This is a genomic window from Chitinimonas sp. JJ19 (assembly GCF_036961565.1).
In the GTDB taxonomy this organism is placed as follows: domain Bacteria; phylum Pseudomonadota; class Gammaproteobacteria; order Burkholderiales; family Chitinimonadaceae; genus Chitinimonas.
On record NZ_JBAMDD010000009.1, the window covers coordinates 1 to 115,343 of the forward strand.

Consider the following 115,343-nt stretch of genomic DNA (forward strand, 5'->3'; position numbering starts at 1 on the left):
ACAGCAGGACTGCGGGCGACCTATCCTGCTCAAGAGCCACCAACAAAACCCTTCTGGCATTGCTGTGCAAGCTTGCCGTACCCACGTACTTTGTGCACGCGCCCTAGCCAGAACCGTTACGCTGGGTTTTGTTAGCAGCGCCAAGCGTATGAGCGATACACCTCACAGACCCGACTTGAACATCTCCCTGATGTTCTTGATCTCCGCCTCTGAGGGCTCAATGCTGAAGCGGCCGGATTTAAGCCCGCTGGCCATCAAATACACCAATTGAGTGACAGTCACATTTCTTGATTCGGCCAATGGCTTCAGGTAGGCCAGTAGCCACTTATCGAAGTCGACCGACCGGGTGGCGGAATTCTGGCGTGATCGCCGCTTGCGCTCAGCCGCCGTCATGGCCTTGCTACCTATGGGCTTGCGGCCTACCTTTGCCTTGGCTTTGCCATCCAGCGGCAGCTCCATGGTCATCCTGTCTTCGGCTTGTTTGGCCATACGCACTCCATATGTGACTGTCACATTTTATAATAATTATGTGACAGTCACGAAAAATTTATTCAACCAGAACGCCTTGCCAACCGGGCAAGGCGGTTAAGATTCAGGGCGGAGTAGCTACCTCGCAGGCACGCCCTTGTTAAGCGGCAGTGCCGCATGGCAACTCTTGGTCAATACTGGTTGCTGCTTGCCTGGGTAGGCAGCGGCGCCGGAATGCCGGCTGGCAACACGCCCACCATAATCATCAGAGAGGAATATCCATGTTACGCCCCCTATTTGGCAGCCTGGCTGCCTGTGCCGTTGGCTTCAGCAGCCTGACCGCCTCTGCCGCGACGGATGTTGCCGCAAGCAAGCCGGACTGGAAGCCCAAGCGAGTGCTGATTGCGGTGTTCGATCAAATGAAGCCGGAATATGTTGATCAATTCGACATGGACAACCTAAGGCAGCTGCGCGATGGTGGGGTGCACTTTGCACAGGGCTACCTTGGTCACGCTGCCTCCGAGACGGTAGTCAGTCATAACGTGATGGTCAGCGGTCAGTTCCCCAAGAACATGGGCTGGGCTGATGAGGTATTCCGCGACAGTGAGAACCTGCTTGGCAAGGGCAAGAACGCCATGTGGACGACCGGCTCGTTTACCCGCGAGCAGTTCAATATTCTGGTGAAGCATGCCGGCTACCCCAAGCTGGCAGACTATCTACATGCAGCCCAGCCAGGCAGCAAGTTTGTGGTTGTCGGTGAGAAGGATTACGCGGTCGAAGCCATCGCTGCGCCCTCGGCTGACATTGCGGTGCGCTTTTCCGACCGCATGAAGGATCTCAGCAAGGAGACCGGCTGCGACAATCTTGGCGGGCAATGGCGCGGACCGGCTGGCGTCAATGTGCCGACCTACCTCAGCGAGCCTCGCTGTGGCCGCTTCTACGTGAACTCGGACAAGAATAACGATTACGGCACCAAGGCGGCCGCCCCCAGCTGGCTCTACCCGCTGGATGGCAATCGCTTCGTGCCCGGCAACGATCCCGCTCACTTGGGCGGCGACGCCTGGGTGGCCGATGTCGCCATCGCCATGGCCGAAAAAGAGAACTGGAGCGGCATGCTGGTGACTTTTGGCGGGATAGACAAATCCGGCCATATGTGGGGCCCGGGCAAGCCGGCCACCATTTTGGACGGCCCTGCCGCGCAGACTCAACTGCCTGTTGTCGCCAAGTTCGCCGATGAGCAGATGGGCCGGCTGCTGGATAAGCTCAAGGCGCTGGGGCAACTCGAAGAAACCTTGATCGTGGTGACTGCGGATCACGGCGCAGTGGCCGGCTGGGGTAACTTCCATGGCTCCAAGGCGGCGGGCGTGAGCGACAACAACTGGTACTTCGGCGACGTGGTCAACGGTAGCGGTTTCGACAAGCCGATTCCGGCCATCAAGCCGCTGGTCGATACCGGCAATGTGGCATTCAGCTATCAATCGACCACCGTCAACACCTGGCTGAAGGACACCAGCCCCGCCAAGAAGCGTGAGATGGCCAAGGTCATGCGCAGCTTGCCGGGCGTGGTAGCTACTTACTGGCGTGATGGTGGCCGCTACAAGCTGGATACCGCCACCAAAACAGCCAGCCGCATGACCAAGCGTGAGCATCAATGGTGGCAACGCCATGGTCAGGAGTTGATGGACACCATGGCGGCGGAAGGCAGTGCGGACGTGGTCGGCATACTCGGCGGCGGCACGACCTACTCGGTGAGCGGTGATCACGGCGGGATAGGCGAAGAAGAGCAGCGCATCCCCATGTTTGCCTGGTCTGCGCACATCAAGCGTGAAAAGCCGGTAACCGGCTTCCGTTCGGCAGACATCCTGCCGACAGTGCTGAAGGCCATGGGCATCAAGCAGACCCACAAGACGGATGGCAAGGCGTATACGCTGAAGTTCCAAGCCAAGTAAGGGGCGCTGCAGTGGTTGATTGGCACGCTGATCAACCGCTGCAGCTCAGGTGTGGGCCTACCTTGCAGGTGGCCCACCATACCCCGCTGCGTTGCGTGGCCCTTATTGCTCTTCTTTGATCTTGGCTTTGGCCATGCGCTTGGCCTCCTTGCGATCTATGCCTTGCATGATGAAGCCGGATTGCAGCTGCGTCTGCTGGGCGTACTCGGGCCGGTTGTGGTGCTGCTGTTGTTTGGCCAGCCCCAGTTCGGGGCCTTTCTTGCCTGTAGGCGCCTTGACCCCACGATTGGGGTTGGATATTTCCGGGAAACCGCCTTTTTTCCTATTCATACACCCGTTCCTCCTACATCGATCAATTAGCCCCGCCCCGCACGCCATTGCGATATAGGCGCCGCCTGATGGGGTTCTTTTGCCTTCGCTTGATGATCCATACCCAAGCAGAGATATCCTGGGGATGCCGCGACAGGGCGTGTTTACCTTAGTTGCCCGGCGCCACAAGGGCAAACGCATCAAGTCATCTGCTTGCTACGCAGCCAAGGTGTAAATTTGCAGCACCTTGAGGCGATGCCCGTGCGCGATTACCCGTATTTTTTCAAATCCGGTTTGACAGCACCGTTTATTTGTCCTTTAACGGTTGCAAAGTCCTACGCGCATGAGCCTGCCATCTGGTTTTGATGACCCTGCGCAAATCGACAAACCTGCAAGAGCGGGAACAGGGAATCAGGAGGAATGCGTGCAATCTTCGTCTAGGCTCAATCTGGTCGGCAGTTCGCCGGCTTTTCAGCATGCTCTAAAGACTATTCATCGCTTGGCACCCGTAGATGCGACAGTCCTGATAGGCGGCGAAAGCGGCACCGGCAAGGAATTGGCCGCCCGTGCGTTGCACTATCTGGGGCCTCGCAGCGACCAGCCCTTTATTCCGGTCAATTGCGGCGCACTTTCTGACACCTTGTTTGAAAGTGAGTTATTTGGCCATGAACGCGGCGCCTTTACCGACGCCAAGCAATCCAGCCAGGGCCTGGTAGGGGAAGCGGAAGGCGGTACGCTTTTTCTCGATGAGATTGACACCCTGACAGCAAAGGCGCAGGGCGCGCTGCTACGGTTCTTGCAGGATAAATCGTATCGGCGTGTTGGCGGCAAGGGTTACAGCCAAGCCAATGTCAGAGTGCTGGTGGCCAGCAATGCCGATCTGGACATACTGGTGCAGCAGCAGCGCTTTCGCCAGGATTTGCTGTACCGCCTGAACGTACTCTGCGTCACACTGCCGCCATTGCGTGAACGCCATGGCGACGCGCTGGAGCTGGCGAACACCTTCATCACCCGGCTCGGACATCAGTACCGCACCGCTGGGCGCACGCTACACCCTGAAGCCATTGCGTTTATTGAGCAATACAGTTGGCCTGGCAATGTGCGCGAACTGGAGAATGTCATACATCGCGAGTTTCTGATGAGTGATGGCGATGAGTTGCGCTGCGAAGAAACCCGCCAACGCCTGGCTATTGCAACGCGCGATGATGTCTGTGCCCGCAGCTTTAAAGATGCCAAGGCCCAAGCCATTGCCGAATTCGAGCGACGCTATGTGGCCGAGCTTTTGGCGCAGGCTGGCGGCAAGATTACGGATGCTGCCAAGCTGGCCGGCAAGGACAGAAGTGCCTTCGGCAAGCTGGTTAAAAAGTATACAATCGAGGCCGATTTTGGCGATTTTGCGCTGAACTGATACATGGTGTATCAGCCCTGGGTTAGCCTATGTCTTGGCGCCGGGGACAAACGTCATACGGTAGCCGGTTGGTACGCTCCACCGCGCCTAGAGCGGAACAATAGGAATGACCGATAACGAACGCATCGAGGCCATTGCGGCTTCGGTCATGCGCTACCTGGGCATACGGCCACAAAGCGCAGACACCCTGGAAGGCATACACCGCTGGTGGGTGGAGTGGGGTGATCAAGAGGCACCGCCCATGCTGACCGAAAAGGCATTGCGCATGCTTGAGGCATCGGGCCAGCTCGAAAGCATACAGATCGCCGGCCGCTTGGTCTGGCGCCTTGCGCGACGCACTTAGACGCCCTTCCCGCACTCCCCTGCATTGCGCCCTGGCAAGTCAAATATTGCCCAATGCTCAATCGATCATTCCGACGGCATAATTCGTTACGGCGGCCGCTTCTGCCTGGAAGTGGCTGAGTGCGCCCACCATGGACGTCCATGGCAAGCACGCAGCAGCGCGGTGCCGCCCATACCTATTATCTTGCTTGAGGAGCACCCTGTGTCATTATCCGAACGTCCCGCCAGTGGCGGACTTGCCCTTGGCGTCAGCATTGCCGTAGGCCTGGTTTTGTCAGCCGGCATATTGAGCTATGCGCTTGATCGCGTTGCTGGCGATAAGCAATCAATCACCGTCAAAGGGCTGGCTGAGAAAACCGTGCAGGCCGATCATGCCCGCTGGGCCGTGGTGGTGCGCGGCCAAGCGAGGACGCTGCCGGACGCTTTTGCTGACTTGCGCGCCAATCAGCCCAAGCTGCTGGCTTTTTTCAAGGAACAGGGCTTCAAGGACACGCAGCTGAGCAGTGGCCGGCAAACTTATCAAGTCGTCTACAAGCGCAATGAAAAAGAGCAGCAAACCGCCGAGGTGGAAGGCTATGTCACCGAGCAAACGGTGCTCTTGAGCAGCAACGACGTGAAGTCAGTAGAGAAGGCTGCTGGCCAGATTGTGATGCTGCAGGAAAGCGGCTTGCCGGTTTCGGTTAGCGACCCGGAGTTCCTGGTCAGCAAGCTGGAAGAAGTGAAGATGTCGCTGATTGCCAGCGCCACCCGCAACGCCCGCGACCGGGCCACCGAGTTTGCCAAGACGGGGGACGCGACAGTAGGCGCCATGAAATCTGCCACACAGGGCTCCTTTTACATTCTGCCTGCACAAGGTGGTGGCAGCGATGATGACTATGGCGGTGCTTACGACAAATCGACCATAGACAAGCTGGCGCGCGTGGTGGTGACCGTGCAATACGGCATCAAGCAATAGCCAGCAGCACCGCCATGCAAGGGCCGCCGCTACTGCCGGCCCTTGCCCCGCCTGTGTCGGCGGCTTCAGCTTCAGTGCCATCATTCACGCCAACCACGCTGGCGACTCCCCTCCTCCTTCTGTTACCACGCAGCCAGACTTTGACCACCGCAGGGTAGTTGCGCCCTGTTTCTTGTGCACGGGCTGATTTGATCCCATGGCGGGTCATATGCAACCCGCGCATCCAGGCCAAGCCCCGCCTGCATTTGCTGCCCCCAGCCCTTGGGTATCGCGGGTGGACTATTACCCGCGCTACGCGCAGCTTAAAAAAATACGCTTTTAAATCAAATAAATACAGGACCAGCGCTGCTGGCATGGGACTTGTATATAGAGGCCTCCCACAAGCGCAAAGGCTTGCCCTGGCGCTTACACGGCGAGGTTCGCACCCTTGGCTACATCAAGCGGACCGCGTTAGGTATTGGCGCAGCAACGATGGCATGGAACTGCCATCTGCCCCATGGCTGCTTGCGTCGGATCGGTTCGGATCTTCAGAAAGGGAGCAGACAAACCATGTTGGGAAGTGTTCAAGACAAACTATTGCGGGTCCGCCCGCCGCGGGTGCGCATCACATACGATGTAGAGACCGGTGGCGCCTTGGAGAAAAAGGAACTGCCGTTCATCGTTGGCATCCTGTCAGAGCTCAATGGCGACTTTCTTGCCGAGCCCTTACCCCCGCTCAAGGATCGCAAGCTCACAGAGATTGATCGCGATAATTTCAACAAGGTCATGGAGAGCATTGGCCCCAAGCTGGGCATAGGCAAGATACCTAATCTGCTGCCCGGCGCCCCTGCCGATGCCAAGCTGTCCGGCACCCTGTCTTTCAACAATATGGAAGACTTCACTCCGGTGAAGGTGATACACCAGGTTGATGACATGCGCACGCTGTATGAAGGGCGCGCCCGCATACGCTTCCTGCAGTCCAAAGCCGAGATCGCCGACAAGCTGGCACGTTATCTGGACCTGGTCGTTGCGGATAGCGACGACGGCAAAGCGGCCAGAACTGAGCTAGTTGGCCTGTTCAGTGCCACAGCCAAGCCGGCCGATTGGGCGAAAGTGACCCCGACAGGCAAGCTGGCGGAGCTGATCGGCCCTGGCGGCTTGGCGCTGGATGCGGATGCCACCGCAACCTTGCTGGAATTGATGGGCCAGTTTGCTGTCGATGTTGTGGCCAGGCTGGATACCTTGCTGGCAGATGCCACCGCCCGTGCCGAGAAAAAAGGCACTGCACCATTGACGGGCTCTGCCGCGCTGATTGATGACCGGGTGGCAGAAGTGGACCACGCATTGGGCCTGCAGCTCGATGCCATCATGCATGCCGAGAATTTCCAGCGCCTGGAAGCCACCTGGCGCGGCTTGTTCTATCTTGTGTCGCGCACAGAAACCGGCGCCATGCTCAAGCTGCGCGTGCTGAATGCGTCCAAGAAGGACCTGCTGGATGACCTGACCAAGGCCGTGGAGTTTGATCAGAGCGGCCTGTTCAAGAAAATCTATGAAGCCGAATACGGCACTTACGGTGGCGCGCCCTACAGCATGCTGGTGGGCGACTACGAGTTTGGTCGCCACCCCAATGATATGACCTTGCTGGCCAAGCTCGCCGAGGTCGCCGCTGCAGGCCACGCCCCCTTTATCGCAGCAGCCTACGCCAAGCTGTTCGATCTCGAAAGTTTCGAGAACCTGGCCAAGCCCCGCGATCTGCAAAAGATATTCGAAAGCGTCGAACTCATTAACTGGCGCGCATTCCGGCAAAGCGAAGACTCCCGCTATGTCACCCTGACACTGCCACGCGTGCTGATACGCCTGCCTTATGGGCCGGACACCCTACCCTGCGAAGGCGTCAACTATCAGGAAGACGTCAGCCGTGATCCCGCTGCAGCCGTCAAGATGCCCGATTCGGCCAAGTTCCTGTGGGGCAATCCGGCCTTTGTGCTGGCCGAGCGCATTACCAATGCCTTTGCCATCTATGGCTGGACAGCGGCAATACGCGGGGTGGAAGGCGGCGGCTTGGTTGAGGGCTTGCCGGTCTACACCTATTCCAGCGATGACGGCGACGTGGAGATGATCTGCCCGACCCAAGTGGCGATCACCGACCGGCGCGAGAAAGAACTGAACGACCTCGGCTTTATGGCGATATGCCATTGCAAGGGTTCTGCCAAGGCGGCGTTCTTTGGTGGTCAGTCCACCAATCAGCCCAAGCTCTATCTCTCGGACCTTGCCAATAGCAATGCGCAGATATCGGCCATGTTGCCATACATCCTGGCAGCCTCGCGCTTCGCTCATTACGTCAAGGTCATCATGCGGGAGAAGGTGGGCAGCTTCCTCACGCGGGGCAATGTCGAAGCCTTCCTCAATACCTGGGTCAGCCAGTACGTGTTGCTGGACGAAAGCGCCGCCCAGGCGGTCAAGGCTGCCTACCCGCTCAGTGCCGCCAAGATCAGCGTGACCGAGGTGCCAGGCTCGCCGGGCAGCTATCGCGCCACGCTCTTCCTGCGTCCGCACTTCCAGCTTGAGGAGTTGACCACCTCGATCCGCCTGGTGGCCGAGCTACCCGCCTAATCGCCCGAACGAATGCTGAAAGGAAAGCACGATGGATCTGATTCTCTTGCAACCGGGCGACAAGACGCTCTTCACCGCCGGTGACGGCGGGCTTAACAGTTGGGACAAGGGTGGCAGCCTGATCAATACCACTGACTGGGGGACGGGCGGTGACGCTACGGTACAAACCTTTGGCGGCACCCCCAATATCCCATTTGATGGTACGGCCTGTATCGAGTTGGTATCAGTACACCAGGGCATGAAGCAGCAGATGACGACGGACGTCTCCAACTCTGCACGTACCTCGGGCCGCCCCATCATCACCGAGTTCACCTGCGTCAAGTACGTCGACAAGCTGTCGGTCAAGTTCTTCGATCTCTGCCTGCGCGCCAAACCCCTGGGCGCAGGCAAGGATCAGCCGACGATGATCTACATCTGCCGTAACTCAGGCGACAAGACGGCCAACATACTGACCATGGCATTGCGTGACGCCATGATCAGCGAAATCCAGTTCCAGTCGAATCCGGATGACATGCCCACCGAGCAGTTCAAGCTCAACTTCACCGAAATACTGTGGAAATACACCGTCCAATTGGCCGACACCAAGACGGCCGGTGTGGTGCCCGCAGGGTGGAGTCTGGCGCGCAATCGCCCCATTGGCGAATTCACGCCGTAGGTACTGGGTGCGCGCCGTGCAGTTCCTCTTCGACAAACTGGTGGCTCGGCCCGACAGCTTGGCAGCTCATGGCGAAGAGGCGCTGCGCAAGGCCATTCTGTACCAGCTCGATTGGCTGGTGGGTTGCCGTGAATGGCTGGCGGAGCAGCAAGGGACGGGCTTGCTGGATATCAGCATGCCCGACCCGCTGTCCCTGCCTGCGGGTGGCCCCCTGATGCAGCACTACGCCGAACGTCTGCGCAAGTTGATAGAACTGCATGAACCCCGGCTGATTGGGGTGAAGGTAGAGCTGCTGCCCACCAAGCAAGCACGGCACCCGTTCCGTATCGGCGTAACCGCCATGCTGCGCGATCTGCCGGAGGGCCCCGAACTGCGGTTTGAACGCGATGGTGGTGGCTAGCCAAGCTGCCAGCGCCGGGGGGCAGCACTCCCCCTGCCGCCGGGATGACGTGATGGATCGCCTGCGCGAAACCGTGCCGGCAAGAACGACTGATTTCAACTCATAGTCTGGATGCGTGCCATGACACCTGCACTGATCTTGCCTGCCAATGCACAGCCGCTGACCCGGCCGAGCACGGGTTTGTGCGGACAAGGAGCGGCGTGATGGAACGCAACCTCAGCTTCCGCGACTACTTCGAGTCCGAATTGGGTCAGCTGCGCGAGCAGGCGGTGACCTTTGGCCAGGACTACCCGGCAACCGCGCAGGCCCTGGCCCTGGGCCAAGGCAGGTCGGGCGACCCGCATGTCGAATTGCTGATGCAGTCCTTCGCCTTCCTGGCCGGCCGGCTGCGCCACCAGCTGGATCGCGATGCCAGCCAGCTGCCCAATGCGCTGATGGCACAGCTCTACCCTCACCTGGAAGCGCCCATACCCAGCCTGCTGGTGGCCGAACTGACACCCAGGCCAGATGCCAACTATGCCCAGGCAGTGCGACTGGAGCGCGGCCGCGAGTTTCATGCGCTGGCGCGTGACGAGGCGGGACGCCATGTGCGCTGTCGCCTGAGCGCCTGTTTCGACATCCCCCTGGTGCCGCTTGAGATCGTCGAGGTCAGGCAGATATCCACCACGGCGTTCGACGGCCTCAGTAACGATCCTGCCGTGCATTCGGTCTTGAAACTGCGGTTGCGCGCAACAGGGCAGCATCCGCTGGCAGCCCTGGCGCTGTCGAAGTTGCGGTTCTATCTCGATATCGAAAACCCAGCCTGCTGGCGCCTGTATGAGCTGCTCAGCCTGCAGCTTGCCGGGATCGCCACCCTGGATGGCAGCCAGCAATTGCGCCGGCAGGGGGCTGACGCCCTGCGCTGGCTGGGCTTTGACGACAGCGAAGCCGCCGTGGCGACCGATATGGTTACGCACCCCGGCTACCGCCTGGTGCAGGAATACTTCGCCTTCCCCGAGAAATTCCTGTTCTTTGAACTGAGTGGACTGGACTTTGCCGGTGCCGGCCAGGAGGCGGAGCTGCTGTTGCTGCTCAAAAGCACAGTAGACAAGAGCCTGGACCCTGGCCCCCGCTCATTGCGCCTGAATTGCGCGCCGCTGGTCAATCTGTTCCCCCAGCGTATCGAGCCTTTGGCGCTGGACCACTCCCGCTATGAGTATCGACTCAGTGCCGACCTGGCTCAGCACCGCCACACCGAGATCTACCGCATCGAAACCCTGACAGCCATCAGGCCCGGCGAGCCGCCCAGGCCCTTGTCGCCCTACTTCGCCCTGGATGGCTTCGACCGGCTGGAGCAACAGGATTACTTCTACGTTACCCGCCGCGATGAAAGCACGGTTCGTAGCGTACCGGGCACCGAAACCTATGTGTCTTTTCTGGACATGAGCTTTGACCTGCAGCGTCCCAGTGACGAGACCATAGGTGGACGTGCGCTGTGCACCAATCGTCGGCTGGCCGAGCAACTCTGTGCCGGGGACAAGCTCACCCTGGAAGGATCGGGGCCGGTCAAGGCAGCCCAGGTGGCATCCAAGCCCACGCCGCATCAGTCACCGGTGCTGCTGGGCAAGCAGCCCTGGGCGCTGATCTCGCAACTGCTGCTCAACCACCTGCCGCTGACAGGCAATGCCCAGGGGCTGGGCGCACTCAAGAGCATGCTGCGGCTGCACCTGGGGCGAGCCACCCTGCTTGGTGCCAAGCAGATAGACAGCCTGAGCGGGCTGAGCACCGAGCCCATAGTCCGCGCCGTCAACCGGGGTGGTTATCGCCATATGGTCGAAGGCTTGCATATCACCATCAAGATAGACAGGCAGCGCTTCGAAGGCTGTAGCCCAGTGCTGTTTGCCGCCGTACTACGCCGCTTCTTCGCCCTGTTCGCCAGCGTCAATATGCTGACGGAGTTGAGCCTGGAAACCCATGACGTCAAAGGAAAGCTGAAAAAATGGCCACCCATGGCTGGCGAACAAGTCGTCCTCTGAGCGAGTCGGTACGCAGCGAGGCGAGTCGCTTCGACTTCTACCAACTGGTGCGGCTGCTACTTGCCGAGCGGGGCGCGCAACCCGAGCTGATGGATAGGCATCTGGCCTTCCAGGCCAATCTGGGCGCCGCGTTTCCGGGCCATGAGGTACGCCAGATCGACACCATGGCAGATGGCCGCACCTTGCTGCAGACGGGTAACTACGTCCTGGCGGGGTATGCCGGCCCCCTGCCGGAGCGGCTGGTGGAGCAGATGCTGGAACGCATCCGCAATGGCGATGAGATCATGGCTCGCTTTCTGGACCTGTTCAATCAGCGCATCAACAGCCTGCGCTACAGGCTGAAGGCCACCTATCGCATGGGGCTCAACCTGCAGGCACCGCAAGACACCCCGCACGCCCGCATGCTGGCCGCCATCATGGGCATGGCAGCGCCCGGCCTGGCTGAGCAGATGGTATTGCCCCAGCGGGCGTGGCTCAGCATGGCCGGCCTGCTGGCCGACCCGCGTCGCAGCACGCCGGTACTGACGCGGGTGCTGTCGCGCTATCTCGGCGCACCGGTTCATCTGATTCCCTTGCAAGGCGCCTGGCGAACCCGGCCGGAAGAAGACCAGACCCTGCTGGGTCGCCGCGCCTTTGCACTGGGGCAAACGACTCGCCTCGGTGATCGCGCCTGGCTGCCTGCGGCGCGGATTGCACTGGAGATTGGCCCCCTGCCCTATGCCGCAGCCTGCAAGCTACTGCCCAATGGCCGCGCCTGTCGCGGACTTGTCTATCAACGGGTAGAGGCGCCACGCCACGCCCTGCTGGTATCCCGGCGGCGTACCGGCCATGGTTATCGTCACCGCCAGTTGGCCGAGTTGATACGTTTTCTGCTGGCGCGTCGGCAGGATGCGCTGGTTTGCCTGCGCCTTGAGAGTACGCAGGCCGTACCTTCACGCCTCACCCGGCAAGCCTGGCAACCAGGCCCGACTGGCGAAGGCTATTGGGGCATGCGACTGGGGCAGACAGCTTGGCTGGCAGGTGGTGATCGAAGCCAGCACCAGGCACGCTGCCTGGTTCGTGCCTTTTCTGCTGCAGGAGGTGCCGCATGAATGCGCCAGAAGACCGCATCGGCATCACCGATGTAGGCAGTGTCGAGCACACAGCCCTGTACCTGCATTGCGCCATATTCCTGGATAGCCAGGACATCATCGGCGACGAGACATTCCGCCTGGTCAGCTTCACCGGGCAGGACCAGGTGTCCGAGCCCTTTGAATACCAGCTGGAATTGCGTGGCAATAGCGGCAAGCCAGGGCGCGAGCTGCGCTTTGACCAACTGATAGGCAAGGCGGTTACCTTCGGTGTCGGGCTGCCCATGCCCGAGCAGGTTGAAGATCCGACAGCCATCGAAGCCTCCAGCGAGCGTTTTGCCAAGGCGATAGCCGGGGGCTCAAGCGATGGGTTGGCCCTGTTCAACGGCATCGTAGCCGCCTTCGCCATGAGTGCGCCCGGCATATACCAACTGACCGTGCGCCCCGCCCTATGGCTGCTGACCCTGGCCAATCGCTACACCCTGTACCAGGACAGCAATATCAGCGATACCTTGCTGGCGGTACTGGGCTATCACCATATCGATGTCGATGTCAGCGCCGTCGGCGGCATTGCTCTGGCACGTACCCAGGACTGGCTGCAGGTAGGCGAGTCGGATTACGACTTCCTGCGCCGCCTCATGGGCAAGGCGCATCTCTACTTCTATTTCAAGCACACCGCACGCAGCCACACGCTGGTTCTGGCCAACCGACCGGAATACCCCGAGGCACTGCCTGGCCGCAAGCTGCGTTACACCTTTACCGATGATACCGAGGGTGGCCTGTCACAGTTTGATGTGATTGGCGACTACCGCTATCAGCAAAGTCTGCAGATCAGCGCTGTACATACTGTATTCACCCGTCAGGACGAGGCATGGCAGGTGGACGGCTGCGCCGGCATCTATGGCTTCAACGCCGCCAAGCCCGATGCGTCGGATGCCGGGCGGGTGTTCCGGCAGCACAAGATTTTCCAGTATGGCAGCAGCCGTTCTGCCGCAGAGCATTTTGCCAGCCTGACTGAACAGGCCAGCCGCAGCGGTGCCAGCCAGCTTAGCGGCCAAAGTTTTTGCCCGATGTTCCGGGCGGGCTTTCGCTTCACCATGACCGAAGACGTCATGGAAGGCTCACCCATGCCGGTACGACCCAGCCTGAATCTGCGCCAGTTCGTGCTGACCAAGGTGGAGCACGAGGCCAGCCTGGATGGCAGCTACAAGAATCGCTTCGAGGCCACCGAGGCCGAAGGCCTGGTATCGGCTTTCTCGCTGGCGGATACCCAGCAGGGCTCGGTGCTGGCCATCGTCGTCGGCCATGCCGAAAGCGTCACCCCACCTACGGACTGGCGCTTCCTCAAAAAAAGCGACTTCGATCCGGGTCGCAGCAGCTATAGCGACAAGGAATCGGAAGACCAGGCCGAACTGCAGGCGGTCGGTGCCTTTGTCTGCCTGGCCACGGACACGGCCGGCACCCGTCGCTGGGTCAAACTGGCCGCACATATGCAGACCGTGCCCGAGATAGGTGCGCAGGTCATAGTCGGACGCTCCAATGATGAATCCGAACTACCGGAACTGCAGCAGATCGTGTCGAGCTGTGGCAATACCACGGTGACGCCTTCCACCTGGATCGCCAGTACCAATGTGGGTAGCAGCTATGGCACACGCTACGGCGACGGCCAGAACATCAGCTTTGGCGCCAGCTCCACAGCAGACCTGAGCAAGGCAGTCGATGTGGTGACCAAGGCCTACGCCACCGGCAAGTTCCGCGAAACCAGCTATGGCCAGGGCGCCAACTATGGCTTGTCCACGGCAGAGTCGACCGCGCCGGATGCCACGCAAGACCTGGCGGCGACCTATGGCTCATATGGGCCGACCAGCGATCTGCTGAGGGTGGACGAGTCATTCGGCTCCAGCTTTGGGCGTAGCACCGGCAAGGTATCGTCCAATATCGTGGACTATGGCATCAGCTATAACCGTGCCCGCCATGACAAGACCGAGAGCTACACCACCGTAGACGATACGGCCTACACCGAAAACACACACAACGGCAATGTCACCAACAAGACCACCATCAATGCCACCAGCACATCCACCGAGACCATAGATATCCGCAGCAACAGCAGTGCCATCGGCATCAGCAACAGCAATGAGGCCGTAGGGATCAGCAATAGCAATAGCGTCACGGGGGCCAGCAACCAGAACACCTTGACCGGCGCCAGCCTGCAGATACACCTGACGGGTGCCAGCTCAAGCAATAGCGCTGTAGGCGCCAGCATGGAGCTGAATGCAACGGGCGCCAGCATGCGCGTCAACGTGACCGGAGTCGCCACCGAAGCCTCCAGCGTGGGCGCACGCAATGCCGTTGAAATGGTTGGCGAAAACGCCACGGTCAGGGTCAGTGGGCCTGGCATCTTGTTCCTATCCGAGATGCCGGTCATGAAATACGACATCAGCGGCATGGAAATCTCGCTGATCTCTGCCTTGAAGATGATTCTATGAAGACCATCAAGCCACTTAGCCTGGGTCTGCTCACCCGCCCCTGGCGGCAACAAGGTGTGCACCGGCTGGCCGTCGCCGCCTTGGGTTTCTTCCGGCTGGGTGAAGCAGCCCCTCGCTTTTTGCCCGAAGCCGAGCAATGGCCCTTGCTACTAAAGGCATTGCCGCCCGGGAAGCCCCTGGATGAAGTACATCCCAAGCCTCACGGTGAGTTGCTATTGGCAGGGAGCGCCTATGCACCTGCCGGTGAGCCCGTAAGCAGCTTGATAGCCAGCATGCGCCTGGGCGAGGTCGAGAAACTGTTGCGCGTCTGGGGTGACAGGCGCTGGTACTACGGGCCTTGGTACCGCATCAGCGAGCCACAACCCTTCACTTGCATGCCCTTGCTGGCAGAGAAGGCCTTTGGCGGCCCCAAGCATGTAGACAACCCTGTGGGTGCTGGCTATACCGGCAACCGCCTTGCAGGCTGGATAGGTACCAACGAAGGGCCTATGCCCAATATCGAGCTGGCGCAGGTGCCGGTGGATAGCCATGTGCGCAAAATAGTGCCCGCCTTGCTGGGCCCCTTGGAGCAAACCCTCCCTGCACGGGCGCAGTGGGTGGGTAGCTACGATGAGCAATGGCTGCTGGAAGATGCACCAGGCCTGGCCAGGGATATGGATGCCCGCTTCTTCCAGGTAGCGCCAACAGATCAATGGAACGACGGCCCGTGGCGCGGCGACGAGCACTACTGCCTGGACAATCTGCACCCGAGCCAGCCCAGGATAGAAGGCCAGCTGCCCGGTTTCGCCGCCCGCGCCTTTGTGCGGGAAAAAGCCAGTGGTGATATACGCGAAGTGGCCATGTCGCTCGATACCATCTGGCTGCTGCCAGAAGCCATGCTGGGCGTCTGTATCTACCACGGCAGTACGCCGGTAAGCGACCCTGATGGCTTGGATGTCGATGCCACCATGGTGGGGTATGAAGCGCTAGCAGCGTGCAAGGCCCACACCCATTACGCCGAAGTGATGCAATTGCGTAGCGATGAAGCCACCGCCGTATTGCATGCCATGAACGAAGCGCAGCTGGCCCCTGCCCTGCCGGCAGAAGTGCAGGCCGCGCGCGCGATCGCAGCCACCCAGCGGCAAGCCGAACGCCAGGAAAAACAGCAGGCTCGGCTGGATGCCCACATGGCAGATATCTGGCAGCAGATCGGCACCAAGCCACCGGCCGATTATGTACCGCCCAGGGTCGCGGCCTCACCCATGGATATTGACTATCCCTCGCTGCATGAAGGAGAAGTTGACCTTGGCGCCTGGTTGTCTGGTGTCACCGCGATGGCACAGCAAGCCCGGCAAGATGGCGAGGCCAAACTGGCTGAAGCAGCCGAAAAGGTTGCTGGAATGCCGCCCCGTCCACCGCAGGATGCAGCAGAAACGCGCGAGCGCCACTACCGCCGCGCAGCCCAGCCGGCCTGGGACTTGGTGGGCGGTGACGATGCCAACGTGGCACAGCTGGAACACGCCTTGCAACTGGCGGCCGAAGCGGGCAAACCGCTTTCCAGCGAAGAGCGCGCCAAACTGATTGCCGATCTGGGGCAGCTACCCGCCCTGCAGCGCCAGGCCAGACGCCTGCTGCCTGCACCGGCCGAACCACCGCTAGACGACGATTTGGCGCAATGGCTGGGTGAGCAGATACGGTTATGGCGCCAGGGCGGGGTTGCGCTGGCCGGCCGGGATTTGCGCGGGGCCAATCTGGCGGGGATGGATTTTCGTGGAGCAGACCTGCGCCAGGTGTGTTTCGAGTCCGCCAATCTGCGGGGCGCCAATCTGGCCCAGGCCGATCTGCGTGGCGCCAGCCTGGTTGGTAGCCATCTGGAGCAGGCCGACCTGAGTGGCGCCGTGCTGGACGAAGCCGGCATGGCGGCCTGCCATGCTGCAGGCGCCAACTTGGCGGGCGCCAGCCTGCGCAAGGTGCTGGCCCCCAAGGCAGATTTCCATGGTGCCGATTTCACGGGTGCGGTCCTGGAGGACGTGCAGCTGAACGAGGCCCTGCTGCAAGGCTGCAAGCTGACCAAGGCCGTGATTGCTCGTACCTTGCTGACGGATATACGTGCAGGTGGCAGCGACTGGCAAGGCGCTAGCTTGATGCAATGTCTGCTGCTCAAGGCAGATCTGCGTGAAACCGACTTCCGCGAAGCTCGCCTGGAAAAGACGGTGCTGCTCAACGCCAGGCTGGACGGCAGCGACTGGCGCAAGGCGGTGGTGTTGCGCTGCGCCGCCATGGGCGCCAGTGCCCGGGGTTTGCGTGGGGATGGCCTATACAGCAGTGGTAGCGGTTGGCGCGGTATCGACTGGCAGGATGCCAGTCTGCGCAAGGTGCGTCTGATCGATTGCGACCTGGCAGCAGGCAGCTTTCAGCGAGCCTGCCTGGTGGATAGCCTGCTGGCCCGTTGCCTGTTGCAGGATGCCGACCTTGCCGACTGCGAGCTGCGCGGAGCCAATCTGCTGCAGTCCATCTGCCGCAAGGCCAGCTTCAGGGGCGCCGACCTGCGCCGCGCCAGCCTGCGCCAGGCCACTCTGGACGATGCCGATTTCACCGATGCCCGTCTCGACAACGCGGATTTCGACCCAGCCAGTTGGCGGCGTGTGCAGCATAGGCTCAAGGCGACTGCTGCGCAGAGGGAGGCGGTATGAACCCTTTGCGCGATGTGATCGACCGGGCGTTACGGCTGGGCAGGCCGGTACAGGATGCCGCTGCGTCGCAATGGTCTGCCGCCGGCAGCCAGTTGGTCGAACTGACCTGGCACCGCTGCGGCTTGCCGGCAGCAGATCTGCGCGATGCCGACCTGACCAATAGCCGCTGGGTGCAATGTGATCTGCGCGGCGCCGATCTGCGCGGTGCGAGGCTCGATGGTGCCGCCTTTATTGATTGCCAGCTTGATCACACACAGTGGAGCGACACCAGCGCCAACAATACCGCCTGGGTGAAATGCACCTTGGCTGGCAGTGATTGGCGGGGCGCCCACCTGGAAGTCAGCAACTGGTTGCAATGCGGCCTGCAGCAGGCCTGTTTTGCGGCAGTGGCGCTAGAGCGTTGTGCATTTGCCGGCAGCGCCACCGCGCAACTGGATTTGACCGATGCACGCCTGCTGCAATGCGCGTTGACCGGCTTGAACCTGGCAGATGCCGTGCTGGATGGCTTACAGGCTGACACCGTGGCCTTTATCGGCAGCACCCTGTTGAACCAGAAGCTGGCGGGCTTGGCGTTGCCGCGCTGCAATTTTGATGGTGTGGATTTTGGCGGCGCCGATTTCAGCGGCACCGACCTGACCGCGACCAACTTCCACGGTAGCCGCCTCGATCAAGCCTGTTTCAAGCAGGCACAGGCCGGCCATGCACTCTTTCTCGAAGCACAGCTGAATGCTTGCCGGTTTACCGACAGCCAGCTTCAGTCGGCACTGTTTGTCCGCGCCGTACTAAATGGCTGCGACTTCAGCGGTGCTGCATTGGCGCAGTCGGTATGGGATCACGCACGCCTGACGGATTGCGACTTGCATGGCGTGCATTTCGACTACGGCCGGTTTGACCACGCCCGCTGCCGCCAAAGCAACTTCAGCCATTGCGGCTTTGACCGGGCCAGGTTGCACGGTGCGGTATTCGACGACTGCGATTTTACCGGCGCCCGCACTGCGCTGGCGTATCAGACCGACCAGGCATTGCTGGCGGCCGAACAACCTGTGTTGAGCCTGGAGTCAGCATGATGACGACAAAACGTCCCCTCCCCGAGCCTGTCATGCAGCAGCAGGTCAGCTACAGCGAAGCCGTGGTGGCATTATCGCTAGGTGGTGGCCGGCTTCTGCTGGATGACGGTTGCGCAGCCCGTACGGCGCTGTCCTGCCTGCTGGTGCCCCAGTCGGGAGACCGTGTGCTTTACCTGGCGGCGAGCGGGGGCGAGCGCTGGGTGCTGCACGTCTTGTCGCGGATGGATGCCAGCGAAGCCAGCATTGAGGTGGCGGGCATTCCGCGCCTGACCATCGCTTCGCCCGAACTGACCCTATGTGGCGAGCGGCGGCTGGCGTTGATCACGGCTGACGAGGCCGATCTGACCGCTGCGGGCCGGCTCACGCTATCAGCCCGCGACCTGACCTTCAACGTGCTGGGCAGTCTGCTGCAGTCGGCACGCCATGTGGTTGGGCGCTGCGAGACCTGGCTGATGACGGCAAGCGGCCTGGGCCGCTTGCACGCCAGGCAGACGCTGGTAACGGCGGACGAAGATATCCGTGCCGATGCCGAACGCATCAGCCTGGGCTAGGAGGCGCTGCATGTTTGCCAATACCAATCTGGGGGTGATGAATCTGGGTTTCCCCGATGTCTGCCTGACGCCACCGCTGGCGGTGCCCGTGCCTTATCCCAACATCACCTTCTCGGTGACGCATATTCCGTCGATCTTCAATTTCCTGATCGGTGGCGGCTTGGCCGAAAACCTGCTGACCCAGGGAACGGTGAGCCTAGGTGACTTTACCGGTGTCTTGCTGGGTGTGGCATCCGGCACCATGGCCGGGCCGGACCGTCCTGTGCTGGGTAGCTTCAAGGTCATGCATGGGCCGGTGTTCGCCACTCGGATGACCACACTCAATATCCAGAACAGCACCAACACCATCGGCGTGTCATTGACACCTGCACAGGTGCGCGTGCTCCTGCTGAGCTGATATCTGCCATGAATATGTCACCTTATTTCCCACGCAAACAGGCAAGCAGCTTATGGCCCCACTGCTTGCCCCTGATGGTAGCGCTGGTTCTGCAGGGCTGTGGTGCCATGAGCACCATGGCCGGTTGGGTAGGTTTGGGTGGGCCACCCAAGGCCGACCTCAGGGATTTACGCCTGGTGTCGGACATCGGTGCCAATCGCAACAGCGCGACCCGCGTGGATATCGTCCTGGTGTTCGAGCAATCAGCCATCGGTTCGCTGCCCAAGACGGCACCAGAGTGGTTTGCGCAGAAGCAGGCACTGCTCGATGGCATGCCTACGGCGCTGCAGGTCGTTGCGCTGGAGCTGCCACCAGCCCATGTGCTGGACCCCGTCCCCCTGCCTGACAGAACTGGCAAGGCATTGGCCGTCAGGGCTTATGCCGACATGCAGTCGTCCCATGGGCAGCATGTGCTGGACCTGACTTTTACCAAGGCTGCAGAGCTACGCCTGCGTGCCAATGATTACCGCTTCACCGTGCTTAACTAGGAAAGCGCCATGGATATCACCACTCTCATGCCCGAAGCAGTGCAATGGTCGGAAGGGATGCTGCTGTCGCCCCAGCATCTGCAGCAGAACGATATCTATTGGTCGCACCAGCTGCGCCACCTAGCCGGTTGCCTGCAGCCCTATTACTGGGGGCTGCTGGACTTGGCCTATGACGAAGCCGCGCTGGCCACCGGCAATCTCCGTATCACCCGCCTGCATGCCGTGATGCCCGATGGCGTGCCGGTGCAGTATCCAGGTCACCATACCGACGACTATGGCCAGCCACTGACGCTGGATCTGAAGACCATCGAGGGTTGGAGCGAAGGACCGCTCAGGGTCTTTGTCGGCATTCCCATACGGGCAGAGGGTGCAGCCAGTGTCACCAGCCGCATCCAGCGCTTCAATGCCGTACCGGGGCGCCTGGAGGTGGACGAGAACTCCGGTGAGGATCGTATGGAGGTAGGCCGCCTGCGGCCACGGTTGCAATTGCTGCCCGGTATACGCATACCTGCCAAGTATGAATCCTTCCCTCTGCTGGAGGTGGTGCGCGATGCAGTTGGCCACTTCCATGTCGGGCCTTACCACCCGCCCCTGCTGCGTTTCTGTGCCGCCACCTTCCTGGAGGAACGGCAGATAAGCCTGCGGCTGAATGCCTTGACAGAAACCATGCGCGGCAAGATTCGCGATCTGGTAGGTGGCCGTGAGGTGGCCGACAACGTGGGTAGGCTGGATCGGGATGGCCGGCAGCAGCTCTATGCCGCACGCCACCTGGCTTCCATGCTGCCTTTGTTGGAACTGAGGCTGCGCGCCGGCGTCAGCCACCCGCATGATATCTATATGTGCCTTGCCGCCATGGCGGGCCAGATTGCCGCGCTGGGTGCCAACCCTACGCCACCCGTGCTGGATGCCTACAGGCACGAGGATTTCCTGCCCGGCATGCTGACCTTGCTGAGCTATATCGAAACCCGCCTGGCGCTCTTGAACGCCCCGTTTGAGGCCATGCTATTCGAGCGCCTGTCGCCCACCAGCTTCATGCGACCGCTACCCGAGGAACTACGCCCGGATGCCCTGGTGATTGAGGTGCGCGGCAGCGACGGGGTGAGCCCGGCAAGCCTGCGGCAGTGGATGCAGCACGCCAGGGTGGCCAGCGATGACTTGATGCCTGTGCTGGAGCAACGCCGCCTGCCCGGCGCCAGCGTGCGGCAACTACCGGCCAATCAGTACAGTGGCCTGAACGTCTCGGACGGTGCGCTGCTGTTCGAGATCAGCAACAAGGCCATCGATGTGGGTGACAAGCTGGTGCCAGTAATACGCCAGGGCCGCCCCCTACTGGTGCAGGGGCCCATGGAAGGACAATCGCCACGCGAGATCGTGCTGCACCTGACCCGGTCCATGCAGCAGTCCAAGCCCCAGGCCGCCGTAGATAGCCATGAGGTGGCGCACGATGACTGATACCACATGGTCCGATGGCGCCCTACTGGCCCGGTTTACCGAGTTCTATGAAGATGTGGCCGTGATCAAGCAGGCCATCGCACATGGCAGGTTGCCGCTGCTGCTAGGTGGCGACCTGCCCGCCCATGCCAGCCCGGCAGACCTCGCCAGCATGGTCAGCGGCAGATTGTCGCAGCGCTTGCTGCAGCAAGGGCGGGAAATGGCGGTGTCGTCGCCAGAAGCCGAGTTGCGCGCCTATCGCATCGTCCAGTTCGTCATGGCGGGACTGGGTGACGAGGTGTTCATTCTGGAGGTGGACTGGCCCGGCAATACCCACTGGTTGTCCAACCTGATCGAATACGCCCTGTTCCGTCGCCAGCAAGCCGGCCGGACCTATTTCGAACTGCTGGGCAATCTGCTGCATACCCGTGGACGCGGCCGCCTCCAGCTGGAATTGGGCATCATCTTTCTGCTAACCCTGCAGTTGGGTTTCAAAGGGGAGTATAGGGGCCAGCACGGCCAGGCAGCCTTGGCCAGCTACCGCAGCAAGCTGCTGCGCTACATCGCTGATCGGCGCCCACTCGTCTCAGCCGACAAGCCGGTGTTCTCGCAAGCCTATTCGCACACGCTCATCGTCAAGGATGATCACCGGCTGGCCCCCATGAAGCCCTGGTATCGAGCCGGTGCCATTGCGCTGCTGATCTACCTGGTGGTCTCCACAGCCATCTGGCTGCAGACGCTCGTTCCCCTGACGGCCAAGCTCGATAGCTATATGGGCGGGGGCTAGCGTTATGGCAAAGAGCCTGAATCTGGGGTCTATTCCTTACCAGCCTCACGCGGAGACTTGGAGCCTGCCGGTTTTGCTGGGCCTTGGTTGCGGTGCCATCATCCTGGTGCTGCTGGTATGGCTGCTGCTGCGTAGTCGCCGCCCCGCCGTAGCCAAGCCCGCCGCTGCCGCGCCAGCTGCGGCAGCCAGTACCCCAGCCAAGCCAGCACCTGCTGCCAGCCTGTCTCCCCAGCACTGGGCAGATGTGATGCTGGGGGCGCTGCGCTATCTCAGTACCCGGCGGGAATGGCGCTACCGTAGCCCCTGGGTGCTACTGCTGGGCGAACAAGGTGCAGGCAAGTCCAGTCTGGTTGCATCTTTGCAGGATGGCCAGCGCGAGGCGGTTCTGTTGCGCGAACAGAAGCTGCCGGTGACCGATACCCAATGGCATTTCTGCAGCGGCGGCGCCGTAGTCGACCCCAACGGGTTGCTACCTGCGGCGGAGCCTGACAGCAGCGAAGGTAAACGCTGGCTCAAGGTGCTGGATGCCATCGATAGCCGCCGTCCGGAGCGCCCGGTTGACGGTGTTGTCCTCACCCTCTCGGCGGCCACCCTGTTGCGCGCCGACACGACAACCCTGCAGGATCTGGCTGAATCATGCTACCGGCAGCTCTGGCAGTTGCAGAAGCGATTTGAGTTCGTCTTGCCGGTGTATGTGGTGTTGACCCAGTGCGACGCCATTGCCGGCTATCGGGCATTCTGGTCGGCGCAACCCGTCGCAAGGCGCAAGGAGATATGGGGCTGGTCCAACCCCTCGCTGACCGACTACGAGGACATACCCGGGCTGCTGAAGCAGCTGTTTACCGAGCAGATCAATAACCTGCGGCAGGTGCAGATCGAAGCGGCCGCCGGGCGCGACCAGATTGCCGACGCAGACGACTTTTTCCTGTTTCCGCAGCGCTTCGGCAGGCTGTCCGTACCACTGGGCGCCTTACTGGAGACTGTGCTGAAACCCAGCACCTACCATGCCGGTTTTTACTTCCGTGGCGTTTACTTCAGCGGCAGCCTGGCAGCAGATGGCGCAACACCCAGTGGCGTCAACACCCAGATTGATTTCGTGGAGAACCTGTTTACGCAAAAGATACTGGCGGAATCCGGCCTGGCACGGCCTGTCAGGCAAAGTATCTGGTCGCGCAACAACCTGATACGTCGGGTCCAGTTTGGCGGGCTTGCCATTGTGTGCGGCCTGTTTGCCGCGCTAGCCTGGAGCAGTGTGCAACTGCGGCAGCAGACTACCAGCCTGGGCAACGCGTTTGACATGGTCCACACCGTCAGCGAGCAGAGCGTACGCAAGGGCCGCTGCCTTGGGCAGTCTGAAGTCTATGGCGTACTCAAGGCCGTGGGCAGCCTCAAGGCCGACCTCGGCTTTGCCGCTATTCCCGCCTCCTGGGTCGATACACGCATGGTGGACGATGCCAGCAAGTGGCTATCGCAGAAAGCCTTCCAAGATGTGGTGATGCCCAGTATTGCCTGCAAGCTGGAGCAACGGGCCCAGGATCTGACTGGGTTTCAGGGAAAGCGGCGGGTGGACAATCTGATCACCAGCAGCAGCGTTGCCGCAGCCAATGCCGATCTGGACGGCTATGTCGCCAGTGTGATTGAGCTGGAACGCAATCTGGATGCCTTCCGTGAGCTGGCTTTGCCTGGCGGCGATGAGGCCAAGCTGCGGCAGGTGCAGTTGTTTGAGCAACTGAGCCATTACGCCTATGGCACGCCGCCACCCATGCAACGCAACGGCCTCAACAGCCTGTATTACGATTCGCTTGCACGCTTGCACTACAAGACACCCTTGGCCCTGCCCAGCCAGATGAAAGAAGGCATTGCGCGCCAGATTGATCTGCAGTCCGACGGCTTGCGCAAGGAGCTGCTGGAGCGTATAGACCTGGGCGAGCGCCTGGTGCAGATGCTCGGCACCGACAACAACACCGCCGGCCAGGCTGCCGTGATGGAGCATCTGGTGGCCTTGCAGGACTGGCTGGGCTGGATGCGGTCGAACTGGCTGGGCAATCCACGCGGTGGCAACCCCTGCGTGAATACCGGCAATCGATTGGCCGAGCGCCTCCAGCCCCTGTACCAGCGCCACGGCTATCCCATGCACCTCGCGGATGCCGATGCCCACTTCAGCCCTACCCACTGCACCGAGCCTGCCCTGGCCAAGATGAAGGCCTTGACGTTGCCACCCTACGGTGCAGTGTTCGTGCCGGCTGGGGAGGACTACACGCTAAACCCGGCACTGGCGCCCGAATTAACCGGCTTTGTGGCTTTGCGCAAGCTTAGCTTCATGCCCCATGAAGGCCGCCAGAACCTGAGCTGCCAGTTTGCCCAGGCGGGCTGGCGCCAGGAGCAGCTGGGGCAGGCCGCCAACTACCTGCGCGAGTACCAGAGCTTCGCCACCGCACAAAGCGTCAACGAAGATGGCGACCGCCCCCTGTTTGATCGCCTGGCGCGGCGACAGCTGCAATTGGTGCTCAATGCCACGCTCAGCGATGCCCAGAAAAAGCCGTTGGACTGGCACGCAGCCGGCCAGGCAGACCAGGAATCACAGATGGCCAGCCAGAGTGCCAGTTTTGGCAAGCAGCTTGATGCCCTGAACAAGTTGCTCACCCAGTTGCAGCAGGTCAATGGTGCCGGCGGTGCCGAACCCTTCAGCCGCTGCCTGCGTGAATACGCTGGTGACATGCTGTTACGGGTGGATGCACTGGCCGAGAACAGCAAGCTCTACCAGCCTGAGTCCGCTGTCGGTGAAATGGCCGGAGGGACGCACCCTGTCTATCTGTTTGGCGATAGCGGCCAGGTCAAGGAATACCTGGTGCAGCAAAGGGAGCGCAGTGCCGTGCTGGCCGACTATGCGGCCCCCTTTGTCAGCCTGCTGGACCGTGGCGGCAGCCTGGGTACGGCCAATGGCGCCAGCCAGGGCTATTGGCGTAACACCATTACCGAGCTCAAGCGCTATCGGGATTTCAAGGAGCCCGGCAGCTCATTGGGCGCGCTGGAGACGCTGTTCAGCAAGACGTTGGCAACGCTGGACTATGAGACCTGTAGCACCAGCCTGGCGCAAGCCGGCAAGGCGGCAGAGGGGTACGATCTCTACAGCCAGCGCTACCGCATGCTCTCGGCCCAAAGCCTGTGGCGCTGCCAGGACAGACGCGAAGCCGATGCCTATATGCGCTACCGCAAGCTGGCCAATCGTTTCAATCGCGAGCTGATAGGCCGCTACCCCTTTGCCGACAGCGATGCCCGCGACGCGGACCTGAACACCGTCCGTGCGTTCTTCCGCGACTACGATGCGGAGCGTGATGGGCTGGACAAGGCCATTGCCGGCCTTAAGCACAGCCGCTGGAACGATATACGGCGCTTCCTGGATAGGCTGGATACCGTGGCTGACTTCCTGCGGCCTACACTGGGCACCACTGAAGGCAGCAAGCCGGTCAGGCTGGGTGTCGGTTTCCGCGCCCTGTCACGCCAGACCCTGGGGGCTGAGCAATTGATCAGTTGGCATCTGAGCACAGGCAGCGCCCTGGCCGAATACCCAGGGAGTACACGCGACCTGGATTGGCCGTTTGGCGAAGCCATCGTGCTGGACCTGAACTGGGCAAAGCAATCAGCTTGGCGGCCGGTGGTGGATACCACGCAATCCACCTTGAGGGTGGATGGCAGCGTGGCCAGCTTTGCTGCCGCTGGCAACTGGGGCTTGCTGCGCTTTATCGAGGCACATCAGCCGGTGGCTTTGCCCAGCACCGACCCACTGGACCCCAGCCGCTGGTTGCTGCAGTTCAATGTGCCCCTTGCCGATAGCGCCAATCCGGCTGCCCGTAGCCATGCTCGGGTGTTCCTGGCGCTGACGCTCAATAGTATCGACCCCAAGACCCAGGCCGCGCAGCCCTTGCTGCTGCCGCGCGACTGGCCACGGGCCGCCCCCTTCTACTGGTGACCCCTATGCGCCCCGAACTTACGCAGAAGGCCAAGCAGTTTTTCCAGGACAGGCTGGGCATACCCCTGGAAGAGCTGCTGCTACCCATCGAACCGGATAAACCTACCGGGAAATCGGTACGCGGCAATGGTGTCTACAGTGCCATCAAGGAGGCCCGCCGCGAAGATGACGCCAGTGTGCCGCTGGGCGCCTGGGCGTATGAGCTGAAGCAGGCAGACTGGGACAAGGTCAGTGATATCGCCGCCCATGCGCTGGTCAGCAAGACCAAGGATCTGCAACTGGCTGCCTGGCTGCTGGAAGCACAGATTGCCAAGGTAGGTTTTGAGGCCATACCAGCATGTGTCCTGCTGATGCAGTCACTATGCGAGCGCTATTGGGAGGCGCTGTACCCCCGCATAGACGAAGGTGACCAGGAGTATCGGGCCAATATCCTGCGCTGGGTCAATGAAAAGCTATTGCCCCAGATACGCCTGCTGCCTTTGACCAATGCCAACCGTAATGCCCGCGACTACGGCTGGGCGGACTTTGAACAGGCCAAGCGCAATGAGCAGCTGCGCGCCATGCATGGCCGTCATGGCCAGCAGGAGATCGAAGGCACGACCCTGCAGGAATTCCAATCGGCGCTGTCGGCAACCTCTACCGAGTCGCACACCGCCTGCTATCGCCTGCTGGCCGATTCGCTGGAGGCGCTGGAATCCTTTGCCGCCACACTGACCCAGCTTTGGGGCGAAGAGGCACCCAGCCTTAACGGCCTGGCCGGCCTGCTGGAGCAGATACAGGCCTTGATCGCCGGTGAACTCTACAAGCGGGGCGTGCGCCTTAGTGCGCCCCGTGGCAAGGAAGAAAAGCGGGAAGCCGTTGCCACAATCAGCCCGAGTGGTGGCGGCGGCAGTGACGGTGGCGGCGAGGACGATGGTGGTGAAGATGAGGGAGGCAATGGTGATGGCCCTATCCGCAGCCGTGCGGATGCCTATCACCGGCTGGCCGTGATTGCCGACTATCTGGCTGCACGCGAACCGCACAGCCCGGTGCCCTACCTGATACTGCGCGCTGTGGAATGGGGCAATATGAATACCGCTGAGCTCTACCACGAGGTATTCATGAAATTTGGCGGGCAATTGAATGTATTCGAGCTGCTAGGGCTAGACCCTGAGCAGAAGTAGGCGCTTGCTATGAGCGCAATCAGGGGGAGCCTACAGTTTCAGGCTACCCTGCTGCCTACACTGGCCATCATCACCCCGCAATGACTTGAGTCCACCGCAATGACTTGAGTCCATAGCAGGCGAACAGGACGAGCAAATGGACGCACATGCCAAGACCCGCCACCCGGCTTTCAAGCTCGCGCCTTGTGCAACCAAGTCCTACGGTGCTTCGCCCGTTGCCGCGCTGTGCCGTCAGGTGAAGTGGACCTCTGCAACCCTGGCGCCAACGGCGTTTCCCGAACTGATGGCCGCAGCCGGGTATCACCAAGCCGTGTTTGCCGCCATGCCCGATGACTTGCCACAGCGTATCCAGACTTGGCCGGAGGCGCTCTGGCTGGCATGGCGCCATGCCCTGCAGCAGTGCTGGCAGGCTGCCCAAGTGGCAGATGCCGATCTGGCAAGCAAGTTTGCCCATTTTGGCTGGGCGCTGGAGCTATGGGGGCTAGTGCGCGATGCGCAATATGTCCTGCGCGCGGCGAGCCGGGATCCTGCCGATTGCTGGCTGTGGCTGGCACGATGTGAAGCCGCCACCGGGCGGCTGCCGGAGGCCATGGCGTATGTGAGCCGGGTGCTAGCCAACGCCCCCTTGCATGCGGACGCTCGGCGCCTGCAGACCCGCATTGGCCCACGCCTGCGCCAGCAGCAGGCATTGGCCGCCCAGGTGCGCAGCGGCCCCATGCTGAGACTGGAGAGCCTGAATGAGGCGCACGCCGCAGCAATGGCCTGGCAGTACCGCGACCCGCATATCGCGCAAGCCACCGATCTGCCAGAGCTGGTGGATGAAGCGGCAGTGCATGCCTGGCTGATCGAGCAAACGGTGGAGGTGGGCCGGCACAATTACGCGGTCATGCATCTGCACTATGGCTTTATCGGGGTTGTCAGCTTGGCCGCAGTCGGGACGCAGGCTTTCATCCACTACTGGCTGGGCGTGGACTATCAAGGCCAGGGCCATGCCTTGCCCGCTACCACACTGCTTACCACTCAAGCCCGGGCCATGGGCATGCAAACCCTGTTTACCTCGGTACTTCCGAGTAACAAGCGCTCCGTGCGTGTGCTGAATAGGCTGGGCTTTGGTGCGCTAGCCGTGCCACCGCTACGCGATGCTGATGCGGCGTTGCAGTTCTCCTGCCTGCACCTGGATGGCGCAGCAGTAGAGCCCGATGCAGACCTGGCAGCCTTGATGACGCTATGCGCCCAACTGGATGCACCACTGCTGCTGGCAGAGTTGGCCGGCGCAAACCCGCCCCTGGCGCAAAGCGAGGCCACGACATGCTACTAGCTTGCGCCCCTGCCTGTCTTCTTGATCGGCGCCGCCGCCATCTGCCCACCGCGCCCTGGTGGCAAGCCACTATCGAGTGGACTGCGCTCGCTCCCCAGGTGCATGCGCGCCTTTACCCCTGGCATGGTCTCCAATCTACCTATGGGCTGCCCGGTAAAGCCGCCACGCAGGCTGGACTGGATGTCGGGATTCAGCTGGGAAGTCAGCGCAACCTGATGGCGGCGCGGCAGGGGAATATCCACCGTCGCTTGCATGGCACGCCGTGGCGAGGCCTGCGACATGCCCCATTGCTCCAGTATCCGCAGCCTTGGATTCATGTCCTGCGGGTAGGCTACGCCCAGTACGTCGCTCACGCGGCTACCGCTGTCAGACCGTATCAGGCTGACCATATGCCGGCGATGCCGCAAGCCGAGGTGAAATGGAAGAGACATGACCATGCTCCGTGATGCAACTGGGTGGGCTAAACACTAAGCAGTGAATAGGCTGCTGCAGCCAACAGGCCGTAGCAGGCAGTACATGCTGCGTATCACGTACCAGCATAGCAAACCACAGCCACAGGCACCGACATCCTTGATCGCCTGGCGCCGCCTGACGTCCGCCATTGAGCAATCGCTTTCAGCTTGCTGTCTGTATCGCCGTGATGGTGTAGCCGTCCTGCAGCTTTTCCACTTTAAAACGCACCTTATCGCCGGGCTTTACCTGGTCAAGAAAAGCGGCGTCCTTCACCCGGAACACCATGGTCATGGGTGGCATCTCCAGATTCTTGATTTCGCCATGCTTGATGGTGATCTTCTTCTGGTCGGCATCAATCTTCTTGATTTCGCCTTCGGTCAGCTGCTCATGATGGCCTGCATGTTCTGCGGCGGCAGGCGCCGGGGTCTCTGCGCTCGCGCTTAACGGGGCCGCCAGGGCAGCTGTCGCGACCAGGCACAGGTGGAGTGCTTGCTTAAACATAGGAGTTCCTTCCGAGGGTACAGGGGTTGCCAGAAGCTGGCGGCGATTGTGTCAGGGCTTGGCCGGCAAGACGGTGATACGCCCCACCATGCCAGCTTCAAAGTGGCCGGGGATCAGGCAGCCAAACATGAATTCGCCTGGCTTGTTGAACTCCCAGATGATTTCCTGTTGCTTGCTGGGCGGCACGTGCGCCATATAGGGCGAGTCATGCTCCATATTGGGGAACTTCTTCATGACTTCAGCGTGTTCCTTCAGCTTCTGCTCGGTACCCAGTACCAGCTCGTGCATGATCTTGCCCTTGTTGAGCAGCACGATACGCAGCGTCTCGCCTTGGCGCACCGTGATCTTGCTCTGGTTGTATCGCATGTTGTCGTGCATGCTGATATCGATGGTGCGGCTCACCTTTTTGGGGTCGCCCTGGCGGCCAAACGCCTCCTGGTCGGCCGAAATGCCGTGTTTATCGGCTTGCGCGGTGGCGGCTCCGCCATGTGCCCAGGATGGGCCGGCGGCGAGGAGCGAGGCCAGCGCCAAGGTAAGCAGGGGTAATGAGTTACGCATGTATCGTCCCTAGTGCGGTTGAATCAATGGCCGCTGTGGCCGTTGGGTTTGATCACCTGAAGTGTCTTGCTGTCGGCAGCGGGCGCCTTGGCGCGCGTGGGTTCAGCCAGCTCTCCTGTCCACTCGTAAGCCACCGAGCCGGCAGGATACTTGTAGGGGCCAGGGTCCTTGTAGTCGCCAGGCTTGATGTCGTCCCTGACCTTGAAAGTCGTAAACATGCCGCCCATCTCGATGGGGCCGAACTGGCCCATGCCAGTCATCATGGGCAGGGTGTTGTCGGGCAGCGCCATTTCCATTTCACCCATGTCCGCCATACCGCGCTCGCCCATGACCATATACTCAGGCACCAGCTTGTTGATCTTGTCGACCAGCCCGCGATGATCCACCCCTATCATGGTGGGTACGTCATGACCCATGGCATTCATGGTGTGGTGGGATTTATGGCAGTGGAACGCCCAATCGCCAGGCCGATTGGCCACGAACTCGATGGCACGCATCTGTCCTACCGCCACATCGGTGGTCACTTCCGGCCAGCGTGCAGATTTGGGTACCCAGCCGCCATCAGTGCAAGTCACCTCAAAGTCCACGCCATGCAGATGGATGGGGTGGTTGGTCATGGTCAGATTACCCACCCGGATGCGCACTCTGTCGTGGGTCCGTGCCACCAGTGAGTCGATGCCGGGGAAGGCGCGGCTGTTCCAGGTCCACAGATTGAAGTCAGTCATGGTATTGATCCTGGGCGTGTAGCTGCCAGGGTCTATATCGTAGGCATTCAGCAAGAACACAAAATCACGGTCTACCGCCATGAACTTGGGGTTACGTGGGTGGACAACCAGCGACCCCATCATGCCCATGGCCATCTGCGTCATTTCGTCCGCATGCGGGTGGTACATGAAGGTGCCCGACTTGATCATCTTGAACTCATATACAAAGGTCTTGCCAGGCTTGATCTGCGGTTGATTCAGCCCCCCCACACCATCCATGCCATTGGGCAGCAGAATGCCGTGCCAATGCACCGTGGTATGTTCAGGCAGGCGGTTGGTAACAAAAATCCGCACCTTGTCGCCCTCCACGCACTCTATGGTGGGCCCAGGGCTTTGGCCGTTGTAACCCCACAGATTGGCCTTCATGCCGGGGGCAATCTCCCGCACTACCGGTTCGGCCACCAGGTGAAACTCCTTCCAGCCGTCGCGCATGCGCCATGGCAGCGTCCAGCCGTTGAGTGTCACAACCGGGTTATAGGGCCGCCCGTTCGGTGGATGCAGCGGCGGCTGCATGACTGCACTGTCCTGGCTGGCTGCCTCTGGCAGGCTGGCTGCCCCCACGCGCGATACGGTGGCCGCTCCAACCAGACCTGCGGCGGCTTGTTGCAGAAACTGTCTGCGATTGCTCATCTGTGCTTCCTAAACTAGTGTCCACCACTGGCCGGCGGCATCCCTACCGGGCCTTCGGCTTGCTGCTGCGTTGGGCCGCCGGCGGTCGCCGCCAACTCCAGGTTGGCGTCAGCCTCCCAGAAGGCGCGCAATGCCTCCATATAGGCGTTCACGCTGCCAACCTGTTCGCGCGCGTCGGCCAGCAACTCGAATACACCTATCAGCATGCCGTTGTAGCGCAGCAGGTTTTCCTCGGAAATGGATTTACGCAACGGCACGATTTCATCGCGGTAGTGCTTGGCCAGGTCATAGGCACTGCGATAGCCCAGATAGCTGGTACGCAACTCCGATTCGGCGTTGATCCCAACTTCAGCTGCCCGGTTGAAGGCAATACGGTAGCTGGCCTCGGCCCGCGCCACCTTGGCGCCGCTCCAGTCGAACAGCGGCAGTTGCAGCTCCAGTTCGTACCCTCTGCTGCGATGCCCGTCATTGGTGCTGTTGCGCAAATAGGAGGTTTCCAGTGCATTGACGAAACCCGTGGATCGAGTCAACCCCAGTGCGCTCGCCAGTCCGCTGACTTCATGCTTGGCCATCTGGATGTCCAACCGGTGCTGCACAGCAGTCTGGGCAGCCGTATCGAATTCGCGCGGCTTGGCCGGCAGATCGGGCAGGCGCTCGGGCAAGGTCAGCCGCATGGCATCCTGACCTGCCAGGCCGGACAAGCGTACCAGTCGCTCCCTTGCCTCTATCGCCGCCTGTCTGGCACGGGCCAGTTGTGCGATGGTTTCTGCGTAATAGGCCTGCTCTCGGGCATAGGCCAGCTTGCTGAAATTGCCCACTGCGGCCATGCGCTTGGCCAGGGTGGCACTGGCCTCAGCGGCCTCGTTCACATCCGCCATATAGCGGGCCGATTGCTCTGCCGCCACGGCATTGACCCAGGCCTTGCGGGTATCCAGTGCGATACGGGTGATGTCGCCTGCCACACGCAGTTTTTCCTGCTCCACCTTGCGTGTCTCGATTGCCGTACGCCACGGAATGAACAACACCCCCAGGATATCGATGCGGAAGGCCCGTTCGTATTCAACCTCATCGCCGCTACGCAGCTTGCCGAAGCTGAGTGTGGGGTTCTCCAGGCGCGAAGCCTGCGCCAGCTCGGCTTGGGCCACGCCTATCTCGGCCAGCTTGGCCTGCACCGACCGGTTGTTGAGCATGGCCAGCCGCACCGCATCGTCGGCCCCCAAGGGCTTGGACAGCAATGCATCGACAGCCCTGGTCCGATCGCGTTCATCGGCTTCGCTCACCACCGGCTTCAGTGCGCCCGCGTGCCCCCCACCCACCCATTGCTTCACATCAGCAATGGCACCATCGGGCGAGACGGATGCGCAGCCTGCCAGCAACGCCACCATCACCGCGGCCAAGCCCTGCCGGGCTCGGGCATGCCGCGCCACACCAGCAAGCCTCATTGCTTGCCTCCTGCGTGCTGGTGCTCGGCCTTTGCGGATTCAGGCTGCTGCACATCGCTCATCTTCTTGCCGTGGTGCGCATGGTGATGCTTCATACCTGCCTGCTCTACCTGCGCCTTGGCATGCCCGGCATGCCCGCCCAGCGCGGCCATCTCCTTGTTGGCTGCCTGCCATTGCGGTCGTGGCAACTGGGCCTGCCAGGGGGCGTAGGCATCAAAGGCCGACTGATATACCGCCGCAGGCCCAGGCTCTGCCGCAGCGCTACCCAGGGCCGCCATGCCGACAAGTGCCAATAATCCAATATGCGACCGCATCTATACCTCCTGCTGAGTTGCCACTTACTTTAGGTGGCGCCGCTCGTCATCAAGCTGACATTCTGATTACAAATTTGTAATGTTCGACGCCGACAACCTCGCCCGCTTAGGATGTGAGCCTGGATGGAGGGCGCTATGCGTATTTTACTGGCTGAGGATGAGATACATGCTGGCGAATACCTGGTCAAAGGGCTAGGTGAGAATGGTCTGTTGGTGGATTGGGTCAGGAATGGGCTGGATGTCATCCACCAAACCGCCAGCATCGACTACGACCTGGTGATACTCGATGTTGGCCTGCCGGGGCTGGATGGCTGGGAGGTACTGCGGCGGCTACGCCCAGCGCAGACCATGCCGGTGCTGTTTCTGACAGCCCGAGATCGGGTGGAAGACCGGGTAAAGGGGCTGGAGCTCGGCGCAGACGACTACCTGATCAAGCCCTTCGCCTTCTCTGAGCTGCTGGCACGCGTGCATGTGCAGCTACGGCGAGGCAAGCAGCAGGAGCTGGAGGTGCTGTCCTTGGCCGATCTGGAAGTACACCTGTTGCGGCGGCGGGTGGAACGCAGCGGACAGCGCATAGACCTGACCGCCAAGGAGTATGCCCTGCTGCTGCTCTTTATGCGGCGCAAGGGCGAAGTGCTGTCACGCACCCTGATTGCCGAGCAGGTCTGGGACATGAACTTCGATAGCGACACCAATGTGGTCGAAGTCGCCATACGGCGGCTGCGGGCCAAGATAGATGAACCGTTCGATACGCCATTGCTGCATACCGTGCGGGGCTTTGGCTACGTCATGGAACAACGGCCATGATGGCCCTGCCAGGTCGAGCCAGCCTGGCCTTGCGGCTGGTAAGCCTGTTTTCGGCTGGTTCCGCCATCATCATGGCCCTGGTGGGCTACACCCTGTACCACGCCCTGGGTATGCAGCTGGATGAGCGCGATACCGCCGAGATCAATGGCAAGACCGAAGTCGTACAGCATCAGCTGGCTGCCATCCCCCGCGCTGATGCCCTGGCCGAGCATGTCGGCAAGCTGCGCGAAATTACTGTGGGGCACCCCCATCTCAGCATAGGGCTACGCTCGGGCTCTATCTGGCTACTGCCGCCGCAGCCCTTGGTGCGCCGGGCGATACAAGGTGCGGCACTCCCTCCTGAGGGGCGCATCGTCACCTTGGAAGAGAGCGGGACGCGCTGGTGGGTGCGGCGCATCACCCATCATTGGGCTACCCCCCAACCGGCCAGCCTTGACGCCTATGTGGCCGTCGAAGTGACCGAATCACAACGCATATTGCACTCGCACAGACTGGTGGCCTTGCTGGTCGTCGTACTCGGCACCCTTTTCAGCGGCCTGCTGGCCTATTTTGTGGCCCGCCGAGGTCTGGCGCCGCTACACCAGCTGGCAGCACAGGCCGAACTGCTTACGGCCGAACAACTGGGTGCGCCGTTGGATGTGGAGCGGGCACCGGGCGAGGTGCGTGGCGTAGTCGAAAGCCTGAACCGCATGTTGGCACGGCTGCATGAAAGCTTTCGCAGCCTGGAGCAGTTCTCCGCCGACATTGCCCACGAGCTGCGCACCCCGCTGAACAACCTGATGCTGCAGACCCAGGTCACCCTAAGCCGCCCACGCGACGCAGATAGCTACCACGAAGCGCTACTCTCCAATCTGGAAGAACTGGAACGGATGCAGCGCATGGTGCTGGACATGCTGTTTCTGGCACGCGCAGACCGCGGCATGCTGACCTTGCAGCGCCAGGCGTTGGATCTGCGTGCAGAGGCCGACAGCCTTGCCGAGTTTTTCGAGCTGGCCGCCTCCGAGCGCCACCAGACCATCACGGTAACGGGCGCGGCCACAGTGTGGGGCGACCGCCTGATGGTACGCCGGGCCCTGACCAATCTCCTGTCCAATGCGGTGCGCTACGCCCCGCTTGAGGCCGCCATCAGTATTACGCTGGAGGCCAGCGCCAGTGGGGCCAGCGTTACGGTGTCCAATCCCGGCCCGCCTATCCCCCCCAACGAACTGCAGCACCTGGTCACCCGCTTTGCCAGGGGCGATGATGCCCGCAGCCGCGACACTGACGGCGTGGGCCTGGGACTGGCTATCGTGGATTCCATCATCCGCCTGCACCAGGGCGAGATGACGATCAGCAGCGCATCAGGGCATATTGGGGTTTGCTTGCGTTTTCCCGCCTATGCCGCTTGACGCCGTCAGCAAGGCGGCGAGGCAGGTACGCTGCCAGCGAGCGATCCTTATATCCTGACTCTGGGGTGCATCTCCGTTGAGTACCAGACTCACTGCTGCAAAGGCTTGACCTGCACATTACCGCGCTCGGCGGCAGCCTTGGCCGCAGCTTCATCTGCAGCGGCTTTGGCGGCTGCCTCTTCGGCTGCCTTGTCCTTGCTGGCTGCCTCTACCGCCCAGCTACCAGCTTTCACCACGCCCTTGCCGGTCGCGATGGCTACGTCGGCTGTCACTTCCACCGCAGTAGCGGCGAGGCTCACTGCTGTGCCGGCCACGCTGATGACAGCGCAACCACCCAGGCTGCCTATGATGGCGAACAGCCCTATCCAACGTGCTAATTGCATACTTGCTTCCCGAGTTGCCTGCTTCAATCGATGCACAATACCACTTTGCCACAGTTGCGGTTGTCTTCCAGATAGCGGTGTGCCTGGGGGGCATCGGCCCAGGCGAAGGTCTGGTCCAGCGTTAGTTTGATCTCACCTGCTGCCAGTGCAGGTAGCACTGTGTCGCGCAGTGCAGCGGTCAGGCTGGCCTTTACTTGGGCCGGCTGCGGCCGCAGCGTAGAGCCGCGCACCGATAGCCGCTTCACCAACAGCCGGCCGATATCGAGTTGCGCCCCTGCGCCCCCCATCAAACCAATGACCACCAATCTGCCATCGGGTTTCAGGCTGGCCAGGTTGCCATCCAGATAGGCACCGCCTATGCAATCCAGTATCAGCTCCACACCACCCAGTGCTTTGACCTCGGCGGCAAAATCTGCTGTGCGGTAGTTGATGGCCAGGCGTGCGCCCAGGCTGCGGCAGTAGGCAGCTTTCGCCTCGCTACCCACCGTGGCGATGGCGCTGGCGCCCAGCAGCTTGGCCAGTTGTATGGCCGCCGCGCCCACGCCACTGGCGCCTGCATGCACCAGTATCGTTTCCCCGGCCCGCAGGCCGCCGAGCACCACAAGGTTGAGCCAGGCGGTCATCCAGGCTTCTGGCAGGCTGGCTGCAGCTTCGACGCTGAGCCAGTCAGACCGTAGCACGGCGCAGTCGGCAGCTAGCACGGTATATTGGGCATAGCCGCCGCCGGCCACCAGGCCGAACACCGCATCGCCCACGGCAAACCCAGTAACGCCCTCGCCCAGCGCAGCGACTTCGCCCGCCACCTCCAGGCCCAGTATGGGCGATGCACCTGGCGGGGCCGGGTAGCGCCCTTCTCGTTGCACGATATCGGCGCGGTTGACGCCGGCAGCCTGCACGCGCACCAGTAATTGCCCAGCAGCCGGTATCGGTGTGGTGGTAGTCCCCATACATAGCGTATCGGCGCCACCGGGCGCGGTTTGCAGTAGCGCACGCATGGTGGCTGGCGGTGGCATGCTCATGTCAGTGCCACACTCATGGCGGCGTCCTTTACCTTGCCGGCCTCATGCGGCAAGGACAGGTAGTCGGTAGATTGCATCTCGGTCAAGCGGCTGGCGGTGCGGAAGAACTCATGGGCAAAGCTGCCTTCGGTGTAGATAGCCTCGGCTTCGGTCTGGGCCGAGATGATCAACTTGACCCGGTAGTCGTAGAAAACATCGACCAGCCAGGTGAGCCGCCGTGCGGCCGATGCCTCCTTGGCGGTCAGCACTGGCACATCAGACAGGATGACGGTGTGGTACTGCCGTGCCAGCCATAGATAATCGGTTTGTGAGCGCGGGCCATCGCACAGTTCCTTGAAGCTGAACCACACCACCCCAGGTGCGTGGCGCAGGGCCGTCACCTTGCGCTCCTCTATCACCATCTCGCAGGGCAGGTCGGATGCCGTAGCCAGCTTGCTGAAGATGCTGGCCAGTTCCCTGTCGGTATCGGGCGTGATGGGGGTGAGATACGTGCGCGCCTGGGTCAGAGTGCGCATACGGTAGTCGTTGCCGCCATCGACATTGACGACCTCCACATGCTGCTTGAGCAAGGCGATGGTGGGCAGGAAGTTATGGCGCTGCAGACCATTGGGGTAGAGGTCATCCGGCGCATAGTTGCTGGTGGCCACCAGCACGGTGCCCAGGTCGAACAAGTGGGTGAACAAGCGGCCCAGTATCATGGCGTCAGCAATGTCCGAGACATGGAATTCGTCGAAGCACAGTACGCGTGTATGTCTGGCAATGTTGGCGGCCACGGTGGCCAGCGGGTCGGTTTCGTTCTTCAGCGCGCGCAGGCCATCGTGCACCTCTTGCATGAAGTGGTGGAAATGCAGCCTGCGCTTGCGCTTATAGGGCAGGCAGGCAAAGAAGCCATCCATGAGAAAGCTCTTGCCGCGTCCTACCCCGCCCCAGAAATACAAGCCCTTGGGCACATCGGGCGAGGGCAGCAGGCTGCGGCCGAACAGCCGGTCGCGCTTGCGCTTGAATTCCAGCAGGTCGTCGTACAGGCGCTGCAGGTGGCGTATGGCGTTTTCCTGCGATGCATCGCGCTGGAAACCTTCTTGCCCTGCGGCGGCCTCATACCACTGTAATGGTGGTGTGCCAGGCTGGATATGGGCGGTGAATACGTGTTGCGACATGGCGGACTTTGGTTGGCGCGATAAAACCGATTATAACTGTGACGCAAGCACGCACGCTCCCCGAAGCCTGGGTTCGTACGCGTGCAGGCAACCCTAGCAGGAAGTTCTTGGGCCTGCCATAACTGCTAGGGCGGCACACAATTCGCTTGAGCTGGCCGGCACGACTGGGAAAATGGGATATCGGGAGGTAGCTGCAAGACCTGACGTAACGACTCGTATATATTGGGGACTGGCCGCAGCCGGGTGGCAGCGATGCACACCCTCAAACCTAATAACGCGGCCATTCCAAGCACGCAAACTCAGGAGAAAGCCAACATGGCCAGAATCGCACTCGTCACCGGCGGCATGGGCGGTATCGGAACCGCCATCTGTCAGAAACTCGCCGACGCGGGGCACACCGTAGTCACCACCTACAGCCGGCCAGGCAAGGAAGTTCAATGGCTAGCCGACCAGAAGGAAAAGGGCTACACCTTCCACGCCTATCAATGTGATGTGGCCGACTATGAATCCTGCCAGGCACTTGCCGCCCGCATCAGCGCGGAAGTCGGCCCGGTTGATGTGCTGGTCAACAATGCCGGCATCACCAAGGACACCACCTTCCGCAAGATGAGCAAGGTGGACTGGGATGTGGTCATGCGTACCGACCTGGATTCCATCTTCAACGTCACCAAGCCCTTTATCGACGGCATGACCGACCGCAGCTTCGGCCGTGTCATCAATATCTCCAGCATCAATGGCCAAAAAGGCCAGTTCGGCCAGACCAACTACTCGGCAGCCAAGGCCGGCATGCATGGCTTTACCAAGGCCCTGGCACAGGAAGTCGCCAAGAAGGGCGTCACGGTCAACACCGTCAGCCCAGGCTATATCGCCACCGAGATGGTCATGGCAGTCAAGGAAGAAATCCGTCACGCCATCATTTCCGGCATCCCGGTCAACCGCCTGGGCCTGCCGGAAGAAGTCGCCGACCTGGTGGTTTATCTGGCTGGTGACAAATCCGGCTTCATCACCGGCTCCAATATCGCCATCAACGGCGGCCAGCATATGTACTAAGCGCCGCGCCAGCCGCGACAGGTACGCTGGCTCTGCCAGACCGTTTCAGTACCTGTCGTAAACGCTGAGGTAGCAAGGGGTGCATGGCACCCCTTTTCATTTACATGGCCGCAGATATACGCCGCAGCGCAGGGGTCTTGCAATGATTGTGCTTATAAATCAGTTACATAATTATTTCCAAATTGCCCACCCCCGCATCAGGCGGTATCCTTCCGCTTTGAACCGAACTTGAATGAACAGCGCCCTGCCATGACCATCGTCATCAAGACTCAGGAAGACATCGAGAAAATGCGTATTGCCGGCCGGCTGGCCAGCGAAGTGCTCGATTACATCACCCCCTTCGTCAAGCCGGGCGTAACGACGCTGGAATTGAACCGTCTGTGCCATGAATACATGGTCAATGTGCAAGGCACCATCCCGGCGCCACTCAACTATTGCCCACCGGGTTATACCCCCTACCCGGCCGCCATCTGCACCTCGGTCAACCAGGTGATCTGCCATGGCATACCCAACGACAAGCCGCTCAAGAACGGCGATGTGGTCAATCTGGATATCACCGTCATCAAGGATGGCTACCACGGCGACAACAGCCGCATGTATGAGGTTGGCACCGTTGCCTCCCATACCCGCCGCCTGAGCCAGGTAACCTATGAATGCATGTGGTTAGGCATAGAGCTGGTCAAGCCGGGCGCCCGCCTTGGCGATATCGGTGCCGCCATTCAGCGCCATGCCGAGAAGAACGGTTACTCGGTGGTGCGCGAATTCTGTGGTCACGGCATAGGCAAGAAGTTCCATGAGGAGCCACAGGTGCTGCACTACGGCAAGCCGGGCACTGGCGTGGAACTGAAGGCCGGCATGATCTTCACCATCGAGCCTATGATCAACGCTGGCAAGAAGGACATACGCTCCATGCCCGACGGTTGGACCATAGTCACCAAGGATCGCTCCATCTCTGCCCAGTGGGAACACACCATACTTGTGACCGAGACCGGCTATGAAGTGCTGACCCAGTCCGCTGGTTCACCAGCCAAGCCGGCCCTGCTCTCAGCGCCGGTCACCGCCTGACAGGCCAGGCATGCCACACAGAGACGCCGTTTAGCGGCGTCTTTTGCATTTGCGGCACATGCCAGCGCAAATACAGGGTAAACGGGCAGCGCCGGAATATAAAACCGGCCGCCGTCGGCACCGTCTATGCTGCTTTCAAAGCTAAAAAGACTGCCCTGGAGGATAAGCCATGCTGGTTCCCATCGACCTGGCGGATGCGTTGCTCGCCGCCGAGCTTTTGCAGCTGCAGCGCCTGGCCTACCGCCAGGAAGCCGAACTGATTGGCTACCCCGACCTGCCACCGCTCAAGGAAGGCCTGCCCGAGTTGATGGATAGTGGCGAAACCATGCTGGGTTGGCGTGTAGATGGCGAATTGCAGGGCGCCATTGGTTTTATCGAGGACGGTGATGGCATCCTGATCTGCCGCCTGGTGGTATCACCTGCTGTGCAGCGCCGAGGGGTAGCGGTGCAACTGGTCAATGCCGTGCTCGATTGGGTAGGGGCGCAGCCGCTGCGTGTCTCCACTGCGGCTGCCAATGCCCCTGCCCTGGCCTTGTACGCCAAGCTGGGCTTCAAGCCGGTGCGCACTTCTCAAACGCCTGATGGGCTGGCACTGGTCAGCCTCTTGCACACCGGCTGAGCGGCCCTGGCCTATAGCGCACCATCCAATAGGAAGCATGGCGAGGGTCTAGCTCAAGGGTGCGTTGTGCGAGTGAAGGCGAAGGGCTGGCACCCGGCTTGCCCGGGCGCCAGCGCCACACTTATCTGCGCTTTAACGCAGACAAGCTCATGACAAACCCCGAAATGGTTTCCTATCCGCACCAAAGCGGCGAAGATGGCAACAAGCTTCCCGATATCACCGCCATGAACGCTCCGCTCTCCATTCCTGACCTCAAACGCAAGCTGCACGGTGCCCGTACCGCCTTGTATGCCGACTACTGCGACCCAGAGCTGGCCGGTAGCCTGCTGGAAGCCGATGCGCGTTTGGTGGATCAGTTCCTGATCGAGCGCTGGCGCGAGCAGCAGATGGACCCGCAGGCCGCCCTGATTGCCGTGGGCGGCTACGGTCGTGGGCAACTGTTCCCCGGTTCGGATATCGACCTGCTGTTCCTGCTGCCGGAAGGTGCCAGCCAGCCTTTGCTGGACAAGGTGGAAAACCTGATCGGTCTGCTGTGGGATCTGGGCCTGGAGGTTGGCCACAGCGTGCGCACCCTCAGGGAATGCATGGAAGAGGCCGGGCGAGACATTACCGTGCAGACCACGCTGCTAGAGACCCGGCTGTTGTCGGGTTCCGGTGCGGCCTACAGCGAGCTGATGGAACAGGTGTTCAAGCGCCTCGACCCCAGAGCCTTCTTCGAAGCCAAGTTGCTGGAACAGCAGCAACGACATGAGCGCCACCAGGGCTCGGTCAACAAGCTGGAACCCAATGTCAAAGAGGCGCCAGGTGGCCTGCGCGATCTGCACCTGCTGCTGTGGCTTGCGCGCGCTTGCGGCATTGCCAGTGACTGGAGCGGCCTGCACAAGGCCGGCATGCTGACCGGGCAGGAAATGCGCAAGCTCAAGCGCGCCGAGAAGATGCTCTGGTCCTTCCGTATTGCCCTGCACCTGGCTGCAGGCCGGCGCGAAGACCGCATCCTGTTCGATTTCCAGAACGCTCTGGCCAAGCGCTTTGGCTATGCCGACACCAGCGCAGCCCGTGCCAGCGAGCAGCTGATGGCGGTCTATTATCTGTCTGCCCGTATTGTCGCCCAACTGCAGCCGTTGATCCTGCAGGCCCTGCGTCGCACACTCTATGGCCGCGCCCAGTTGGAGATACAGCCCATCAACGAGCGCTTCGTGGCTCGTGGCCACCTGCTGGAGATCGCCAATCCCGAGGTTTACGAGCAGACCCCATCGGCCATACTGGAAACCTTTCTGGTCCTGCAGCAGCACCCCGAGCTCACCGCCATCGGCGCCGATACCCTGCGTGCGCTATGGCACGCCCGCCCCCGTATCAACGCCACCTTCCGGCGTGACCCGGCCAACAAGGCGCTGTTCATGGAAATCATGCGCCAGCCTTGGGGCACCACCCGGGTCATGCGCCGCATGAACCAGTACGGCGTACTGGGCCGCTATATTCCGGCTTTCGGCAAGATAGTCGGCCGCATGCAACACGACCTGTTCCACGTCTATACCGTGGACGAGCATATCCTCATGGTGCTGCGCAATCTGCGCCGCTTTGCCACACCTGCCTTCAATCACGAATACCCCGCCTGCTCGCAGCTGATCGAAGCCTTCGAGCGCCCCGAAGTGCTCTATCTGGCGGCCTTGTTCCACGATATAGGCAAGGGACGCGGTGGCGATCATTCGCAGCTGGGCAAGGTCGATGCCCGTGAGTTCTGCGTCAGCCACGGCCAGAGCAAGGAAGACACTGATATGGTGGCCTGGCTGGTGGAACACCACCTGACCATGTCCAGCGTAGCGCAGAAGCAGGATGTGTATGACCCCGATACGGTAGCAGCCTTTGCCCAGATCGTCCGCGATGAGCGCCACCTCAATGCGCTTTACCTGCTGACCGTGGCTGATATCCGTGGCACCAGCCCCAAGGTGTGGAACGCCTGGAAAGCCAAGCTGCTGGAGGACCTGTTCCGTGCCACCCGCCGCTACCTGACCGGCGAAACACTCAACGCCAACGATGCCCTGTACGAGCGCCGCAACGAGGCCGAAAGCCTGATGCGCCGCCATGGCCTGCGCGATGATGCCCATTTGCCGTTCTGGAAAACACTGGACCCAGTCTACTTCCTGCGCCACGACGCCCCAGAGATCGCCTGGCATGGCCGGGTCTTGTGGGGTCGATTCGATAACGACGAGATCACCATACGGGCCCGCCCCGCCGAGGCCGATGGCGGCCTGCAGGTGCTGGTCTACTGCCCCGACCGGCCCGATCTGTTCGCCCGCATCTGTGCCTTCTTCGAGCGCGCCGGCTACAGCATCTTCGACGCCAAGATCTACACCACACTCAAGGGCTACGCACTCGACAGTTTCTATGTCCATGTCGCCGATGGCCGCGATATTGATTACCGCGACCTGGTAGGCTACATCGAGTATGAGCTGGCCCAGCTCATCATCCGCGATGACCCGCTGCCACCACCCCTAAGCGGCCGCGTCAGCCGCGTGCTCAAGCACTTCCCGCTGCCACCGCAAGTATTGATACGGCAGGACGACAAGCAGAAGCTGCACATCCTCTCGCTGATCGCCGGCGACCGCCCAGGCCTGCTCTCCCGCATCGCCCGGGTGCTCTCCAGGCACGCCATCGCCATCCACTCCGCCAAGATCATGACACTGGGCGAGCGCGCCGAGGATACCTTCACTATCTCGGGCAATGCCCTGGCCGATCCCAAGAGCCTGGTGAGGCTGGAGGCGGACTTGATGGAGACTTTACGGGTTTGAGTGCTCAGTGCTGCCGCTTGCCTGGGGGAATGGCAAGCGGTATGGGTGCCCTGCCTGCGTTCGTGCAGTTTCAGGCTGGAGTAATCAGGTTTTTGCCGGGTGGTTGCACATTCCGCTTGAAGCTCAATATTTGTCGTACTCAGCATCGATACGCCGGTTATAGCCATCCCGCGCCATCTCGTCATAGGCTATCTGCAAGCGGCTGATCAGCCCGTCCGGCACGGCTGGATTGCAGGCCAGATATAGCCCCAGGCTGTGGAAAGTGAATACCGGTTTGATCTCGGCCTCCAGGCCCTGGTTTTGCAACAATATGCGGCCCACGTCCGCATCATTGGCCCACAGGTCTATGCGTCCGGCCATCAGCTTGCGCGGGTTCATTTCGTCCTGCGGGGCGGTATCGACCCGAAAGCCGCGTTCCTTCAGCCAGGCATCGCGCACGTCGGCGTTATAGGTTCCCACCACATATCGGCGCACATCCGCCAGGCTCTTGATACCGTAATCCCGGCCTGACTGGCCAAACAGCACCCAGTCGCTCTTGGTGAGCGGGCCTACCCATTTGAACTGCCCTTCGCGCTGCACATTGCGGGTGGTGCTGAACACGCAGGCCTGCGCACCCTGCCGCAGGGCCAATTCGTAGGCCCTGGCCCACGGCAGCAGTTGCATATCGTACTGGGTGCCGGTACGCCGCATGATCTCGCGCACCTTGTCGACCGAGCGTCCGGCCAGAACCCCTTCACGCATCATCTGCGCGGGGGGTGAATCCTCGGTGGTCAGCAGCAGGCCGCTTGCCTGCGCATAGGCAGGCCAGAGGCAAAACAGTACAAGGTATCGAATGCCAGGCACGATGCGCTCCCATCGGACTACCAGTGTAGTCGGCCTAGGGTGAACGTAACAAAAAAACACCTGGGTGCATCACATGTACATTCAACGGCTTACCGGCGGAAACCCGCCGCCCAAAGGCCTTTAAGCGCCACGAAGAGCCTGTTCAAATTCTTTTCGCCGCGTCGTTCGCAACCTTGCCGGATGAAGGGCAAGGCGCAAGCCGCGCAGCGGTACGGGTTCCGGTACCGGTACCGTCAGCGGCTTGCAACGCCGCCCTTCGCCGGCAAGGCTGCGAACCCGTAGGGCTGAGCTGGAAAACGGCCATTCACTGCGTTGTGGCGCTTGGCAATAACTGGTTATTGCCTGCGCACCACGCCTTGTGCCTGGCCTTTTTCCAGATCAGCGACGCAGCGAAAAGACGTTGAACAGGCTCTAAGGCGTCGCCATCTCCAACGCCTGTTGGATATCCACCGCCACCACCCGGCTCACCCCCTGCTCCTGCATGGTGATGCCCACCAGTTGATCGGCCATTTCCATGGTGATCTTGTTATGGCTGATATAGAGGAACTGAGTTTTCTCGGCCATGCGCTTCACCATCTGGCAGAAACGGCCGGTGTTGGCATCGTCCAGTGGGGCATCCACCTCGTCCAGCAGGCAGAACGGCGCGGGATTGAGGCGGAACAGCGAAAATACCAACGAGAGGGCCGTCAGTGCTTTTTCGCCGCCCGATAGCAGGTGTATGGTGGCGTTCTTCTTGCCGGGCGGTTGCGCCATGATCTGGATGCCGGCATCCAGTATCTCGTCGCCCGTCAGTATCAGCTCGGCATGGCCGCCACCGAACAGCAGGGGAAATAGCTCCTGCAGATTGCTGTTCACCGTGTCGTAGGTGGTTTGCAGCATGGTCCGGGTTTCGCGGTCTATCTTGCGTATGGCCGATTCCAGCGTCTCCATGGCCTCTATCAGGTCGGCCGCCTGGCTATCCAGATAGGTCTTGCGCTCACGTGCGGCGTTCAGCTCGTCCAGTGCTGCCAGGTTGACATTGCCCAGGGCGCTGATGGCCTGCGTCAGCTTGCCGATTTCGCTGACCAGGGCATTGATCTTGAGCCCATCGCCAATCAGGGGTAGCAAGGCCGCCACATCCGCACCCGCCTCGTCCAGCTCCTGGGTAAAGCGCTCCAGCGCCAGCCGCGCCTCCTGCTCCTTCAGCCGCAGCTCGCCCACCTTGTCGCGCAGCGGGTCAAAGCCTTGCTCCACCTGGTGCTTTTCCAGCTCTTTCTCCTTGAGCGCATTGGTAGCAGCATTGGCGGCGTCGCGCAGGCCAGCCAGCGTCCGTTCCTTGTCGGCTCGCTGGTTGACAGCCTCCTGAAAGCCGATATCAAACTCGCCTTCGTCTATGCCTTCCAGATCAAAGCTGGCTTCCTCCAGCCTTAGCCTGGCTTCTTCCATCTGCTGCGCCAGGTCGCCATGGCGGCGCTCCAGCTCGCCCAGCCGGGCTTCTGACGATTGCCGGGCAAAGCCGGTTTCCTGTGCCTGGCGCTCGGCCTGGCGCAGTCGGCCGCGTTGTATATCCAGCGCGGTTTCGGATTCCACCCTGGCCAGCTTGCTGCGCTCCACAGACCGCTCATGCTCTGGCAACTCGCTGGCGGCTGTTTCTGCTTCCAGTTTGACTTCCTCGCGCTCCAACGCCAGTTCGGCCGCTTCTTCACCTATCTCGGCGATTTCGGCTTGCAGAGCGGCCCGGCGGCTCTGTGCCTGCTCTGCCGCCTGGCTAAGCCGTGCTACCTCGACCTGTCGTTCGCCCCGCTGCTGGCGTAGCGCGTCAAGCTTGGTCCGGGCGTGCTTGAGCTCGCCGTGTAGCTCGCCCAGCTTTTGCTCGGCGGCGTGCAAGGCCGTTGTCTCAGCCTCCAGTGCTGGGCCCGCCAGTGTCAGCTTGCCTGCCAGTTCGGCCAGCTCCCGCTCACGCTGCAGCATGCCAGCCAGGGCGTTGTCCGGGGCGTAGAAATGAATCGCATGGCGGCTGGCAGCATGGCCGGATGGCGCGATCAGCAGGCCACCTGGCGGCAGTTGCGCCTGCATTGTTGCCAGGTCGGCATCACTGGCCACGCACCATACCTGCGCCAGCCAGTCGGCCAGCGCAGGCTGCAGCCCCGCCAGATCGGTACTGACGTGATTCAGCAAGGGGTTGGCGCCAGTCAACGTGCCCGGCATGCTTGGCGTCGTACTGGCCGGCTCCACCCAGCTCAGCCGCGCCGGCGCCCGGTCCGCCATGCTGACACCCGCCTTGACCACCGCATTCATACGCTCGCGCAATGCAGCCTCTACTGCCAGCTCCCAGCCTGGGCTGATCTTGAGATGGCGGAACACCCTGGGCGCATCGGCCAGCCCCAGCTTTGCCAGCCAGCCATCCAGCGCCTTGTCCGCACCAGCCTGCGCTTGCAGCTTGGCCAGGGCATCATGGCGGGCACTCAGTTCCGCCCGCTCGGTGCGCAGGCGCTCCACTTCGCGGCGGTGACTGCCACGTGCCTCCTCGGCAGCGTGCAGGTTTGTATCCAGCTCAAACAGGCGGGCCTGTGCATCCTCCAGGCTCAGACCCAGCTCTTCCAGCACCATGCGTTTCTCGGCCAGCAGCTCGGTATCGGGTTCGGGCAGGTTGCGCAGCTCGCCTTCCTGCCTGTCTCGTCTTTGCTGCAATTGGGCCAGGCTACGGTCCAGGTGTTGTAGTTGCTGCTCAGCCAGCTGCTTGGTCTGGCGCGCATGTGAATAGGCGAGCTGCGCCTCGGCCAGTTCGGTTTCGTGGGTCTTGTAGGCTTCTTCCAGCCTGGGCAGTGCCTCTTGCTCGGCCAGCAGGTTGAGCTGCACGTCTTCCTGCGCCATGGCGGCTTCGTCGCGCTTGAACCGCCACTCCTCGCGCTCGGCCTCCAGCCCCTGCGCTTGCCGGCCCAATTCATCCAGCCGTTGTTTGGCTTGGTTCTGTTGCTGGGTCAGGCGCTGCCGGGTTTCACGCAGATGCAGCAGCTTTTGTTCCATTCGCGCCACCGTGGCACTGGCGTCTGCCAGTATGGTTTGCGCCTCGCTGACGCGGTCGTTGGCATCGTAGTGCGCCTCGCGCAGCAACTCGATCGCCGCTTCGGTATCGCGCAGCCTGCCGGTCTGCAATTCCAACGCCGTCTGCGCGGCCGCTATTTCACTGCGGCAACGTGCCTCGTCGCGCTCAGCATCGAGCTTACGCTGCAAGGCGAGCAGATTCTGCCGCTCGGTCAGCCGGTGACGATAATGGTTGTATTGGGCAGCGACGCCAGCCTGGGTTTCCAGTTTTTCCAGTTGTCCAGCCAGTTCCTGCCTTATGTCGTCCACCCGTGACAGGTTTTCGCGCGTATCGGCAATGCGGCTTTCCGTCTCCTTGCGCCGCTCCTTGTACTTGGAAACCCCGGCCGCTTCTTCCAGAAACGCACGCAGCTCCTCGGGCCTGGCTTCGATAATGCGCGAGATCATGCCCTGCTCGATCACCGCATAGCCGCGTGTCCCTACGCCCGTACCCAGGAACAGGTCGGCAATGTCCTTGCGCCGGCACTGGATATTGTTGATGTGGTAAGACGATTCGCCCTGCCGTGTCAGCACCCGTTTGATGCTGATCTCGGCGTACTGCGACCAGGCCCCCGCCGCCCTGCCCTCGGTGTTGTCGAACACCAGTTCGACCGAGGCACGGCTGACCGGCTTGCGGCTGGTCGAGCCATTGAAAATCACATCCTGCATGGACTCGCCGCGCAGTTGCTTGGCCGAGGACTCACCCAGCACCCAGCGCACGGCATCGATTACATTGGACTTGCCGCAGCCATTGGGGCCAACCACGGCTACGAGCTGGCCCGGCACCGGTATCGCGGTGGGGTCGACAAAGCTCTTGAAACCGGCAAGTTTGACGTGGGTAAGGCGCACAGGCAGTGGGCAAGTGATGGGGTCGGCGGATTGTAAACGATGCGCAGGCCTACCGAGCCTTCCATGCATGATTTCAGGGGTAGAGACAGCGCAGACAACAGGTTCTAACATGACGAGCAAGGAGCCCACCATGACCTTCATTACCCGCCTTGCCACCTTGCTGTTGCTCGCCCTGCTGATCAGTTGTGGCAGGCAAGCCGAACTTCCTCGCCTACCCAGCACCGCTACGGTACTGGCCTTCGGTGACAGCCTCACCTTTGGCACCGGCGCCACACCAGAAACCAGCTACCCTGCCGTCCTGGCTGGGCTGATAGGCCGCAAGGTGGAAAATGCCGGCATACCCGGCAACACCACGGCCGATGGCGTGGCCCGCTTTGCCACGGTGCTGGACGAAACCCAGCCAGGCCTGGTGATACTGTGCCTGGGCGGCAATGATTTCCTAAGGCGACTGGACGAAGCTGAGACGGTAGGTAACCTGCGCAAAATGCTGGATGAAGCCCGTAGCCGCAAACTGCCTGTGGTGCTGATCGCCACACCCAAGCCTGGTTTCGGGGTGGATGTGCCAGACTTTTATGCCGAGTTGGCCAAGGAGTACAGCGTGCCACTTGAAGCCGAGGCACTGGAAGCTATTCTGACCCAAGGTGCCCTCAAGAGTGACGCGATACACCCAAATGCCGAGGGCTATCAGCAGATGGCCGAGGCCGTGGCGGCCTTGTTGAAGGATGCAGGCGCCATCTGAGGCCCCCATCGCCTTACACGACTAACAGGCCGTTGAAAAACTATTTTTTTGACTGGAAGAATTGACTAAATGCGCCCCATCAGAGATCTGGCTTTCTCAAACCTTAGACAGACTCTGCTTGGTTTTTAGGCAACAAACATGATTCTGCGTATTTCTCTAAGCTTCGATCGGAGCCGAAATTGTTTTTCAACGGCTTATTAAACGGGCTGCGCAGTTTTTTGCGCAGCTCCGCTTGAATGCCAGGCTAGCGCACGGGCAAGACTAAATCCACTGATCGACCTGTGTGTGCAGAAAGAATGAAGCACAGCACTCAAATGTCTTCGCAGAACCTGGTCAGCATAGCAATGTTTACAGCGGCTTTTGAATGACAATCCACATATTATCGCTCGTCGGCAGGCGATCCGAAATGCTGAATTTCTCGACACGAAAACCGACTCCCACACACATTGCAGCCAAGTTCGCGGGAGTGAAATAATTGACATGGTCAGGCAATCGAAAACCGCACCACTTCTTGCCTCGTGCCACTCTATTCAACGAAGCGAAATTTGGAACCTTTATGATGCAATGACCACCTGCCTTGAGGCTGCGAAAGGCCTCAGACAACAGCCCCCTGGGTTCGCATTCATGTTCAAGAAATGCACTCATGACAATGCCGGTGAAGTTCATCTCCTGAAATTCTGCCAAGCCGGAAAGTGCGTTGTTATGCACTACATAACCGCCGCGAGATGCCGCCGCACTATTCGCTTGGGCGGCAAGCGCCTTTGAGATTTCGATGCCGTGAGGGATATAGATCGAATCTAGATTCTTTAAAATACCGCCTTCTGCGCAGCCAACATCCAACACTTTGCCTGCTTGAAAGTACCGGCGAATGAGGGTGCCGAGCTTGTCTCTTTTAAGCCATCTCCGGCGAATTGTTTTGAGCGCCTTGCTTACCGACTGCTTGATCGGTTCTTCGGAAACTCGTCGTTCGGTTTCGGCCACGGACGTCTTTTCCCAAGCAAACTCTTCACTCAGGCGCTCGTAAACAGGAACAGTTTCCAGATAGACGAAATGACATGCGCTGCACTGTTTGATTGGCCAGTCATTGCTCCCGAATTCAGAAGGGGCCAGCCGGGTGTTATCTTGTCCGCAGTCCGGACAAAATCGCACAGAAGTATTGTGCTGCGCTGTTTCCATGATGTGCCATTTCTGTTTTGTCAGGACAATTTCTGTCGTCCGCCAATGCCGTGGCGTAAATTGCATCTGCCGTATAGTAAGCGACAAACGCATAGCCATTATCACCGTTCACGCTACAACTGCCCAAGCCACAGGCGACCACCGACCACCGAACGAAAAGTACCACATTACTGAGAACCGCAAACGCCAAGAGTGGTCGCTTGTGGTACGGCACACAAAGCTTTAGAAGCAAAGATAGTGGCAGGCATCACAACTGAGAGCCTGGTGGCTAACGCGACGTTAACCGGCTCACCGGTTGCACGCTCTAACGAAGAGAAAGCAGCCGGACTTCGTGCTACCACCAATGGTGCTAAGTATCCTGACTCTGGACACCCTCAAGAGCGATGCGATACACCCGAACGCCGAGGGCGATCAGCAGATGACCGTAGCGGCCTTGCTGAAGAATGCAGGCGCCATCTGAGGCGCTGTTGCCGCCCAGTCGCCAATCGAGCCCTATCTCGCCAGTTGGACTAAAGTAAAGCGACAGACCGGCCAAGCCGGCAAACTCCAATGGGTGGACGCCATGATCAGGAACAAACTGGGCGGTGTTGCGGCCGCCATGATGCTTTGCCTTTGCGCGCCCGCCCTGGCGACGACACTCAAGCTGGGCTACTCCGATGTCGAGAACTTTCCTTATCAGATGGGTAACGGCGAGCGGCCGGCAGCACCCCCTGGTCTGGCGGTGGACCTGATCGACCTGGCAGCGCAGGACCTGGGCATCAAGGTCGAGTTCATCCGCATGCCGGCCCGTAGGCTGTTACAGGATATGGGTGCGGGACTCATCGACGGCGCCTTTATCTTCTCGTTCAAGGACGACAGGCTGGCCTTTGGTCATTACCCCATGCGTGGCGACAAGCCCGACGCCAGTCGTCGTATCACCACCATCAACTACGTGCTGTACCAGCGTGCGGATGCCAGGCTGGCATGGGATGGCAGCAAGCTGAGCGGCAACAGCATGCCTGTCGGCATCAACTACACCTTTTCAGTGGGTGACGATCTCAAGAAGCTCGGCATCGCCATTGATGACACTGCCAAATCCACCACCCAAAATATGACCAAGCTGCTGACTGGCCGGATTGATGCCTACGCCACCCTGGAAGACAGCGGTGACAGCTATCTGGCCCGCAGGCAGGAGACGCGAGTGGTCAAGATGAGCCCCCCCATCACCTCGCGTGACTACTACCTGATGTTTGGCAAAGCCTTCATGGCCAAACACCCGCAACTGGCTGAACAGCTGTGGCAGCGCGTGGGCCAGTTGCGGGACAAGCAGACACCGCTGTTGTTGAACAAGTATGTAGAACCGGGTGGTGCGCCCTGATTGCCGCTCAGTGCGCCAGGAATGCCACAACCTGATCGACCACGGCCTGATCACGCAGTATGCGCCTGTGTCCCAGCCCGTTGGTCAGCGTCAGGCGGGCGCCCGGCCAGGCTGATGCCAGCGCACTACCGGTACTACTGGGGACTTCCCTGTCGCCTTGGTCATGCACGACCAAGGCGGGTTGCACCAATGTGCTTGCCAGCGATACGGCGTTCAAGTCCTGCCAGCGCATGCCCAGGCGGGTTTCCATGCGATGCTGCAAGCCGGCCAATATGTCGTTATCCAGCTTGAGTAGCCGACCCACGTGGCGTGCGTAAGCGGCTACGTCGGCACTGGGCGATACCAGGGCCACACGTCCTACCGGCAGGTGCTGGCTGGACAAAGCGAATACCGATGCAGCACCACCCAGTGAGTGCGCAATCAAACCATCCACGCCCCCTTCATTGCGTACCAAGCGCTCCAGGGCATGGGCAAAATGCAGCACTGATGCCTGTTTGCCTGGGCTGGCGCCGTGGCCTGGTGCGTCAATGGCCACCACCTGATATCCAGCCGCCGTCAGTGGCGCAATAAAAGCATGCAGCTGAGTAGCCCGGCCACCCCAGCCATGCATCAGGGCAATCTTGCCCCTGCGTGCCTCACCCCATCGGTAGGTGCGCATGGGCTTGCCGTCCCACTCAGCCACCGGCAAACCCACCGTATGCAGCTCGCCTTGCTCTGCCAATGCCAGCCAGCCTTGTTCGGCTGCAGGCCAAGCATGGCGGGGTGGGCTCAGGAACAAGCGCTCGGCCCAGGCCATGGCTAGCCTGGGTGCCAGCCGCGATAGGGTATTCAGCCCGGTACGCAGCGACCCCAAGGCAATTAAGTTACGAACGTTCGTGCTATTAAAAGACAAGCTGGCAGTGTGCATGATGGGCTCCGTACTCAGGGTGGTGGTTCAGTCCTTGCGCAAGGGGGCGGCGTTGATCAGCCGCTCTAACCCAGCCTGGGCCAGCGCAAAGTAGCGTTCGTCCTGCAGCAACCGGACGTGATGGTGGGTAGAAAGAATCAGGCCAAACAACTCAAACGCAAATTGTTCGGTATCAGTGTTCTCAGGCAACTCGCCGGCCTCCACCGCAAAACCGACAGTGCGCGACAAACCAGCCAGCCAGCCTTCCTGTTGCCGGGCAAGGTAATCGCGGACAGGGCCAGGCCGGTCGTCGAACTCGCTGGCAGCCGCCAGCATCAGGCAACCGCCTGGCTGGCGGTTTGACGCCGCCCAGCCTAACCAGCGCTTGTACAGCTCGCGCAACCTGGCCAAGCCCCTTGGTGCCAGAAAAGCCTGGCGCGAGACATTCTCGTCAAAGCGTGCCTGGGCCGCACGCAGCACGGCCAATTGCAACTCCTCCTTGGCGCCAAAATGGGCAAACAGCCCACTCTTGGACATACCCACCCGCTCTGCCAGCTCGCCTATGGTCAAGGCACCCAGCCCCACCTCGCGCGCCAGCGCAATGCCGGTGTCGAGTATGGCTTCTCGGGTAGCGTGGCCCTTGTTGGCAGTGCGAGACATGGTGGTAAGTTGACTTCTCTGTAAGGTATGCTTCAATTTATAGCACGACCGTTCGTTTTATTGCAAGTGCTTGTTGCGAAGTGTGTATTTTCCCTGGTTTGTGCCGATATGCATGTCTAACCCCGAATATAAAGAGCTCCGCTATACACACATGGGGTTCGATAGCCTATACAGGAATGACAGGCTTGCTGGCGCCTAGCCACGGCCGCATAAACTGCTAGTTGCTCGGATTCAACGGGAGTATCTGCATGCAGGCATTGTTGCCCAAGCTTGTGCGAACCCGGCCTAACCGGCTGTGTCTGGCGCTGCTCTTGGCCTTGCCAGCGCAGGCAGCCAGTCTGGGTGAGTTGCAGCTCGGTTCGCAACTGGGGCAATTGCTTGATGCCCGTGTTCGAGTGCAGGCCCTGCCTGAAGAACATGTGGGCCTCGATTGCATCGATGCTGCCCTGCGTGAAGGGGGCGAAGCCGGGCCTGCGCACCGCACCCTGCTGGATTTTGTGCCCGATAGGCAAGGTGGTGGCTGGATAGTCATCACCAGCACAGGCGCACTCAATGAGCCACTGGTATGGCTGAGCCTGCGCTTGCGCTGCAGTACCGGCCCCCAGATAAAACGTGATTACACCTTGCTGCTGGACCCTCCCCCACGCGAGACCAGCACGCCCAGCCCCGCCCCATCCACACCGTCTTCCATCCAACCTACCTCGCCCCCCGCCATCCTGCCCTTGGCAGGCCAAGCCAGGTTTGCTGCGGCCACCGCAGCGGCGCCGGCCAACAGCCTCTACGGCATGGCGCGCCAGCGCTATCCCAGGCAGCCTGATGCCAGGCGCTACTTCATTGCCGCTGCCCGTGCGCTGAACCCCGATCTGCCGGCCAATGGTGAGGCCGCCCTCCCTCCGGATTTCGACTTCAAGCCACCACCGCCACTGCAAGCACAGGCGAACCCCTTGGCGGAAGCGCAAGGCGCCTGGACCGTGCAACCGGGAGAGTCCTTCTTCAATATCGTCCGGCGCCTATACCCCGACCAACCGGCCGAGAAGAAAGCCTTGGTCGCCGCCATGCGCAAGCTTAATCCCCAGCTACCACGCGACGGCGAAAAGCCCTTGCCGGCTGGGATGCAGCTCAAGCTGCCAGAAGCACTGTCCACCCTCGCGGTTACCGCCCAACAGGCCGTGCCTGCCCCATCAACAACGCCGGCGGCCACGGCCAGCTCCGTCAACAACGACCGATTCGTGATATCTGGCGCACCCGCCCGTCCTGTTCCTGGCCAAACTCCGGAACAAACCGCCATGCTGGCCCGTGAGAACGAGTTACTGGAGCAGTCTGCCGAGCAAGTAGCCCGGTTGCGCGAAGCCCAGGACCGCATAGACAAGCTCGATAAGCGGCTGGCCTGGCTGGTAGATGAACTGGATGAGCGTGACCGGGCCCATGCCGCCGCTTTGGCTGAGCAACGCAAGGGCGAGTGGCGTCAGTTGGCGGGTGCCGGTCTGCTGGGGGTGTCGCTATCGGGCCTGCTGGCCTTGGGCCTGATGTGGATGTCACGCCGCAAGCCCACCAGCAGCGGTGAAGCCGAACGATTGGCCGCTGCCATCAACGGTACCGAACCGCCCTCCCGTAGCGCTGGCAGGCAGATGCCTGCCAGTGATCGCAATCAGACCGCTGGCGAGCGCAACTTTGACTTTGGCGATGGCCTGGACGACGAAACGGCTCGCCCAGGCATGCAGACGGCCCGACGGGCCTCAGAGTACGAAAATTCACCAGGTGGTGGGGCTAGCCACGACATGGATGTCTTTGTCCTGAACAGCACCGCAAGCGAGGCGGCGGTTCTGGCAGCACATGGCCAGCTAGAGCAAGCAATCAGCTTGCTGGAAGAGGCCATTGCAGCCCATCCCACCAGCCTGGTGAACTGGATGCAATTGCTAGAAATACTGCATGGCCATAGGCTGGCCGACAAATTTGTGGTGCTTGCACGCCAGTTTCGCCAGCGCTTTGCCAGCGAAGCGCTGTGGAGCAAGGTGCGTATCATGGGTGCCGAACTGGTACCGGAAGAAGCCTTGTTCAGCGCCAACAGCGAAGCGGCTACCGACATGCTCAACCAGGTACTGGATGCCGATGCCCCACCCGGCACCGTACCTCAAGCCAAACCGGAACCCGCGCCTCAACCCTTGCCCGACTTGGTGTTCGAGCTGGGCCAAGCTGAAGCCGACACTCGCCCCCCCGAACCGCTCCACCTGATCAACGTCCCCTCACTGGACGGCAGCCCCGACCCCGACTCTCCGCTGGAGCAGGCGCGGCTGCTGATAGGCGCTGGCGAGCGCGAAGCCGGCGCCGCCTTGCTGGAACATGTGCTGACCCATGGCACGCAAGATGAAAAACTCGCCGCCGCCGAATTACTGGTCAAGCTGACATCACCGTCCTGAAGCCAGCGCCAGCGGTGTCGATTCATCTGCAGCCTGTTCCTGCTCGCGTTCTGATTCGCTCTGCTGCAAGGCCCACATGCGGGCATAGGCCCCGCTCTGGGCCAAGAGATCACGGTGGCTGCCACGCTCTATGATGCGGCCCTGCTCCATCACCAATATCTCGTTGGCATCCACCACCGTGGATAGCCGGTGGGCGATCACCAGCGTAGTGCGGTTTAGCGAGATGGCGGCAAGCTCAGCCTGTATCGCCCGCTCGGTACGGGAATCCAGCGCCGAGGTCGCCTCATCGAAGATCAGGATGGGCGGGTTCTTCAGCAGCGTGCGGGCGATGGCGACGCGTTGCTTCTCGCCGCCGGATAGCTTGAGCCCACGCTCACCGACGGTGGTTTCCCACCCCTCTGGCAATCGTTCAATGAACTCGAGAATATGGGCAGACCGTGCAGCCTCGACTATCTCCTCGTGGCTGGCGCCCGGTCGGCCATAGGCGATGTTGTAATAGATGGTGTCGTTGAACAGCACCGTATCCTGCGGCACGATGCCCACCATGGCGCGCAGGCTGGCCTGGGTTACGCCACGCAGGTCGTGCCCATTGATGCGTATGGCACCTTGGTTGACATCATAAAAACGGAACAACAGCCGCGATAGCGTACTCTTGCCCGCGCCTGAGCTACCCACCACGGCCACGGTATGGCCTGCTGGTATGGTGAAATCCACGTCATGCAGTATCTGCCGCTTGGCATCGTAGCCAAAATTCACTGCTTCAAAATGTACACTGGCTTCTCGCGTATCCAGCGCAATCGCATCGGGCGCATCACTTACTTCGGCGTTTTCATGCAGCAGGCTGAACATCTTCTCCATATCAGTCAGCGACTGCTTGATTTCGCGGTAGGCCATACCCAGGAAGTTGAGTGGGGCATACAGCTGTATCAGGAAGGCATTCACGGCAACCAGATCGCCCAAGGTCATGGTGCCACGCGCCACACCATCGGCAGCCAGCCAGACCAGGCCGGTCACGCCCACCGCGATAATGCCGCTTTGGCCGCTATTGAGTATGCCGATGGAGACCTCGTTGCGTATGGCCGCCTTTTCCCAGCGCTGCAGTGATTCATCGTAGCGGCCGGACTCGAACTTCTCGTTGCCGAAATACTTCACGGTCTCGTAGTTGAGCAGTGAATCCACCGCCTTGATATTGGCCTTGGAATCCAGCTCATTCATGGTACGCCGGGTCTTGGTGCGCCATTCAGTCACCCCAATGGTAAAGCCGGCATAGACCGCAATGGTCACCAGGGTCACCGCCGCAAAACGCCAATCGTACAAAGTGATCAGAATGACCGTGACCATGCCGATTTCCAGCAGCGTGGGCAGGATGTTGAACAGCATGAAGCTCAACAGCGAACCGATACCACGCGTGCCGCGCTCGATATCACGGGTGACCCCGCCGGTCTGACGATTCAGGTGAAAGCGCAGGCTAAGCCGGTGCAGATGCTGGAAGGTCTCCAGCGCCACCTGCCGTATGGCGCCTTGTGCCACCTTGGAGAACACCGCATCACGCAGCTCGCCAAACGCCGTTGAGCCTAAACGCAACAGGCCATAGCCCAGTATCATGGCCACCGGCACCGCCAGCATGGCATTGCCCCCCTGGCTAAGCTGATCGACGATGTTCTTCAGCAACAGTGGCACAGACACATTGGCCAGCTTGGCTATTGCCAGGCAACTCAAGGCCAGCAGCACTCTCCCCTTGTAGCGCCACAAATAAGGGAATAAGGTTCTAAGTGTCTGCCAGTCGCTGCGCGGCTGGCGGGTATCCGCCTTGAGAGCGGTAGTTGAGGAGGAAGGTGCTTGCATCGAGGGCATTCTGGCGGTGGGCGTATCCCGCTATGATGGTGGCTTGATCATGAATTACAAGCGCAAATCATGGAATGGTTCTTGTTGGAAGCAGGTATTGCCGGCCTATTGCTGGTACTGATCGTGTGGTGGACATTGCCCAAGAAGAAGCGCAATGACCGCGACCGAGATCCTTCCTGAAGACACTATCGCTGCGGATACGCATGACGCCAAGCCCTTCCTCACGTTTGCCGCTGTGGTTCCGCATAGGTGGCCTGCTCGCGCTGGTGATCGCCTTCGTGGTCGCCCTGCTGTCATTCTTGAACTACGCCAACTTTCGCAAGACAGTACAGGGCCTGCACGAGACCCGCTATCTGGTATTGGGCAAGGATATACGACAGACGGTGGAGGCAGGGCTATCGCTAGGCCTGACGCCCGAGCAAAACGCCAGGCTGCCCCTGTTGTTCAAGGAATTGCAATCGGCCTGGCCCGCCATACGCTACGCCGGCGTGGTGAACACCGCTGCCCAGCCCATACTGGGCGCCGGTCAAGCCGCCAAGGAGGGCCGCGCCAGCTGGCATGAGCGTATACAGGCTGGTACACCCGATGGCATCTGGCACTGGCGGGCAGACCACGAATCCGCGGTCGGCCTGACCATAGCCGACAATTTTGGCGGCAAGGCCGGTGCCGTTGTCATTGTCTACGATGACCGCGAAGTTGCCGCAGCGGCCAGCACGATGGCTACCCAGTTGTTGTGGCGCGCGCTGGGCGTGATGCTCGCGACGTCGCTGCTGGCATGGCTGGGAGCCTGGTGGCTTACCCGCGCCCTGGCGGCCGAGCTCGATGCTGCCGAGGCTGTGCTGGATGGCCACCCCCTCCCGCCCGATGAACGCCCCCTGGTCGCTGAAACCCAAGCCTTTGTCGCCGCGGTGCAGCAAGCCGAGCAAAGAATGGCGGGGGCGGCGCAATGAGCACCGAACACCTGCAAAAACGCCTGGCCATCCTGGCCACCGCACTCTTGTTTGCCGCCGCGCTGGCCCTTACCTTGCTAGCGGCCCGACCATTCGCCACCGCTATCGAGCCCGAAATGGCCCGCAGCGTGCTGGTGGTGGGCGATTCGGTATCACAGCTGCTCAGCCGTGCAGACAGGCTGGCATTGCCTTTTGACCAGCTTGTCGGCGTGGAAACCTTGTTGGACGAGGTCAGGCGCGACAATCCCGACATCAGCTACCTGCTGGTGGTCGATCGCCATGGGCGCCGGCTCTATGCCAGCGGCCTACCCCAGCATGAGCCATTGAAGCAGCGCTGGACGGGTGCTGCCCGTGACAGTGCCACCATAGGCCCCTGGCTCGATACTGCGCTCCCCATCATGGGCAGCCAGGGGCAACTGGGCACGCTACACCTGGGCCAGCAGGCTGCCACGGTAGAGGCGCAGTTGCGAGAGCTGCTCTTTGACTTGGTTACCGTGCTGATCGTTGCAGTGCTGACGGCGCTGGAGCTGATGCGCTTTGTGATGGCTGCCATGGTGGCGGCCCCCTCCGCCGCGCTGGCCGAGGGCTGGCGCGCAGTGCGCCAGGGTGATTTCTCGCGCTACCTGCCCAGCGATTACTTTGGTGGCATAGGTCGGCTCAACGCCCGCTACAACGCCCTGACCGAAAGCCTCAATCAACGCGCCGTTGCCCTGCGGGTGAAGCTGGGCGATGCTTTCGAGCACAGTACCAGTGGCCTGCGCTTTCATGCCGAGGGAGAACGCCCTACCCTGTTTTCGGGCGCCGTCGATTTCGTGCGCTGGCCGTTTTTTCTGCTGATTTTCTCAGACTCCTTGTCGCTGAGCTTTTTTCCGCTCTATGTCGAAGGTTTTTATTCCCCAGCCTATGGCATTTCACGCCAGGTGGCGCTGGGTCTACCGATTTCCATCTTCATGTTTGCCTGGGCCATGGCCATGCCCTGGGCGGGGCTATGGTGCGACAGGCTGGGTTATCGCCGCGCCTTCGCCATTGGTGCCGGCATTACCACCGTGGGCCTGCTGCTCACTGCCGTCTCGCAGACCTTGATCGATCTGGTGCTATGGCGTTCGCTCACTGCCGTCGGCTATGGCCTGGTCTTTGTGACTGCCCAGACCTATATCGCCAACCATACGCCACCAGAGCGGCGCACCAAGGGCATGGCCATGTTCCTGGCCACCTTCTTTGCCGGCTCCCTGTCTGGCGCCGCCATAGGCGGCATCCTGGCCGACCGCCTGGGCCACCGTCCCACCTTCATGCTGTCTGCCGGCTTGAGCCTGGCTGCGGCGCTCTTTGTGCTCCGCTTCCTGGCGCGTCGCCGCATGGGCGCTGCCGTACGCAAATCGCTCAGCTGGCACGATATCAAGCTGCTGCTGGCGCACCGGCCCTTCCTGGTCATCACGGTGCTGGCCGCCATCCCCTCCAAGGTGGCCCTCACCGGCTTCCTCTACTACACCGCCCCGCTCTACCTGCAGGCCTTGGGTAACAGCCAGTCTGCGGTTGGCCGGGTCATGATGGCCTATGGCCTTGCCATCATTGCCTTTTCGCCCCTGGTCGCGCAGATGGCCGACAAACTGGGCCGACACCGATGGTTTGTCAGCATAGGCGGCTTTGCCGCAGCCTCTGCCATGTTCGCGATCTATTTCCTGGACGGCACCTTAGGCGTGGCGCTGGCCATCCTGTTGCTGGGCGTTGCCCACGCCATCGGTGTTTCACCCCAGTTGGCGCTGATCTCGGACTATTGCAAGGACGCCGTCGCAGAGGTCGGCCAAGCTACGGCAACCGGTATATTCCGACTGATAGAGCGCCTGGGCAATGTGCTGGGCCCCATTATCGCTGGCGCCCTGATTGCCACCTACGACTTCAAGGGTGCCTTCTACGGCATAGGCATACTGACCTTGGTGACCAGTACCATCTTTACCCTGGCCTTCTGGTGGTTGCATGGTAATGATGCCGAACTGGCGGAGGGCCGACCATGAAGCGCCGCAGCTTGCTGCAAGCCGGCCTGAGCCTAGGCCTGGCACCCCTGCTACCCGCCTTGGCAGCAGATCGGCGGCATAAGGTCATGCTGCTGCTTTACCGTGGCGTGACCGCAGCTGAGCGTGGCTTCATGGACTACCTGCAGCGCCAGTTGCCGGTCGATTTCATCATCCGCGATGCCGGCAGCGACAAGGCCAAGCTGCCCGCCATGGTGGCCGAGGCCAAAGCACTCAGGCCAGACCTGATTTATACATTCGGCACGACGGTCACGGCCGAGACCGTAGGCAGCTTTGCCCAGCGCGACCCCAGCCGGCATATCTCTGACATCCCCGTCGTCTTCAATATTGTGGCTGACCCGGTTGGTGCCGGCCTGGCGCCGGATACCCGCTCCAGCCTGCGCAATCTCACCGGAGTTAGCCATCTGGCCCCACCTGAGGCGCAATGGCAAGCCTTGCTGCGGTTTGGTACGGCCAAGCGCATCGCCATTGTTTACAGCCAGAACGAGAAGAATTCGGTACTGGCATCGGCCAGGCTGACCAAGCTGGCGCAACAGGCGGGTGCCACAGTCAAGGTCGAAGGCATCAAGACCAATGGCGATGGCAAACCCACCGTCCAAGGGCTTGCCAGTACCTTATCGGAGTTGCTGGCAGACAAGCCCGATTGGCTCTATCTACCTTCAGATTCCTTTCTGATCGCCCATGCTGCTGCCGCTGTGACGCAGGCACAGGTCGCCGGCGTGCCCGTATTTGCAGCGACTGAAGAGCCGGTACGCCAAGGCGGCGCCCTGGCGGGCCTGGTCAGCCCCTACTATGCGGCAGGGCAATTTGCCGGCTACAAGGCCGAGCAGATACTGAGCGGTAAACGCAAGGCGAGCGAGCTGCCACTCGACACGCTCGCCCGCTTTACCTATCTGGTCAACATCCAGAGCGCCCGCCAGCTACACCGTTACCCGCCGCTCGCGCTGTTACGCTACGCCGAGATAGTCGGTGCGGCGCCAGTGTAGTTGAAGCTACTGAGCGTGCCTGATCACTGCACCATATGCCGACGCAGGAACTCATTCTGCTCCTGCAAATCTCGCGCCAGTTGCACCGCGATCATGAATTGCAGCTGATGGCAGATGGGCGGGGCCGATTGAAACAGGCTATGAAAGCCATCCTGCGTCAGGGCAGCGATTTTGACCGGGCCATGGGCTACGCAGGTCGCGGCCGCCGGCATATCGTCCACCAACGACAACAGGCCAAAGATTTCGCCTTCACGCAGGTCTCGCACGTCGTAGTCGGTCTCGTTGGGCCTGTCACGGCGGATGATGCCGACTGAGCCTTCCAGGATGATGAACATGGCCCCGCCGTATCCGCCTTGATGGACAAAGACAAAACCATCCGGGCAGTCTTCTACCTCCAGGGCCGCTACCAGGGCATCGGTGTACTGATCGTTGTAGGCCTCAAAGGCCGGCAGGTTACGCAGAAACGGTTTCAGTTCCATCTTATTTCCCCGCCAGCTTACCGATGGCGGCCGCCGAGATGCGCAGGCGCGCAGCCAGCAGGCCGATCAAATCGGACAACAAGGCATTGGCTATATGGTCGTTGTCGCGTATCAAACGGTCAAAGTCCTGAAAATGCAGCTTGAGTGCACTGACCGGTGTCAAGGTCGTCACCGTCGCACTACCCAGCATGCTGCCGGACAGCACCGATACCTCCCCCAGCCATTGTCCCGGCCCCGCCGTGCCGAGCGAGAAGGCCTTGTCGCCTTCTTCCAGCGATACCGACAGCTCGCCCGCCAGTATCAGATAGAGCGACTCCACCGGCATGCGGTCACGAAACAGCTTGCGGTCGGGCGCCAGCTCAACCAGGCGGCACGCCGCCAGCAGGCTGTCTATATTGCTGTCGCCCAACTCTGCCGCCAGTGCAGGGAAGGTACGCACAAAGAGTTGTTTCATGGGGATACCACTTTCTTCGAGTATATGTTCCCAGACAGCCCGATAATGTATAGCTCGCGCCGTTAGACTACGCCAGCCAGCAGAACCGCCATTTATGCGCTAAAAGGTTCAATGAGTAATGCGTAACTGATGGTCCCACAGCCGGTCCGCCCCCGCCGAAAGCGAAGATGAAGACGCCCACCCGCGCATTCCACCCGACCACCTGGCCGATATCCGCCAAGCTGGCGGCCTTGCTGCTGTTATTCAGCCTGTTGCCCATGCTGGTGGCTTCAAGCTATACCCTCAAGGGTAGCCTTGCCAGCCTGGAAGCAACCGAACATCGGAATCTGCAACAACTGGCGGCCAGTCTCGCTGGCAGGCTGGACCAACTGATACTCGACAGCCAGCACTTCCTGGTTTACATGGCCGTGCACGAGGCCGTGACCAAGTTGATCGTCGATGCTAACCCGGCAAACCGCCTGGCGGTAGAAACAGAGCTGGGCAAAATTGCCAACTCCAACAGCGACATCGAGTTGCTGATGGTGCTCGATGACAAGGGCAACGTCATCGTCGCCAGCCACCCCCAGTTTCTGGGACGGGATTTTCACTTTCGCGATTATTTCAAACAGGCCATAGGCGGCAGTCTCTATATCTCGGATATCGAGGTCGGCGCGGTCACCCGCCAGCCTGGCGTGTTCTTCTCCGCCCCCATACCCAACCCCGAGGGCAGGACGGCCGGCGTGGCCGTACTGAAGCTGCGCGGCGAGGCAGTAACCGGCATTTTGCAATCTGCCCGCTCCAGCAGCAGCCGCTACGCCTTCCTGACCAATCGTGAAGGCATGCTGGTTTACCACCCGGACGACAAGTTGCTGTACCGCAGCCTGACCAAGCTGCCGCCGCCCGTGGAGCAGCGTATCGTCAAGGAGCGGCAGTTCATGCTGGACCGCATCGAATCGCTCAACCTGACCGATCTGGCACGCGCCATGGTACCTGCTTCGCAGCCCGGCAGCGTCGCCTATTTCTCGCCCTATAGCGGCCAGCCGGAAATTGCCGGCTATGCGCCAGCCCGCCACCGCTGGGTGGTTGGCGTGAACGAGCCGCAGGCCGTGTTTGCCGCCCCCTTGAACAGGCTCTCCTGGCATGTGGTCCTGGGCGTGCTGGGTATAGCCGCGCTCTGCATCCTGGCGGCGTTCGGGCTGTCCCGCCTGCTGATGCGCCCGGTGCATTCCCTGGCCCATGCGGCAGAGGCCATGCGGGCGGGGGATTACGAGCAGGCCAAGGCCTTGCCCTACTGGCAGGATGAAATGGGCTCGCTGGCCAACACCTTCAACGACATGGTACGGAGCGTGCAGGAGCGGGAACGGGAGCGCGATATCTTTGGCCGTGTGGTGTCGCCCGAAGTACGGGAGAAACTGTTGTCCGGCGAGGTCAAGCTGGGTGGCGAGAGCCTCAAGGTCACCGTGCTGTTCTCTGACATCCGCGACTTCTCCACGCTATCGGAACAGATGACACCCGAGCAGGTGGTCAGCTTCCTCAATGAATACCTGTCGGAGATGGCAGAAGCAGTCAAGCCCTGGGGGGGCTACATCAACAACTTCATAGGCGATGCCATCGTGGTGATCTTCGGTGCCCCGATCGCAGCACCGGGCCGCGAATGGGCGGCTGTTGCCGCCGCCTTTGACATGCGTGACCGCCTGGGCAAGCTCAATGACCTGCGCGAGATGCGCGGTGAAATACGCCTGGAGAGCGGCATAGGCATCAGCACCGGCGAGGTGATCGCCGGCCAGGTCGGCTCTATGGATCGCTTCCTCTATACGGTGATCGGCGATGCCGTAAATGTGGCAGCACGACTGGAAGCGCTGACCAAGGAGCTGCGCCGCGACATCCTGATCAATCCCAGCACCTTTGAAGGCATACGCTACCGACCCGAGGCGCAGGTTGAGGGTATGGGGCAGCACAAGCTCAAAGGGCGGCGCGAGGCCATCGAGGTGTACTCAGTGTCGCGGGCGAGTTGAAACGCGTCTGCCGGGTACGATTCACCACGAGCCAGGCGGCGCTGTCGCCTATCATGCTACGTTGAACCTGCTTTCTGGATAGCCGCCATCTTGAACCCACGACACCTGCCCAGCATCGTCCTGCTTGCCAGTATTCCCGCCCTGGCGGCAGATCCCGTTGCCCTGCCATCGCCTGGTAGCGTGGAACGTTCGCTCAAGCGGCCGGAAGCCGCCCCCAGGCCACCGGCCGAGGTACTGTTCCGGCGTGATGACGGTGCCAGCGAGCACGACCCCAAGGGCCGACGCTTTCGCGTCAATGGTTTCGATTTTCGTGGCAACAAGGTGATATCGGAATTCCGTCTGAAGCGTGTGGTAGAGCGTTTTCTGGACCGTGAACTCAATCTTTACGATCTGGGCCGCGCCGCCGACGCTGTCAGCGAGCACTACCAGCAGGCGGGCTACCCGCTGGCACGCGCACTGGTGCCGGCCCAGCGGGTAACCGATGGTCTGGTACGCATAGACGTGGTCGAAGGGGTGCTGGGGGAAGTCAAGGTCGCCGGCAATAGCAGCTACGGTGCGCAGTTCCTGCTGGAATTCGGTGGCGAACTGCCGCCAGGCCAAGCCATTGCCCAGGCCCCGCTGGAAAACAAGCTGCTGCTGCTGAACGACCAGCCAGGACTGCGTGCCCGCGCCACCTTGGTGCCTGGCAAGCAGTACGGTAGCAGCGACCTGCTGATACAGGTGGAGGAAAAGCGTTTCAGCTTCGACGCTGCCCTCAGCAATGCCGCCCGCAAGGAAATCGGCCAGACCCGGCTGGACATGACAGCCAACTTCAACAATCCATTGGGTTATGGCGATCAGCTCAGCCTGCGTGCCATACTCAGCGAACCCGATCTGCTCAAGTACGGCAAGCTGTCTTACAGCCTGCCCATAGGCGATCAAGGCGCACGCCTCAGTCTGAATCACTCCCGGGTGAACTATGACGTAGGCGGTGCCCTGGCGCCCCTGGCGCTGCAGGGCGAGGTCGAGACCTCAGAGCTGCTCTACAGCTATCCCCTGCTACGCTCGCGCGAGCGGGATCGCAGCCTGGGCCTGGGCTACAACTACCGCGAACTGCAGCAGAATGCACTGGGTGTCACCGTCTCGCGCAAATACCTGGCCCTGGCCAGCCTGACCTGGCGGGAACGCTGGTTCGACCAGGATGGCACCGCCTGGAATTGGCGCCTGACCGCCTCCAGCAATGGTCGTCGCTATGAACCAGCTGACCCAGGCGTCACCATCCCCCCCGTCAATCCCAACGATCCCCCACTGGTCATCGTCCCTCCCACACCTGGGCAGCAGAATGCCGAGCGCCTGCGGTTGGAAGCGTATGCCGATGCCACGGCGGCGCTGAGCAAGCAATGGGATGTATTCGTCAAAGCCCAGTGGGTCTACAGCCGCAATACCCTGCCAGATAGCGACAAGTTTGATATTGGTGGCCCGGATAGCGTACGGGCCTATAGACCATCCGAAATGCGGGGCGACAGTGGCGAAGCCCTGACGCTGGAAGCCAGGCGCCAGATCGCCATACTGGGTCGTGCTGCACAGGCCAGCGTGTTCGTCGATTACGGCCGGGTCATCTACAAGCAGCGTGGCTTTCGCAATGGCAGCGACGAGCTGGGTGCAGTAGGTGTCGGACTGACGGTGTACCCCACCAGCAATAGCACGGTTAAAGTGGAATATGCCCACGCCGCAATGAACAACTATCGGGCTGACGACGGCAAGCAAGGCCGCCTGTGGTTCAACCTGAGTGCGAGCTTCTGATCATGCCTATACGAGCCCTGCCCTTCCGGCCCACCCTGCTTGCACTGGCTTGCCTGGCGGCACTGTCCGTTCGGGCCGAACTGCCCTCCACACCCACCGTTGTCTCTGGCGATGTGACTTTCAGCCCGAATGGGTCGGTGGTCACCCAGGCCAGTGATCGTGCCATCGTCAATTGGGGCAGTTTCAGCATCAGCGCCGACCAGTTGATGCGTTTCCTGCAGCCCGGAAACCAGTCGGTCATGCTCAATCGTGTCATAGGCAATGATCCCTCCCAGATACTGGGCCAGCTGCAGGCCAACGGACGCATATTCCTGGTCAATCCCAACGGCGTGTACTTTGGCGCCGGCGCGCGGGTAGATGTGGGTGGCCTGCTGGCCACCACCATGGACATCCGCAATGAGGATTTCCTGGCTGGGCGCTATACCTTCCACGGCAAGGGCAACGCCGCCACCGTCATCAACGATGGCAGCCTGCGGGCAGCCGACGGTGGCTTTATCGCCCTGGCAGGCGACCGGGTCATCAACCGGGGCCTGATCGAGGCACGTCTGGGCAGTGTGTTCATGGGTGCGGGCCACGCACTGCAGCTGGACCTGGCTGGCGACGGCCTGATCAGCTACGCACTCAGCCAGGAGGCGCTGGGTGAGCTGGCTGGTGCAGCCAACTCAGGCCAGATACTGGCCGATGGTGGGCGCGTCATCATGGCGGCACGCACGGCACGTTCCCTGGCAGGCAGTGCGGTGAACCAGGCTGGACTGATACGGGCGCAAGGCGTTGCCGGGCAGGATGGCGAGATAGAACTGCTTGGCACCGGCGGCAATGTGAGCATGAGTGGCCAGCTGGATGTCAGCGGCGCCAGCGGTGGCCAGGTCAGGCTGGAATCGGATGCCACCACGGTACTGACCGGTACGGTTGCTGCCAGCGGTAGTGCCGACGTTGGCGGCCGGATTGCCGTATTGGGCCAGCAGGTTGCCTTGACCGATACCGCCCGGCTTGATGCCAGCGGCCAGCACGGCGGTGGCCAGATACTGGTAGGCGGCGACTGGCAGGGCAAGGGCACGGTTACCAACGCACAACGGACGCTGGTGCAGGCAGGCGCACAACTGCTTGCCGATGCGACCCAGCAGGGCAACGGTGGCAAGGTGGTGGTATGGGCCGATGGTGATACCCGCTTTGCTGGCCATATCAGCGCCCAGGGGGGCGCGCTGGCGGGTAATGGTGGCGCGGTCGAGGTCTCCGGCAAGGACAAGCTGGCCTTCAATGGCACGGTCAATACCAGCGCAGCCAACGGCAACACCGGCGCACTATTGCTGGACCCAAGCAGCCTGACCATTACCAATGGCGCAGCCGCAACCGGCGACCAGGCCGGCAGCGTGGCTGACGGCACCCTGTTTGCCGCCGACCCCGATACCAATCCCAACACGCTGGCCGAACAGACGCTGGAAGGCCTGACTGCCAACACCAATGTGGTCATCGAGGCCACCGGCGAGATTCTGCTGAAGGATTTGACCGACAACCTGCTCAATATGAAGCAGACCAGTGCCGGCAGCCTGCGCATCACCTCTACCCAGTCGGGCGGCATACGCTACGAAGACGTCAACGACGAGATACGCACAGCAGGCGGCAGCATTACGCTGCAGGCACTGGGCAGCGGCGCGCTCAATATCGGCAAGCTGAACTCCGGCAACGGCAACATCACCCTCAAGTCATCTGCTTCGGCCTCGCTGGGTCATGACATCCGCGCTGGATCGGGCAGCATCACTCTAGACATGGCCAACGGCGCCCTGCAGACCACGACCAGCACCGGCCTGTTTGCCAGCGGCCTGCTGCTCAAGGGTAGCGGCTATTTCCGGCTACTGAGCTATGGTGGCTCTGGCTTCTATACCTCAACCAACCAGATCGGCACCCTGGCCGCCAGCCTGACTGGCGGCAGTGTGCAGTACTCGGGCAACTCGGCCATCAGCTTGGGTTCGGTGGCCGGGGTGAACGGCTACACCAGCGGCAATGGCTCGCTACAGGTCTACAACAACAATGGCATCACCTTTGCCCAGGATGTCAACCTGGGCTCGGGCACCGGCTTTTTCCTGGCGGGTGCCAATGCAGGGCTCAATCAGTCTGGCGGCAGCATCATAGCCGATGGCCTGATGCTGAAAGGCAGCGGCAATTTCAATCTGGCTTCTGCCGGTAATGACGTGAATGTATTGGCAGCCGACACCAGCAACGGTTCCATCACCTTCCGAGACAAGGACGAGCTGGCGGTAGGCAACGTCTGGAACTGGGTCATAGGGATATCCACGCAGGGGGGCAACCTCAGCCTGCGCACCGGTTCACCCACTGCCACGCCCGATTACAGCAAGCCATTTGGCGATGCCGCCAACCCGGCCAGCCTGAAGATAGACAACAACGTCAACCTCGGAGGCGGGCAACTGACACTGGAGCTGGACCAAGGCGGGGTACTGCAGCGCAATGTTGCCGGTGAAACAGCCGGCTCCATCGTCGCCGGCTCGCTGGTGGTGAAAGACCAGGGCAACAGCAGCAAGGTCAATACCGTCAGCCTCAGCAACGCCAACAACCAGATTGATGTCCTGGCGGCTTCGCTCAATGGTTCGTTCTTCTATACCGGCGCGCCACGCACGGGCAATACCGTCACCATCGGCTCGGTGGGTGGCGTCAATGGCATACGTACCACCTCCAATACCATCGTCGCGCCAGCAGATAGCACCACCACGCCACCCAAGCCGCCTACCTACAACACCAACAACGTCTCGCTCTCCATCGGCGGCAACCTCAACATCAGCCAGAACATCACAACACCCGGCACCTGGACCGATACCAGCAATGTCGTCACTACCAAACAGCGTGGCTCGGTCACCATAGGCATAGGTGGAGACTTCCTGGCGCGTACCATCAACGGTGCCATGATCTATGGCAACTCGCTGGGGCTCTTGGGCGAGGTTGGCCAGGGCACCTTCAATATCAAGAGCGAGGTCGAAACCCTGGTGGCCGGCGGTGGCAAGGACACCATAGTCGACAATAGCAGCTATACCGGCCTGCTGGCCGCCGCTGCCATCGGCGCCGTCAGTGATGCCATCGACCTGAAGGTACCCACTGGCACCAGCTCGAACAGCAGCAGTACCGTACCCGGCTCGCCAGGCGCAGGCGGTACCAGCAGCGCCAGTGGGGGCACCACCACCACGACCGAGGTTTCACTGGATGCCGTCAACAAGCCCGTCGGCAACTTCTACCTGACCACCGGCGACGACCTGCGCATCATCAAGCTCAACAGCAATGGTGACACGCTGTTCCTGCGCGCCAACAATATGGACGTCGTACTGGATGCCGCCACCAAGAATGGCGCCCGTATCATCCTTCAGCCCTTTGGTTTGAGCCGCACCATCCGGGTCAGGGCAGACGATCCTTCCAACCCTTATGTTGCAGGGGTCACCACTGATACCACCTATACCTGGGAAACCCTGCTCAAGTTCACCAACCTGACCTCCACTTTCTACTTTGGCGCCCGCCCCTATGCGCTGACCGATCCGATCGCAGCCGGCCAAATTGGGGCTTACAGCGGCTTTATCCGCATAGGCGACAACGGCAAGGCCAATCTTTCCTATCGCAGCATCTCCGCCCAGACCAGCGGCGATATCCAGGTCGACCAGATAGGTCGCCTCTACAACCTGCGCCTGCTGGGGCGCAACCTGCTGGTCAACGGCTTCGAGACCTTTGGCGACCAGATACATCTGATCTCCGACACCCTGGTCATGAATGGCGACAGCAGCCAGTACATTAGTGCCGATAACGTCAAGATCGTGTTGCGCAACCTGGGGGACCAGACCATCTGGGTGGGCAACCGCCCAGCCAGCGCCGCCTATGGCAACGAAACCGAGTACAAGGCCGATCTGCTGAACAAGTTCAATGCCAAGGGCACCATCATCATCAGCGGCACGCCAGATATGCCCTTTGGCAGTTCGCCCACCAAGTACAACCCGGTCTATACCGATATCCACGTCGCCGATGGCAGTGGTTTCAACCTGGGCACCCGTACCCTGGAACTCGACACACCCAAGAGCATCGTTGTCCACAACACCCCCCCCACCATTGCCTACAAGGGCAATAGTGGCCAGCGGGGTGCCACCTGGACCGGTTGCAACGCCGGGGTTGCCAGCTGTGGGGCCACCAATCCCGAGCCAGACAGCACCCCGGACGGTGGCGACACCGGCGACGGTAGTGGTACCGGTGGCGGTGGCAGCGGCGGCAGCACAGGCCCAACAGCCGGGCCTGGCAGCGGCTCGGGTGGTGGTTCGACCGGTAGCGGAAATGGCACCGGCGGCACTGGTGGTGGTTCCGGTGGTACCGGCGGCGGCGGTTCAGGCAGCGGCTCGGGCGGTGGCTCGGGCGGTGGCGGAGGAGGTGGTTCCGGCAGCGGTGGCGGCGGCAGTGGCTCCGGCTCGGGTAGTGGATCAGGATCAGGCAGCGGCTCGGGCGGCGGCGGTGGCTCAGGTAGCGGCTCCGGGTCCGGCTCCGGCTCAGGTGGTGGATCGGGCTCTGGCGGTGGCAGCGGCTCGGGTAGCGGTTCGGGCAGCGGCGGTGGCGGCGGCGCAGGCAGCGGTTCTGGCGGTGGCGGCGGAGACGACGATGGCGGTGGTGCCGGTGCAGGCTCCGGCGGCAGCGGCTCGGGTAGCGGCTCAGGCAGTGGTAGTGGTGGCGGCAGCGGTGGCGGTTCCGATGGCACCGGTGGCGGCACAGCCAGCGGCGGTGGCTCGGGTGGCGCCGGCAGCGGCGCAGGCACGGGTAGCGGCGGTTCCGGCTCCGGCTCCAGCGGGGGTGATGGCAGCGGCTCAGGCGGTAGCGGCAGTGGGGGCTCGGGCGGCGCTGGCGGCAACGGTAGTGGCGGAGCCGGCTCCGGTAGCGGCGACGATGGCGATGGTGATGGTGCCGGCGCAGGTGGCGGCGGTTCCGGCAGTGGTAATGGCGGCAGCGGTAATGGTAGCGGTGGCTCGGGCAGCGGCTCGGGTGGCGATACGGACGGCGGCGGCAGTGCGGGTAGTGGCAGTGGTGACGACGACGGTGGAGACGGCGGTGGCGCCGGTGGCAGTGGCTCCGGTAATGATGGCGATGGCAGCAACGGCAGCGGCAGTGGTGGCTCCGGTAGCGGCGATGGCGACGGAAGTGGCTCCGGCGGCGGTAGCGGCGGCGATGATGGCGATGGCGACGGCGGTGCCGGTAGCGGCGGATCGGGCAGTGGTGACGACGGCTCCGGTGATGGCGCGGGCGGCAGCGATGGCGATAGCGGCGGCGACGACGGTTCGGGCTCAGGCGGCAGTGGCGACGGCGATGGTGATGGCAGCGGCTCTGGTGGCGGCAGTGGTGGCGGCGACGACGATGGTGGCGGTGCCGGTAGCGGTGGCTCGGGTAGCGGCGATGACGGCAGTGGCGATGGCGCAGGTGGCAGTGACGGCGACGACGGTGGCGATGATGGTTCCGGCTCGGGTGGCAGCGGCAAGGGAGACGGTGATGGTGAAGGCAGCGGCGGCGGTGGGTCGGGCAAGGATGACGATGGAGACGGCGGCGCAGGCAGTGGGGGCTCCGGTAACGGTGACGACGGCGACGGTGATGGCGCAGGCGGCAGTGACGGCGACGACAGTGGTGATGACGGCTCCGGCTCGGGCGACAGCGGCAAGGGCGGCGACGACGGTGATGGTGGCGGTAGTGGCGGCTCGGGCAACGACGATGACGGCGAAGGCGGTGCCGGGTCGGGTGGTTCCAAGGGCACCGGTGGCGGCGGCGATGAGGAAGGCAGCGGTGGCGGTGGCGGCAGCAATGACGAGAACGGCGCGGGATCAGGCGGCAGCGGCAAAGGCACCAAAGGTGATGGCAACGGCCAGGGCGATGGCCAGGGCGGAGACGATGGTGGCCGTGACGGTGGTGGAGATGGTGATGATGGAGAGGGTAATGGGCAGGCAGACCGTAGCCTGGCCGATAGCGGCATACCCTGTACGGAGATGCCGCTCAACAAGCGCCCTGTCGATGAAAAGACGGCCGGTGAAATCGACCTGAGCGGTGGCCGTGGCTTGGTCAAGCTACGTGGCGAAGGCGTCAACGTACGCAAGGACTGCGAGCGCAAGCCTGCCAAGGATCAAGCTGCACCGATCAAGACTGCTGCACGCTGAGTACCTGCTTAGAGCCTGTTCACGATCTTTTCTCCTCGTTCCGGCGAGTCGAAAAGCGTTGAACGGGCTCCAGCCCACGGCACCATGGGTGACTAAGCAGGGTAATCGTATCCGACAGATAGCAAGGCGGACGTCGCCGAGAAAACAGAAACAGGGCACAACTTAGGTGCCCTGTTTCTGTTTTAACCGTTTGCTGGCAGTAACGGTGCCCCCCCTTCGCCACACTCCCTTCCGGGCCACAGGGATGGTTTGCTCATGCCCCCGGCGAGCCCTCCCCTACGTAACTTCGGGCATCCGTATCAAACAGGGCCTGGGGTCTATCCTGTGGTGCAGACAGCCGGATACCCCCACTACTCCTGATAGGCCGGCAGTTGCGGCACAGGCTTGGGGGGCGGCTCCGATACCATGGGGCCATAGGTCTTGGTGTAGAGGTAGCTCAACACCAACAAGCCCACGGTCAGGCATACCCCTATCTTGGTCAGCAGATTGGCCGGTGCGGGCGGTGGTCCATAGCGGTTATCGCCATGCTTGCCAGGCCATAACCAGAACAGCAGGTTCACCCCAGGCACCAACACCAGCAGGGCGACCCAGCCCGGCAGATTGGCATCATGGGCTCGTTCCACTGACCAAAACAGCAAGCCCGCCATCAACAGCAGGAACAAGCCCGCACTCCAGATCTGGAAGGCGCCCGCCACCGACTCCGGCGGTAGTGCCATGGTCAGGACGGTGATGATCAAGGACAGGCTAAGGGTGTACAGAATCGCCAAGCCCAGCACGCAGGCAATATAGCGTATACGGCCCATGCGGCCACTGGGCCAGGGTAAGCGGCGGCGACCTTCCGGCGGTTTGCGGGAAGGTGCAATCGGTTGATAGTCCACCTCGCTCACGGTGCCACCCACTTGCCTGGGTTTTGGAAGGGCGATTGCATGCGCATGACCGCTTCAGCCTCAATAGGCAGGTAGTAGTCGCTGTCTGGCCTGTCGGTGCAGGTACGCGTGGTCGAGCCGGCACCGTAGCTGCGCAGCATCCCAGGGGCATCCCTGCTGACGGCAGCTGGCGTACCCGGCGGGTCCACCGCCAGGTTGTAGATCAGCTTGTTGATGATGGGCACGAACATGCGGTAGCAGATCCGCACGTGTATCTTCAAGATGTTGGCATCCTGCACGTTCAAACCACCCTTGATTGCCGTGGCATCACGGTACATCAGGTTATCGTTAGGTATCTCGCTGCCGGATTCGGAATCCCCCTGGTGGGCCGTCAACAAGGCCGAGGTGGGATTCACGATGGTGATGCGGGTCAGCTTGGTATTGGACACCAGATTATGTGCGCTGAGCCGGGCTTTCTTGATCATGGCCATGTCACGGCTACCGAGGCTGTGGGCAAACATGGGCGTCAGTCCAGCCTCCATGCCATCCAGTATGGCGTCCATCTTGCCATTGCGTAATGCCCCCTCGCGCACCGCAACCGTGGCAGCGTAGTTCAGGGTCAGCTTGGCCTGGTAGATGAAGCCCATCTGTATGGCACCCAGGGTCAGCAACAGCAAAATGGGCAGGGCATAGAGGAATTCGGGCATGGCTTGCCCATGCAGGCGTCGCCGCATCATGGCTTGGCACTCCCCTGCGTGCCCTGCGCCTGCTCCAACAGCTGCAGCACCTTGGCAGCCTTGCTGCGCAAGGCCTCATCATCGGCGGCCAGGCTGTGAGCCTGCATCATGGCTGCCACCGCCTGCCGTTGCCGTATCACGCCCAGGTTATGCCAAGCGCGGGCATCATGCGGCTTGATCATCAGGCTGCGCTGGTAGGCCTCGGCCGCCTGCTCCGGCCGGTCGGACCGGGCGTAGAGATTGGCCAGGCGAAACCAGGTTTCCGCATCATTGGGTGCCACCCGCAACAGCCCCTGCAGCAGCCTTTCCGACTTCACGTCGTCCCCCTCCTGGTGGGCTGCCTCTGCCTCCCTGTTCATGGCATAGGCATCGGCAGCATCGCCAGTAATGGCGGCTGGCATGGCCGAGCAGGCAACCAGCAGGGTGTGTAGCAGCGCGGGTAGCCACAGCCGGCCTAGCAGACGCTTCATGCTGGCCGCCAATGCAGTTGCTCGCCCGTCACCAAACCCAGGCGGTCTATGGTGCCCGGGGCCATTTCCAGGGTGGCCGTAGCACTGAGGCAACCGGCCATGCGGGCCGGGCGCAATTGGCTGACCAGCTTGCGCACCCTGCCCTGTTTGTCCACAAAGGCCAAGTCCAGCGGATAGGCCATCCCCACGGTATGTATCAGTCTGCATGGTTGTATCAACATGGCTTCATCTGCGGCCAAGGGCGGCCTGCCCAGCAATCCCTGCATGCGTTCGGTCGCACTCTCCGCCAGCCACACCTTGCCCAGCAGCAACGTATCGCCGCGCCAGGCGGCCAATTGCTTCAAAGCATACCTTCCTGCATAAACTTCATGACGATGGGGAAGGCAAGCACGATAAACGTCACTGGGAAGATAAACATGATCAGCGGCAGTATCAGCTTGACCGGTGCCTCCATGGCCAGCTTCTCGGCACGCTGAAAACGCTCGATACGGCGCTGCTCGGCCTGCATACGCAAAACCTGGCCCAGACGGGCACCCATCTTTTCGGCCTGGATTACCGCCCCCACAAAGGCCGTTATCTCCTGCATGTCCAGCCTCGCCTCCATACGGCGCAGCGCGTCGGCGCGAGGTACACCAGCACGCAGATCACGCACCACCATATAGAACTCGTGCCGCAACGCCCCTGCCGGGCCTTTTTCCATCGATTGCTTGATGGCACCCGTCAGGTTCAAGCCTGCCTCCACCCCCAGGGTGATGAAATCCAGGTAGACCGGCAAGGACTTCAGCACTTCCTTGCGGCGCTTCTTGCGCACGTCAGACAACCAGATCAGGGGGTAGAAATAACCCAGGAAAGCCACCACGGCAGCCCAGTGGTAAGCCTGTGAATGCAAGGCTGCGATACAAAACAAGGTCAAGGCACCAGCAATAAGCGCAGACAGCAGACGCAGGGCGTAGTATTGCTCAGCGCTCATCAGATAGCCCACACCGGTTTCGCGCAATGATTTGTGCGCCCGCTCCAGCAGATCGGGAGGAAAGCGCGAAGTGAAGTGGTACTCCATGAAGTTCACCCCCGGCCAGATCAGCCGCAGCATAGGGGGTAGCTCGTCCATATAGGCACGATCCTCGCTCGGCACCTCGCGCTTGAGCTGGCTCATGCTATAGAACATCAGCAACACGCTCACACCGATAAGCGCACCGATCAGCAATCCGATAAAGGTGGTGGTCATACGTCTATTGTCGTGATCTTGCGGATAAACCAGTAGCCCACCAGTTCCATCACGATGATGACGGTGAGTGTCCCATAGCCTATCCAGGTGTTGAACAACGGTTCCATGGCCTTGGGCTCGATTGCGCGCAAGGCCAGCATCATCAATATGGGCAGGCCAGTCATGATCACGCCCTGCGCCTTACCCTGTGCAGTCAGGCTGCGTATCTTGCCTTCCATGATGGCTTTGTCGCGCAATACCCCAGCCAGTGATTCCAGTATCTCAGCCAGATTTCCACCCACCTCCTTGGAAATCCGCATGGCAGAAATCACCAGCTGAAAATCCTGCTGCGGGTTGCGCCGCTCCATGTTCTGCAGTGCGGTATCGAAATCCACACCCAGTCGTTGCTCGCGCAGCATCAGCTCGAATTCCTGGCTGACTGGTGGCTTGGATTCCTTGACCATGGATTCCAGCGACACATTGAGGCTGGCTCCCGCCCGCATGGCGCCCGATACCATCAGCAATGCATCAGGCAATTGCTGCTCCAGCCGCTTGAGCCGGCGACGCCCCAGGAAACCCACATACCACTTGGGCAGGAATACCGTCGCAATCAGGGCGCCAAAGGCGAATACCGGGTTGCCGGTCAGCAACCAGACTATGGGCGGCAGGATGCAGGTCAGCGCCACGTTGTAGCGGAACATCTTCTGCGGATCGAGGAAGATGAACATGTCGGCCAAGGTGGTGGCCGTGGTCAGCTCTATGCTGGCGCGTTGCTTGTCCAGATAGCCCTGTATCGCCTTGTATACCAGCCAGGCAGTGATCAGGGTCACCAGGAAGATCAACGCAAGCAGCAGTGTCATCGCCGTATCTCCCCGCCCTGGAAGATGCTCATGTCGACATCCATCCCGCGCGCAGCCAGATCCTGATAGAAGTCCGGCACGGCACCCGTCGAGATATGCCGCCCCTTGACCTTGCCGTCAGCACCGAAGCCCTCCTGCTTGAACAGAAAGATATCCTGCATCTGTATCATGTCGCCTTCCATGCCGGTGATTTCGGTCACGTGGGTCACTTTGCGCGAACCGCAGGAAAAACGGTTCTGCTGCACGATAAAGCGCACGGCTGACGATATCTGCTCGCGTATGGCCCGGATAGGCAGGTCCAGCCCCGCCATCATCACCATCACCTCTACCCGCGCCAGACAATCTCGCGGGGTGTTGGCGTGGGCAGTGGTAAGCGAACCATCATGGCCGGTATTCATGGCCGTCAGCATATCCAGCGCCTCGCCGCCCCGGCACTCCCCCACCACAATACGGTCGGGCCGCATCCGCAGACAGTTCTTCACCAGATCGCGTATCAGCACGGCGCCCTTGCCCTCGGCATTGGGTGGACGGGATTCCAGTCCCACCAAGTTGGGCTGGCTCAGCTTGAGTTCGGCCGCATCCTCCACCGTCACGATACGCTCATCATCGGGAATGTAGTTGGACAGCACATTGAGCAAGGTCGTCTTGCCCGAGCCCGTCCCCCCCGAGATGATGATATTGGCCTTCTGCTCCACGATGGTGCGAAGAAATGCCAGCATGGTCGGCGTCATGGAGCCGAACTTGATCAAGTCCTCGCCATGCAGTTTGCTCTTGGCAAACTTCCGTATGGTGATATTGGCACCCTTGAGCGCCAGGGGCGGAATCACCGCATTCACCCGCGATCCATCCTTCAGGCGGGCATCCACCATGGGCGAGGATTCATCAATACGGCGTCCCAAGGGGGTCACGATGCGCTCAATGGCACTGACTACAGCCTGATCCGAGGTAAAGGTGATATCCGACTTGGTAAGCCGACCCTTGCGCTCGATGAATATCTCGTCAAAGCGATTCACCATGATTTCGGTCACCGCATCGTCCGCCAGCAAATCCTCCAACGGCCCTAGCCCCACAACCTCGTCCTGTACCTGCTTGACCAACAGGTCACGGTCAAAACCTTCGGGTATGGTCTTGTCGTTGCGAACGATCTCCGCCAGCATCAGCCCCGTATTGCGACGTAGTTCCTCCTCGCTCTGGCTGGCAATATCGATGCGGCGCAAATCCATCTGCTTGATCAGCTCGGTATGGATGCGCTTGAGCAAACCTATCCAGACCGCCTGCTGGCCAGGGTCACGTGCTGACACTTCATCGGTCACGGTAGGCACGGCGGCCGTCGCCGCGCTGGCTACAGGTGCCATACCTGCATCCATCGAAGCGTGCATAGGCGCAGGTGCGGAGGTTGGAGCCGGAGCCGGAGCCGGTTCGTCCAGATCCATCACCCGCAACTCATAGCCGCAGATATGGATCACATCCCCCGGCTTGAGCGGGCCATACAGGCTGGCTTGCTTGCCATTCACCTCGGTATTGCCCTTGGGATCCAGATTCTCCACATACACGCCGTCTGCCCGGCGATGGATGGCAGCATGGCGCTTGGCCACCGACCAGCCCTGCAGGATGATGAGGTTCTCGTCGCTCTTGCCTATGGCGCAGCTATCGATGGTGCACTCAAACACATTCTCGGCGCCGCGCGGTGTAGTTACCAATACGTTCAACATGGCGCGCCCTCAATCCAGTATCTCTGATTTGCCCACGCTGCGCTCAAAGCGCTCCCGCATGCCGTCGCTCTTCTCAATACGTTCACGATTGAGGGTAGACGCCGGGTCTATCACCGTAGGCGTGACCAAGATGACCAGGTCGGTGCGGCTATTGCGGAAGTTGTCCGAGCGGAACAGCTGACCTATCACGGGTATGGAACCCAGTCCGGGCACCCGCGAGATATCCTTGGACATCTCGCTGTTGATCAGGCCAGACAGGGCGATGGTCTGGCCGTTGCGTACATTGATATCCGTGCTGGTCTTGCGCGACAGCAGGCCTGGCGCGCCATCTACCGATACCGAACTGTCGATGGAACTGACCTCGGTATCCACCGCTGCAGAGACATTCCCTTGGTCATCGGCCACCGGCTTGATGGTGAGCTTGATGCCGTAGTCCTTGTATTCGATAGACGTCGAACCCAACGCGCCGGCAACCCGTATGGGGAACTGCCCGCCGGCAAGGAAACGCGCCTCACCGCCCGAACGAGCCGACAACTCGGGTTCTGCCAGGATATAAGCATCACCATTGTTCTTGGCAATATTGATGGTGGTGTTGAGCAAGGACGAAATACCCAGGTAGGTACGCAAGCCCCGATTGCCGGTCTGGATGGGTAATATCCCCTGTATCGGTGCTTGTATGCCCGTACGGTTCTCTGAACCCCAGTTGCCCAGAAAGCCCACCGACGGCCCTGCCATCGAGCCCGGCCATTGCACCCCCAGGTTCTCCAGCAGGGAGCGCTTCATCTCCACCACCTGCACCTTGAAGTAAATCATTTTCTTCATGGAGACATCTTCAGCAGACACCAGGCTCACCACCTGCGGGTAGAGCTTGGCTACCAGGGCGATGCGCTCCAGATCCGTCTTGCTGGCTGTGCCGCTGATGACCACATTGCCACCTATCTGGCTGAGCTTCAGGCCGGGTACATCCTTGAGCATGCTGGCCGCAGCCTGGTAGGCACCCTGGCTGTCACGGGTCACCACGCGGACGATGTACTGTCGCCGCGGCCCCTTGCCAGACCATAGCATCATGGAGGTATCGCCCTCCTTCTCGGCCAGCAACAGCAACTCGCCTGTTTCCAGCGCACGGGTAGAGACTATCGCGCCATTGCCAATGGCGACTCGGTCGAGCTTGCCGGCCGGTATGGTCTTCAGTTCGCCGATAAACATCTTGATTTCGGTAACGCCCTGAGGCGCTTCGGCAACAGGTGCCGGCGCCGGTGTCTTGACGGTAGCAGCCAGTGCCACAGGCGCCAATCCGGCAACAGACAGCAAGGCAAGGGTGCAGATGGGTTTGCGCATGTTGTAGGTATCCCGTCGCTCGTTATTTTTGCGTGTTGGTGTTGGCTGCCGGCGCCGTAGGCATGACGTTTATCGGCAAGCTGGCTGGCATCCCGACAGGATTAGGCGCACCTGCGGGTGGGGCCATCGAGATACTGCCCATGCCGCCCGACACGGGAATGTTCAAGCTAGGTGTCACGCCCTCCGAACCACCCTTGCCGCCGATGATGTATTCGATGTAGGCATCCACATCGCCGGTCACCGGCATTTCTATACGTGCCGCCGCAGTCGCCTTGGCCACGGCCTGGGTCCGCGCAGCAATATTACGCATCAGGTCACCCGCACTGGAGGAGTCATATTCGCTGGCAGGGTCGCTGCTCTTGATCGCATCCTTTTCGTTGCGCAACACTGCCCGCAGCTTGCCCATCTCCTGCGCCATCACCAAACTCATCGCCTGGCTGGGGTTGACCTCTAGGGTATAGGTGCCATAAGTCGAGCGGCGCTCCTGGCCGTTGGCAGGATCATCCCTGACAACCTTCTGGCCGGTTGCCAGCACTTTGACGCTCAGCATGAAGGGCACCACCATGCTGCTGCTCTTGCCCCCTGATGGATTATTGGGGGCTGCGTTGGCGCTCTGCTCCATGATCAGCATCAGGTCAATCAGGTTGCCGGGCTGCACCATATGCGAGATCGAATTGAGTTCATCGGTCTCTATGGTCATGGCGCGCGTGCCGGTTTTGAGCGAGCCTGCAAAGTCAGCATAGATCTCGCGCAAATCTGCCCGCAACAACGGCCTGCCCTGCTTAACTGGCCGAATCAATGCCAGGCCTTTGTAGTTCTCGAACTGTTCAACGGTGACGGTATCGTCGTAGACCAGATCGCCAGCTATCTCTCGCGAGGCGACGACACTGAGGTCTATAGGCGAACCCGCCGGCAGATCGCTGGTGGGAACTACGACAGCAACGGTAGGTCCCTTACCTCGAACCTTGGCTTCTATCTCGCTCTGGAGCGTACGCTCCTGCAGCCGCAGATACTGCACGGTGAGAAACATGGCGAGCAGGCCGAGCAATATCGCTGCGACCAGCATCACCCAGGTTCGATTGACCTTGGCAAAATTGAGCTTCATGACGGGCGGGCGTCCTGTCTGGGCTATTCGTATGGATGGCAACCGGGTGATCGCCGCTTGTTATGGTTGTGACTACGATGCTGCAGGGTGCTGCTCAGCTTGCTGTTGTGGGGCAGTATCCCGACATCAGCCTCGCCGCTGTTTTTCTATTGATCCCAACTGACTGATACTTCACTGATGGGCCAGGTCGGGTTGGTCAGGTCCGGGCATTTATCCAAGGTGGCAGACCCGCTGACCGGCCCCACCGACCCACCATAGACATTCATGCAGTCGGGCACCTGAGCGACCGACATGGCATAGCTGTAATCAGTAAAGTAATCGCGGATATTGCGCATCAGGCCATCCACATTGGCGGTCAACAACACGCCACCCATGCAAGCGGCAATCACCACAATGTATTCGATGCTGGACTGGCCTGCTTGCGCCGTCCGTATTGATCGGGGTAGTGCAGACATATACGGCCCCTTACGGTCTATCCATATAGTTGAATAGCACATTGGTCTGCCCCTCGCTGCGGCTTATGGTCAACATGGCCAGATTCTTGTCGCGCTTCATGTCAAAAACAATGCCTGGGCCGTTCTTGGTATTGATGCGGCGCTCCATGCTGATCTTCCAGCCCTGGCTGGGCAGGTTGTTGCGGTAGTAGATGGCATTGCTTTCCATGGTCAGCGCATTACGCAGAAACACGGTGCGGCCGTTCTTGATGCCGTCCCGGTGCTCAATGTCGTTTACTACCTGGCTTCCCGATGGCATGGGGAAACGTTCTGGCTTGCGCAAGGGGCCAGTATTGGCCTGGCTGACACTGAGTAAACCGGTAGACCCCGTACCCGCCGGCTTGACCTGAAAGGTATAGAAACACTGCCCACGAGCCGTAGCAACCGCCTGCCAGCCCGCAACAGGATACTCGGTCACCTCCCCGCCCCCTACCGACCAGACCCGCTTGTAATGGGCAATCATGCTCAGCGGCGACTGGTCGCTATCCACCTGCAGGATGGCCATGGGCACACCGCTGACCAGCATATCCTTGGCTATCCAGTTCAGCCTGGCCTTGGGCGCCTCAAACTCTGGGCATTCGGCAGCCTCAGCCATCAAGGCGATGCCACCCAGCACGATAAGCAAATACTTGATCATTTCACTCGGTCTTCCGGAACTTCATCTGGTGCGATCTTGCCAATTTCCAGCTTGCGGGTAGACAGCTCGGGCGCCCAGATAGAGAACACGGTCTGCACCACATTGAGCAATGAGATATCGCCTATGGTGGGAATATTGACCGTGGCGGCCAGCAGTGAAAGTGGCGTCAGGCCCTTTACCTGCTGCACCACGCTGGTTTTGTCATCGGCGCTTGCGCCATCGGCCGTCCAGCCATTACCCAGCACGATGGCGGTTTCCACCATGGGCTTGCGGGCCAAGGCCGCGCTCATCAGATAGGTATTGGGGTTGTAGCTTTCCGGGCTGACGGTGACCGTGGCCGTGTACTTGCCACCCATTTCCAGGGTGAAGGGCCCCAATGTGGCAGCCAGGCTGGCAATCGGCGTAAGCACCCGGTTGATGGTGCCAGGCGCGCAATCGTAGCCTGTCATGGCCGCCACCATGCCACCTGCCGGGTCGCACTTCTGGCCAACCTCGCCTGATATCTGGGCATAGTTGAGCATGCTCTGACCATTGCGGTCCTGCCACAGCGCCTTACGCTGTCCACTACGGAAATCACTGCTACCGCTATCGGAGCTGCTGAAGGTGCTGGTGGCCGAGGTACGCGACAGCAATCGGCTGCCTATCTCCGCCTTGATCTGGGCGTCGGTCTTTTCATTGGCTATCCAGGCATTGGTAAACCCGAACCAGCCTATTTCGCTGGCCGAGTCTCCGCCAAAGAACACCGTACGTTCCCACGCTGCATAGCGCGCCGCCTGCACCACATGGCTGCGTATATCCAGATACTTGGCCAGCACCGGCACGGCCAGGAACAGCGGCACCAGTATCGTGCTGCAAACGATCATGGTTTCCACCATGGCCTGGCCGGCTTGACGGCGTGCGCGCGAATAGCTCATAGGTGTTGGAACATCATGGAGGCATACTTCTCAAGGAAGCTGTTAGGCGTCAGCCTGGCCTGCCAGTAGGGGTTGTACAGGTTACCCAGTTCCTGCTTGCCGTCCTCACGCTCCCAGCCCTCCCCCAGCTTGGATGGCCGGGAGAAATAGACTTGCGCGCGAGACAGGGCACGCATGCTGTCGTCCCCACCCGGCTGGCCATTCTCCATGCCAAACCGGCCCTTGCTGTAGCTGCCGGAGTTCGGCAAGGTACTGGATTTGCGTTCTACCTCAATCAGCAGGCTGGCGCCTTCCAGGTTGTCCTTGGTCAGGTCGCGCACATCAAAATACGGGCGCAAGCCCTCGCCGCCCAGCGTATTGCCGGCACCCTGCGGGCGCTGGCGCAAGGCTGGCATGGTGGTCATGGTGTGGTTGTAGGCACCGCCATAGGCATCGCCCGCCGGCGTGGAGAAGTTGTTGTTGGTTCCCAAGGCGCCCGCACCACTGATCTGTACCCCCGCCTGTGCCGAACCCCAGCCCATGGGCATGGTTGGTATCACGATGGGTATGGGGATAGGGATGCCCAGTATCGATATCCAGAATATGGCTGCGCCGGTAAAACCGGTGGCGTCCAGCGCCGTCCAGGTCTTCTTGGAATACCCTGTGGCGCTGCCGCCTGCAGTGACGGATTTGAGTTCGGTCCCGCCCCGGTGCCAAAGTGCCATGAACACCGCACCATTCTGGTAGGGAATAAACCGCGTGGGATCAAATACGAAGGGATTGGGCGTCAGGTAGTAGAACTCAGGGGCGCCATCAAACCAGCCATCCTTGGTGCTGCGGTCACGCGAGAAGCCATCCAGGGAATTGATGGTGACGCTGGCAAACCGGTCGGCCTCAGCACCATCGCCCTGCTTGCCGGCAGCGGGCTTGGTATTCGGATCCTTGCGCTCGGTAAAGCGTAGCCAGTTGTACAGCGATACCGCAGCCGTCGCCCAGCCGCCCTTGGTCAGGCTGGCCTCCGGGTCATTCATCTTCAGTACATTGTGCTTGGGGTCCAGGCTCAGCATGTCCTGTACCGCATCCGGCATACCGCTGGTATCCAATCCCAGTTTATTGAGTAAACCGTCCCCGGAAGAATTGATCAAATCCATCCCCAAGGTCTGCGCCATCGTCAGGGCAGTGCCGTAGTGGTAGACCATCTGGGCTAGATTCAAGGCCGCATTGATGCCATCCAGCAGCTTGGCCAGTATCGGCCCAGTGGTGTTCATCACCGTCTGGAAGCCGTTGGATATGCTCTTGTTGATATTGTAGGGCGTCGTCCACATCCAGGCCGCCAAGGGGCCGCCCAAGGCGGTAAGCATCTTGGGAACCCAGGCAAATTCGCTGGTGTAGGTCTTGTTGAAATTGCGCGCCCAGGAGGTGAGCCCGACGACTTGTGCGACGGCGACCTGATTGGCCACCATGGCGCGGTTGGTATAGGCCGAGAAATTGTAGTCCCGCGCCTGCGCCTGCGCCGCGCTGTAGACAGCCGCATCGGCGGCATTCTGCAAGCGCATCTTGCCCAGCGTCTGCTGGCCCACATTGAAGGTTGCCAGCATGACCAGAATGACAACCACCAGCACGATAAGCGAAAAGACCAGCGCCTGACCGCGCTGGCCTTTAAGCTGGACAGCGGAGCGCACTGTACTGGACATGATGACGCCCCGCATCAGGATAGGATGGCTGCGGCTTAGTTGCCGTAGCTACCCATACCCTTTTGTGCTGTACCCTGGCTACGGGCGCTGCCAGCGGCAGAACTGGCGGTCCCCCGTGCGGACGATGCACCAGCGGTATCACCAGCCACTTCACTGGCCAAGCCGGAAACCTGGGCGCGGATGGTTTGACCGAAGAAGCTGTAGACACCGATGGCCGCCACGGCAATCAGCGCGACGATAATGATGTACTCAGTCATGCCCTGGCCAGTCTGGCGCTTGGGCAAGTTGCGCATGGACTGGCGCAGGTTGTCGATTTTTTTCATGGTCGTGCTCCTCGATAGCTGAATAAGGCGGTACGGGTGGTGGAACTAAGGCGAGAAGCGGGCCTGCACCCGACCCTGGCAACTTGCTTCCACCTCGACAATGAAATTAGTCCTCGGCGAGATGAAAGTCAAACCCCTTGTAAGCCTTGACAGGCGCGGTATCCAGCCTAGCCTATATAGATTGAAACAACATGCTCGCCGACAGGATCAACATGATGCGTATTACCCCTTTATTTGCACTGCTGTTCTGCCTCTCCGCCCAGGCCGACTACCAAGCCGGGAAGGACGCCCAGCAAGGCGGTGACTTTGCTCGTGCCGCCAAGGAATACACAGAATCTGCCAATCAGGGCGATGTCCGTGCCCAAACCGAGTTGGGTTCCATGTACGAGCGCGGAGAAGGGGTGACCGCCGACTACACCCGCGCCCAGTTCTGGTACAAGAAGGCGGCGGACAAAGGCTACATGCCTGCGCAGACTTCGCTGGGCTATCTGTACGAGCGCGGCCTTGGTGTGCCGCGTGACTATACCCAGGCCATGCAGTGGTACCGCAAGGCGGCCGACAAGGGCTATGCCCTGGCGCAGAACAATGTTGGTGTGTTGTTCGAGAATGGCTGGGGGGTCAAGCAGGACTTCGGCAAAGCCGTGGAGTGGTATCGCAAGGGAGTAGACCAGAACCTGCCCCTGGCGCAGACCAACCTTGGCTTCCTGTATGCCGAAGGTCGTGGCGTACCCAAGGACGACAACCAGGCCGTCCTGCTATACCGCAAGGCTGCAGATGCTGGCTTTCCTCAGGGCCAGAACAACCTCGGTTACATGTATGCGAGTGGCCGCGGGCTGAAGCAGGATTTCGATGCAGCACGTAGCTGGTACGAAAAAGCCGCCAAGGAAGGCAACGGCCAGGCCATGCTGAACCTGGCCTTGATGTACCAGAACGGCAGGGGGGTCAAGCAGGATAGCGCCCGCGCAATAGACTGGCTGACCCGTGCAGGCAATCTGGGGTATCGCCCAGCCATACAACGCCTGATCAAGGTCTATCGACAAGGACTATGGGGTGAGAAGCAGGACGAGGCCGCAGCAGCCGACTGGGAAAAGAAGCTTACCTGAGCCCTCAACACCTCAAGCAGACAGACCGCCGACAGGCGGTCTTTTCATATCGCTCGCTCCTGTTCACAGCGCCGTTGCCACATCACCCGATACTGCTGCTCCAGGGCGCGGGTAAACCGGGTGCCATCCATCAAGGGTGAGCGCGCCATGCGCTCCCTGAGCCCCAGGCGTAGCTGGTTGAGCGCCGCCCGATCCTGCAACTGGGCCAACGCGCGCTGTACGAAAGCCTCCCTACTGTCAGCGATCCAGTCGCTCAGGCCCACGGCGCTCAAGGCACTGGCACCGCCACGCCCCATCACGGTATCGCAGGCCAAGGTCAGCACCGGCACCCCCATCCAGAGCGAATGGCAGGTGGTTGTACCGCCGGTATAGGGAAAGGTATCCAGGTTGATGTCAATCTGGCCGTGCATGGCCAGATAATCGTGAAAAGGCGCGCGATCACGTATCACGATGCGCTCTGGCGCCACGCCCAATGCAGCAAAGCGGGCGCGCGTCTCATCTGCAATGCGGGCAAAACCCCTTGCCGCGATCAGCAGGCGGGAGTCCGGCACGGCCAATAGCAGGTCGGCCCACAGCCGAATAACTGCCGTGCCAATCTTGGCGGGATTGTGCAGGGCGCCAAAAGTAACGCCCTGCCCCACCAGGCATGGCGTGTCGACCACTTCGGGTGCATCGGCGGGTGGTTGATAGCACCATTGCGAATCGGGTAGATACGCCAGCTGTTCGCTATGCAGGGCCCGGGCAAATTGCGGCGGACAGGCCACCGCGTCCGTCAGGCGGTAGTCCATGCTGGCAAGGCCGGTCGTGTTGAGATAGCCCAGCCAGGTAACCTGCACGGGCGCCAGACGGCGGGCCATCAACACCAGGCTGTTGTTGCCTGTGTGCCCGGCTAGGTCGACCAGAATATCGATCCTGTCTGCCAGTATGGCCTCTGCCACGGCCTCGGCCTCGGCATCGTCAAACTCCCGCCAGTAATCAGCCAAGCCCGACAATCGTGTGGTGGTGTCGCTGGCCAGCTGTCGCTGGGTGGAATACACATAGACGTCGTACTGTTTGCGATCATGCTCGCGGAAAACCGGCTCAACAAAATAGGCCACAGGGTGATGCCGCATGTCCGGAGATACATAGCCTACGCGCAGCTTGCGTTCTGGGCGCCAATCCTGCTTCCAGCGCCGTACTTGCTCAGCGGGCAAGCGTGCGGCCTGTTGCAAATGGACCTGGTAGAGCGCGGCAGGATCGAGCGTATCGTCATAGCACAGGGTAAACAGCAAGTTGGAGAGGTAAGTCGGCTTGTCCGACAACTCCGCCGCACGCCGGAAATGTGGCAGGCTTTCGGCCTGTCGGCCCAGTTCGGACAACACCAGGCCCAAGCCATTATGGCTGGAGGCCACCTCCTCGATAGCCAGTGCAGCCCGGTAGTGCTCCACTGCATCATGCAGCTGCCCGGCACCAGCATGGGCATTCGCCAGGTGGTAATGATATTCGGCCGAGCCAGGGTGGCGGGCCAGCAAGGCGGAAAAGCGGGTTATTGCCTCCGGCCAGCGCGCGGCCTCGATGGCTGCATGGCCCAGGCGCTGCTCAGCTTCTTCCAGGTCAGGAGCCAGCTCCAGTGCTGTTTCCAAGGCTGCCATGGCCGCCACATTGCAGTGCCTGCATTGCAGGCAGGTGCCCAGCGCCAACCAGGTGGCGGCGTGCTTGGGGGCCATCCTGCTGGCCAGTTGCAAATAGATTTCCGCAGCCTCGTAGCGCTCTGCAGCCAGCAATCGACGCCCAGCCGCCAGCACACCGCTGTGCACACCGAGCTTACGCAATATCGCCGCCCACGCCTGGTTCATGCTCGCCCCGAGTTTTGATGTTGGGTCGGCACTTTAACGCACTACACTAAAGCTTGGTAACGCCATCGCCCCTGGGTGATGCAGGATGCATACGGCAGACCGTCCTCCCTAAGTAAGCACCTCCGGGCCGGCCCAAGCAGGCTGGCAAGGCATGGATGCAAGATAGCGGGATGGGTTTCGTAGCCCTGCCGATAGACACGAGTAAAGCCCCACGATGCTGCAGATCGACCCAGACCTACTCGACAAAACCAGCCCCTCGCCCTACCGGGACGCGATGCTGCACGGCTACCGTTGGCTACGGTTTACGCCTCAGCTTGAGCAGGCCTTCCGTCAATTCCATGTAGATACCCATATGTCACGTCTGCGTTGGGCAGGCGGCATGGCCATCACGCTGTTTGCTCTGTTCGTGCTGATCGACCTTACCACCCTGCCCTCCACCATCTGGGAGCGCACCGTACCCATCAGGCTGGGGCTGATCATCCCGGCCTTTGCCATTACCCTCTGGCTCAGCTATCAACAGCGGTGGCGCGCTTACCTGCAGTGGGCAGTCTGCTTGTCAGCCCTGCTGACAGGCCTGGGAACGGTTGGTGTTATCGGCGTTGCACTGGCACGTGACTACCCCTTGCCGTATGAGGGCATACTACTGGTGGCCTTGTTTATCTACTTTATCGCCAGCCTGCAGTGGTGGCATGCCCTGCTGATCAATGCCATTACCCTGGCCGGTTTTCTGGCCATGGAGTCCGCCCTGCAGCCCGATACAACGCTACAGCTGTATCACGGTGCCTTTATGCTGACCGCCAATATCGTAGGCGCAACCGGTAGTTATTTTCTTGAGTACGGCACCCGCACAACCTTTCTGGTCAATGCCCTGCTGCATGAGCTGGCCGAGCACGATGGCCTGACCGGGCTCTACAACCGGCGCGCCTTCAACACCCATCTGGAGCGCGCCTGGCGCCAGGCGCAGCGTGAGCAGCGATCATTGGTGCTCGCCATGATCGACGTGGACTACTTCAAGCGTTACAACGACTACTACGGGCACGCTGGCGGGGACAAGGTGCTGCAACTAGTTGCCGACACCATCAACCGGCACGCCAGGCGGCCGTTGGATATCGCCGCCCGCTACGGCGGTGAAGAATTCGTATTGCTGTGGTTCAACCCCGCCACCCAGGAGCTGCCCCATATGGGCGAGCAGCTGCGCAACGCCATTGCCGTACAGGCCCTGCCCCATATGGGTAGCGAACTGGGGCATCTCACCATCAGCCTGGGTCTCGCCCAACGTGCTCCAGGGTCTGGGCTGACAGCGGATGATCTGCTCAAGGCGGCAGATGAAGCCCTCTACCGGGCCAAGCAGGCGGGGCGTAACCGGGTAGTCGTTGACATACCCGGCACACCCCTTGACGGCCAGCGCAGCATGTAGCGCTGGGTGCAGCATGGCTTACTTGGGCGCAGCGATCTGCTTGGCAGCCGTTACCATGGCCTCTTGTGGCTTAACGTTGCCATCAGTCACCTGTGGTAGTGCTGTCGCCATGGCAGACCAGAACTTGCCCATCTCCGGGTTGGACGGCATGGGCTTGCCCAGATGGATGTTATCCATGGAGTTACGGATATTTTCGTCATTGTAGAGTTGCCAGAACAGCGTGATATCCGCCGGCACACCTAGCGGCACAGCCTCGTTCATGGCTTTCAGGCCATCCAGCTTGAGCAGGTGCTGCTCCAGGAAAGCCAGCGCCTCCTTCTTGTTGCGGCTCTTGGCATTGATCATGGCGCCCAGCACCCCCACAAAAGGTCGCGAAGGCTTGCCCTTCACGCTGGGTATGGGGGCCACGCCGAAGTTGATCTTGGCCTCCCGCAACCCTTCCCAGGCCCAGGGGCCGCTGATCATCATCCCCAGCTTGCCATTGCGCATGGCCTCTTCCATCTGGCCGTAGCTGGCGCCCTTGGGCATGACCCCCTTGTTGATCAGCATGGCCAGTGTTTCCAGGCCCGCCACCGCACCGGGTTTGGCGACACCGGTATCGCGGGCGTCATAGTTGCCCTTGATATCGCGGAAGAACGGATACCCCCCATTCGCAGCCATCAAGGGCCAGGTAAAGTAGGTGTTGTTGTAGTCCCACAAGATGGCCCTGGCCCCGCGCTTCTGTAGCTGGGTATCCAGTGCCGGTATTTCCTCAAAGCTCTTGGGCGGGGTCTTGATCAGGGCCTTGTTGTAGATCAGGCTGACCGTCTCAACCGATAAGGGGTAGCCCCAGGTCTTGCCACCTACGGTAAACGCATCCCAAGCCACCGAGACGATATTGCGGCGGGCCTCCTCGGTCGGATTGATGGGTGTCAGCAACCCTAGCTTGATCCACTCACCAATGCGGTCATGCGGCCAGATCCAGATATCAGGGCCATTGCCAGCCAGCGCCTCCTGCTGAAACCGGGTCGGTGCATCATCGGGGTGCTCGACCTTGACGATGATGCCTGTCTGCTTGGTGTAGAGCTTGCCAATCTTCTCTATACCTTCATAGCCCTTGTCGCCATTGATCCAGACCGTCAACTGCTTGCCGGCAGCCATGGCCGGGCTCAGCAGACAGGCGCTGGCAGCAATACCCAGCAAGGTTTTCAGCACGATACGACGGGAAGAAACGGCAACGGGGCATGCTCGGGACGCAAGCATGCCCGCTACACCGTGGGAACGGTTAGTCATGGGGTTATCACTCCGGTGATGGTTGGGGATAGCGCGCCAAGAGCCTGTGATGAACGTATTCCAGATGACAACGAGCGTCAGCGAGGCTCCCTCGCGGCGGCAAGGGCGGGGGGTATGGGCTCAATCAGAGTAGAGCCTACTGGCTCCGGCTACACTGACGTCCAGCGCCAGGGTTGCCCTGGCGCCTGCTTCGCCCCCAGCCGCCACCCATCCAAGATTTCAGTTCACAACAGGCTCTCACCGCGCTTCGGCACTGAGGGTGCCGACATGCCGCGCAGGTCATGGCCCGCGCGGTCATGTGGGGGTGCAGCTACCGCTCAGCGTGCTTGCATCAACGCCTTGCAGGTATCCAGCATACGGTTGGAATAGCCCCATTCGTTGTCGTACCAGGCCATGACCTTGACCAGGCGCTTGTTGCTTACCTTGGTCTGTGACGAATCGAAGTTCGACGAGGCGCGGTTATGGTTGAAATCGACGGACACAAGGGGCTTGGTCACATAAGTGAGAATGCCATCGCGGCTCGCTGCAGCAGCCTGCTTGAGTATCTCGTTGACTTCGCTCACGCTGGTATCGCGGCTGGCCGTAAAGACAAAGTCAACCAGCGAGACATTGATGGTCGGCACGCGTACAGCCAGGCCATCCAGCTTGCCAGCCAGCTCCGGTATCACCAGGCCTATGGCGGCCGCTGCACCGGTCTTGGTTGGTATCATGGACATGGTCGCCGAACGGGCACGGCGCAGATCGCTGTGGTAAAGGTCGGTCAGCACCTGATCATTGGTGTAGCTGTGCACCGTGGTCATCAGCCCCATTTCCACCCCCAGCGCGGCATGCAGCGGCGCCACCAGCGGCGCCAGGCAATTGGTGGTGCAACTGGCATTAGAGATTACCGTGTGCTCGGCCTTCAACACCTGCTCGTTCACCCCGAACACGATGGTGGCATCGACATCATCACCGCCCGGTGCGGAGATCACCACCTTCTTGGCACCCGCAGCCAGGTGCGCACTGGCCTTGGCCTTGCTGGTGAACAGGCCGGTGCACTCGAACACCACATCGACATCAAGGTCCTTCCAGGGTAACTGGGCCGGATCGCGCACGCTCAGGTAGCGTATGCGGTCACCATTCACCAGCAGGTGATCCCCTTCGTAACCCACTTCTGCCTGGAAACGACCATGGACGGTGTCGTATTCAGTCAGATGGGCATTGACCTCGATCTCCCCGAGGTTGTTGATGGCGACAATCTCGAATTCGTCGCGGCGGTTGTGTTCATAGAGGCCACGTAAGACATTGCGGCCTATGCGGCCGTAGCCGTTGATGGCGATGCGGATGGTCATTGTATTGCTCCAGACTGTTGTGCCTATGGACTTGGATAGTGCGGCGCCGTCTTGGGCGCTCTGCTTCTGTTGACGGACCGGCCGTAACGACCGTTTCACTCCGTATTTCGCCCAGCCACCAAGGCTGCGCGACGCTATCTGGGAGCCTAGTTATGCGCTCAGGTCATTGATGGGCGGCGACGGAGTAAGTACGCCTGGCCACCCTGGCCTGAGCGGTCATCGTCAAGGCATGGGGCGGCCCATGGCAGCTTCGAGCAGTTCAAACCACTGCTGCCTGTCCAACACAATCTCCTGCGCAGCCGCCAACTGTTGCAAGCGATCCAGCTTGCCGCTGCCCAGTACCGGCTGTATCCCGGCTGGATGGCGCAGCAGCCAGGCGATAGCCAATTGCTCACGGCTGACGCCCAGCTCCGCACCCAGCCGCGTCAGCACCTGCCCCAAGGGTGTCTCTACCGGCTCTGCCGACAGCCTGCCTCCCCCCAATGGCGACCAGGCCTGCGGCTTGATACGCAGGCGCTGGCATTGGTCCAGCGTACCGTCGAACAGGGTATCGGTATGCAGCAGCGAAACTTCCACCTGGTTGGCGGCCAGAGGTTCATCCAGGCGACTCTGCAGCAGTTCCAGCTGGTGCGGCAGGAAGTTGGAGACACCAAATTGCGCGACCTTGCCCGCCTGCTTGAGTTGAAAGAACGCCTCGGCGATCTCGTCAGCATCCATCAAGGGGTCAGGCCTGTGGATCAACAGCATCTCCAGCTGCTCCCCCCCCATCTGCGCCAGCGAATGCTCGGCCGAGGCCACGATATGCGCGCTGCTGGTGTTGTAGTGCTTGACTCGGTGCTGCGGCCGGTTTGGGCTTACCAGCGCGATACCGCACTTGGAGATCAGCTTGATACGCGACTTGAGTGCAGGCCGGCTGGCCAAGGCCTCACCGAACAAGGCCTCGCAACGGTAGTCGGCATAGATATCGGCCAGATCGAAGGTGTCGATGCCGATATCCAGGCAGCCCTCCACCAGATCGGCCACCTGGCTGGAGCGCATCTGCCAATCGGCGATGCGCCAGATACCCAGTATGAGCCGGGAGTTTGCAGTGCTCACGATGTTCTGTCCTCGTTGATCATATTGCGGTGTGTTGCCCCACCTTATTGTGTTTCCAGCAGCACCGGGCCCTGTGCCAGCAGCTTCACCATGCCGCCCTCCACCTTGGCGGTGGTGCCGCTGTAGGCATCGCGGACCATCTGGCCATCCTTGTAAACATGCGCTACCGATATGCTGACCTCACCCTTGGCAAACGGCGCAGCAACGACCCTGTCATCGCCATGGATGCGGCTGAAGGCATAGGGCTCGTCGCTCAGTTTGCGATGCACACCGCGTGCCAGCGCCGGGTGGCGGGCGCGGAACTGGCCCAGCTTCTGCCAATGGGCCAATACGGCGGTGTTGGGCGACGCCCAATTCATGCTGGAACGGGTGGATTGCTGTGGGTCGCCAGCGCTGGCCGGGCCATCCGGCCGGGCCGTTTCATCCCCGTAGAAGATCTGCACGCCGCCGGGTGCCAGCAACAGGGCGGTGCCTGCGGTAATCAGCTGATCACGTTTGTACAGCCGGGTATCGTGCGACGACAAATAAGACAGCACATCGAAGGCCTTGCCCTCACTGCTGCCGGCTGCCAGCTTGCGGGCGTAGTCACCATACAAGCGGTCCAGTTCCAGCGGATCATCCAGCTTGCGATCCTGCAAGTCGAAATTGATCAGGCTGTCAAAACCGTTGTCGAAATAGGCCGTGCGTTCAACAGCGTGCGGAAATACCTCGCCCACCATCCAGAATGGTGCATCGTCTATTTTCTTCTGCGGGTTCTTGGCCTTCCATTCAGCCAGGGCCGCATTTCCTGCCTGCTTCAACGCCTGCCAGGATGCCATTTCCACATGCTTGGCCGTATCAACCCGAAAACCGTCCACACCATAGTCGCGCACCCAGTTGGTCAACCAGGTCACAAGGTAATCACGCACCGTCGCGTTGGGTAAAGCTACCGCGCCGGTATCCGTTTTCTTTTTCAGGAAAGCCGGCAAGCCTACCGCCTTGGCCTGTTCTGTCTTGAAATCGGGCAGGTAGGCCAGTTGCATGGTCAGGTCGCTGCTACCAGCGGCGGTATAGCCGTTGAGGCCCGCACGCACCCAGTCGCCGCCCCACCATTCGGCCCATTGCTTGCGGTCGGCGTTGTAGTCTATCCAGCCGTGATAGTCCTTGAGCGTGTATTGCTCGTAGGCCCCCTTCCACAGCACAGGTATATTCAGCTGATGGGCCGTCTCGATATCCAGATAGCCAGGGTGGTTCATCACGATATCGAACAGCACCCTGACACCTTGGGCATGCGCCGTATCAACGAACTCCCGCAACTCATCGGGCGTGCCCATGTTCTTGTCGAGCACCGTGTAATCCAGGGCAAAGTAGCCGTGGTAGGCATAGTGCTTGAACTCTTCCTTGCCGCCCTGTACCCAGCCCCGTATCTGCTCATAGGGCGCCGTGATCCAGATCGCATTGACTCCCAGGTTCCGGAAATAGCCTTCCTTGAGCTTGACAGTCAACCCTGCCAGATCGCCACCGTGGAAAGTGCCGATTTCCTTGGCACCATCGGGCTTGCGTCCATAGCTCTGGTCATTGGCGGGGTTGCCATTGTAGAAGCGGTCGGTAATGGCGAAATAGACGATGGGATTGGTGGCAAAGCTGCTTTTGGGCGCCCCTGCAGCGCCGATGGGGGTGGCGACAGGTTCGGCGGCCTGGGCCAAGAGGCAGATCAGTGAGAGCGATGTGGCAAGCAAGGTACGTGTCATGGCAGCTTTATCAGGCAGGACTAGCGGAGCAAAAGGGCGGGCCAACCGGCGCCCGCCTATCCAGATGGGGTGGCTTACTTGCCTACGGCAGCTTGCGCCTCGGCCTTGCTCTTGAAAATGGCTGGGTTGCCCGAAACCACATAGGCATCCTTGATCTCCTTGGTATCGAAGCTCATGTCCTTGCCCTTCTGCTCCTTCACATCACCCTTGTGGATGATGTAATGCACCTTGCCGGTGCTACCAAAATCCTTGATGGCCAGGCGCCAGTACACGCCGAACTCATCCTTGCCGGTCGGGGTCAGGGGGCTGAACCAACTTACGCCCTCCAGGGGCTGGTCGCTGGCACCCGGTGCGCGCTTCCAGGCATGCAGGCCCCAGTTTTCATACTTGCCATCGGGGCGATGGTAATGAATATCCACCATGCCTTCCGGCGGGTTGTCGGCCGCAGCAGGCAAAGCTGCCAGCATCAATGTGGCCAGCAAGGTCTTGATCAATTTACGTTTGTTCAGCATGGTCATCACTCCGTATTGGTCTTGGTTTGGTACTGATTTCTTGTCATGCCCTGCGGTCATCCGCAGCAATCTCTGCATCGCCCTACCTGTATGCTGATCGTGAACAGGCTCTTATCCCTTGACACCGCCAGCCGTGAGTCCCGACGTCATCCAGCGCTGAGCCAGCAGGAAGACGATGGAGATCGGCAAGCCCGACAAGATGGCTGCGGCGGCAAAGTCACCCCAGAAGTACTTCTGTTCGTACAGGAACATCTTGATCCCCACGGCAATGGTCAGTTGATCCTGCTGCTTGAGCAGCACCGAGGCGATGGGGTACTCGTTGACGCCCTGGATAAAGGCCAGCAGGAACACCACCATCAGGATGGGAACGGCCATGGGCAGCAACACATAGCGAAAGGCCTGGAATGGCGTCGCACCATCGACCTTGGCGGCTTCCTCTATCTCGACCGGGATGGTGTCGAAGTAGCCCTTAATGGTCCAGATGTGCAGGGCAATGCCGCCGGTATAGGCCAGGATCAGGCCGCCGTGGGTGTCCAGGCCCAGCCAGGGCACATAGCCACCTATCTGGTCGAAGATGGCATAGATCGCCACCAAGGCCAGCACGGTGGGGAACATCTGCACCAGCATCAGGCTGTTGATCAACTGTGCCTTGAAGGCAAAGCGCATGCGGGCAAAAGCATAGGCACAGGTAGTCGACAGCAATAGGCCGATCAGGCCAGACAAGGCAGCCACCTTGATGGAGTTCCAGAGCCATAGCAGTACCGGGAACTCCGGCTCCACCAATCGGCCATCAGCCGCCTGGTAGGGAATACCCAATACCAGCTTCCAGTGCTCCAGGCTGATCTGGCTGGGGATCAGATCACCGGTCGAGAAATTACCCGGGCGCAGGCTGATCAGCAGGATCATGAGAAAGGGGAACATGATCAGCGCGATAAAGCAGATCAGCCCCAGGTGGGCGGCAACAACGCGCCAGCGATGTGATTTATCAAGAACGACGGCCACGATGCGTAATCCTCAGCGGGTTTCGGTCTGGTTCACCTTGGTGAGCCGCAGATTGATGATGGACAGGAAGGCAACCATCAGGAACACCACGGTCGAGATAGCCGCAGCCAGGCCAAAGTCCTGGCCGGAATCCTGAAAGGCGATGCGATAGGTATAAGACACCAGCAAATCGGTGGTGCCCGCAGGTACAGCCGTATCCAGGAAATCCGGGCGGCCGTTGGTCAGCAGTGCAATCAAGACAAAGTTGTTGAAATTGAAGGCAAAAGCAGCAATCAGCAAGGGCGTGATCGGTTTCACGATCAAGGGCAGCGTGATCTTGAAGAAGTTGGTGAACGGCCCGGCCCCGGCGATCGCCGATGCCTCATACAGATCGGCCGGTATCGCCTTGATCAGACCCATGCTCAGCAACATCATGTAGGGAAAGCCCAGCCAGGTATTGACGATCAGGATCATGACCTTGGCGAGGAAGGGATCGGTAAACCAGTTGGGTTTGATGCCGAACAAGGACTGCAGGATCAGGTTGATCTCCCCCGCGTTCTCGCTGAACAGCCCTTTGAATACCAGGATGGAGATAAACGCCGGCACGGCATAGGGCAGAAACAGAAAGATGCTGTACAGCTTGCGGAATCGCAGTGCCTCCCAGCTCATCAGCACGGCCAGCACGATACCCACCGAGAAGGCGAACAGCACGGTCAGGCCGGCAAACACCACCGTCCAGCCAAAGATGCGCAGGAAGGGCTCACTGAAGGAACTATCGGTGAAGATGCGCTTGAAATTGGCCCAGCCTATGCCGACCTTGAAACCGGGTTGCAGCGGCTCGCCTGCTGCTGTTTCATAGAAGCCGGTCTCGAAATTGGGCTTGATGATGCTGCCGTCCTGCTGGTTCTTCAGCTCGCCATTGGCCAGCGGCTGGTAGAGCTTGCGCACCGGCGCGAACTCGCGCAGGCCGGATGCACTGGCCACCAAGCCACTGGGCAGTGTGACCGATACCAGCTTGAGTACCTTGAGGTTCTGGATCAGCGTCTTGGTATCAGCCGGCTCGCTCAGGGGGGCTTCGGCCGCTTCCAGCCTATGCGCCGGCACGCTCAGCGGTGTCGCCTGCTTCAGCGCCAGGGCATCGGTGACAAAGACATCGCCGTTCTCGTTCTCCAGGCGTATGCGGTAGGCTGCACCGTCGCTATGCAGGGTAAAGGCATAGCTTTCTCCATCCACCACATAGGTTTCATCCAGAAAGTACTGCTTGGCGCGCTCAGGGCTCAGCAGGTTCTTGGAGCTGTAGTTGGTAAAGCCGATGGTAAAGGTGTAGGCCAGTGGGAACAGTACAAACACCACCACGGCCAGCAAGCCAGGAAACAGATAACGGAAGGCATAGGCCCTACCGGTGCTGTAGATATAAGTGGCCAAGCCCAGCGTAGCCAGGCAAACCGTTGCCAGCAGGGGTTGCCCCGCAGCGTACATCTTGAAGGTGAGGAACAGCCCCGCCAGCAGGGTCAGGCCTGCGGCCAAGAGCAATATCCAGTGTTCCAGCTTGCGCGCCATGCTTGTTGTCACTCCCTTTGTCTTTGCTGAACGTGCTGGTTACAGCCCGCTCAGCAAAGGCCTCCCTTGCGGAAGGCCGGCAGGGCGGCTGCATGCTGATTGCCGCCCTGACTGCACCCTACCCTTCCTGTTGGAACGGCCAGGCTTCCTGCTTACTCACCCTTGATGCGCTTGGCGGCAGCATCCAGGCCATCCTTGGGCGACTGACGGCCACCGGTGATGTTCTGCAGTGCCGATGCCATGGACGACCAGAAGCGGCCCATCTCGGCATTGTTGGGCATGGGGTTGCCAGCCTGGGCCGAAGCCATGGTGGCCTTGATATTGGGGTCGCCAGCCAGCTCCTTGAACAGGTTCTTGTTGGCAGGCGTACCCAGCGGCACATCCGCGTTGATGGTCTTCAGGCCATTGAGCGACAGCAGGTGGTTTTCGATGAAATCGACCGCTACTTCCTTGTTGGGCGAAGCGCGGTTGACCATGCAGCCCAGCACGCCCACGAACGGTGCAGCCTTCTTACCGGCCACGGTGGGGATAGGTGCCACGCCAAAGTTGATCTTGGCGTTCTTCAGGTTGTCCCACGACCAGGGGCCGTTGATCATCATGGCAACATTGCCCTTGGCCATGCCTGCTTCCATCTCGGCGTAGCCGGCGCCCTTGGGCATCACGCCGCCATCGATCAGCTTCTTCAGCGTCTCGGCACCCTTCAATGCACCGGCGTTGTTCACGCCGGTATCGGTGGCGTCATAGGTGCCATCTGCCTTCATCTTGAAGGGGTAGCCACCGCCTGCAGCCAGCAGCGGCCAGGTGAAGTAGGTATTGGTGTAGTCCCACAGAATGGCCTTCTTGCCCTTGGCCGACAGTTTCTTGTCGAGTGCGGCGATTTCCTCAAAGCTCTTGGGCGGCGTGGGCACCAGGTCCTTGTTGTACACCAGGGCCACGGCCTCGATGGAGATGGGGTAGCCCCAGGTCTTGCCACCGATGGTGAAGGCCTTCCAGGCCAGCGGGTCGATCTCGTCGCGTATCTTCTTGGATGGCGTAACAGGGCTCAGGAGGCCAGCGCCCACCCATTCACCAGCCCGGTCGTGCGGCCAGCACCAGATATCGGGGCCCTTGCCAGCGGCGGCAGCCTGCTGGAACTTGCCCGGTGCATCCTCGGGATGCTCAACAGCCACTGGCACGCCAGCCTTCTTGGCAAAATCATCGCCTATCTGCTGGATGCCTTTGTAGCCTTTGTCGCCGTTGATCCACAGCAGCAGCTTGCCGGACTCGGCTGCCTGGGCGGCACCGAAGCAGGACACTACCAGGGCAGCGATGAGTGTTTTATTCAGGGTCATGATCACTCCATACGTATTGTGGTTTGGTGGTGCTACGCGGCTGTATGCATCAAGCTCGTTTTCTACGAGTTCTTTACCCGCTGGAAAGCCAATCCAGCTTCGTTAAACAGGTAGCAGCGTGTCTCCGGCAAGCGGACGCTGAGGGTTTCGCCCGGTTTGGCCTCATGCTCGGCATCGGCACGCACCACCAGGTGTTCGCTGGCGCCAGGCACCTGCAGATAGCAGATGGTGGCCTCGCCCAGATGCTCCACCGCAATCAATTGACCGCTGATGGTGTTGCCACTGGCAGAAAACTCGAAATGCTCCGGGCGTATGCCCAAGGTCACCTTACTGCCGACCTGGCCTGCACTGGCATCCACCGCCACCGTCACCATGCTGCCATCGGCCAGTTGCACCGTGGCCTGGTTGGCGCCAATGGCGGCCAGCTTGGCTTCGACAAAGTTCATCTTGGGCGAGCCGATAAAGCCCGCCACAAAGAGATTGCGCGGATGGTGGTAAAGCTCCAGCGGCGAGCCCACCTGCTCGACATTGCCGGCATTGAGCACCACGATGCGGTCAGCCAGCGTCATGGCCTCGACCTGATCGTGCGTCACGTAGACCATGGTGGTATTCAGCTCGCGATGCAGCTTGGTGATCTCGATGCGCATCTGCACGCGCAAGGCGGCATCCAGGTTCGACAGTGGCTCGTCGAACAGAAAGACATTGGGCTTGCGCACGATGGCCCGGCCTATGGCCACGCGTTGGCGCTGGCCGCCCGACAGCGCCTTGGGCTTGCGCTCCAGCAGGTGTTCAATCTGCAGTATCCGGGCAGCACGATCCACCGCCTGCTTCATCTCTTCCTTGCTCACGCCGGCCAGCTTGAGACCGAAAGCCATGTTCTCGGCCACCGTCATGTGCGGATAGAGCGCATAGGACTGAAACACCATGGCCACGCCGCGCTTGGCTGGCGGGGTATCGTTGCAACGCTCGCCGCCGATATGGAGATCGCCGGAAGTGATGTCTTCCAGGCCGGCGATGGTGCGCAACAAAGTCGACTTGCCGCAGCCTGACGGGCCCACGAAAACGACGAACTCCCCATCCTTGATATCAAGGTCTATGCCATGCAGCGTTTCGATATCACCGAATGATTTGCGTATGCCGCGCAATACGACGTCGGACATGGATGCCTGCTCCGTTGTTGGTTTCCCCTTCCCTTTCATCGGGAAGGTCTCGTTCAAATGGTGGCGTACAGCCCGCCAAAACCCGCCAGCTCAACCCGCTCACCGTCGATGCTGCCCCCAGCAAGGCCATGACCTGCCAGTGGCTTGGCAGAGCGCAACGACTTGGGCAGTTTGAACGCGACCGGCGTGCTGCCCAGGTTGAAGGCGCATAGCCAAGTCTGCTTGCCCAAGGTGCGGGTAAAGGCCAGGATAGGCTCGTCGGTCTTGATAAAGGCGATGTCACCGGCCTTGAGCACGGCTTGTTGCTTGCGCCAGGCCAGAAAGCCACGGTAGAAATTCAGCGTAGAACCCGCATCGCCATCTTGCACGTCTACCGCGCGGCTCAGGTGGTCCTTGGGTACCGGCAGCCAGGGCTTGGCAGAAGAGAAACCGCCATGCTTGCGTTTGGCCTCCCAGGGCATGGGTGTGCGGCAACCGTCGCGGCCCTTGAACTCCGGCCAGAAGGTAATGCCGTAGGGGTCCTGCAAAAGCTCAAACGGAATCTCCGCCTCGGTCAGCGCCAGCTCTTCGCCTTGGTAGATGCAGAGGCTGCCCTTGAGGCTGGCCGACATGGCCAGCAGCACCTTGGCCAGCGCCGGGCTGGTCTCGCCCTTGCCCCAGCGGGTCAGCACCCGGGCCACATCATGATTGCCTATGCTCCAGCAGCCCCAACCGGCACCGCCCTCTTTCTTGCCCGTCTTGACCAGCTGCGCTTCCAGTTCCTCCACCTGCTGGCGTATATGGCCAGCCGAACCATCCGGTGTCAGCAGATTGAAGCTGTAGGCCATATGCAGCTTGTCGCTGCCCGAGGTGTAGCGGGCCATCAGCTTGAGCGAATGGTCATCACCCACCTCGCCTACCGAAGCGGCGCCGTACTCGTCCAGCAGGGCCCTTACACGTTGCAGGAAGGCCAGGTTCTCTGGCTGCGACTTGTCGTGCTTGTGTGCCTGCAGGCCGTAGGGGTTGTCTGCGCTGACCGTCTTGCTGTCACGCACTTCGGCTGGCGGATTGTTGCGCAGCTTGCGGTCGTGAAAATGAAAGTTACAGGCGTCAAAGCGAAAACCGTCCACCCCACGCTCCAGCCAGAAACGGATGCTGTCCAGCATGGCGGCCTGGACATCAGGATGGTGGAAATTGAGGTCGGGCTGGCTACTGAGGAAATTGTGCAGAAAATACTGCCTGCGGCGTGACTCCCACTGCCAGGCAGAGCCGCCGAACACCGACAGCCAGTTGTTCGGGGGCGTACCATCGGCTTGCGCGTCGGCCCAAACAAACCAGTCGGCTTTGGCATTGTCACGACTCTGCCGGCTCTCCTTGAACCAGGCATGCTGGTCGGAACAATGGCTCAACACCTGGTCTATCATGACTTTCAAGCCCAACTGATGGGCCGTACTCACCAGCCGGTCAAACCCAGCCAGATCCCCAAACAGGGGGTCGACATCGCAGTAGTCACTGACGTCGTAGCCAAAATCCTTCATCGGCGACTTGAATATCGGCGATATCCAGATGGCATCCACGCCCAGGCTGGCCACATAAGGCAGTTTTTCAGTAATCCCCGCCAAATCGCCTACGCCATCGCCGTTGCTGTCGGCAAAGCTGCGCGGATAGATCTGATAGATGACGCCACCGCGCCACCAGTCTTGCGTTTTCTTCTTGCTAGTCATGCCATTCACCAGGGTGCAGGTACGCGACAAAGCCGCTCGTCTCGACGCAGGACGTCGAGGCGACCGGGTTCGCAGCGAACAGATACGCAGCAGTCGACAGGCGGGCGTACCCGCCTGTCCAAGTTCAGGCCGTTGTGCGGGCCTTGCCCCGCACAACAGTCTGGATCAACCGAACTTGTGTCGACTTACCACCAGGTTTCAAACTGCACGCCGTAGGTGCCGCCGCTGGTCTCATTGGTAAAGGCGCTACCAGCCTTGCCGCAGTCACGACCGGTACACACCACGCTGCCTGCAGCCTTGGCTGCATCATTCCACTTGGCGTAGGTGTAGTAGGCACGGATAGCCGGACGAGCCCAGAAGCCCTTGCCCATGCTCAGTTGCGGTGCAATGGTCATCTTGGTCAGCTTGCGCTTGGCACCATTGCCAGCCGGGTCAACTTCGGTGTGGCCGACTTCAGCAGCAATGCTGTAAGCATCGGTGAAGTGATACACAGGGCGGGCGCCTATGGTCCAGATCTTGTCGGAATCACCGTTCTGCCCTGGCTGTTCACCCGACTTCTCGTAACCGACGAACAGCGAACCATTGAGGTTGCTACCCTTGGGTTCGAACACGGTGTGGTTGAACACGCGCCAGCCGCGGAAGGTGTAGTTGCCGTCGGCCCACCACTTGCCGCTGCCGTCCAGGTTGGCGGCATCGCGGGCGTACTGCACCACGAAGTTGTTGAAGCCACCCAGGCCGAACGGGTTGCCCTGGTTGTGGCTGGCGGTCAGTGCGAAGCCGTTCTTGCCGCTGACGCCATCAAGGTTGTTGCGGCGAATCAGGTTGGCACCCAGCTCCAGCGAGCCGCCGGGATTGATGCCTATGCCTTCGATGCGGAAGTCATGGTTGGTGATGGACTTCCGGCCGCCATTGGGGACGTCCGGGTTGTAGCCACCTTGAGCGGTGTTGCTCCAATCCATTTCGCCATTGCGCAGGTAGGCGTAGGACAGCTTACCGAAGCCGACATCGATACCTTCGATACCAGCGCCAGGGGCACTGCTGTTCCAGTAGAAGAAGTCCAGCATATGGACGTCATGACGCTTGTAGTAGCGCTTACCCGCCCAGATGGTGGCGTTTTCGAGCGCGCCGCTGCCGATGTTGTTGGCCTCAACCCAGGCCTGACGCCACGACGGGGTGCTTTGTTCCCAGTCATTCAGTTGCTGGGTACCGAAAGCCACCATGGTATGCAGCTTGAAGTTGATGCCGCTGGCTTCGCCCATGGCAGCATCAAAAGACAATTCGCCGTAAGTGTCGCACTCGTTGCCCAGGCGATAGCCTACGCCAAAGGTGTTGCCCGGCAGGCGATAGCAGACTTCCTTGCCGCCATCGGTGCTGGAACCGGCGCCGCTACGGATGTAGCCGTGGTAGTCAACCGTGGCAGCCATGGAAGCCTGCGCCGCGAACGCTGCCACCAGGGCAGCAAACAGCTTGCTCTTGCGATTCATCGGATCACTCCTCTCCGTTTGGTTGGATAAACCAGGTGCTCGCGCGCCCAGCCTGGTGCTACACACCATGACCCCTGAAATTAGGGGGGCGTGCGCCGCGTGCCCGACGGAGAGATGGGCCGCATTGCTACGCCTGAACCGATCCCGGACATTGCTGCCGTTACCGGGTAAAGCTGGCGCCCCTCTTTGTGGGCGTCTCGACAACTGCTACTGCTTAGGGTCTTACAAAGCGGCGGCTTCGCGTGCCAGTTGGGTGACAGCGCGCCAGTCGCCTGCTGCAATCCTGTCCTTGGGAACCAGCCAAGAACCGCCTACGCAACCCACATTGGGCAGCGCAAGAAAACGGGGAGCACTTTCGACGGTTACCCCACCGGTTGGGCAGAACAACACATCGGCAAACGGCCCTGCCATGGCTTTGAGCATGCCCATGCCGCCCGCTTGCTCGGCGGGGAACAGTTTCATGGCATCAAAGCCCCAACCCAGGGCGGCAATCACTTCCGAAGGCGTCATGACACCAGGCAGCAGGGCGATACCTGCAGCCTTGGCGGCTTGCGCCAACTCTTCAGTCAGGCCGGGCGTTACCGCAAACACAGCGCCCGCAGTCTTGGCCTCGGCAAACTGTTCGGGCCGCGTCACCGTACCCACACCGACGATGGCATCAGGCACGGCGGCCGCAATGGCCCGGACGGCAGCCAGTGCAACCGGCGTGCGCAGGGTGACTTCCAGCACGCGGATACCGCCCGCCACCAAGGCTTGCGCCAGGGGCACGGCATCTTCGATGCGGTCAATCACAATGACCGGCATGACTTTTGAGGCGCGCATTATGTCGCGAATATTCATCTTGTCCATTCCTTACTGCGGCAGCATAAAGCTCATTGCGCCCTGCTCCGCGCCGCTGGCGGCATGGCGGAAGACGGCAAACAGCTCACGGCCGTAGCCATATTCATTGGCAGACAGATCAACCACTGCCTGCTCGCGCGCCGCCCATACATCGGCCTCCACCAAGGCTTCCAGCACGCCGGATTCGGCGTCCAGCCGTATCACGTCGCCAGTACGGACCTTACCCAGTGGGCCATTGGCCAGGCACTCGGGTGTCACATGGATGGCGGCAGGCACCTTGCCAGACGCGCCCGACATGCGGCCATCGGTCACCATGGCCACCTTGAAGCCGCGATCCTGCAGCACGCCCAACGAGGGCGTGAGTTTGTGCAGTTCTGGCATGCCATTGGCGCGCGGCCCCTGGAAGCGGATGACAGCAACAAAATCCTTCTCCAGCTCGCCGCGCTTGAAGGCGGCAATCAGATCGTCCTGGGAGTCAAAAACCACGGCAGGCGCCTCGACGATGCGGTGCGCCGGCTGCACGGCAGACACCTTGATCACGGCGCGGCCGAGGTTACCGGACAGCAGTCGTAAGCCGCCATCGTGCTGGAAGGGCTTGGCCATCGAGCCGAGCACGCTCTCATCGTGGCTCTGGCGGGGCGAATCGCGCCATGCCAGCTTGCCGCCATCCAGCCAGGGTTCCTTGGCATAGCGACGCAAGCCCTGGCCCATGACGGTATGCACGTCCTCGTGCAGCAGGCCCGCATCCAGCAACTGCCCTATCAGGCAACCCATACCGCCTGCGGCATGGAAGTGATTCACATCGGCGCCACCATTGGGGTAGACCTTGGCCAGCAAAGGCACCACGGCCGAGATATCGTCAAAATCGGTCCAGTCGATAAGGATGCCGGCAGCACGGGCGATGGCGATCAAGTGTATGGCGTGGTTGGTGGAGCCACCCGTTGCCATCAGGCCGACCAGGCCATTGACGATGGCCCGTTCGTCCATGATCTGTGCCAAGGATATGTATTCGTTGCCCAGCGCCGTGATTGCCGCCACCCGACGGGCCGATTCGGCCGTCAACGCTTCGCGCAATGGGGTGCCAGGATTGACGAAAGCCGTACCAGGCAGATGCAGACCCATGATCTCCATCAGCATCTGATTGGAATTGGCAGTGCCGTAGAAAGTACAGGTGCCCGGGCCGTGGTAAGACTGCTCTTCTGCCTCCAGCAAGCCTTGCCTGTCTATCTTGCCCTCGGCATACAGTTGGCGTATGCGCGCTTTTTCCTTGTTCTCCATGCCCGAGGTCATGGGGCCTGCGGGCACAAACAAGGTAGGCAGATGGCCGAACTGCAATGCTCCGATCAGCAAGCCCGGAACAATCTTGTCGCACACGCCAAGCGCCAGCACGCCGTCGAACATCTGATGGCTCAAGGCCACCGCCGTGCTCATGGCAATCACATCGCGCGAAAACAGGCTGAGCTCCATACCGGCCTGGCCCTGCGTCACACCGTCGCACATGGCCGGTACGCCGCCAGCAAACTGTGCCGTGGCGCCCGCCTGGCGGGCAGCTTCCTTGATGATGGCCGGGTAATGTTCAAGTGGCTGGTGGGCCGACAGCATGTCGTTGTATGCCGACACAATGGCCAGATTGGGCTGGCGCTGCTCACGCAGCAGTATCTTGTCGCCCGCAGGCGACGCCGCAAAGGCATGAGCCAGGTTGGTGCAGGAGAGTCCCTTGCGCACCGGCTCCTTAGCCGCCCAAGCGGCAACATGGGCGAGATAGCTGGCCCGCGTGGGGCGGCTTTTCTCTCGGATTCGCTCGGTCACCTCGACCAGGCGCGGATGCAGACTCATCGAAACTCCCCGTGTCACCCGTCCGGGCTTCACTGGCTACGCTATGGGTTTGATATGCAAGACTTGTTCTTTTTATGTTCAACTCAACAAGCCCTTGTTGTTGCAGATGGTAGTTTTACTACAATCAAAAGGCAAGGAGCGGGTTTGAATTTTTACACTAAGCTGACAAGCTGTTGCACATAAGCCGCACCATCAAGGTGCTGAGCAGATCAAAATCCCCATCGTGTCGCAGCACCATGCCCCACAATGTTGCATCGCAGCACGGTAATGACAGTTTAATACATCTAACAAAACTACATTGCAGAGCGAGTTTGAAAGTAGTATTGTTTCAGAAAATCGGCTTCGGCCGGATTATCCATCCAATACAAACTGGGGAATTAAGGGATGAGCACGATTCAACCCTTTGACATGGTGTTGTTCGGTGGCACCGGTGATCTGGTCATGCGCAAGCTATTGCCTGCGCTCTACCATCAGCATCAGGATGCCAGCCTGCCCGAGCAGGGCCGCATCCTCTGTCTGGGACGCAGCCAGCCCGATCAGGCTGCCTACCTCGGCACCGCCGAGAAAGCCGCCCGAAAGTACCTTGGTGATTATTTCAATGAGAAGGATTGGGCCAGTTTTTCCAGCCGCCTTATCTATCTCAAGCTGGATGCGGGCGATAAGGCTGCATACAGTGTTCTGGCCGAACGATTGAATGAGTTCCCCGAGCATGTACGGGTGTTCTATCTCGCCACCGCCCCCAATTTGTTCGCCGGCATATGCGAAAACCTGGCCTCCGTTGCCCTGAACAAGGGTGGTGCGCGTGTAGTGCTGGAGAAACCGCTGGGGCATGACCTGGCTTCATCCCAGGCCATCAATGCCCAGGTCGGCAAGTTCTTCAAGGAAAGCCAGATCTACCGGATAGATCATTATCTGGGCAAGGAGGCCGTACAGAACCTGCTGGCCCTGCGCTTTGGCAATACCTTCTTCGAGCCCCTGTGGCGGCGCGAATGGGTACGTGACGTCCAGATCACCGTCACCGAGCAGGTCGGCGTGGAAGGTCGAGGCGACTTCTACGACAAGGCCGGCGCCCTGCGCGACATGATCCAGAACCACCTGCTGCAGTTGCTGTGCTTTATTGCCATGGAGCCCCCCGCCAGCGTCGACCCTGACGCGGTGCGTGACGAGAAGCTGAAGATACTGCGCGCCCTGCGTCGCTTCGGGCCGCAGGAAGTTGCCCAGAAATCGGTGCGCGGCCAGTACAAGGCCGGCGCCAGCGCAGGCAAACCTGCCGTCGGATATCTCGACGAGCCCGGTATTTCCGCCGAAAGCAAGACCGAGACCTTTGTGGCGCTCAAGGCCGAGATCGATACCTGGCGTTGGGCCGGCGTGCCCTTCTACCTGCGTACCGGCAAGCGCATGCAGGAGCGCCTGGCCGAGATCGTCATCAATTTCCGCCAGGTACCGCACTCCATCTTCCAGTTGCCCGCCTCCACCACCAGCAATCGTTTGGTGATACAGCTGCAACCAGAGGAGAGCGTCAAGATGTACCTGCTGGCCAAGCAGCCTGGCGACCAGATGAAGCTCAAGCAGGTGCACCTGGACCTGGACTTTGACGAGACCTTCAAGACCCGCCGCCCCGACGCCTATGAGCGCCTGTTGACCGATGTGATACGGGGCCGTCTGACCCTGTTCATGCGCCGCGACGAGCTTGATGAAGCGTGGCGCTGGGTTGAGCCGATACTGGATGGCTGGGAGCAAAGTGATGATGCCCCCAAGCAATACACCGCCGGCACCTGGGGCCCGGCCGCCAGCTCCGCCCTGCTGTCGCGCGACGGCTTTTGCTGGCACGAGGAAGGCTGAGCGATAAACCACAGCCTGTTAACACGGACATCGGGCCCAGCCGGCCCGATGTGCCATTTGGTGGCACGGACATGTACGGCATGGCCGACGAATACCCGACAAGAATGAGACAGCATGGCTGACGTGAACTTCCACGAATACGACTCCAGGGTAGACCTGGATATCTGCCTGGCCCGCGAAGTCGGCGCCGCACTGGAAATCGCCATTGCCGAGCGTGGTCATGCCAGCCTGGCGGTATCGGGCGGCAGAACACCGATAGGCATGTTCCAGCAGCTACGCCAGATGCGGCTGCAATGGGACAAGGTTTGGATCACCCTGGTCGATGATCGTTGGGTACCACCCAGCCACACCGACAGCAATGAGCTACTGGTGCGCGAGCATCTGCTCAAATACCAGGTGGAGGCCGCCCACTTCGTCAGCCTGCATACCGGCGCCGCCAGTGCCGAGGCCGCCGTGGCCGAGATAGAGGCGCGGCTGCAAGCAATTCCACAGCCTTTTGACGTACTGATACTGGGTATGGGCGAGGATGGCCATACCGCCAGTCTGTTCCCTTGTGCCAAGGAGCTGGAGGCTGCAGTCGCACCAAACAGTAGGCAAAGCGTGGTTGCCGTCAACCCTAGCACGGCGCCCTATGCCCGTATCAGCCTCACACTGGCGGCCATTGCCCAGGCGCGCAAGCTGCTGGTACACCTGACCGGCGACAAGAAACGGCAGATTTTCGAGCAGGCGCTGGCCAATAACCGCCAACGGTTACCGATAGCCCGCGTGCTGGATGCCGCACGTGGTCCCAAACATGTTTACTGGGCTGAATAGCGCACCATGAGCCTCGAACAAAGCTACCCCAGGCTGCTGGCCGATGTTGGCGGCACCAATGTCCGGTTTGCCCTGATACGTGCGGCAGGTGCCCCCATCAGCGACGAGCGCAATCTTGTCTGTGCAGACTATCCGGGCCCATTCGAAGCGGCACGGGCGTATCTGGACCCGTTGGCAGTCGCACCGCGCTGGGCCGCGATAGGCATTGCCACGCCGCTCTCCGGCGATGCAGTCAAGATGACCAACAACCACTGGGCTTTCTCGCAGGCAGCATTGCAAGCCCAACTGCAGCTAGACGAGCTCACTGTCATCAATGACTTCACCGCGCTGGCGCTGAGCCTGCCACTGCTGACCGACGAGGAACTGGTCAAAGTGGGCGGCGGCGAGCGCGACACCGATAGGCCTATTGCCCTGCTGGGCGCAGGCACCGGCCTGGGTGTTTCGGGCCTGATGCCCGCCCACCTGCCAGGCGAGACGCCGCGCTGGATTCCCATCCAGGGTGAAGGTGGCCATGTCTCGTTCTCTCCCTTCAATCACAAGGAAGACGAAATCCTGCGCATCCTGCGACAGGAGTTTGGCCATGTGTCAGCCGAGCGTCTGATATCCGGCCCCGGCGTGGTCAACCTGTATCGCGCCCTCAGCGAATTGAACCAGGTTGCCAACGAAGGCCTCAGCGCAGCCGACATCACCCAGCGTGGCGTAGCCAACGACTGCCCGCTGTGCCGCGAAACGGTAGACATATTCTGCGGCATGCTGGGCACGGCCGCGGCCAACCTGGCCGTTACCCTGGGTGCCCATGGCGGCCTGTATATCGGCGGCGGTGTCGTACCCAAGCTGGGCGATTACTTTGCCGCCTCGCCTTTCCGCAAGCGCTTCGAACAGAAGGGGCGTTTCTCCAACTACCTGGCAGCCGTGCCCAGCTACGTGATCGTGGCCAACAACCCGGCCCTGCGCGGTACCGCCGCCGCACTGAACGCCCTGGCAGCCCGCAAGGGCTACTGACCTAAAGACACGCGGGGAGACGCATACGAATATGCTGGAAAAGATCAAATCGCTGCTGCAGGAACTGTCGAAATCGGAACGCAAGGTGGCCGAACTGGTGCTGGCGCAACCCAACTTCGTCGCCCATGCGCCCATTGCACAGATTGCCGATATGGCCAATGTGTCGCAGCCCACCGTGATCCGTTTCTGCCGCTCGGTCGATTGCACCGGCCTGCAGGATTTCAAGCTGCGCCTGACACGCAGCCTGGTCTCCGGCGTGCCCTATGTGCACAGCGCAGTCGAGATGAGCGATACCGCCCACGACCTGGCCGCCAAGCTGTTCGACAACACCATCTCCAGCCTGATGCGCACGCGCAACGAGTTGAACCCGGATGCCATCGAACAAGCGGTCGATATCCTAGCCAAGGCACGCAAGATAGAATTCTACGGCCTGGGCAACAGCGGCATCATGGCGCAAGACGCGCAGCACAAGTTCTTCCGCCTGGGTGTGCCCTGTATTTCCTATTCCGATCCGCACATCCATGGCATGTCGGCCTCCCTGCTCAAGGCGGGCGACGCCGTCGTGGCCATCTCCAACTCGGGTCGTACCATAGACCTGATCCGGTCGGTGGAGCTGGCGCGTGAGGCTGGCGCACAGGTTATCGGCATTACCCATTCCAATTCGCCGCTGGCCAAGCGCTGCAATGTGACGCTGTATGCCGATACCCCGGAAGATCCCGACCTGTATTCACCGATGATTACCCGCATCGTGCATCTGGTCATCATCGATATCCTGGCCGTGGGTGTCGCACTGCGGCGCGGCCCGGAGTTGATAGACCAGCTGGAAAAGATCAAGCGCAACCTCAAGGAACGCCGCGTGCGCGGTTATGAGGACAGGTAAGACCCGCCCCCGCCTAACGCTACCCGACCCTTTACGATGACCGCTCTCACCACCCTACCCGCCTGGCAGCATATGTTGGCCCATGCCCAAAGGCTGAAAGCAATGGACTTGCGCCAGGCACTGGCACAGGATACTGCGCGTGCCGAACGCTACAGCATCAAGCAATGCGGCATCCTGCTGGACTACGCCAAGAACCGCATCGACGATGCCGCCCTGGCCAGCTTGTTCGAACTGGCCAGGACAACAGGCGTGGAGCAGAAGCGGGCTGCCATGTTGGCCGGGGGCCGCATCAATGCCACCGAGGGCCGGGCGGTCCTGCACACTGCGCTACGCGCGCCCCGCCATGCGCATATCGAGCTGGATGGCGAGAACATCGTACCGGCCGTCCATGCCGTACTGGACAGGATGAGCGATTTTGCCGAGCGCTTGCGCAGCGGTACCTGGCGAGGCCATGACGGGCAAGCGATCACCGATATCGTCAATATCGGCATAGGTGGTTCTGACCTCGGCCCTTTCATGGCTTGCGAAGCGCTCAAGGACTACGGCGCCACCCACCTCAGGCTGCACTTCGTCTCCACCGTCGATGGCTGGCAACTCAGCAATGTACTGGGTCGACTCAATCCTGCCACCACCTTGTTCATCGTTGCGTCCAAGACTTTCACCACGCAGGAGACGCTGACCAACGCACGCGCCGCTCGCGCCTGGCTGGTGGCCGCCCTGGGTACCGAAGCGGCGGTGGCACGGCATTTTGTGGCCGTCTCCACCAATGCCGATGCAGTCCGCCAGTTCGGCATCGATACCGACAATATGTTCGGCTTCTGGGATTGGGTAGGCGGGCGCTACTCCCTCTGGTCTGCCATAGGCCTACCCATCCTGCTGTACATCGGCCCCGACCATTTCCGCGCACTGCTGGCGGGCGCACATGCCATGGACCAGCACTTTGCCAACGCCCCGCTGGAGCAGAACCTGCCAGCCATATTGGCGCTGCTAGGCGTGTTCTATATCAATGGCATGGGTGCCAGCACCCACCTGGTTTCTCCCTACAACCAGCCACTGCATCGATTACCGGCCTATCTGCAACAGCTGGACATGGAGTCCAACGGCAAAGCCGTGCGTCTGGATGGTAGCAAAGTGGATTACCATACTGGCCCAGTCATCTGGGGCGAGCCTGGCATCAACGGCCAGCATGCCTATTACCAGTTGCTGCACCAGGGTACCGAACTGATCCCCGCCGATTTCATCGCCAGCCTGGAGAATCCCGCCAGTTCACCCGAGCACAACCTGATACTGCTGGCCAATTTCCTGGCCCAAACAGAGGCATTGATGCGCGGCAAGAACGAGGCCGAGGTCAGGGCAGAGCTGCTTGCCCAGGGGCTGGCAGGTGAGGCACTGGAGGCGCTGGTGCCGCATAAGGTATTCAGCGGCAACCGGCCGACCAATACCTTGTTGCTGGACAGGCTGGATCCAGCCAGCCTGGGTAGCCTGATTGCCCTGTACGAGCACAAGGTGTTCGTGCAAGGCGTGATCTGGGGTATCAACTCCTACGACCAATGGGGGGTGGAGCTGGGTAAGCAGTTGGCCAGAACCGTGGAGGCAGAGCTGAAGTCCGGCGCGCCAGTGCTGGCACATGACGCCTCCACCAACCGCTTGATCGATTACGTACGACGCGCACTGAATCCATAATTTTTGACCGCAATCGCGGTCAGCCACGATGCACGCGGCGGGGGATTGCGTTATAAAGGCGGTCTTGCCCCGCAGCTAGAAGAACGGAGAATCGCATGCAGCAAGCCTTTGCGTCGCGCCTGGGGCGCCTGGCACTCGTCGCACTGATGGTGAGCGGCGCCAGCGCCATGGACTCAAGCCAGCGTTGGTCTGAGACGGATGACTATGTGAAACTGGAAGCCGTGAATGCGGGCAATCAGCATCCAGTCAGCTTTAGCACCGAACAGTTGCAAGCCTTGCTGGCACACTTCTACAAGCTGGATTCCAGCCGGGAGTCCGTGCCTTATTTCAGCGAAGACGAGATCGAGCGGCTGTCCAAGTCCTTGATCGCGCAATTTGCCAAGGCCAAGGCAGAGGACGACCTGCTGTTCGGCACCTCCTATCGCCCAGGCAGTATCCCCTTGCTGCCACGTTCCCTGAATGCAGGCCGTTTGTTTGTCGAGAATGGCAGGCTCAACCTGCTGATAGGCATGTGCGGCAGCACGCAGGATGTCTTGTTCCAGCGGCCCAGTGGCAGTGCCCGTACCCTGATACACGGTAGCCGTATCAAATCGCAGGCCGATCTAGGCTGCGAGCTGCAGGCCAGCAACGTGGTGCAACGGGTCGGCAACCGTCCGGACTGGGTCAGCCTGGATATCCCGACTGCCCTTGCCACCAAGCCGACAACCACCTTTGGCACAGCCAAGGTGCCTGACACCACCACATTCAAGCCAGCCGATACGGTTGCTGCACCAGCACCGGTTAGCCCAGCCCCGGCTCAAGCCGCGCCGCAGGCAGCACAGCCGGCCGCAGCAGCGCCGCAAACCATATTGCCCGCAGCACCGGCCAGCAAGGTGGAAGAGCGCTTGATCCTGCTGAAGCGGCTCAAGGATAACGGCCTGATCGACGATGCCGAGTACGCGCAAAAGCGTGCCGCCATCCTGAAAGAGCTGTAACAACCGGGCTGCCATAATGGCGGCCCGCCGCATTCCTGCGGTAGCAATGACTGATACCCACCCGATCATCCGGCGCCCGTCCGGCGGGTGAGGAGCGTGACCTGCACTACCGTCACGTATACCGGGCCAGCAGTGACAAAGAGGCCATAAGGCCCAATGAGCCGGCAATTGCCAGTTCGCAACCCAAGCAGTAGAGACAACATTGAAGCGCACAACTCACGCTTCGCTGGCCTTGCCTGAGCGCCAGCCACCCATTCTGCCGTGCTGCCAGAACCTGGCCGCACGCGCCGCCGTACCCCCAAGCGATCTACAACACGCCCCTGCACACCCTGCGGGGTGGCGTGCGCTTGCATCCCTATTCCTATAACGAAACCCACAAGGTACCCAAGATGGCAGAGCACAACGACGATCTCGATCCGATAGAAACACGCGAGTGGCTTGAGGCCCTGGACGGCGTGATCGAGAGCGAGGGCCCTGAGCGCGCCCACTTCATCATCGAGAAGCTGATAGAAGAAGCCACCGAGCGCGGCGCCAATATCCCCTACAGTGCCAATACCCAATACATCAATACCATTCCGGTGGAGATGGAGCCGCCCTTTCCTGGCGACACCACCAAAGAACATAAGATCCGCGCCTATACGCGCTGGAACGCCATGGCCATGGTGGTACGCGCCAACAAGCACACCAATGTTGGCGGCCATATCGCCTCGTTTGCGTCCGCAGCCACCCTGTATGACGTGGGCTACAACCACTTCTGGCATGCACCCAGCGAGAACCATGGCGGCGACCTGGTGTTTGTCCAGGGCCACGTGGCGACCGGTGTCTACTCGCGCGCCTACCTGCTGGGCCGCCTGAGCGAAGAACAAATGAACAACTTCCGCCAGGAAGTGGGTGGCAAAGGCTTGTCCAGCTACCCCCACCCCTGGCTGATGCCGGATTTCTGGCAGTTCCCCACCGTATCGATGGGCCTGGGCCCGCTACTGGCCATTTACCAGGCCCGCTTCATGAAATACATGCAGGATCGCGGCATGGCACAGACCGAGGGCCGCAAGGTCTGGGCCTTCTGTGGTGATGGCGAGATGGACGAGCCGGAATCGCTGGGTGCCATCGGCATGGCCGGCCGCGAGCGGCTGGACAATCTGGTATTCGTGATCAACTGCAACCTGCAGCGCCTTGATGGCCCGGTGCGTGGTAATGGCAAGATCATCCAGGAACTGGAGAGCGAATTCCGCGGCTCGGGCTGGAATGTGATCAAGCTGGTGTGGGGCACCAAGTGGGATGCCCTGTTCGCACGCGACAAGAAGGGCATCCTGGCCAAGCGCATGATGGCCATCGTCGATGGCGAATACCAGACCATGAAGGCCAAGGACGGCGCTTATGTCCGCGAGCATTTCTTCAACACGCCCGAACTGAAGGCGCTGGTGCAGGACTGGTCCGACAAGGACATCTGGGACCTGAATCGAGGCGGTCACGATCCCGCCAAGATCTACGCTGCCTTCAAGGCCGCAACCGATACCAAGGGCATGCCCACCGTCATCCTGGCCAAGACCGTCAAGGGCTATGGCATGGGCTCGGCCGGCGAGGCCATGAACATCACCCACCAGCAGAAAAAGCTGGATATCGACTCGATCAAGCAGTTCCGCGACCGCTTTGGCATACCGGTGGCCGACGACCAGCTGGAGAAGGTGCCCTTCGTCAAGTTTGAGGAAGGCTCGCCTGAGCTGGAATACATGCGAGGCCACAGGAATGCGCTCGGCGGCTACCTGCCGCAACGCCGCGCCAAGGCCTACGCACTGGAAGTGCCGCCGCTGTCCAGCTTCGATACCCTGCTGAAGGGCTCGGGCGCCGGCAAGGAATACTCCACCACCATGGCTTTTGTCCGCATGCTGACCCAGTTGCTGAAGGACAAGAACATCGGCAAGCACATCGTGCCCATCGTGCCTGATGAATCGCGCACTTTCGGCATGGAAGGCCTGTTCCGCCAGGTAGGCATATGGAATCAGGAAGGCCAGAAGTATGTGCCGCAGGACGCCGACCAACTGATGTTCTACAAGGAATCCAAGGACGGCCAGATCCTGCAGGAAGGCATCAACGAAGCCGGCGGCATGTGTGACTGGATTGCTGCGGGTACCTCCTACAGCACCCATGGCGTGCCCATGATTCCGTTCTACATCTATTACTCGATGTTCGGTTTCCAGCGTGTAGGTGATCTGGCCTGGCTGGCTGGCGACATGCGTACCCGGGGCTTCCTGCTGGGCGGCACCGCGGGTCGTACCACGCTCAATGGCGAGGGCTTGCAGCACGAGGACGGCCATTCGCACCTGATCTCGGCCACTATCCCCAACTGCATCTCCTATGACCCGACTTTCGGCTTTGAAGTGGCCGTCATCGTGCAGGACGGCATGCGCCGCATGTATGCCGAGCAGCAGGACGTGTATTACTACATCACCCTGATGAACGAGAACTACGAGC

At 60.9% G+C, this 115,343-nt stretch carries 91 protein-coding genes (1 of these 91 running past the window's edge); 44 read left to right on the forward strand and 47 right to left on the reverse strand.

The features are described from left to right. Positions 1-162 precede the first annotated feature (162 nt). Positions 163-489: a hypothetical protein gene (locus V7714_RS12420; RefSeq protein ID WP_335710011.1), complete on the reverse strand. Its 327-nt coding sequence runs from the start codon at positions 487-489 to the stop codon at positions 163-165. A 260-nt stretch (positions 490-749) separates the two neighbouring features. Here V7714_RS12420 and V7714_RS12425 point away from each other — a divergent pair, with 260 nt between their 5' ends. Next, on the forward strand, positions 750-2,417 hold the full coding sequence (locus tag V7714_RS12425; protein WP_335710012.1) for an alkaline phosphatase family protein: 1,668 nt from the start codon (positions 750-752) through the stop codon (positions 2,415-2,417). Between the two features lie 102 nt (positions 2,418-2,519). Here V7714_RS12425 and V7714_RS12430 read toward each other — a convergent pair whose 3' ends face one another. Further along, positions 2,520-2,747, reverse strand: a complete 228-nt coding sequence (locus V7714_RS12430) for a hypothetical protein (protein WP_335710013.1) — start codon at positions 2,745-2,747, stop codon at positions 2,520-2,522. Positions 2,748-3,150: 403 nt separating this feature from the next. On the opposite strand from V7714_RS12430, the gene V7714_RS12435 reads away from it, so the two are divergent. The 19 genes from V7714_RS12435 to V7714_RS12525 all read left to right on the forward strand — a co-directional run bounded on the left by V7714_RS12435 (position 3,151) and on the right by V7714_RS12525 (position 28,535). Further along, the gene (locus V7714_RS12435) at positions 3,151-4,134 is read left to right on the forward strand and encodes a sigma-54 interaction domain-containing protein (protein ID WP_335710014.1); all 984 of its coding nucleotides are present in this window, start codon (positions 3,151-3,153) and stop codon (positions 4,132-4,134) included. A gap of 106 nt (positions 4,135-4,240) precedes the next feature. Then, complete coding sequence (locus V7714_RS12440; RefSeq protein WP_335710015.1) at positions 4,241-4,477, forward strand: hypothetical protein; 237 nt, start codon at positions 4,241-4,243, stop codon at positions 4,475-4,477. A 201-nt stretch (positions 4,478-4,678) separates the two neighbouring features. Next, entirely contained in the window at positions 4,679-5,431 is a 753-nt protein-coding gene (locus tag V7714_RS12445) for an SIMPL domain-containing protein (protein WP_335710016.1), read from the forward strand. 549 nt (positions 5,432-5,980) lie between these two features. Beyond that, positions 5,981-8,023 carry a type VI secretion system contractile sheath large subunit gene (tssC, locus tag V7714_RS12450; RefSeq protein WP_335710017.1) on the forward strand — a complete coding sequence of 681 codons (2,043 nt, stop codon included), beginning with the start codon at positions 5,981-5,983 and terminating at the stop codon, positions 8,021-8,023. A gap of 31 nt (positions 8,024-8,054) precedes the next feature. Beyond that, on the forward strand, positions 8,055-8,678 hold the full coding sequence (locus tag V7714_RS12455; RefSeq protein WP_335710018.1) for an Hcp family type VI secretion system effector: 624 nt from the start codon (positions 8,055-8,057) through the stop codon (positions 8,676-8,678). 16 nt (positions 8,679-8,694) lie between these two features. Next, positions 8,695-9,078 (forward strand): hypothetical protein, encoded by a 384-nt coding sequence (locus tag V7714_RS12460; RefSeq protein ID WP_335710019.1) that lies wholly within the window; start codon positions 8,695-8,697, stop codon positions 9,076-9,078. A 203-nt stretch (positions 9,079-9,281) separates the two neighbouring features. Continuing rightward, positions 9,282-11,093 (forward strand): type VI secretion system baseplate subunit TssF, encoded by a 1,812-nt coding sequence (gene tssF, locus V7714_RS12465; RefSeq protein ID WP_335710020.1) that lies wholly within the window; start codon positions 9,282-9,284, stop codon positions 11,091-11,093. Next, positions 11,057-12,184, forward strand: a complete 1,128-nt coding sequence (tssG, locus tag V7714_RS12470; protein WP_335710021.1) for a type VI secretion system baseplate subunit TssG — start codon at positions 11,057-11,059, stop codon at positions 12,182-12,184. The genes tssF and tssG overlap by 37 nt, the downstream gene beginning before the upstream one ends. Then, entirely contained in the window at positions 12,181-14,652 is a 2,472-nt protein-coding gene (locus V7714_RS12475; RefSeq protein ID WP_335710022.1) for a contractile injection system protein, VgrG/Pvc8 family, read from the forward strand. The genes tssG and V7714_RS12475 overlap by 4 nt, the downstream gene beginning before the upstream one ends. Next, positions 14,649-17,324, forward strand: a complete 2,676-nt coding sequence (locus V7714_RS12480; protein ID WP_335710023.1) for a DUF2169 family type VI secretion system accessory protein — start codon at positions 14,649-14,651, stop codon at positions 17,322-17,324. The genes V7714_RS12475 and V7714_RS12480 overlap by 4 nt, the downstream gene beginning before the upstream one ends. Next, positions 17,321-18,391: a pentapeptide repeat-containing protein gene (locus tag V7714_RS12485; protein ID WP_335710024.1), complete on the forward strand. Its 1,071-nt coding sequence runs from the start codon at positions 17,321-17,323 to the stop codon at positions 18,389-18,391. Before V7714_RS12480 ends, V7714_RS12485 begins: the two co-directional genes overlap by 4 nt. Further along, complete coding sequence (locus V7714_RS12490) at positions 18,388-18,942, forward strand: DUF3540 domain-containing protein (protein WP_335710025.1); 555 nt, start codon at positions 18,388-18,390, stop codon at positions 18,940-18,942. The genes V7714_RS12485 and V7714_RS12490 overlap by 4 nt, the downstream gene beginning before the upstream one ends. A 10-nt stretch (positions 18,943-18,952) precedes the next feature. After that, on the forward strand, positions 18,953-19,339 hold the full coding sequence (locus V7714_RS12495) for a DUF4150 domain-containing protein (RefSeq protein WP_284195992.1): 387 nt from the start codon (positions 18,953-18,955) through the stop codon (positions 19,337-19,339). A gap of 74 nt (positions 19,340-19,413) precedes the next feature. Next, positions 19,414-19,866, forward strand: coding sequence for a hypothetical protein (locus V7714_RS12500; RefSeq protein ID WP_335710026.1), 453 nt, complete (start codon positions 19,414-19,416; stop codon positions 19,864-19,866). 9 nt (positions 19,867-19,875) lie between these two features. Then, positions 19,876-21,318 (forward strand): type VI secretion system baseplate subunit TssK, encoded by a 1,443-nt coding sequence (gene tssK / locus V7714_RS12505; protein ID WP_335710027.1) that lies wholly within the window; start codon positions 19,876-19,878, stop codon positions 21,316-21,318. Continuing rightward, the gene (locus V7714_RS12510; protein WP_335710028.1) at positions 21,311-22,084 is read left to right on the forward strand and encodes a DotU family type IV/VI secretion system protein; all 774 of its coding nucleotides are present in this window, start codon (positions 21,311-21,313) and stop codon (positions 22,082-22,084) included. Before tssK ends, V7714_RS12510 begins: the two co-directional genes overlap by 8 nt. A gap of 4 nt (positions 22,085-22,088) precedes the next feature. Then, positions 22,089-26,054, forward strand: a complete 3,966-nt coding sequence (locus V7714_RS12515; RefSeq protein ID WP_335710029.1) for a type VI secretion system protein — start codon at positions 22,089-22,091, stop codon at positions 26,052-26,054. 5 nt (positions 26,055-26,059) lie between these two features. Next, the gene (gene tssA / locus V7714_RS12520; protein ID WP_335710030.1) at positions 26,060-27,217 is read left to right on the forward strand and encodes a type VI secretion system protein TssA; all 1,158 of its coding nucleotides are present in this window, start codon (positions 26,060-26,062) and stop codon (positions 27,215-27,217) included. Positions 27,218-27,353: 136 nt separating this feature from the next. Further along, positions 27,354-28,535, forward strand: coding sequence for a GNAT family N-acetyltransferase (locus V7714_RS12525; protein WP_335710031.1), 1,182 nt, complete (start codon positions 27,354-27,356; stop codon positions 28,533-28,535). Here the strand turns inward: V7714_RS12525 and V7714_RS12530 are convergent. From V7714_RS12530 to V7714_RS12555, 6 genes are all read right to left on the reverse strand, one after another. Next, complete coding sequence (locus V7714_RS12530; RefSeq protein WP_335710032.1) at positions 28,532-28,966, reverse strand: hypothetical protein; 435 nt, start codon at positions 28,964-28,966, stop codon at positions 28,532-28,534. The two genes, V7714_RS12525 and V7714_RS12530, sit on opposite strands and share 4 nt — an antisense overlap. Before the next feature lie 184 nt (positions 28,967-29,150). Further along, positions 29,151-29,489: a copper-binding protein gene (locus V7714_RS12535; protein ID WP_335710033.1), complete on the reverse strand. Its 339-nt coding sequence runs from the start codon at positions 29,487-29,489 to the stop codon at positions 29,151-29,153. A 51-nt stretch (positions 29,490-29,540) separates the two neighbouring features. Beyond that, entirely contained in the window at positions 29,541-30,047 is a 507-nt protein-coding gene (locus V7714_RS12540) for a cupredoxin domain-containing protein (RefSeq protein ID WP_335710034.1), read from the reverse strand. Between the two features lie 23 nt (positions 30,048-30,070). Continuing rightward, positions 30,071-31,441 (reverse strand): multicopper oxidase family protein, encoded by a 1,371-nt coding sequence (locus V7714_RS12545; RefSeq protein WP_335710035.1) that lies wholly within the window; start codon positions 31,439-31,441, stop codon positions 30,071-30,073. A gap of 14 nt (positions 31,442-31,455) precedes the next feature. After that, entirely contained in the window at positions 31,456-32,883 is a 1,428-nt protein-coding gene (locus V7714_RS12550) for a TolC family protein (RefSeq protein WP_335710036.1), read from the reverse strand. After that, complete coding sequence (locus V7714_RS12555; RefSeq protein ID WP_335710037.1) at positions 32,880-33,197, reverse strand: hypothetical protein; 318 nt, start codon at positions 33,195-33,197, stop codon at positions 32,880-32,882. Before V7714_RS12555 ends, V7714_RS12550 begins: the two co-directional genes overlap by 4 nt. A gap of 135 nt (positions 33,198-33,332) precedes the next feature. On the opposite strand from V7714_RS12555, the gene V7714_RS12560 reads away from it, so the two are divergent. Beyond that, positions 33,333-34,004, forward strand: coding sequence for a heavy metal response regulator transcription factor (locus V7714_RS12560; protein WP_335710038.1), 672 nt, complete (start codon positions 33,333-33,335; stop codon positions 34,002-34,004). Further along, positions 34,001-35,392 (forward strand): heavy metal sensor histidine kinase, encoded by a 1,392-nt coding sequence (locus tag V7714_RS12565; RefSeq protein WP_335710039.1) that lies wholly within the window; start codon positions 34,001-34,003, stop codon positions 35,390-35,392. The genes V7714_RS12560 and V7714_RS12565 overlap by 4 nt, the downstream gene beginning before the upstream one ends. A gap of 89 nt (positions 35,393-35,481) precedes the next feature. Here the strand turns inward: V7714_RS12565 and V7714_RS12570 are convergent, their stop codons facing one another. The 3 genes from V7714_RS12570 to zapE are packed head-to-tail and all read right to left on the reverse strand — an operon-like array spanning position 35,482 to position 37,951. Continuing rightward, positions 35,482-35,775 (reverse strand): hypothetical protein, encoded by a 294-nt coding sequence (locus V7714_RS12570; RefSeq protein ID WP_335710040.1) that lies wholly within the window; start codon positions 35,773-35,775, stop codon positions 35,482-35,484. Between the two features lie 23 nt (positions 35,776-35,798). Then, the gene (locus tag V7714_RS12575) at positions 35,799-36,794 is read right to left on the reverse strand and encodes an NAD(P)H-quinone oxidoreductase (RefSeq protein ID WP_335710041.1); all 996 of its coding nucleotides are present in this window, start codon (positions 36,792-36,794) and stop codon (positions 35,799-35,801) included. After that, positions 36,791-37,951: a cell division protein ZapE gene (gene zapE / locus V7714_RS12580; protein ID WP_335710042.1), complete on the reverse strand. Its 1,161-nt coding sequence runs from the start codon at positions 37,949-37,951 to the stop codon at positions 36,791-36,793. The genes V7714_RS12575 and zapE overlap by 4 nt, the downstream gene beginning before the upstream one ends. Positions 37,952-38,266: 315 nt before the next feature. Here zapE and phbB point away from each other — a divergent pair, with 315 nt between their 5' ends. The 4 genes from phbB (at position 38,267) to V7714_RS12600 (ending at position 43,474) form a co-directional block, all read left to right on the forward strand. Further along, positions 38,267-39,001, forward strand: coding sequence for an acetoacetyl-CoA reductase (gene phbB / locus V7714_RS12585; protein WP_335710043.1), 735 nt, complete (start codon positions 38,267-38,269; stop codon positions 38,999-39,001). Positions 39,002-39,250: 249 nt separating this feature from the next. Beyond that, positions 39,251-40,066: a type I methionyl aminopeptidase gene (gene map, locus V7714_RS12590; RefSeq protein WP_335710158.1), complete on the forward strand. Its 816-nt coding sequence runs from the start codon at positions 39,251-39,253 to the stop codon at positions 40,064-40,066. 169 nt (positions 40,067-40,235) lie between these two features. Beyond that, positions 40,236-40,685: a GNAT family N-acetyltransferase gene (locus V7714_RS12595; RefSeq protein ID WP_335710044.1), complete on the forward strand. Its 450-nt coding sequence runs from the start codon at positions 40,236-40,238 to the stop codon at positions 40,683-40,685. A 149-nt stretch (positions 40,686-40,834) separates the two neighbouring features. Then, a complete protein-coding gene (locus V7714_RS12600) occupies positions 40,835-43,474 on the forward strand; it encodes a [protein-PII] uridylyltransferase (RefSeq protein WP_335710045.1) in 2,640 nt (879 codons plus the stop codon). 123 nt (positions 43,475-43,597) lie between these two features. Here V7714_RS12600 and V7714_RS12605 read toward each other — a convergent pair whose 3' ends face one another. Together V7714_RS12605 and smc are read right to left on the reverse strand one after the other, a co-directional pair. Beyond that, positions 43,598-44,317, reverse strand: coding sequence for a substrate-binding periplasmic protein (locus V7714_RS12605; RefSeq protein WP_335710046.1), 720 nt, complete (start codon positions 44,315-44,317; stop codon positions 43,598-43,600). Between the two features lie 411 nt (positions 44,318-44,728). Next, on the reverse strand, positions 44,729-48,229 hold the full coding sequence (smc, locus tag V7714_RS12610; RefSeq protein ID WP_335710047.1) for a chromosome segregation protein SMC: 3,501 nt from the start codon (positions 48,227-48,229) through the stop codon (positions 44,729-44,731). A 130-nt stretch (positions 48,230-48,359) separates the two neighbouring features. Here smc and V7714_RS12615 point away from each other — a divergent pair, with 130 nt between their 5' ends. Continuing rightward, entirely contained in the window at positions 48,360-48,968 is a 609-nt protein-coding gene (locus tag V7714_RS12615) for an arylesterase (protein ID WP_335710048.1), read from the forward strand. 348 nt (positions 48,969-49,316) lie between these two features. Here the strand turns inward: V7714_RS12615 and V7714_RS12620 are convergent, their stop codons facing one another. Continuing rightward, complete coding sequence (locus V7714_RS12620) at positions 49,317-50,144, reverse strand: class I SAM-dependent methyltransferase (RefSeq protein ID WP_335710049.1); 828 nt, start codon at positions 50,142-50,144, stop codon at positions 49,317-49,319. A gap of 562 nt (positions 50,145-50,706) precedes the next feature. Here V7714_RS12620 and V7714_RS12625 point away from each other — a divergent pair. Beyond that, a complete protein-coding gene (locus tag V7714_RS12625) occupies positions 50,707-51,501 on the forward strand; it encodes a substrate-binding periplasmic protein (RefSeq protein WP_335710050.1) in 795 nt (264 codons plus the stop codon). A 7-nt stretch (positions 51,502-51,508) separates the two neighbouring features. Here the strand turns inward: V7714_RS12625 and V7714_RS12630 are convergent, their stop codons facing one another. Beyond that, positions 51,509-52,408 (reverse strand): alpha/beta hydrolase, encoded by a 900-nt coding sequence (locus V7714_RS12630; RefSeq protein WP_335710051.1) that lies wholly within the window; start codon positions 52,406-52,408, stop codon positions 51,509-51,511. Between the two features lie 27 nt (positions 52,409-52,435). Beyond that, positions 52,436-53,047 (reverse strand): TetR/AcrR family transcriptional regulator, encoded by a 612-nt coding sequence (locus V7714_RS12635; protein ID WP_335710052.1) that lies wholly within the window; start codon positions 53,045-53,047, stop codon positions 52,436-52,438. A gap of 248 nt (positions 53,048-53,295) precedes the next feature. Between V7714_RS12635 and V7714_RS12640 the strand changes: the two genes are divergently transcribed. After that, positions 53,296-55,464, forward strand: a complete 2,169-nt coding sequence (locus V7714_RS12640) for a type IV pilus assembly protein FimV (RefSeq protein WP_335710053.1) — start codon at positions 53,296-53,298, stop codon at positions 55,462-55,464. Here V7714_RS12640 and V7714_RS12645 read toward each other — a convergent pair. Next, positions 55,453-57,309 (reverse strand): ABCB family ABC transporter ATP-binding protein/permease, encoded by a 1,857-nt coding sequence (locus tag V7714_RS12645; RefSeq protein ID WP_335710054.1) that lies wholly within the window; start codon positions 57,307-57,309, stop codon positions 55,453-55,455. The two genes, V7714_RS12640 and V7714_RS12645, sit on opposite strands and share 12 nt — an antisense overlap. A 203-nt stretch (positions 57,310-57,512) precedes the next feature. Between V7714_RS12645 and V7714_RS12650 the strand changes: the two genes are divergently transcribed. Genes V7714_RS12650 through V7714_RS12660 form a run of 3 tightly spaced genes read left to right on the forward strand, consistent with a single transcriptional unit; the run spans position 57,513 to position 61,275 of the window. Continuing rightward, complete coding sequence (locus V7714_RS12650) at positions 57,513-58,259, forward strand: hypothetical protein (protein WP_335710055.1); 747 nt, start codon at positions 57,513-57,515, stop codon at positions 58,257-58,259. Beyond that, a complete protein-coding gene (locus V7714_RS12655) occupies positions 58,256-60,271 on the forward strand; it encodes an MFS transporter (protein WP_335710056.1) in 2,016 nt (671 codons plus the stop codon). The genes V7714_RS12650 and V7714_RS12655 overlap by 4 nt, the downstream gene beginning before the upstream one ends. Beyond that, entirely contained in the window at positions 60,268-61,275 is a 1,008-nt protein-coding gene (locus tag V7714_RS12660; RefSeq protein ID WP_335710057.1) for an ABC transporter substrate-binding protein, read from the forward strand. The genes V7714_RS12655 and V7714_RS12660 overlap by 4 nt, the downstream gene beginning before the upstream one ends. 23 nt (positions 61,276-61,298) lie before the next feature. Here V7714_RS12660 and V7714_RS12665 read toward each other — a convergent pair whose 3' ends face one another. Together V7714_RS12665 and V7714_RS12670 are read right to left on the reverse strand one after the other, a co-directional pair. Next, entirely contained in the window at positions 61,299-61,754 is a 456-nt protein-coding gene (locus tag V7714_RS12665; protein ID WP_335710058.1) for a Crp/Fnr family transcriptional regulator, read from the reverse strand. A 1-nt stretch (position 61,755) separates the two neighbouring features. After that, positions 61,756-62,208, reverse strand: a complete 453-nt coding sequence (locus tag V7714_RS12670) for a Crp/Fnr family transcriptional regulator (protein WP_335710059.1) — start codon at positions 62,206-62,208, stop codon at positions 61,756-61,758. 167 nt (positions 62,209-62,375) lie between these two features. Between V7714_RS12670 and V7714_RS12675 the strand changes: the two genes are divergently transcribed. From V7714_RS12675 to V7714_RS12685, 3 genes are all read left to right on the forward strand, one after another. Continuing rightward, positions 62,376-64,202 (forward strand): cache domain-containing protein, encoded by a 1,827-nt coding sequence (locus V7714_RS12675; RefSeq protein ID WP_335710060.1) that lies wholly within the window; start codon positions 62,376-62,378, stop codon positions 64,200-64,202. Positions 64,203-64,292: 90 nt separating this feature from the next. Further along, positions 64,293-65,984, forward strand: a complete 1,692-nt coding sequence (locus V7714_RS12680; protein WP_335710061.1) for a ShlB/FhaC/HecB family hemolysin secretion/activation protein — start codon at positions 64,293-64,295, stop codon at positions 65,982-65,984. Between the two features lie 2 nt (positions 65,985-65,986). Further along, the gene (locus V7714_RS12685) at positions 65,987-72,154 is read left to right on the forward strand and encodes a two-partner secretion domain-containing protein (RefSeq protein WP_335710062.1); all 6,168 of its coding nucleotides are present in this window, start codon (positions 65,987-65,989) and stop codon (positions 72,152-72,154) included. A gap of 350 nt (positions 72,155-72,504) precedes the next feature. Here the strand turns inward: V7714_RS12685 and V7714_RS12690 are convergent, their stop codons facing one another. From V7714_RS12690 to V7714_RS12755, 14 genes are all read right to left on the reverse strand, one after another. Beyond that, the gene (locus tag V7714_RS12690) at positions 72,505-73,041 is read right to left on the reverse strand and encodes a DUF805 domain-containing protein (RefSeq protein ID WP_335710063.1); all 537 of its coding nucleotides are present in this window, start codon (positions 73,039-73,041) and stop codon (positions 72,505-72,507) included. Next, positions 73,038-73,757 (reverse strand): TadE/TadG family type IV pilus assembly protein, encoded by a 720-nt coding sequence (locus V7714_RS12695; RefSeq protein WP_335710064.1) that lies wholly within the window; start codon positions 73,755-73,757, stop codon positions 73,038-73,040. The genes V7714_RS12690 and V7714_RS12695 overlap by 4 nt, the downstream gene beginning before the upstream one ends. Then, positions 73,754-74,227, reverse strand: a complete 474-nt coding sequence (locus tag V7714_RS12700) for a tetratricopeptide repeat protein (RefSeq protein ID WP_335710065.1) — start codon at positions 74,225-74,227, stop codon at positions 73,754-73,756. Before V7714_RS12700 ends, V7714_RS12695 begins: the two co-directional genes overlap by 4 nt. Next, positions 74,224-74,571, reverse strand: a complete 348-nt coding sequence (locus V7714_RS12705; RefSeq protein ID WP_335710066.1) for a DUF192 domain-containing protein — start codon at positions 74,569-74,571, stop codon at positions 74,224-74,226. Before V7714_RS12705 ends, V7714_RS12700 begins: the two co-directional genes overlap by 4 nt. Next, a complete protein-coding gene (locus V7714_RS12710) occupies positions 74,568-75,452 on the reverse strand; it encodes a type II secretion system F family protein (protein WP_335710067.1) in 885 nt (294 codons plus the stop codon). Before V7714_RS12710 ends, V7714_RS12705 begins: the two co-directional genes overlap by 4 nt. Beyond that, positions 75,449-76,291 (reverse strand): type II secretion system F family protein, encoded by an 843-nt coding sequence (locus V7714_RS12715; RefSeq protein WP_335710068.1) that lies wholly within the window; start codon positions 76,289-76,291, stop codon positions 75,449-75,451. The genes V7714_RS12710 and V7714_RS12715 overlap by 4 nt, the downstream gene beginning before the upstream one ends. Then, positions 76,288-78,003 carry an ATPase, T2SS/T4P/T4SS family gene (locus V7714_RS12720; RefSeq protein ID WP_335710069.1) on the reverse strand — a complete coding sequence of 572 codons (1,716 nt, stop codon included), beginning with the start codon at positions 78,001-78,003 and terminating at the stop codon, positions 76,288-76,290. Before V7714_RS12720 ends, V7714_RS12715 begins: the two co-directional genes overlap by 4 nt. A gap of 9 nt (positions 78,004-78,012) precedes the next feature. Next, a complete protein-coding gene (locus V7714_RS12725) occupies positions 78,013-79,341 on the reverse strand; it encodes a type II and III secretion system protein family protein (RefSeq protein WP_335710070.1) in 1,329 nt (442 codons plus the stop codon). A gap of 22 nt (positions 79,342-79,363) precedes the next feature. Then, entirely contained in the window at positions 79,364-80,446 is a 1,083-nt protein-coding gene (gene cpaB / locus V7714_RS12730; protein WP_335710071.1) for a Flp pilus assembly protein CpaB, read from the reverse strand. A gap of 146 nt (positions 80,447-80,592) precedes the next feature. Beyond that, positions 80,593-80,901, reverse strand: coding sequence for a hypothetical protein (locus V7714_RS12735; protein WP_335710072.1), 309 nt, complete (start codon positions 80,899-80,901; stop codon positions 80,593-80,595). 10 nt (positions 80,902-80,911) lie between these two features. Further along, the gene (locus tag V7714_RS12740) at positions 80,912-81,577 is read right to left on the reverse strand and encodes a hypothetical protein (protein ID WP_335710073.1); all 666 of its coding nucleotides are present in this window, start codon (positions 81,575-81,577) and stop codon (positions 80,912-80,914) included. Then, positions 81,574-82,491: a hypothetical protein gene (locus V7714_RS12745; RefSeq protein ID WP_335710074.1), complete on the reverse strand. Its 918-nt coding sequence runs from the start codon at positions 82,489-82,491 to the stop codon at positions 81,574-81,576. The genes V7714_RS12740 and V7714_RS12745 overlap by 4 nt, the downstream gene beginning before the upstream one ends. Next, the gene (locus tag V7714_RS12750; RefSeq protein WP_335710075.1) at positions 82,488-84,164 is read right to left on the reverse strand and encodes a pilus assembly protein TadG-related protein; all 1,677 of its coding nucleotides are present in this window, start codon (positions 84,162-84,164) and stop codon (positions 82,488-82,490) included. Before V7714_RS12750 ends, V7714_RS12745 begins: the two co-directional genes overlap by 4 nt. A gap of 35 nt (positions 84,165-84,199) precedes the next feature. Further along, positions 84,200-84,487, reverse strand: coding sequence for a Flp family type IVb pilin (locus V7714_RS12755; RefSeq protein ID WP_284195943.1), 288 nt, complete (start codon positions 84,485-84,487; stop codon positions 84,200-84,202). A 212-nt stretch (positions 84,488-84,699) separates the two neighbouring features. Between V7714_RS12755 and V7714_RS12760 the strand changes: the two genes are divergently transcribed. After that, on the forward strand, positions 84,700-85,590 hold the full coding sequence (locus V7714_RS12760; RefSeq protein ID WP_335710076.1) for an SEL1-like repeat protein: 891 nt from the start codon (positions 84,700-84,702) through the stop codon (positions 85,588-85,590). A gap of 44 nt (positions 85,591-85,634) precedes the next feature. On the opposite strand, the gene V7714_RS12765 is transcribed toward V7714_RS12760, so the two are convergent. Continuing rightward, on the reverse strand, positions 85,635-87,425 hold the full coding sequence (locus V7714_RS12765; RefSeq protein WP_335710077.1) for an O-linked N-acetylglucosamine transferase, SPINDLY family protein: 1,791 nt from the start codon (positions 87,423-87,425) through the stop codon (positions 85,635-85,637). Positions 87,426-87,639: 214 nt separating this feature from the next. On the opposite strand from V7714_RS12765, the gene V7714_RS12770 reads away from it, so the two are divergent. Then, the gene (locus tag V7714_RS12770; RefSeq protein WP_335710078.1) at positions 87,640-88,842 is read left to right on the forward strand and encodes a GGDEF domain-containing protein; all 1,203 of its coding nucleotides are present in this window, start codon (positions 87,640-87,642) and stop codon (positions 88,840-88,842) included. An 18-nt stretch (positions 88,843-88,860) separates the two neighbouring features. On the opposite strand, the gene malE (V7714_RS12775) is transcribed toward V7714_RS12770, so the two are convergent. The 13 genes from malE (V7714_RS12775) to edd form a co-directional block, all read right to left on the reverse strand. Further along, the gene (gene malE / locus V7714_RS12775; protein ID WP_335710079.1) at positions 88,861-90,114 is read right to left on the reverse strand and encodes a maltose/maltodextrin ABC transporter substrate-binding protein MalE; all 1,254 of its coding nucleotides are present in this window, start codon (positions 90,112-90,114) and stop codon (positions 88,861-88,863) included. A 317-nt stretch (positions 90,115-90,431) separates the two neighbouring features. Next, on the reverse strand, positions 90,432-91,445 hold the full coding sequence (gene gap / locus V7714_RS12780; RefSeq protein ID WP_335710080.1) for a type I glyceraldehyde-3-phosphate dehydrogenase: 1,014 nt from the start codon (positions 91,443-91,445) through the stop codon (positions 90,432-90,434). 222 nt (positions 91,446-91,667) lie between these two features. Beyond that, positions 91,668-92,540: an aldo/keto reductase gene (locus tag V7714_RS12785; protein ID WP_335710081.1), complete on the reverse strand. Its 873-nt coding sequence runs from the start codon at positions 92,538-92,540 to the stop codon at positions 91,668-91,670. A 44-nt stretch (positions 92,541-92,584) separates the two neighbouring features. Further along, entirely contained in the window at positions 92,585-94,270 is a 1,686-nt protein-coding gene (locus tag V7714_RS12790; protein WP_335710082.1) for an alpha-amylase family glycosyl hydrolase, read from the reverse strand. Between the two features lie 74 nt (positions 94,271-94,344). Next, positions 94,345-94,782, reverse strand: a complete 438-nt coding sequence (locus tag V7714_RS12795; protein ID WP_335710083.1) for a pullulanase-associated domain-containing protein — start codon at positions 94,780-94,782, stop codon at positions 94,345-94,347. Positions 94,783-94,893: 111 nt separating this feature from the next. Next, entirely contained in the window at positions 94,894-95,784 is an 891-nt protein-coding gene (gene malG, locus V7714_RS12800; protein ID WP_284195934.1) for a maltose ABC transporter permease MalG, read from the reverse strand. Positions 95,785-95,796: 12 nt separating this feature from the next. Then, a complete protein-coding gene (malF, locus tag V7714_RS12805; RefSeq protein WP_284195933.1) occupies positions 95,797-97,323 on the reverse strand; it encodes a maltose ABC transporter permease MalF in 1,527 nt (508 codons plus the stop codon). A gap of 152 nt (positions 97,324-97,475) precedes the next feature. Continuing rightward, positions 97,476-98,654 (reverse strand): maltose/maltodextrin ABC transporter substrate-binding protein MalE, encoded by a 1,179-nt coding sequence (gene malE / locus V7714_RS12810; RefSeq protein ID WP_284195932.1) that lies wholly within the window; start codon positions 98,652-98,654, stop codon positions 97,476-97,478. 62 nt (positions 98,655-98,716) lie between these two features. Next, complete coding sequence (locus tag V7714_RS12815; RefSeq protein WP_335710084.1) at positions 98,717-99,814, reverse strand: ABC transporter ATP-binding protein; 1,098 nt, start codon at positions 99,812-99,814, stop codon at positions 98,717-98,719. 53 nt (positions 99,815-99,867) lie between these two features. Further along, positions 99,868-101,517: an alpha-glucosidase family protein gene (locus V7714_RS12820; protein ID WP_335710085.1), complete on the reverse strand. Its 1,650-nt coding sequence runs from the start codon at positions 101,515-101,517 to the stop codon at positions 99,868-99,870. Between the two features lie 185 nt (positions 101,518-101,702). Beyond that, on the reverse strand, positions 101,703-103,001 hold the full coding sequence (locus V7714_RS12825) for a maltoporin (protein ID WP_335710086.1): 1,299 nt from the start codon (positions 102,999-103,001) through the stop codon (positions 101,703-101,705). 222 nt (positions 103,002-103,223) lie between these two features. Beyond that, positions 103,224-103,850: a bifunctional 4-hydroxy-2-oxoglutarate aldolase/2-dehydro-3-deoxy-phosphogluconate aldolase gene (gene eda / locus V7714_RS12830; RefSeq protein WP_335710087.1), complete on the reverse strand. Its 627-nt coding sequence runs from the start codon at positions 103,848-103,850 to the stop codon at positions 103,224-103,226. A gap of 3 nt (positions 103,851-103,853) precedes the next feature. After that, positions 103,854-105,677: a phosphogluconate dehydratase gene (gene edd / locus V7714_RS12835; protein WP_335710088.1), complete on the reverse strand. Its 1,824-nt coding sequence runs from the start codon at positions 105,675-105,677 to the stop codon at positions 103,854-103,856. Between the two features lie 384 nt (positions 105,678-106,061). Between edd and zwf the strand changes: the two genes are divergently transcribed. The 7 genes from zwf to aceE form a co-directional block, all read left to right on the forward strand. Further along, positions 106,062-107,519 carry a glucose-6-phosphate dehydrogenase gene (zwf, locus tag V7714_RS12840; RefSeq protein ID WP_284195926.1) on the forward strand — a complete coding sequence of 486 codons (1,458 nt, stop codon included), beginning with the start codon at positions 106,062-106,064 and terminating at the stop codon, positions 107,517-107,519. 114 nt (positions 107,520-107,633) lie between these two features. Next, positions 107,634-108,332: a 6-phosphogluconolactonase gene (pgl, locus tag V7714_RS12845; RefSeq protein ID WP_335710089.1), complete on the forward strand. Its 699-nt coding sequence runs from the start codon at positions 107,634-107,636 to the stop codon at positions 108,330-108,332. Between the two features lie 6 nt (positions 108,333-108,338). Next, entirely contained in the window at positions 108,339-109,334 is a 996-nt protein-coding gene (locus V7714_RS12850) for a glucokinase (RefSeq protein ID WP_335710090.1), read from the forward strand. A gap of 31 nt (positions 109,335-109,365) precedes the next feature. Then, entirely contained in the window at positions 109,366-110,214 is an 849-nt protein-coding gene (gene hexR / locus V7714_RS12855; RefSeq protein WP_284195923.1) for a transcriptional regulator HexR, read from the forward strand. A 36-nt stretch (positions 110,215-110,250) separates the two neighbouring features. Continuing rightward, positions 110,251-111,897, forward strand: a complete 1,647-nt coding sequence (pgi, locus tag V7714_RS12860; protein WP_335710091.1) for a glucose-6-phosphate isomerase — start codon at positions 110,251-110,253, stop codon at positions 111,895-111,897. A 95-nt stretch (positions 111,898-111,992) separates the two neighbouring features. Continuing rightward, positions 111,993-112,871, forward strand: coding sequence for an SHOCT domain-containing protein (locus V7714_RS12865; protein ID WP_335710092.1), 879 nt, complete (start codon positions 111,993-111,995; stop codon positions 112,869-112,871). Positions 112,872-113,260: 389 nt separating this feature from the next. Continuing rightward, positions 113,261-115,343, forward strand: the 5' portion of a protein-coding gene (aceE, locus tag V7714_RS12870; RefSeq protein WP_335710159.1) for a pyruvate dehydrogenase (acetyl-transferring), homodimeric type. It continues 572 nt past the right edge of the window; the window shows 2,083 of its 2,655 coding nt (coding positions 1-2,083); it begins with the start codon at positions 113,261-113,263; its stop codon lies off the right edge, out of view.

Excerpts from the sequence above, each read along its gene's own strand:
- tssF (WP_335710020.1), top strand. The coding sequence starts at position 9,282 with ATGGAACGCAACCTCAGCTTCCGCGACTACTTCGAGTCCGAATTGGGT.
- V7714_RS12630 (WP_335710051.1), bottom strand. The coding sequence starts at position 52,408 with ATGCACACTGCCAGCTTGTCTTTTAATAGCACGAACGTTCGTAACTTA.
- V7714_RS12425 (WP_335710012.1), top strand. The coding sequence starts at position 750 with ATGTTACGCCCCCTATTTGGCAGCCTGGCTGCCTGTGCCGTTGGCTTC.
- V7714_RS12720 (WP_335710069.1), bottom strand. The coding sequence starts at position 78,003 with ATGTTGAACGTATTGGTAACTACACCGCGCGGCGCCGAGAATGTGTTT.
- map (WP_335710158.1), top strand. The coding sequence starts at position 39,251 with ATGACCATCGTCATCAAGACTCAGGAAGACATCGAGAAAATGCGTATT.
- V7714_RS12475 (WP_335710022.1), top strand. The coding sequence starts at position 12,181 with ATGAATGCGCCAGAAGACCGCATCGGCATCACCGATGTAGGCAGTGTC.
- V7714_RS12700 (WP_335710065.1), bottom strand. The coding sequence starts at position 74,227 with ATGAAGCGTCTGCTAGGCCGGCTGTGGCTACCCGCGCTGCTACACACC.
- V7714_RS12795 (WP_335710083.1), bottom strand. The coding sequence starts at position 94,782 with ATGCTGAACAAACGTAAATTGATCAAGACCTTGCTGGCCACATTGATG.
- tssK (WP_335710027.1), top strand. The coding sequence starts at position 19,876 with ATGGATATCACCACTCTCATGCCCGAAGCAGTGCAATGGTCGGAAGGG.
- V7714_RS12625 (WP_335710050.1), top strand. The coding sequence starts at position 50,707 with ATGATCAGGAACAAACTGGGCGGTGTTGCGGCCGCCATGATGCTTTGC.
- V7714_RS12815 (WP_335710084.1), bottom strand. The coding sequence starts at position 99,814 with ATGTCCGACGTCGTATTGCGCGGCATACGCAAATCATTCGGTGATATC.
- cpaB (WP_335710071.1), bottom strand. The coding sequence starts at position 80,446 with ATGAAGCTCAATTTTGCCAAGGTCAATCGAACCTGGGTGATGCTGGTC.
- V7714_RS12485 (WP_335710024.1), top strand. The coding sequence starts at position 17,321 with ATGAACCCTTTGCGCGATGTGATCGACCGGGCGTTACGGCTGGGCAGG.
- V7714_RS12755 (WP_284195943.1), bottom strand. The coding sequence starts at position 84,487 with ATGAAAAAAATCGACAACCTGCGCCAGTCCATGCGCAACTTGCCCAAG.
- phbB (WP_335710043.1), top strand. The coding sequence starts at position 38,267 with ATGGCCAGAATCGCACTCGTCACCGGCGGCATGGGCGGTATCGGAACC.
- V7714_RS12495 (WP_284195992.1), top strand. The coding sequence starts at position 18,953 with ATGTTTGCCAATACCAATCTGGGGGTGATGAATCTGGGTTTCCCCGAT.
- V7714_RS12480 (WP_335710023.1), top strand. The coding sequence starts at position 14,649 with ATGAAGACCATCAAGCCACTTAGCCTGGGTCTGCTCACCCGCCCCTGG.
- eda (WP_335710087.1), bottom strand. The coding sequence starts at position 103,850 with ATGGACAAGATGAATATTCGCGACATAATGCGCGCCTCAAAAGTCATG.
- V7714_RS12865 (WP_335710092.1), top strand. The coding sequence starts at position 111,993 with ATGCAGCAAGCCTTTGCGTCGCGCCTGGGGCGCCTGGCACTCGTCGCA.
- V7714_RS12530 (WP_335710032.1), bottom strand. The coding sequence starts at position 28,966 with ATGTCTCTTCCATTTCACCTCGGCTTGCGGCATCGCCGGCATATGGTC.
- V7714_RS12725 (WP_335710070.1), bottom strand. The coding sequence starts at position 79,341 with ATGCGCAAACCCATCTGCACCCTTGCCTTGCTGTCTGTTGCCGGATTG.
- zwf (WP_284195926.1), top strand. The coding sequence starts at position 106,062 with ATGAGCACGATTCAACCCTTTGACATGGTGTTGTTCGGTGGCACCGGT.
- pgl (WP_335710089.1), top strand. The coding sequence starts at position 107,634 with ATGGCTGACGTGAACTTCCACGAATACGACTCCAGGGTAGACCTGGAT.
- V7714_RS12615 (WP_335710048.1), top strand. The coding sequence starts at position 48,360 with ATGACCTTCATTACCCGCCTTGCCACCTTGCTGTTGCTCGCCCTGCTG.
- V7714_RS12455 (WP_335710018.1), top strand. The coding sequence starts at position 8,055 with ATGGATCTGATTCTCTTGCAACCGGGCGACAAGACGCTCTTCACCGCC.
- V7714_RS12790 (WP_335710082.1), bottom strand. The coding sequence starts at position 94,270 with ATGACACGTACCTTGCTTGCCACATCGCTCTCACTGATCTGCCTCTTG.
- V7714_RS12600 (WP_335710045.1), top strand. The coding sequence starts at position 40,835 with ATGACAAACCCCGAAATGGTTTCCTATCCGCACCAAAGCGGCGAAGAT.
- malE (WP_335710079.1), bottom strand. The coding sequence starts at position 90,114 with ATGACTAACCGTTCCCACGGTGTAGCGGGCATGCTTGCGTCCCGAGCA.
- V7714_RS12510 (WP_335710028.1), top strand. The coding sequence starts at position 21,311 with ATGACTGATACCACATGGTCCGATGGCGCCCTACTGGCCCGGTTTACC.
- malF (WP_284195933.1), bottom strand. The coding sequence starts at position 97,323 with ATGGCGCGCAAGCTGGAACACTGGATATTGCTCTTGGCCGCAGGCCTG.
- V7714_RS12825 (WP_335710086.1), bottom strand. The coding sequence starts at position 103,001 with ATGAATCGCAAGAGCAAGCTGTTTGCTGCCCTGGTGGCAGCGTTCGCG.
- tssC (WP_335710017.1), top strand. The coding sequence starts at position 5,981 with ATGTTGGGAAGTGTTCAAGACAAACTATTGCGGGTCCGCCCGCCGCGG.
- V7714_RS12620 (WP_335710049.1), bottom strand. The coding sequence starts at position 50,144 with ATGGAAACAGCGCAGCACAATACTTCTGTGCGATTTTGTCCGGACTGC.
- V7714_RS12760 (WP_335710076.1), top strand. The coding sequence starts at position 84,700 with ATGATGCGTATTACCCCTTTATTTGCACTGCTGTTCTGCCTCTCCGCC.
- tssA (WP_335710030.1), top strand. The coding sequence starts at position 26,060 with ATGCGCCCCGAACTTACGCAGAAGGCCAAGCAGTTTTTCCAGGACAGG.
- V7714_RS12525 (WP_335710031.1), top strand. The coding sequence starts at position 27,354 with ATGGACGCACATGCCAAGACCCGCCACCCGGCTTTCAAGCTCGCGCCT.
- V7714_RS12710 (WP_335710067.1), bottom strand. The coding sequence starts at position 75,452 with ATGACCACCACCTTTATCGGATTGCTGATCGGTGCGCTTATCGGTGTG.
- V7714_RS12570 (WP_335710040.1), bottom strand. The coding sequence starts at position 35,775 with ATGCAATTAGCACGTTGGATAGGGCTGTTCGCCATCATAGGCAGCCTG.
- V7714_RS12535 (WP_335710033.1), bottom strand. The coding sequence starts at position 29,489 with ATGTTTAAGCAAGCACTCCACCTGTGCCTGGTCGCGACAGCTGCCCTG.
- V7714_RS12660 (WP_335710057.1), top strand. The coding sequence starts at position 60,268 with ATGAAGCGCCGCAGCTTGCTGCAAGCCGGCCTGAGCCTAGGCCTGGCA.
- V7714_RS12820 (WP_335710085.1), bottom strand. The coding sequence starts at position 101,517 with ATGACTAGCAAGAAGAAAACGCAAGACTGGTGGCGCGGTGGCGTCATC.
- V7714_RS12430 (WP_335710013.1), bottom strand. The coding sequence starts at position 2,747 with ATGAATAGGAAAAAAGGCGGTTTCCCGGAAATATCCAACCCCAATCGT.
- V7714_RS12685 (WP_335710062.1), top strand. The coding sequence starts at position 65,987 with ATGCCTATACGAGCCCTGCCCTTCCGGCCCACCCTGCTTGCACTGGCT.
- V7714_RS12515 (WP_335710029.1), top strand. The coding sequence starts at position 22,089 with ATGGCAAAGAGCCTGAATCTGGGGTCTATTCCTTACCAGCCTCACGCG.
- V7714_RS12635 (WP_335710052.1), bottom strand. The coding sequence starts at position 53,047 with ATGTCTCGCACTGCCAACAAGGGCCACGCTACCCGAGAAGCCATACTC.
- V7714_RS12595 (WP_335710044.1), top strand. The coding sequence starts at position 40,236 with ATGCTGGTTCCCATCGACCTGGCGGATGCGTTGCTCGCCGCCGAGCTT.
- V7714_RS12765 (WP_335710077.1), bottom strand. The coding sequence starts at position 87,425 with ATGAACCAGGCGTGGGCGGCGATATTGCGTAAGCTCGGTGTGCACAGC.
- V7714_RS12850 (WP_335710090.1), top strand. The coding sequence starts at position 108,339 with ATGAGCCTCGAACAAAGCTACCCCAGGCTGCTGGCCGATGTTGGCGGC.
- V7714_RS12740 (WP_335710073.1), bottom strand. The coding sequence starts at position 81,577 with ATGATCAAGTATTTGCTTATCGTGCTGGGTGGCATCGCCTTGATGGCT.
- V7714_RS12670 (WP_335710059.1), bottom strand. The coding sequence starts at position 62,208 with ATGAAACAACTCTTTGTGCGTACCTTCCCTGCACTGGCGGCAGAGTTG.
- V7714_RS12735 (WP_335710072.1), bottom strand. The coding sequence starts at position 80,901 with ATGTCTGCACTACCCCGATCAATACGGACGGCGCAAGCAGGCCAGTCC.
- zapE (WP_335710042.1), bottom strand. The coding sequence starts at position 37,951 with ATGTCGCAACACGTATTCACCGCCCATATCCAGCCTGGCACACCACCA.
- V7714_RS12745 (WP_335710074.1), bottom strand. The coding sequence starts at position 82,491 with ATGAGCTATTCGCGCGCACGCCGTCAAGCCGGCCAGGCCATGGTGGAA.
- V7714_RS12575 (WP_335710041.1), bottom strand. The coding sequence starts at position 36,794 with ATGAGCATGCCACCGCCAGCCACCATGCGTGCGCTACTGCAAACCGCG.
- V7714_RS12715 (WP_335710068.1), bottom strand. The coding sequence starts at position 76,291 with ATGACACTGCTGCTTGCGTTGATCTTCCTGGTGACCCTGATCACTGCC.
- V7714_RS12675 (WP_335710060.1), top strand. The coding sequence starts at position 62,376 with ATGAAGACGCCCACCCGCGCATTCCACCCGACCACCTGGCCGATATCC.
- V7714_RS12500 (WP_335710026.1), top strand. The coding sequence starts at position 19,414 with ATGGTAGCGCTGGTTCTGCAGGGCTGTGGTGCCATGAGCACCATGGCC.
- V7714_RS12490 (WP_335710025.1), top strand. The coding sequence starts at position 18,388 with ATGATGACGACAAAACGTCCCCTCCCCGAGCCTGTCATGCAGCAGCAG.
- V7714_RS12655 (WP_335710056.1), top strand. The coding sequence starts at position 58,256 with ATGAGCACCGAACACCTGCAAAAACGCCTGGCCATCCTGGCCACCGCA.
- V7714_RS12565 (WP_335710039.1), top strand. The coding sequence starts at position 34,001 with ATGATGGCCCTGCCAGGTCGAGCCAGCCTGGCCTTGCGGCTGGTAAGC.
- V7714_RS12545 (WP_335710035.1), bottom strand. The coding sequence starts at position 31,441 with ATGAGCAATCGCAGACAGTTTCTGCAACAAGCCGCCGCAGGTCTGGTT.
- gap (WP_335710080.1), bottom strand. The coding sequence starts at position 91,445 with ATGACCATCCGCATCGCCATCAACGGCTACGGCCGCATAGGCCGCAAT.
- V7714_RS12440 (WP_335710015.1), top strand. The coding sequence starts at position 4,241 with ATGACCGATAACGAACGCATCGAGGCCATTGCGGCTTCGGTCATGCGC.
- V7714_RS12420 (WP_335710011.1), bottom strand. The coding sequence starts at position 489 with ATGGCCAAACAAGCCGAAGACAGGATGACCATGGAGCTGCCGCTGGAT.
- V7714_RS12750 (WP_335710075.1), bottom strand. The coding sequence starts at position 84,164 with ATGTCCAGTACAGTGCGCTCCGCTGTCCAGCTTAAAGGCCAGCGCGGT.
- V7714_RS12555 (WP_335710037.1), bottom strand. The coding sequence starts at position 33,197 with ATGCGGTCGCATATTGGATTATTGGCACTTGTCGGCATGGCGGCCCTG.
- V7714_RS12650 (WP_335710055.1), top strand. The coding sequence starts at position 57,513 with ATGACGCCAAGCCCTTCCTCACGTTTGCCGCTGTGGTTCCGCATAGGT.
- V7714_RS12550 (WP_335710036.1), bottom strand. The coding sequence starts at position 32,883 with ATGAGGCTTGCTGGTGTGGCGCGGCATGCCCGAGCCCGGCAGGGCTTG.
- V7714_RS12665 (WP_335710058.1), bottom strand. The coding sequence starts at position 61,754 with ATGGAACTGAAACCGTTTCTGCGTAACCTGCCGGCCTTTGAGGCCTAC.
- malE (WP_284195932.1), bottom strand. The coding sequence starts at position 98,654 with ATGACCCTGAATAAAACACTCATCGCTGCCCTGGTAGTGTCCTGCTTC.
- V7714_RS12640 (WP_335710053.1), top strand. The coding sequence starts at position 53,296 with ATGCAGGCATTGTTGCCCAAGCTTGTGCGAACCCGGCCTAACCGGCTG.
- hexR (WP_284195923.1), top strand. The coding sequence starts at position 109,366 with ATGCTGGAAAAGATCAAATCGCTGCTGCAGGAACTGTCGAAATCGGAA.
- tssG (WP_335710021.1), top strand. The coding sequence starts at position 11,057 with ATGGCCACCCATGGCTGGCGAACAAGTCGTCCTCTGAGCGAGTCGGTA.
- V7714_RS12695 (WP_335710064.1), bottom strand. The coding sequence starts at position 73,757 with ATGATGCGGCGACGCCTGCATGGGCAAGCCATGCCCGAATTCCTCTAT.
- V7714_RS12645 (WP_335710054.1), bottom strand. The coding sequence starts at position 57,309 with ATGCAAGCACCTTCCTCCTCAACTACCGCTCTCAAGGCGGATACCCGC.
- edd (WP_335710088.1), bottom strand. The coding sequence starts at position 105,677 with ATGAGTCTGCATCCGCGCCTGGTCGAGGTGACCGAGCGAATCCGAGAG.
- pgi (WP_335710091.1), top strand. The coding sequence starts at position 110,251 with ATGACCGCTCTCACCACCCTACCCGCCTGGCAGCATATGTTGGCCCAT.
- V7714_RS12560 (WP_335710038.1), top strand. The coding sequence starts at position 33,333 with ATGCGTATTTTACTGGCTGAGGATGAGATACATGCTGGCGAATACCTG.
- V7714_RS12770 (WP_335710078.1), top strand. The coding sequence starts at position 87,640 with ATGCTGCAGATCGACCCAGACCTACTCGACAAAACCAGCCCCTCGCCC.
- V7714_RS12540 (WP_335710034.1), bottom strand. The coding sequence starts at position 30,047 with ATGCGTAACTCATTACCCCTGCTTACCTTGGCGCTGGCCTCGCTCCTC.